Source organism: Mesorhizobium sp. B1-1-1 (assembly GCF_006442955.1).
Taxonomy (GTDB): Bacteria; Pseudomonadota; Alphaproteobacteria; order Rhizobiales; family Rhizobiaceae; genus Mesorhizobium.
In genome coordinates, this window is sequence record NZ_VFWW01000005.1 from 1 (window position 1) to 108,977 (window position 108,977).

Here is a 108,977-nt window from a genome sequence, read left to right on the forward strand (position 1 = left end):
TTGCGGGAGACAGAGATGGTCGATTGGATTGAAGCGTGTGCGGTGGTCGACGACATTGTCGGCCAGCCCGATATGCTGCAGCAGGCCGGTGGTCACCATGTGCCAGGTGCCGTAGAGGCGCGGCAACCCAATCAGCACCACCGGTATCCATGACCTGAGGACGACCGCGACAGCGATCGTCGCAATGTACACGGCAACATGCCACCGCGCGGCCGTCACGGCCTTTGCCCATTCCATTTCCGGAACATAGCTCTTTTCCTCGTCGGACAGCTTGCCGAACGCCTGGCGCACGAGCGTCGGCAGCGAGTAGCGGAAATCGAGGATGCCGGTGAAGGCCAGCGCCGCCTTCAACAGGTCCGGCGGCCGCATGACGGCGATCTCGGCATCGCGGCCGACGATGATGGTGTCGGTGTGGTGGCGGGCATGGCTCCAGCGCCACTGCACTGGATTGCGCATCAGCATGAAGGAGGCGATGTGGTACACGACATCGTTCATCCAGCGCGTGCGGAAGGCCGTGCCATGGCCGCATTCGTGCCAGCGCGAGTCGCTAGACGAGCCGTAGAGCACGCCGTAGATGAATAGGAACGGCACCACCCACCATGAGCCCCAGAACCATATGATGCCGGCGGCCGAGGCCAGGATCGCAACAATCCAGATGATGGTGTCGCGGATCGCCGGCCCGTCGGAACGCTGCATCAGCTCCTTCATCACCTTGCGGGGGACATCGGTGTGGTACCATTCGGCGGAGGCCAGGCCGGTCTCGATCGCGGCTCTGGTGCTTTCACCGACCAGGCTGTAATCCCGCTTTTTTGCCATCGTCTTCACACGGGCCTCCAAACTTCTCGCACCGCTCGCAATCCGGTCCGCCGGCCGGAGGGCTTGCTTTGAATACATGTCGCGCTCATGCCGGGCCCGCCAGTCTCCGGAAATTGCCGGAAGGCCGAGGATAATCCTGTTCGGGCTGGCGGGCGATCGCCGCAATCCTGGCTTCGGCGCCGGCGATCGCTTCCCTGCCGTCCAGGACCCGGAACACGGCATCGTAGGCGCGGCCTTCGTCATGCTCCAGCCAGATCATCTCGCCGCGTTCGCGCGCGGCGAGATCGCCGAGCACATGATGCGTCGATGGCTCGATGCCCAGCGCATAGTGTCCGGCCTGGAAATTCTGCCATTGATAGGCGCAAGGCAGCTGGTCTTTCCGCGTCACCATTTCGAAGCCGAGGCCGAGCCGGTCGTTGACCACCGCCACTGGTACCTCGCCCTTTCCATCGGCGTCCATTTCATGCTGCCAGACCTGTTCGCTGAACCCCATTCGCGGTTCCGGCACGGTGCGGTAGCCGACCTTCTGCGCCTCATAGCGCTCGCCGGCATGGCCGGCCCACACCACGTCGCGGATTGGCGCGAGGTAGCGTGAGCCCTCGTCAAGCAGGGGATGACTGACATTCACATGGTAGAAATACATATGCGGCGTGCGATTGAAGCCATGGTTCACGACGCGGTCGGACAGCCGGATCTCGTTGCCGCCGACATCCGCCTCGATCCGCCGGATCAGATGCAGATCCTCGCCGAATACCGCCGATTGCTGGACGATGCCTTCGGCCCACAGCACGCAGCGGTCGCCGTCCCACGCCTCACCGTAGCCGGTCAGCCGCGCCGGGATGGTGCCGACACGGCCATGCAGCGAATGGATCACGGTCTTCTTGCCGGGATAGTTGTAGTTCTCGGCCGGCACCTCTTCCCGACCCAGTATATGGTCGAGGCCGCAGGTGACCAGCAAACCGGAAAAGGAGCGCGCCCAGGCCAGCCCCCCTTCCCCCTCATAGTCGTGAAGACCGGGGTTGCGAAAACCGCCCGGCGAGTGCCAGCCGATCGCCTGGCCCTTGAAGTCGCAATCGGCGATGTCGAGCGCGCGGTCGACGAGTGCGGTGAAGCGCAGGCCGGAGCCGGTGCGGAACTCCAGCATGCGGACACCGCGCTCCACCCCGTCGCCGAGCGTCATCAGCCGCACGCCGGCGAACTGCGACAGCATGCCGGAGCGTTCCGAGACCTGCCGGCGCGAGAGCGTCTTGCCGTAAAGCTCTACCATGCCGTCACTGCGCCCTCTTCATCAGAGCCGACAGGTCGGCGCCGGTGATGATGCTTTCCACGGTCAGCAGATCGGTATCGGCGACCGTCTGCTCGGCAACGATCTCGCCGCGGCGCATGACGATGATGCGGTCGGCAACCTCGAACACGTGATGGATGTTGTGGGTGATGAGCAGCACCGAATGGCCGGCCTGACGCATCTCCTTGACGAAGCGCAGCACGCCATGGGTTTCCTCGACGCCGAGATTGTTGGTCGGCTCGTCGAGGATGATCACCTTGGCGGCGAACTGCATGGCCCGCGAAATGGCGATCGACTGGCGCTCGCCGCCCGACAGCGTTGAGACCAGCGCGTCGGCGTCGAGTTTCTTCGAGATGCCGACGCGCTTCAGCAGGGAGGAGGCAGCATCGCGCAGCTTGGCGAGATCGAGCGGCGCAAACACGCCCAACCATTTGAAATTGACCGGTTCGCGGCCGAGGAAGAGGTTGCGCGCGATACTGAGATCCGGCGCCAGCGACGTATCCTGGTGGATGGTCTCGATGCCGAGATCCATCGCGTCGCGCGTCGAGCGGATCGAAACCTTCTGCCCGCGCACATAGATGTCACCGCGATCGACCGGGAAGACGCCGGAGATCGCCTTGATCAGCGTCGATTTGCCGGCGCCATTGTCGCCGAGCAGGGCCACTATCTCGCCTTCTCTCAGCGTCAGCGAGGCATTCTTCAGCGCGCGCACGCTGCCGAAGGATTTTTGCAGGTTCTGCAGCCGAAGCACTTCTTGCATCATAGTCAGCTCCTTGCCGCGTTTTTCTGCAGCAAAGCATGCAGGATGAGCATGGCGAGGATGATCACGCCGACGAAGATGTTGTAGGCGAGGCCGGGCACGCCGACGAGCACGATGCCGTTACGGATGGCGCGCAGCATCAGCGCGCCGACGATGGTGCCCAGGATGGTGCCGCGTCCGCCGGTCAGCGCCGTGCCGCCAACCACCACCATGGCGATCACTTCGAGCTCATAGCCTGTGCCGGCCACCGGCGAAGCGGCCGAAATACGAAAGGCGCTGATCATGCCGGCAAGCCCGGCCAGCACCGAGGTGGCGATGAACAGCCATATCTTGACGGCGTCCGCCGGCACGCCGCGGGCCACTGCCGCGTTGCGGTTGGAACCGATGGCGCTGATCCAGTTGCCGAGCTTGGCATAGCGCAGGACGTAGATTGCCAGCAACGACAGGCCGACGAACCACCACAGCGAGGTGTAGAAGCGGAACGAGCCGATATTGAAGCTGCCGGCAAGCAGCGTCACGAAGAAGCCAGGCTGGTCCCACGACTTCAGCGGGAAACCCTGCGTGATGTAGAGGGCCGCGCCGCGCACGATCAGCAGCATGGACAGGGTCACCAGGAATGACGAGATGCCGATCTTGGTGACGATCACCCCATTGATCGCCCCAATCGCGATGCACAGTAAAAGTCCAGCCAGAAGGGCGACGCCGATATCCACCCCGCCGTTCTGCACCAGAAGCATCACGACCACTGGCGCCAGGCCGAATACGGCACCGACCGACAGGTCGAACTCGCCGGCCGTCAGAAGCAGCGTCATGCCGAGCGCGATGATGCCGAGCTCGGGCAGGAACGCCATCATGTTGGAGATGTTGAGCGGCGACAGGAAATTGCCGTCCGCGATCGCGAATACCACGAGAAGGACGACGAGGATGATGAACGAGGAAAATTGCGGCGAGCGCATCAGCCTCGACCTGCTCCTGGCGCTTGCTGCGCCCTCTTCCGCGGTGACTGCCATGACGTTCTGAACCATGCTGTTTGCAGGCGCCCGCCGCCGGCGCGGCGGGCGTCCATTTTCACTTCTTGTCGTAGAGTTTGAGGATCGGCTCGACGCTCGACGCGTCGTAGAGACCGAAAGTGTGGATGTCGTAGCCGATTGGCTCGCCCGAGGCGGCAAGCCCGAGCAGTGCTACCGGCATGAAGCCCTGCGCCGATGGGTACTGCCAGGCCGCAGCGTTGACGAAACCGTCCTGGACGGCTTGCGCCGTCTCCTTCGAATTGCCCCAGCCGACGACCGGGATTTTGCCTGCCGGCACGCCGGCGCCGTCGAAGACCCGCTTGACGCTGGCCGCCACGGAATCGCCGAGCGCGATGATCGCCGGCGGATTGTTGGCAACCATATAGTCGGTCATCTTGGCGATGATGCCGGCCGGATCGGTGCCGCAATCGACCACGTCATATTTGATGCCGAGCGGATCGAAGACGCTGGCGATGCCTTCGGTCTCGAGCTGCTGGTAGCTTGCGCCGGGGACTTCGACCGGCAGAAAGACCTTGTCACCCTGCTTCACCATTTTGTGGTCGACAAGATACTTTGCCCAGATCGTGCCGGCCTCCTTCAGGTCGGCGCCGACATAGGCCTGCCGCCCCGTCGCCGGATCGTCGGTGTTGAAGAACACGATCGGGATGCCGGCGGCCTTCGCCGCCTTGACCTCCTCGGTCCACAGGCCAGGCTGCGCCGAGGTGGTGGCGATGCCATCGGGCTTGGCGGCAAGCGCGGAATTGAAGGCTTCCTTCTGCGCCGCCATGTCGCCGCCGCTGAAGGAGATCTTGCAGGTCACCTTGAGCTGGTCGCAGGCCTTTGTGGCGCCGGCGTTCCAGTCGATCCAGAAAGCGTCCGACGGGCCGCCATGCGACAGTAGATAAAAGGTCTTCTGGCCGTCCTGTGCCTGCGCGGCCGACCCGAACGCGATGCCGGCAAGCACAGTCGCGGCAGCCGCCAATTTCAATGCAAATTTCAACATTGCTTTCCTCCTTGTTTGGAGCCGTGCCGCCATGCACAGGCGGCGCGGCCGGCCATCACAGGCCGTTGGCGCGGAACTTCTCGTCGAGGAATGTCTTGGCGCGCGGCACGTCGTCTTCCGACAGGTGCTCGATGATGACCGGAATGTTCGGGTGCTTCTCGGCAAGCCGCTGAAGATAAAGGTCGTAGTTGAGCGAGCCGAGGCCGGGCGCCGGCAGTTCGATCTCGCCGACGCCGCGGAAGGTGTGGCTTTCCATGGCATCCTCATCGCCGATGTCGGCGTGCTTTTCCGACTTGTCGCTGCCCGAGCGCTTGACGTCCTTGGCATGCGCTATCCTGATCTTGTCCGTCAACGTGTCGAACACCTGGTTCAGGATCTGGTCCATCCGGTCGATGTTGTGCGTCTCGAAATAGTTGGTCGGGTCCATCAGCAGGCCAAGGCCCGGGTGATCGACCTGCGCGAACATCTTGACCGTCTCCTCGACCGAGCCGACGACGTTGTTGACATAGGTTTCGAGCAGGAAGACCGCGCCATGGTCATAGGCCGTCTGGGCAAGATCTGATATCACCTTGCGGCATTCCTCGAACCCCTCCTCGGTCTTGTTCTTGGGGTGGTGCACCCAGTCGGATTCGGTGTTGTAGGTGCCGGTTTCCGAGATCACGTAGGGCGAGCCGAAATGGCGGGCGTTGCGGATGATCTCCTTGAGGTAGCCGACGCGCTTGTCGCGCTCTGCCTTGTCGGGATGGATGATGTTGGTGTAGCCCGACACGCAGCAGACCGGCAGGTTGTGGTCGCGGAAGACATCGCGCACGGTCTTGGCCTTGTCCTTGGTGATCTGCCCGGCGGACAGGTCGATATCCCTGAAATGCAGGTCGAGCTGCACCGTGTTGAAACCGAGCCCGCGGATCTTCTTCGCCGTCTCTTCGAGGCCGTACGGGAAATAGCCCGTGAAAATACCTGCCTGCATCATGGTGTGAATTCCTCCCTGTAAGCGATTCAGTTACCAGTGATTTCAATTGATCGGGTTTGTCGAGATTTCGGAAAGCTTGACCGTGCGGCCCGAAGCGATCGAGCGATAGCCCGCCTCTACCAGCGCCATGGTCTTGACGTTGTCGGCGACGGAAAGCGCCGGTGGCGTGCCTGTCTTCACGGCGTGCTGGAGTTGTTCCATCACGCCGATGAAAGCATGCGGGAACCACATCGTGTCCCAGCTTGGGCTGACCCACTCGCCATCCGTTGTCTCGGCCGAGGCATAGGTGAGCGTCGAGGCCGCACCGGTCGGCCAGCCGATCGTGCCCTTGGCGACGCCCTTGGTGCCGTCGACGCGCCAGTTGATGTGCTGGTCGTCCTTGTAGCCTTCTTGCCGCGGACCGGACCAGACATCCTCCAGCGACACGGCGAGCACGCCGGACGGGAAACGCAGCGTCGAGACGGTGATGCCGTCGGTGTGTTCGAAAGTCGTGCGCGGATCCTTGCGCGTCAGCGTGGTGATCTCATCGGGATCGCCGAACAGGAAACGCAGCACGTCGAGATGATGCACGCTCATGTTGGCAAGCGTCAGCCGGTCGTACTCCTCGAGGAAGCCTTGCCAGTGCGGGATCGCATGCATGTCGATCTGCGCGAAGACGACGTCGCCGAGCGCGCCGCTGTCGATGATCTGCTTCAGCACGCGCATCGACTGGTCGTAGCGCATGTTCTGGTTGACCGAGAGGATCTTGCCCGCCTTCGCCGCCTCGTCGCGCAGCTTCACCGCTTCCTCGACCGACAGCGCCAGCGGCTTCTGCGCCAGGATCGCCTTGATGTGCTTCTGCTTCAGCGCGTGGCGGATCAGCGCCGGCTGCTGGTCCGGTGGGAAAGCCAGGTCGATGATCTCGACTTGCGGATCCTCGATCAGTCGTTCCGGCGTGTCGTGGACGGTCGGAATGCCCCAGCGCGTGGCGACCTTCTGCGCATTCGCCCTTGTACGCGAAGCGATCGCCACGACAGGAAAGCCTGCTTCCTTATAGGCCGCGAGATGGCATTCAGCCATGATCATGCCGGCGCCGACGCAGCCGATCTTGAATTCGCTGGTGCGAACCTTCACGTCCGGCTCGAAGCCTTTGCCTGCCATGTCTTCCTCCCAGAATTCTCTCTTCGCGGCCGTCGTCATCTCGCCAACGCGCCTCCAGATGCTGGCAACCGGAGCCGCGGCATGCGGATCGGATCAGGCATTGGAATTCCCTCCCTCGGGGCCAATGTTTCCTCCACGAGCCCATGAGGGATATTGACGGCAGTCACGGAAGGCTGTCAACATCATGAATAATCAAAACACCTCACAATCTAGCAGAAAGGCGAAGGAATGCGTCATACCGGAATCCATACACCGCTCCTGATGCCTCGATTTGATGGGAAATCTATCTTCCCACGGCGATGCGATCCTGCCGGGCGATCTGATTTAGCCCGGCGGCTTGCGCATCGGCCAAGGCCGGATACATCATTTCCCATCAGAATCGCGGATGGCGAAGAGCAGTCGCCACCCGGCCGGCGGTCGGCATTGCGTGATCCTGATGCATTGAGGAGATGAAAGACGGTGCGTTCCACCCTGACTGACATAGCCCGGGAAGCCGGCGTTTCCGCCGCCACCGTCGACCGTGTTCTCAACAACCGTCCGGGGGTGCGGGCGCGCACGCGCGAAATCGTGCTCGAAATGGCGCAGCGTCTTGGCTACATCGCCGAAGGCGCGAACGGGGCACCTCTCAAGCCCTTGTCCGGCGATGTCATCCGGCTCGACTTCGCGCTGCCGGCCGGCACCAATTCCTTCATCAAGATGCTGCATCGCCACATCGAAGCCCAAGCCTTGGCGCGGCCGGATCTCGATGTCCATATCGCCACCATTGAGGGTTTCAATCCCGACCGGCTCGCACGCCTTTTGCAGGATCTGCGCGGCCAGACGCAGGGCGTTGGGGTCATCGCGCTCGACCATCCAACGGTGCGCGAGGCCATCCGCTCGCTGTCGGCCAACGACGTCAAGGTGGTGACAATCGCCTCCGACATCCTGCATGTGCCAAGGGTCGCGTATATCGGCATCGACAACCGCGCCGCCGGGCGGCTGGCCGGCTACCTGCTCAACCGTTTCATGGGCTCGGAACGTCCTGGCAAGGTGGCGCTGTTCGCCGGCTCGCTCTCCTATCGCGGCCATGAGGAACGCGAGATGGGATTCCGGCACATATTGGCCGAGGAATCGCCCAATCTGGAGATCGTCGAAATGCGCGAGATGCTTGACGACCGCGAAAAGGCCTATTCGGAGGCATCAGCCCTTCTGGAGCGGCACCCCGACCTGGCCGCGATCTACAATGTCGGCGCGGGCAACACCGGCATTGCCCGCGCGCTCAAGGAGCGCGGCCGTGCGATATCGATGGTTTTCCTCGGCCATGAGGTAACCGAAGGCACCAAGGAGCTTCTGCTCGACGGCACGCTCGACGCGGTCATCGACCAGAACCCGCGCGTCGAAGCGCGCGAAGCGCTCAACACCTTGACCCATGCGGTCCGGAGACTGCCTTACGAATTGCACCAGCCGAGGCTCCAGGTGATCTTCAAGGAGAACATCCCGGAGATCTGACACTCTCTGAAATGGAGCGGCGCCGGAACCCCTGCCCGTTCAGCACGCCCGCTACTGGACGGCCGCGACTTCCGCGCCGGCCGCGTCGACAAAGCTCTTGTCGATCCATTTGCCGTAGTCGATCGAGCCCTTCAAAAGCCCGGCACCGGCCATGAATTTCTCTTCGCCCTTGAGCGCCTCGATCGCATCGTCGGTCAGCCTCGGATCCTGGTGGAAAACGCCGTCCGCATAGGTCTTGCGTACCGATTTCTCCGACGACTTGGTCGCCTCGACGAATGTCTTGATCGTCTCGTCGGGATGGGCATCGGCCCAGCGCGAAATCTCGATGTCGACCTTCAGCAGCCGCTTGACCAGGTCGGGATATTTCGCCGCGAAGGCACCGTTGACCGAAATAACGTTCGGCACGTTCCATTCCGGATGGGTGCTGGTGTCGAAGAGCACCCGTGCCTCGCCGGTGTCGACCAGCTTGGCCGCGGTCGAATCCGTTTCGACGAGGGCGTCGATGTCGCCGCGCAGCAGTGCCGGGCCGGATGCCTCGAAAGGCAGGTTCAATCCCTCGACATCACCGGTCGTCAGGCCGACGCTGTTCAGCGCCTTGCTGAGATTCGAGTGCCGCACCGTACCGGTGAGATAGGCGACCTTCTTGCCTTTGAGGTCCTGCAGCGTCTTCAGTGGAGAGTCGGATTTGACCACGATATACGAGCCGCCCGACCGCACATAGCTCGACAGGCCAATCAGCTTGACATCGGCGCCGGAGGCGGCGACGCGCAACGCGGGATTGTTGCCGGTATAGGTGAATTCGATGGCGCCTGTCGCAAGCGCCGTCGTCGCCTCGGAGCCGCCATTGAAGGTGACAAGTTCGACCTTGATGCCGTCCTTGGCGAACTCCTTTTCCCACCAGCCGTCGTTCTGTGCGAGGACGAATTTGAGGTGCCCCGGCGCGGTGCTGCCGATGCGGATGAATTCGGGCTTGTCCTGCGCGAAGGCGGGCATGCCGCCAAGGCCGATGACGACGGCAATGGCGCCCTTCAGGAACAGCCGGCGAAATCCGTCGAATGCAATGTTGGACATGAGGAAAATCCTTGCTGATTGGAATGAGTGAACGGCTCAGATGAGCGAGGACTCGGACTGGCCTTTCCAGGCGGTCGCCCAGCGCTCGAACCAGACGAGCAAATAGTTGACGGTGAGCCCGATGACGGTCAGCGTCAGGATGCCGGCATACATGTCCGCCGTTTCCATCATCAACTGCGAGTTCTGAATAAGGAAACCGAGGCCGGATTTGGCCGCCAGCATCTCGGCGCCGATCACCGCGAACAGCGACGACTTCACCGCCAGCCTTGCGCCGGCGACAACAGAGGGGATGCTGGCCGGCAGGATAACCTTCCGGAACAGGTCGAAGTCGGACGTACCCATCGAGCGCGCCGCCTTGATCAGCAGCGGATCGACCGACTTGACGCCGCTGATCGTGTTGACCAGCAGAAAGAAGACCGAGGAGTAGAAGGTGATCGCCACCTTCGATTCCTCGCCGATGCCGAGCAAAAGGATGAACACCGGAAGCAGCGCGAATTGCGAGGTGTTGCGCAGCGTCTGCACAAGCAGGTCAGAGACCTTCTCGAACAGCGAGTAGCGCCCCATCAGCAGGCCGAGCGGAATGGCCACCACCACGCCGAAAGCGAAGCCGATCGCAGCGCGCTGCAGGCTGATGCCGATATGTTCGACCAGAACGCCCGAGGCGAGCAGGTTCCACCAAGCGACCAGCACCTCGCTCAGCGGCGGAAAGAAGATGCGGTTCAGCCAGCCGAGCCGTGGCGCGATTTCCCACACGAGAAAGAACAGGCCGAGCAGCGGCAAGCCGTAAAGGAAAGTCCCGTGGCTCGTCCCTTTGCGCCGGACCTTGGCACTGTGGGCGGTGATGGCCGGGACTCTTGCGGCGGCCGCCGTCTCGCCGGCGCCGGCAAACAGATGAAGAGCGCCGGCAGGGCCGAACTTTTCGGTAAGATAAGCCATGGCTCTACCTCCTCAATGACTGAAGGCTGGCGACAGCGTCCAGTCCTTTTGCGCCTTGTTGACCTCATCGCGCAGCGCGTCCCAGACGCGGCCGCGATATCCGTTGAATCCGGCGCTGGCGCGGATGTCCCCGTCGCGCGGCCGTGGCAGGTCGATGTCTATGATCTCCTTCACCGCGCCCGGCCGCGCCGTCATCACCACCACGCGGTCAGCGAGGAAGATTGCCTCGTCGATCGAATGGGTAACGAAGATCACTGTTGTCTTGATCTTGCCCCAGATCCGCAGCAACTCGCCCTGCAGGAGCTCGCGCGTCTGCTGGTCGAGTGCGGCGAAGGGTTCATCCATCAAAAGCACTTCCGGGTTGCTCGCCAAGGCGCGGGCGATCGCCACGCGCTGCTGCATGCCCCCGGAGAGCTGGTTGGGGAAACGGTCCTCGAAACCGGCAAGACCGAACAACGACAACAAATGGCGCGCCGTCACCGTGCGCTCGGCCTTGGCGACGCCACGCACCTCCAGCGCGTATTCGATGTTGGCCAGCGCCGTGCGCCAGGGAAACAGCGCATATTGTTGGAAGACATAGCCGGTCTTAGGATCCGGCCTGGTGATGCGCCGGCCGTCGAGCTGGACATCGCCGCCGCTCGCCTGCGTCAGCCCGCCGATGATGTCGAGCAGCACAGATTTGCCCGAGCCGCTCGGGCCGACCAAAGTGATGAACTCGCCTTTGCTGATCGAAAGATCGACGCCGTCGAGCACGGTGACGCGGTCGGTCTCCTCGCCGTCGACGGTGACGAACTGCCCCGGCTTGAGCAGAAAGGTCTTCTTGATATCGCTGACGACGATGCGGTCCATGTCCTGTCGCTTCCTATTGCGCCACGCGGATGCGGTGCGTCGGGTCGAATTCAGAGCCGCCGGCCTTGCCGCGCTTCCAGCCGAGCGCGCGGGCGTAGCCGCCGAACAGTTGACGTGCCTCGACCTGCGCTTCCGTGATGCCGGTCGGCCCCTCGGCGAACTCGGCCACGTAAAGCGCGTCGGTCGGGCAGTAGATTTCACAGAGAAAGCAGGTCTGGCAGTCGTCCTGACGGGCGATCACAGGCGCGCCGTCCTTGGTAGCGTCGAACACATTGGTCGGGCACACCTTGACGCAGATGTCGCATTCGACGCAGCGCGCGGCCGAGACGATCTCGATCATGACGCCAGCTCCGCCAGGCGCTCCGGCGCCCCGGCAATGCGGAAGTCGTCGACGCCGGTGATGACCAGCCGATGCGCGAGGGCCGGGTCCTTGCCCTGCAGATCGGTGCGCCGATGCATGCCGCGGCTTTCTGTCCGATGCAGCGCGGCCGCCACCGACCAGCGCCCCGCGGCGGCGATCGACGCCGCCTCGCGCGCGCGGACCCGGTCCACCCCTTCGCCCCGCAGATGGTCGCGCACGTCGCGCCAGACACTCTCCAGCCGCCCCCGGCTTTTCTCCAAGCTCTCGCCGTTGCGGAAGAAATTTTTGTCGAGCGGCGTCACCTCGTTGCGCACAGCCTCGATGACCTCGGCTGCCGCGATGTCGGCGCGCGCCGCTGCCGCCGGGCGCAGGCCGGCCTGGCCGAGCGGTTCCGCGGTGCCGCGGAATGCCTTGCCGCCGCGACGCCTTGCATGGGCTGAGGCGCCCTTGCCCGCCCACCAGCCGCTGGCCAGCGCCCAGGAGGAGTTGACGGCGCCGCCGCCCGATACCGCTCCGGTCATGATCTCGCGGCTGGCGGCGTCGCCTGCGACATAGAGGCCGGACACGCCGGTGGCGCAGTCGTCGGAGACGATGTCGATGCCGCCGGTGCCGCGCACCGTGCCTTCGGCGCGAAGGGTGATGCGGAACAGCTCGGTGAATGGATCGACACCGGCGCGGTCATAAGGCACGAAGCAGTTCGGCTGCCCTTGGCGCAACCAGCCTTGCAGCGCTGGTTCCGCTTGATCGAGGCGCGCATAGACCGGTCCCCCGATCAATGCGCGCGCCACCTCGTCCTCGCGGTCGCCGATGCCGTTGCGCAGCGGCTCACCGGCAGGGCCCAGGATCGGCGATCCATCCTCGCGATGGAACGAGGCCCAGCGGAACGGCAGCCCCTTGTTCAGCGAAGATCCAAAGGGCGCCAACGTGTATTTGCCGGTAAACTCCATGCCCGACAGGCTGGCGCCGGCCTCCGCCGCCATCAGATAGCCGTCGCCGGTCAGTCCAGTCCCGCCGAGGATGCGCTCACGGAAAGCGCAGCCGCCGGTCGCCAGCACCACTGCGTTGGCGTCGACGCGCCAGTCCTGGCCGGCCTGCCGGCCGATACCGGCCGCGCCTACGACGGCATCGCCATCCGACAGGAGTTCCAGCGCCGGATGATGGTCGAGCACGGTAACGCCAGCCAGAAGCACACGGCGGCGCATGAAGCGCATGTAGTCGGGCCCGCGCAGATTGGCGATGTAGAGCCGGCCGTCATCCTCGCTCGGGAACGGATAGCCCCACTCGGAAAGCCTGAGCAGGTTGCGATAGGCCGTGTCTACGCAGCGCAGCATCCAGCGCTGGTCCGCAAGCTCGCCGGTGCGCTGCCAGCGTCGCTCGACCACCGCATGCCTGTTGTCGCCCGGCGGTACGCACCAGGTACCCGTATTGGACGGCGCGGTGGCGCCGCTGGTGCCGAGATAGCCCTTGTCGGCCAGCACCACCTGCGCGCCGCTTTCGGCAGCGGCGACCGCCGCCCAGGCTGCGGACGGGCCTCCGCCCAGCACGAGCACGTCGGTCTGGAGTTGCAGCCTGTCGGACGCGGATTTTTGAGGCATGGACATGGATGCTCTGCGAAGGAGTGCGAGGCGCTAAGCAGCGCGTGCAGCGCCCGAGAACCACGCCGGCTCATTGCCGGCGCTCCATTTGATGTTGCAGCCGATCGACGGCACCTGGCCGGCGGCGGGCCTGCCGCCCTCCAGCACCGCGTCGACCGCCGCGCGCAGGTCGTTACCCGTCACCGCCTTGCCATTGCCCGGCCGCGCATCGTCGAACTGGCCATGATAGGCAAGCCGCCGGCCGGCGCCGAACAGGAAGAAGTCGGGTGTACAGGCCGCGCCATAGGCTTTCGCCGTCTGCTGCGAGGCATCCTTGAGATAGGGGAAGGAATAGCCGAATTTCTCCACTTCCTCGCCGATGCGGGCCAGCGTCTCTTCGGGATGCGCCTCATGGTCGTTGGCATTGATGGCCACCACTTGCAGCCCCTTGCCCGCATATTCCCTGGCGAAAGCGGCAAGCTGCTCGCGGATCAGCACGACGAAAGGGCAGCGGTTGGAGATAAAGGCGACGAGCAAGGCGGGCTTTGCATCGAAATCGCCGAGCCGGTGCAGCACGCCTTGTGCGTCGGGCAGCAGGAAATCGGCCGCTTTGGTGCCAAGCTCGATCGAGTTGGATTCTGTCTTCGGCATCAATGCGCTCCCTTCTTGCTGCCGCTCAGACGGACCATGCCGTGCAGCGCCGGACGAAGTTAGTCTATGAATTTAGTAGAATTATAGGCTAGACAACCCGCCTCCGGTCAACCGCGCCGCTTGGAATATCGTGCCAATGTTTCGGGCCGGGCGAAAAGTTTGTTCGAACGGAAGGCCGTTTTGAAAGAAATGAGATTTGGCGGGGAGCGAAGCCGCAACTGCCTTCGTCGTCCGCGTCGAGCTTGGTCAGGAAACGGTTTCCTTGCGGACAATTGCCCTGTCATCCCCGCCGACATCGATCGCGATCCGCTCGCCGGAAACAATGCCGTCAATCTCGCAGACCACCAGCGGCATGCTGATCCCGTAGAGAAATTCCGCGACGATGGCGCCCACTGCCAGGATCGGGTCAGGCCGTTCCAGGAGGATGCCGGCCGGAGCCGTGCCCCTGCGGATTGCCTCGGCCAGCACCGAGGATGAGGACGAGGAGCCGCGCCCGCTCGGCATGATCAGGATTTTCCCGGCGACGTTCTGGCCGAGGCCAGGATGCGAGTGATCCGTTATGTCGCCTGTCGTGGCATCAACGCCGCCCCAGAAGCTCAGCGGTTGCGAGAATACCAACGCCCGGCCCTCGGCACTCCCGGCCAGTTGGAAGGTGCCGGATCGCTGGACGACGCCCGGTTCCACCGGCGCGGTCATGACGCGCCCCGCACGACATGCCCCACCGCGGCGGAGCGGATGCAATCCGCCATATCCGCGAACGCAACCGTCACGCCAATATTGCCCGGAGCGTAATGCGCCCATTTGCCGGAATTGGTCATCACCACGCCGTCGAGCCGTTCCAGAATCGCAGTGACATAGGTGCAGGTGTCGGCGACGGGGATCAGGCCGAACGCCTGTGTGCCATCAAGCGCGCCCTCCTCCTGCAATCGCGTCAGCGTCGCGCGACCGGTGTTGACATAGATCGGGATGCCCCTGCCCGGCGCGATGGCACGCAGCAAGGGCAGCAGGCGCATCCATTCCGCATGCGAGAAATGCGGAGTGCCCAGCGACACGGCCGCCAGCGGCGCCCCGTCGGGTACGCGCGACAGCTTGGCCAGTGCATGATCGATATCGGCGCGCGTGATGCGGATCGTCTCTTCCGGCGCTTGACCATGGAACGCCTCGTCGAGCGTTCCCGCTTCGGGCGTGATGCCGACCGCATGGAACAGCGCCACGGCGCCGGTAGTCGCTGCTGCCGCGCCCAGCGCCTTCAGCTGGTCCTCGTCGCGCGGCCGTGGCAGACCTGTGACAACCGGAACGCGATCGCCGCTGGGTTGCCCGATGATCAGTCCGACGCCGACGAACAGGGCGTCGCTCGGCTCTGGCTCAGCAAAGTCCAGCTCGAACAGGATGCGGCCGCGCCGGTTCTCGCTCAGATGCAGGCCCCAGGCCGGCGCGCGGCCCGTCATGGCGCAGCACAGGTCGATGAAATCGCCATAGCGGTTGGTGCGCGCGCCGATCACCGAATTTGCAAACACGATGGCGTTGGATTCGCCCCAGGCGATCTGCTGCCCGAAATCTGGCCGGAACCGCGTCTGGTAGGGCGCGCAGGTGAAGGTCGCCTGGCAGCCGAGCTCGATATGCGCCTTCATCAGCCGCCGCGCCGGCGCTTCCTCCGCCGCGGGCATCTTCACCATGCCGGGATGGATGAGATCGAATGAGCCGACATTGAGCGTCGTCGGCACCTGCACGCGGCCGCCGCCCTCGACCAGCCGTTCGACGAAATCGAGCCCTGCCGTGCCATGGTAGAGGCAGCCATCGATATGGGCGCCGGCAATGTCGAGGAGGCTGTCCGCTCCGACGGCTTTGGAAAAGGCGACGAGGATCTTCATGGCCGCGGCCGCCGACGGCCCTTGCTCGCCGTCGAGCATGGATTGGTCCTCGGCAGTCAATTCCAACGTCATTGCCGCTCTGGCCCCTACTCGATCTTATGGCGCGAAGGAACGCCAGCAGTTCAGTGAACTACCCCGCAGGGATCAACACCGTGCTCTGCGGGGACCAGCGTAGTACGACATGCTGACCTTCCGCCAGCCTGTCAGCGCCGGTGTTCTGGACGATGACCTTCAGCGTCTGGCCGGCACGCTCGACAAAGTAGGTGCTGTTGTTGCCGGCGAAGATGCGTTTGCAAACCTGGCCCTTCAGTATGTTGGCATCGCCGCCCGAAGTTCCGGCATCCAGGGCAATCCGAATACGCTCCGGACGCACGGCGCAGCTTGCCTTTGCGCCGGCGGCAAGCCTGGCGCCGGCCCCGGCGGCGATCGTCGTGCCGTCCGCCAAGCGGATGCCGTTGCCGGTGGTATCGCCGCGAAAGATGTTGGCATCCCCGAGGAAGATGGCGGCGAATTCGCTTTTCGGCTTGTCGTAGATCTCCTCCGGCGGCCCTTCCTGCACCAGCCGGCCATCGCGCAAGATACCGATGCAGTCGCTCATCGTCAGCGCCTCTTCCTGGTCGTGGGTGACGAAAATGGTTGTGATGCCGATCTCGCGCTGGATGCGCTTGAGCTCGATTTGCATGTCGACGCGCAGCGCCTTGTCGAGCGCGCCGAGCGGCTCGTCGAGCAAAAGCACGCGTGGCTTGGTGACGATGGCGCGCGCCAGCGCGACCCGCTGGCGCTGGCCGCCGGAGAGCTGATGCGGCTTGCGACCGCCGAGCGAGCCGAGCTGAACGAGGTCGAGCGCGCGTTGCACCTCGGTGGCAATCACCGCCTTGGCCTCGCCGCGCACCGACAGGCCGAAGGCGACATTGTCGGCGACGCTCATATTGGGGAACAGCGCGTAGTTCTGGAACACCATGCCGATGCGCCGCTTCTCGACCGGTACCCGCTCGACGCTCTCGCCGCCGATGGCGATGCGGCCGCTGTCGGGAAAATCGAAGCCGGCGATTTGCCTGAGCAGCGTGGTCTTGCCGCTGCCTGATGGCCCAAGCAGCGCGTAGAAGCCGCCATCGACGAAATCGATCGAGACGTCGTCCAACGCCTTGTGCGCGCCGAAGCTGCGCGAGACGTTTGATACCTGAACGCCCGCCATTATTTCTCTCCGCCGAATTTGAAGAAGCGCGCTGTGAGCAGCATCAGCGCCATCGACACCACGATTATGATGGTGGAGACCGCGTTGATCTCGGGCGTGAAACCCTTGCGGATCGCGGCGTAGATCTCGACCGGCAGCGTCGTCTGCCCCGGCGTCGCCAGGAAGTAGGACACCACGAACTGGTCGAACGACACGGCGAACGCAAACAAGCCGCCCGCGATCACACCCGGCATGATCCACGGCAGCGTAACCCGGTTCGTTACCTGCCACTGATTGGCCCCCAGCGAGCGCGCCGCCTCTTCCAGCTCCGGTGCGAAAGTTTGCAGCCGGGCCGAGACGACGACGATGACATAGGGCAATGCCAGCGCGACATGGCCGAGCAGGATGGCGAACAGGCCGCGTCCAATGCCGATGCCGAAGAAGAAGATCAGCATCGCCGTGCCGGTGATCAGCCAGGGAATGGCGATCGGTGGGAACAACAGCGCCTGCAGGAATTTCTTGCCGCGGAATTCATTGCGGTAGAGCGCCAGGGACGCGGCCGAGCCGAGCACGGTCGAGATGACCGTGGTGATGACGGCGATCTCGATGCTGTTCCAGGTGGCGGCGATGAGCTGGTCGTTCTGCCACAGCGAGGCGTACCATTCCGTCGTCCACTCGAACGGCAGCTGGTAGAATGGCGAGACGTTGAACGACATCAGCGCCATGATAATGATGGGCAAATACAGGAAGGCGAGCAGCACCGCGATATAGAGGCGGCCGAGCCACTCCAGGATACGCGTCGTCGCCATCACGCCACCCTCCGCAGCACCGGTGCGGCCAGCGCCAGAATGATCAGCACGACGGCCAGCAGAATGAAGGAGAGTGCGGCCCCCAGCGGCCAGTTGAACACGGCGACGAACTGGTCCTCGATCACCGTGCCGTAAAAGGTACCGCTGCGGCCGCCGAGGATCCGCGGCTCCATGAAGGAGCCGACGACGGGCACAAATATGAGGGCCGCGCCCGCCACCAGGCCCGGCATCGATAGCGGGACAATGACCCGCTTCAGCACCTGCAGCCGCGAGGCGCCGAGCGAGCGTCCGGCCTCGAGCAATGAATCGTCGATCGCCTGCAAAGTGAGATAGCAGGTCAGCACCATGTAGGGCACATAGGAGTGCACCAGTCCGATGATGATCGCCGGATAGGAATACATGAGGTCGATGTTGATCTTGAACGGCAGCACAGCGTTGAGCGCGGTGTCGAGAATGCCGCCTTCGCGCAAAACCATCGCCCAGGAGAAGATGCGCACCAGCCCGTTCGACCAGAACGGCAGGATGACGAGCAGGAAGATCGCCTCGCGGCTGCGCCCCTTCAGCACCTTGGCCAGTACATAAGCCGCGGGATAGCCGATGACGATGCACCACAAGGTCACCTCGAGGCCGAGGCGCAGCGAGGCAAGCAGCAGTGTCAGGTACAGGCTTTGCGAGAAGAAGGCGGCGTAGTTGCCAAGCGTGAACGCCCACGGCTTTCCCGTCAGCGGCAGGTCGGTCATGAACGAGAAGAACACCATGGCCGACAACGGCAGGAAGATCGCCACCGTCAGCCAGAGATAGGCGGGCGCCAGCAGCGGCAGTGCCGACCTCAGCCCGCCGCGCACTGCGACCGCACCCTCTGCTGCCATGCTATCCTCCTCCCCGGATTGGAAGGACCAACCGGCGCGAACGCCGGCTGGCCCTGGCGCGGGTTTTACTTCACGTCGACCTTGAGCTGCTGCCAGAGCGTAAGATAAGCTTCGCGCTGCGCATCGGTGATCGGAGCCTGGAACTGGATGCGCTTGGCGACTGTGGGATCACCCATCACCTTGCGGTTGAACGAATCCTCGGGCAACGCTTCCACCGCCTTGGTGTTGGCCGACACCGGTGCACCGACCTTGGTGACCCATTCGACATAGAATTTCGGATCGATCATGTAATTGATGAAGGCTTCGGCGCCCGCGACATTCTTGGAGCCGACCGGGATGGAGAAGGCGTCCAGCCAGGCGACGGCGCCTTCCTGCGGGATCACGAGCGAGACCGGCAGCTTGAAATGCGTCTTGGCGCGGTCGGCCGAACCGCTCCAATAGGTGCCGATGTCGATCTGGTTGGAAGCCACCATCTGGTTCCAGTCGTTCTCCGAGCTCCAGAAGGTCTTGATCTGCGGCATCAGCGAGGTGAGCTTCGTCTTGACCGCGTCCATATCCTTGATGTCGTTGATGTTCTGGCCCGTCGCGATGGCGCCGAACTGCACCGCCTCGACGGCGTCGTCGCGGATGACGACGCGGCCCTTGTGGGCGGGATTCCACATTTCGGCGATCGACGTCGGCGGCTTGTCGAAGGACTTTTCGTTGATGGCAAGGGCGGTCAGGCCCCACACCCACGGCACGCCATAGACCTTGCCGTCATGGTCGAGCATCGGCGAGTTCGCCTTGTCCTTGCTGATATCGGCATAGTTGGGCAGCTTGGAGGTGTCGATCGGCTGGATCAGCTTTTCAGCCATCGCCTGGTCGTTGAAGGCGGCGTTGATCATGACGACGTCATAGAGGCCGGGATTGGTGCGGATCTTGGTCAGCATTTCCTGTTCGGAATTGAAGAAGTCGTTGACCACCTTATGGCCGGTCGCCTTCTCGAAGGCGGCGATCGCCCATGGCTCGTCGGCGCCGTAGCCCTTCCAGTTGAGCACGTGCACTTCATCGGCCTTGGCGGCAAAAGTAAGTGCGGAGGTGAAGACGGCCGTCGCCGTCAGCAGGGCAGTAAAGTCAGGCATGCGCATGTTCGTTCCTCTCTTTTGTTTGCCCGCTTCCCGGGCTTAATCAGGCTGTCTGATGGGCCTTCCGGTTCTGGCCTCGCGCGCCGGTCGAGCCACCGTCGGCATGGCTCAGGAAAGTCCGGATCTCCGCGTCTGTGGGCGCGGATGAACCGCCATGGCGAGTGACCGAAATGGCCGCCGCCGCATTGGCGTAGCGCGCCGCCTCGAAAGGCAGCATGCCGCGCGCGAGCGCACTTACGAAGGCGCCAATATGAGTGTCGCCGGCGCCGTTGGTATCGACCGCCGCCACCTTGAAACCGGGAATGGTCCCGGCGGAACCGTCCGCCAGTCGGATATGGCAGCCCCTGGCGCCGCAGCGGATGACGACGCCGTCGGCCTTGGGACAATGATCGGCAAGCAATCGCGCCGCAAGGGCGTCGGCATCGCCCGGGCCGGCAATGTCGGCGGCTTCCGTCGTATTGCAGCTCAGCCAGGTCGTGCGGGCGAGCACCCGCGACAGGGTGGCGCGCGAAATGTCCGAAACGACCGGCGTCGGGTCGAAGACAAGTGGAATGTCCGCCGGCAGCGTCTCGATCCAGTCGGTGAGCGCGTCGCGGCTGCCGGGATAGCTCAGCGTATAGCCTGACGTGAACACCCAATCCTCGGTCGAGACCAGCACCGGAGCCATCATGTCGAGGCTGAGCACGCTCTCCGCCCCCGGCCACGACACGAAGGTGCGTTCGGCATCGCTGGAGATCATGGCGACGCAGTTGCCGCTATCCATCAGAGGCGAAGGCTGCGTCAGAATGTTGATATCTTCGACGGCGAAGGCGGCGCGCAGGAAGTCGCCATTGGGTCCGCTGCCGAGTTGGCCTGCGAATACCACCTTCATCCCGGTGCGGATTGCCGCGACCATCATGTTGAAACCGCCACCGGCGACCTGCGCATAGCTCGAAGCCGTCTTCTCCGTGCCCGGCGCCGGCAAGGCATCGATACGGTAGACATAGTCGACCACCGCGCTGCCGATATGGACGAGACGCGCGCTCATGCCGCCGCGTCCTTGCCGGGGCCGGCCTGCTCCAGGCGACTGTGCGAGGTCCGCGCCGCGACGAGATCGGCGGCGAGCGCACGAACGCCCGCCATGTCAAAGCCTTTGAGGCGGGCGATGCGGTCCTGCGGCAATCGTGAAAGGCCGGTGCAGGCGCCGGCCATGCCTGCGGCGATGGCGCCGATCGTGTCGGTGTCGCCGCCGAGATTGGCGCTGATGACCGCCGCTTGCCAAGCATCGCCGCCGGCGACCTCCAGCACAGCAAAAGCGGCCGGAACGGACTCCTGGCTGGCAACGCCGGTGCCGACCAGATCGGTGATCAGCCGGACCGCGTCTCGTGGCGCCTTGCCGCGGATCAGATCCTGCGCCCAGGCGACGCGCGCGGCGATGTCGCCGCCGGTCACCCAGTGGCCGTGTGTCGCCCCCCGCCTCGCCGCCGCGACGGCGCTGTCGGACGCGGCGCGCCAGTCGCCGCCGGCGATGCCGCGGCTGACGGCGGCCGCGACCGCCGCGGCGGAGGCAATGGCGATCGAGGTGTTGTGTGTCGCCCGGCAGGTTTCGGCCACCTTGTCGACGAGCGCATCCAGCGGCTCCGGCTGCATCATGATGCCGAGCGGCGCGATGCGCATGGCCGCGCCATTGGTGTCGCCGCCGCGCCCAGCCTCCTCGGCTGGCACGCCCTTGTTGATGGCGTCGATGGCGCGCTTGGTCGACGGTCCCAAAAGGTCGTAGCTGCCGCGCGCCTTGACCTCGCGCTCCCAGTCGAGCAGCGCGTTGACCCAGCGCGCATGGTCGAAGCGGTCGCCTGAGGCAACCAGGATGCGGCCGAGCAGCAGCGCCTGCTCGGTATCGTCGGTGATAGTCCCGGCCGGCAGCCCTTTCGACACCGGATGATCGGCAAAGGGCGAGACGAAATCCTCGACATGGCCGTAGAGTTCGGCGATGCGCTGAGGCGACAGAAGCTGCGTCGGCATGCCGAGCGCGTCGCCCAGCGCCCCGCCGACGAGCGCACCCATGGCGCGGTCCATCTCAAGCTCGTTCTCCGGCATCGCTCAGAACCTCATATGCAGCGCGAAATGGGCGGGATTGAGCAGGCTGGTGACATATTCGACCGGCCGCTCATCGGCCGCACGCGTCAGGCGACGGCCGCGCAGGAAGGGTGTGCCTTGCGGGCACCCGAGGATAGCGGCGTCATGGGCGTTCAACATCTCGATGTCGACCCACTCCTCGCCATGGTCGGGTACAAGCCCCGCTTCGCGTAGCGTCTGGTGCAGCGAGCCTTCGCGCAAGCCCCGCAGAGGCACGTCCTCCAGCTCTGGCGACAGCGGCAGGCGGCTGCGTTCGATGGAGATGGCATGGCCGTCGCTGGCATTGGTGCGGACCCGGTCGACGGCGATGAAGAGCGGACTTTCGACGCCTAACAGCACGGCAAGGTCGTGGTCTTCGATCACCTCCAGCCGCAGCGTCCGCGTTTCGGCGTTGGCGCCGGCATTGGCCAGCGCGCGCGACCAGCCGATCGCATCATCGACCGGCTTGCCGTCAAAGGTGACGAAGGAGCCGATACCGACCTTTGTGGTGATCAATCCGCGGCTGGAAAGTTCCTCCAAGCCTTTGCGCACCGTGTTGCGGCTGACGGAGAAACGCTGCACGAGTTCGTTTTCGCTTTGCAGACGGTCGCCGAAACCCAGCACGCCGGAGCGGATCTCGTATTCCAGAACGGTGGCGATCTGCTCGGGCTTGCCCGTGCCGGGAGACAGTTTGATCGCGCTCCGCTTCATATTCGTACCTGTATAGTGAACCTGTCTAGTCCTGTTTAATCTCTCCTCGTATAGCGGACTTGTCAATGGGACGGGTCATGTGCCCCGATGCACTGCTTTCGACGATCCGCCGGCCGCAGGCGGCAACGAAGAAGGAATTTCCCCAGTGCTGGACGCGTCGCACCGTGTCGCGATCCTGCTGCGGTGACCCTACCGGCAGAAGAACGAAAGCCCGCTCCGGGAACCGGGGCGGGCCTTGGAGGAGGACAAGGGGTGGGACCTCTCCTCTTGCTTTCCACGGGGGGTGTGGACCGAAATCACCTTACGGGAGTTTCGCCAGAGGCCCGATCACAAGCCTGTTTGCCCGCATCACGATCCGGTGCGCACCGGCATCGACATTGGTCACGGGATCGCGATCAGCGACCAATGCATGTCGCCCAAACAATGCATGTCGCCCAAAAGCGGCTCTCGCCTTGTGAGAACGACGTGCACGACGCGCTTTAGATGCGTCCGAGCACGACCAGAATAATGACGATCAGCAACACAAGCCCCAGCCCGCCGCCACCATAATAACCGGTTCCGTAGAACGGACCGCCGCCGAGGCCACTGAAGCCGCCGAGCAGGGCGAGGATAAGGATGATGATAAGGATGGTTCCAAGACTCATGGCTTCCACTCCCGCAGGCACTTGCGCGCCGGTTCGGCACTTCTGGGTTGAGAATGTTGCTCACAGACAACGCTTTGAACGCGTTCGCGTTCCACCTAATGCATGACGTCGAGAAGGCGACGGCGCAATTCGTGCAGCAGTCCTGCCGCAATGGCGGGGCTTTCCGACCGGCCGACGCGCAGGATACGATAAAGCTGAAGGAACGTGACTACGGCGTAAACGGCGAGATTGTAGAAGGATAAAGCCGACAGCAAAAACAGGCGGTTGAGCGTCAAGATCGGATCCGCTTCGACTTATCTCGATCTTGCATCGTCAGATCTGTGAGAGCGGATTTGCAATTCATGCTTGCATTTCTGGAACAAATAAGGAACAGTAGGGAACCTAGCTGCCAAGGCGGATTAAAGTTTTGGGGGGACCAGCGATATGATGAGGTGGAAGGATGCGGGGCTCCTCGCCGCCGCGATCGCGCTGACAAGCCTTGCGCCCGACCGGTGGCCCTCAGCCGGGCTTGGCGCCGCTCTCGCCCGGAACACGCCTGCGCTCGCAGCCGAGAAGGATTATGCAACCTGCTTCGGCGAGGACATCGAGTCGGACAAGCGCATTGTTGCCTGCTCCGCGATTGCGGAGGACGCCGCAGAGCCAGCGCGCAGCCGCGCCACAGCCTATTTCCAAAGGGGCGTCGCTCTCGGCGACCAGAAGCAATACGACCGATCGATCGCCGACTACAGCGAGGCGATCGCGCTCGATCCGAACGACGCTTCCGCGTATCTCAACCGCGGCGCCGACTGGTTCAGCAATGGAGACGACGACCGTGCGATCGCGGACTTCAACATCGCCATCAGCCTGGAGCCGTCCTCCAGCGATGCCTACAGCAACCGTGGCCTCGCCTTCCTGCACAAGGGCAAGACCGACGCGGCCATCATCGATTTCCAACAGGCAATCGAGGCGGACCCTCAGAATGGCAAGGCGCATGCGGGCCTGGGCATCGCCTGGGACAGGATGGGCGACCCGAAACAGGCCCTGGCCGAGTATGACGAGGCGGTCCGTATCGATCCCAACAACATATTGGCCAATGTCAAACGCGGTATCGCCCGCGCCGCCGAGAGTGAGTTCGATCCCACTGTCACCGATGACGATGCTGAACAGGCGCCCGGCGAGAACTTATCCGCCGCCAAGGATACGACCAGCAATCGCGCAGCCGCAAAGACCTTGACCGAGCGTGCGGGGATGCGGCTGTCGAAGTATGGCCTCGAGGGCGCGCTTCTCGATTTCGACAAGGCGATCAGCCTCGATCCCGACAATGCGGACGCCTATCTCGGGCGCAGCCGCGCAAGGACACTCAAGGGAGACAGCGCCGGAGCGGCGGCGGATTGCCTGCGCGCCATCGAGCTTGATCCGACGCGGGCAGGAAGCTGCGGCGCTCAGCTTGCCGCCGACCAAAGCAAGCCGGCACCGTTGCCGGACACCCAACAGCAAAAGCAGCGAGCCGTCGTTCCGGATATCACTGCCACCCAAGACACGCTGGCCGCAAGGGTTCTGGAGGCGACCGATCCGCGCGCCCTCGAAGCGATCCTTGGCGGCGATGCCTTCCTGGACATGGGCAAGTACGATCAGGCGATCGGCGCCTACAACAAAGCGATTGCGCTCGATCCGAACAACCGGTTCGCCTATTACGGCCGCGGCAAGGCCCAGGCCGCCAAACGCGTTTACGAGCAAGCGATCGCCGATTACGACACGGTCATCCAGCTCGCCCCCAATTTTGCTGCGGCTCATTCTCGCCGGGGCCTCGCCAAGATCACGTCAGGCGATGCCGAAAGCGCTCTTGCCGATTGCAGCCGGGCTTCAACACTCGATCCAAAGGCGCGCGACGCCTACTTCTGCATCGGCATGGCCTGGCACGCCAAGGGCGACGCGGGGCGCGCGATTGCCGCCTATTCGATAGCCATCGAGATCGATCCGAAAGACGACGCCAGCTATTATGGGCGCGGCATGGCGCGTGCTGACATGAAGGACTATGACGAGGCAATCGCCGACTTCGGCCAGGCGATCAAGCTCGATCCCGACAATCGCGATTACGCGGTCGCCCGCAAGGCGGCTGTGGCTGCGAAGGGACAGGGCGATATGGCGGCCGCCACGCTCGGCGCCGTCAGCTCGGCGGCGGCCACCGCCAGTTCAGCCGCCGGTTCGGCCGCACCGAGCGATACTGATTCGGCCGCCAAGGCGCTTTTCGCCAAGGGTCGGAGGCTGTATGAGAAAAATGACTATGACGGCGCCATAGCCCTGTATGGCAAGGCGATCGCACTGGTCCCGGCATTTCATGACGCCTATCTGGCCCGGGCCATGGCTTGGGAGGCGAAGAACGATTATGCTCATGCTGTTGCCGATTACACGCAGGCGATCGCGATCAATCCGAAGATAGCCGAGACCTACTACAGTCGCGGCCAGAACCTCAGTTTCCAGGAAAACTACGACGGGGCGTTTGCCGACTTCGAAAAGGCCATCAATCTCAACCCCGCGGACGCAAGGGTCTATGCCGATCGAGGCCTCCTATGGATGGGAGGGCACGAGGACGTCGCCGCGCTGCGCGATTTCGAAAAGGCCATCAGCCTCGATCACAAGAACCCCTTTGGCTATTTCGGTCGAGGCGTGATCCGAACCAGCAGAGCGGACTATGAAGGGGCCATCGCGGATTTCAGCCAGGCGATAAGGCTCAAGCCGGATTTCGCAACCGCCTACGAGGCGCGGAGCCGGGCGTGGGAAGCCAAGGGCAACCGCAAGCGTGCTCAGGCCGATCGCAAGAAGGCACTGAGCCTCGGGGTAGATTAGACGGGCTTTTCGGGAGGGCGCGGATTTTGCGTTGGAGTGGTTTGGGCGTAATGGCAGTCGCCGCTCTGTGCTTTATTGCCTTAAAGGTTGGCCTTGGGCGCAGCTCTGACGAGACTGACGAAAGGCAATCAGCTTGAGCAGCGCTGGCGCCCGATGCGGTTTGATCCCTACCCCAGATAGAAGTTACTGAAATAGTTGCCAAAATCCGGTTGCCGGGCAACGGGCTCGCCGTCCCCGTTCCGGAGGATGCCGGCGGCGAAGAGATAGGAACCGATCGCTTCCATCTTGGCCGGGTCCATGCTGCCTATGGCGCCGTTTTGCCGGCGCAGATAGTGCCCGTCGATCAGCGTCTTCAGCGAGGCGTGGATCAATGCCGGATTGGTCAGGGCGTCCTTGTTGGCGGCGATCAGCAGTGTGGCCGCTTCTTCGGGATGATCGACGGTGAACTGGTAGCCGCGCCGCGTTGCCCGTATGAAGCCCGACGCCAATTCCGGATTTGCACGCAGATACGCATCGCTAGAGGAGATCAGCGTGGTGTGCTCGTCGGGCACGCCGTAGTCGGCATAGACGAAGCTTCGCTGTTTGACGCCTTTCAGTTCTGCCTCGACGCCTTCCCAGGTCGAGACCTCCAACGTGAAGTCGACCGAACCGTTGGCCAGCGCCTCATAGGCGGACGTGCCGAGCGTCACCGTTTCGAAAGCCCCCTTGCCGCCATCGTGACGGATGATGGTCGAGATCAGCGCGTTTTCCCAGGCACTGCCGAAACCGCCATAGGTCAGGCCGTCAAGATCCCTGGGGGTTTTGATCTCGTCACGCGCTGCATTGAACACCAGCCGTCCGGTTTCGCACTGCACCACGGCATAGACCGCCTTGAGATCGGCGCCGGCGGTTTTCTGGGTGAAGAGGCCGATGGAGCCGTTGATGCCGAAATCGGCAACGCGGTTGGCAACCAGCGTGCCTGCACCGGTATCGCTGTAGGGCAGGATGTCGACCTCGAGGCCGGCCTCGCTGTAAAACCCTTTGTCGCGAGCGACGAACAGGCCGATATGGTTGGTGTTGACCGTCCAGTCCAGCGCCACCGTTACTTTCCGGGCGGCCGCCTGGGCAAGAGATCGGCCTGGCCGGGCTACAAGGGGAAGGCCGGCAGCGGCAGTGAGCAGCAAGGCTTGCCGGCGCGTCAGGTCAGTCATGGTCCGTGTCCTTCTGGTGGCTCGGGTTGAGGAGGATGTCGAGGATCTCGGCTTCGAGGGTGCCGGCCTGCCGTGCAGCGCCGCCGGCCAGTTCGCGTGGACGCGGCAGCGGCACGGTGATCTCAGCGACGACGCGCGCCGGCCGCGCCGAAAGCACATAGATGCGGTCGGACAGGAACACAGCTTCGCGCACGTCGTGGGTGATCAGCAGCGCCGTCCAGCAGTGGCGCCGCCACATCTGTTCCAACCAGCGTTGCATGGCGGCGCGGGTCAGCGCATCGAGTGCGCCGAACGGCTCGTCGAGCAGCAGCATATCGCGTTCCTGCACCACGGTGCGCAGCAAGGCCGCGCGCTGGCGCATGCCGCCGGAAAGCTGCGCCGGAAAATGCCGTTCGAAACCGGCAAGCCCGAATTCCTCGAACAGCGGAGCAACGCGAGCGCGGGCAGCCTTGCGCCTGACACCTTGCACCTCAAGCCCGAGCGTGGCGTTGTCAAGAATGCGCCGCCAAGGCATCAACGCGTCGCGCTGCGGCATGAAAGCGAAATGCCGGCCGTGGTCATCGAGCGGCTTGCCGTCGAAGAATATCTCGCCCTCGCCGTGAAGCGCGCCGGTCAGAAGCTGGAACAGCGTCGACTTGCCGGCGCCGGAGGGGCCCAGAATGGAGACGAATTCGCCGGCGCCGACGCTGAGCGAAATGTCGGCAAGCACGTCGAGTCCTTCGAAGGCCTTGCGCACATGTCGCAGTTCGAGCCGGTTCATCGCCACGGCCCCTTTCCTGCGGCCCGCCCGCCGGCGGTCCGTTCCCATGGCATGGCAAGGCGCTGGACCAGCATCGTCAGCCCGAACAGGACGAGCGTCAGCACGGCGCTGACGGCGACGGCGGCCAGCACCAGGTCCGGGCGGAAGTTGTTCTTGGCGTTGAGCATGTAGATGCCGAGGCCCTTCGCCGCGCCCGCATATTCGGCGAAGATGGCGCCCACGACAGCATAGGTGATCGAGATCCTGACACCGGCGAAGAAGTAGGGCAGCGCCGAGGGCAGCCGCGCCAGGACGAAGACACGCCAGCGCCCTGCCCCCATGGCGCGCAGCATTTGGCCGATCTCAGCCTCCGTCGCCTCATATCCTTCGGCCAAAGCCACCAACATCGGAAAGAAGGTGACCAGCGCCACCAGCATGATCTTGGGCATCAGCCCAAAGCCGAACCACAGCACCACCAGCGGTGCAATCGCCACCAGCGGCAAGGTCTGGCTGACCACGAAGACCGGAAAAAGGGCGCGCCGCAATGGCTGGGAGAAGTCGATCAATATCGACATCGCAAAGGCACCGCCGAGCGAACAGGCAAAGCCTGCGAGCGTGGCACGGAGGGTTGGCACGGCGTTATCGGCCAGCGCGTGCCGGTTGAGCATTGCCTGAGCGAAGACGCGCGATGGCGCCGGGAGGATTGTCGGCTTGATGCCACCAAAGCGCGCATAGAGTTCCCACGCGGCTAGCAGCAGCCCCACCGAAAGCATCGCCGGAGCGGTTCTGGCGATGAGGTCCACGATCGGACGCGAAGGGGCGGACGGGGAGGACACGCAGGTACCCGGAGCGGATGGCGCGGGGCGCGCCGTCAGACGGCGGTGGGGCTGTTGGCCGAGACGGTGACGTCGAGCGTTACGTGACCGGCACCCGGCCCGAAGCGGCAAAAGGCCTCGTTGAGTGCGGTAAAAATGGCGCCTGCGTCGCCGCGCAACTTTGTGCAGAAATGCTTGGAGCGCTCATATACGCCCGACTGCTTCAGGAAGTCGATGCAGCCATAGATCTCGTCCATGTGGTCGTCGGTGCCCATGACGTAAAGCGAGAACTGCGCCGCCGCCGGCTGGCCGGTGACGGCCACGCCGCGCACGGCGGCGATAGCCGCTTCCTTGCGCGGGCCGAGCGGCCCGGCAGGTCCGCCAAACGCGTCGGAGCGGCAGATCGGATCGTCCGGCTCGCCCGGGCAGCCGCGCGAGATGGCGGCCGAAAGCACGCAATGCTTGCCGCTGCGCGCTGCCGCCACGAACAGGTCGCGCATGGCAGGAAACAGCACCTCGGGCGGCCCGACAAGCAAGGTCGAGATATCGTCGGTCTCGATCCGCAGTCGATCACGATAGGGGTCCAGTGCCCCGAGCGCGCCAAGGATGACGCCGACAAAATCGCCGGACATGGGATATAGGGAAATCTGTGCGCCTGAAAACATCGCCCGCCTCGCTCCGCTGGTATTACCCAGATCAGCTTCTAGGGTCTGTGGGCTTGCCGCCCCCGTCTCAGCCCCGACCGTACGGAGCACCCCTGTGGATGGACGCGTTAAAGCACCAATCGGGCGGCTATGAAAGCTGTTTTTTCAGGACCATCGCCGGAAATGCATTGCGCCAGGCCTGATTTATGGGCGGTTCCGTCGGGCCCGGTCTTGAGGGAAATTTGTCCGGAACCTTAGCCACGACGAGTGGTTGTCCCTATAGTCGCAAACGCGACGAACTTCGTGGAAACGAGCGAAGACTTCACAGAAATGGAGACAAACCATGTTCATGAAAATCCTCGCAGCTTCGGCTCTTACCATTGGTCTCGCGACTTCGGCGATGGCGCAAAGTGCTGGCGGAAACGGCGCCAATAATGGGCCCGGCAGCGGCCAGTCGGTCACGGTCGACCCGAACACGCCGGCATCGCCGAACACGGTGGATCCTGGCACGACCGGCAGCACGACCGTCATGCCCGACGGCATGAATTCGAACGCGGACCGGAACTGTCCGGCCAGCCCACAAGGTGCTCAGCCGGATGCCAGCCACACCGCTCCGGGCACGGCTTCGCCGACTGTCAACGACAAGCATTGCGGCAAGTAGCCACTCGCCGAAACTGCTGGAGAATGCCACGGGGCGTCTGTTCCGTGGCGTTTCCGTCTCTTTATGTTTCACCCTCGCCGAACAGGCAGGCGCCTGAGACGTAAACCGCCATCGGCCTTCGTCTCGGTTCGGGCGCCGTCTACGAAACAGCCTTTTCGCGAACCGGCAGCTTCCAGCCCGGCCTGACGAAATGACAGGTGTAGCCGTTCGGGTATTTCTGCAGATAGTCCTGATGCTCGGGTTCGGCTTCCCAGAACGCGCCGGCCGGAGCCACCTCGGTGACCACCTTGCCGGGCCACAGGCCCGAGGCGTCGACGTCGGCGATAGTGTCTTCGGCGACGCGCTTCTGCTCATCGGTGGTGTAGTAGATCGCCGAACGGTAGCTCATCCCCACATCGTTGCCCTGGCGGTTGCGTGTCGTCGGATCATGAATCTGGAAGAAGAACTCCAGCAGCGTACGGTAGCTCACCCTGGCGGGATCGAAATTGATCTCGATGGCTTCGGCATGGGTGCCATGGTTTCGGTAGGTGGCATCAGGCACGTCGCCGCCGCTGTAGCCGACGCGCGTGGACAGGACGCCCGGGATGCGTCGGATCAGATCCTGCATGCCCCAAAAACAGCCGCCGGCAAGCACCGCGCGTTCGCTTGAAGTCGCCATATCAAATCTCCCCAAAGCAACTCCGGGGAAAGGTTGTAGCCGTTTCCGTCCGGAATTGCGCACGATAAAACTGGAGGCCCGGCGCTATGACAGCCGCTCCAGGATTTCCCATAGATGGGCATTGTCGTCGGCTTCGTCCAGTCGACGGGCGCGTCCTGCTGCCGATCACCACGGACGCGCGGCGTCACTCCCCAGGCCTGAACCTGCGCACCACGACCTCGAATACGATATCCGATATCCACATCGCGCAGACGCCGATGAGGAATGCGGCCGCCAGGGTCGTGGTGTCGTCATTGGCCATCGGCAGGCCCATGGCGCGGGAATACTGGACCACGGGCAGCGTCAGATAGGCGGCGGCTAGCGCGCCGCAGATCGGCGAGGCCACCATCTCGCGCGGCTTGTAGCGGTGGCGCGACAGCGCGCGCAATATGCCGCCGGACAGGCCGGCGACCACCACCGGCACCTTGATGCCGAGCAGGTCGAAAATATCATGCATCATTTCATTGTCTCGCGATCAGGGAACAGAATGACCGATCCGGCACCGAAGATGAGCAGTCCCCCAGCAGCGGGGCCCGAATCGAGCGGCAACACGATCGTCATGGTTTCCACCCGCACAGTTTCTCGCCCTTGCGGTTGTGCGCCAGCAGCGTCCGGACTTCCACATCCGACAGCGCTGCGACGGCGGATGCGGACAAGCGCAGCGGGCTCGAGACCGCGCAAAATCCGCCGGTGACGGTGGTGCAGCCGGCTACCGCGACAAGTGCTGCGGCCGCTGCGGCAATCAATTCCTTGCCCATGACCTGAGCTCCTTTCGGGCAGTGGCGGCGGGCAGCGCGCCGATATCGTTGTCAACCTGATCGGCGACGTCGCGCGCCGCCGCCTCGGCCGCGGCCTGCCGGCTGCGTTCGGCGCGCTCGCCGGCAAGCCGCTGGCGAACACCCCAGCCAAACGCGGCGACGATGGCTGCGCCGATGCCGAGAACGGTCGAATTGCTGAGCAGGAAGGAGAGGAGCGCGCTCATTGGTTTGGCGCGTCCTTGACGAGATAGCCGACGGCAAACACGGCAAGCGGCAGCAGTGTGGCCCATGTCTCGGCATCGTACCAGGATGGCCAGACATTGCGCACGAAGACGCCGGAAATCGAAACGGCGGCGGCGGCGATGGTCGCGGCCGTCAGTTTGTTGGTCGGGCGGATGGTCGGCTGGGTTGTGGTGGCCATGATCAGAACATTCCTTGCAAGGCGGCGGCGATGTGGTGCCAGGCGGCGTAGGCGACGAGCAGGCACGCGACAATGATCCCGCCCGCCTTGGTGGCAGCTGGGATGTTGGCGCCGGCAGGCGCCGCCGCGACCGGTTCGACGGCATCTACGGCAGCAGCGCCGCCCGGCGCCGCCGCAGCAGCGGCCGGTGCAGGATATGGCCGCGTGGCCGATGCCTCGCCTGCCCCGACAGCCGTCAGCAGCAGCGCCTGTGCGCGGACGGATCCGACCCGGCTCGACCAGCCTTTGCCGAAAGTCGACCAGGTCGGAAGCCGCTTCAGGAAAGCCAGGCGGGCATCGCAGAGATTGTCGATGACGACGGCGGCCGGTCTGGAACTGACGGCAGCGAGCGTCTCGGGCCCGATGCGGCCGTCCGGGGCGGCGCCGACCACTGCTTGAAGATATTTCGCCGCCCTGCCCGGCCCGCTGTTCACGGCAAAATCGAACACTGCGTAGTCCACGCCATCGGGCAACTCGGCGCCAGCCACCGCATCCCAGTAGAAGCGGCGGTACACCGTGGCGAGTTGGGCATCGCTGATCTTCCTGAGATCCGCCTTGGCGGCATCCGCCTTCACGTAGCGGCGGAAATTGGCGAGAGTGACGCCCTTCATGGTGGCGCCGCCCGGATCGGCCGGATTGTCCGACCAGCCGCCTTCGGATTTGAGGATGAGCGCAAGCGCCCGCGTAAAATTGCGGTCCATGATATCCCTTTCGATTTCTTGGTGGATGAGGTGAGTGGGTGATCGCCGGCAGCACAGGGGTGCGGATAGTCGCCGTTGCGCGCGCCTCGGTGCCTACTTGCAGTGCGTCAAAACCGGAGGTCGCCTTGCGCGCCGGCCGGCGCATGGTTAGAAAAAATACAATTTTGGGACGAACAGGTCTGGGATGAGAGACTTTGTTGGCGCCGCGCGGCGCCTGGCCTTCAACAGGCTGTCGGCCGCCATCGATCGCCGCTGGAACGTCGACCCGCTGGGCTCGGCGCCGCGTGCCTCGAAAAAGGAATATCTGAGGCTGTTCGAAGCCACCCGGCGCGTCTCATTCGCTGAGATCGACAGGCTCGAGGCCGAAACCGGCTTTGCCGTCGATCGCGACTGGCTCGACGAACTGGCCCTCCACACCCAGATCGCCATCAAGACCAGCGCGCTCGCCTACCCGCACGGGCGGGTGCTCTACAGTCTTCTTCGCCGCCAGCTGGCCGACAGCCCAAGGCCGTTCACCACCGTCGTCGAGACCGGCACCGCGCGTGGTTTCTCCGCGATCTGCATGGCCAAGGCACTCGCCGATGCCGGCGCCTGCGGGCATGTCGTCACGCTCGACGTCCTGCCGCACCATCATCGCTTCTACTGGAATTGCATCGACGACCATGACGGCAGGAAGTCGCGCGCCGAACTGCTTCGGCCTTGGCAGCCGCTGGCCGACCGGATCATTTTCCTGCAAGGCGATTCACTCCTTCAATTGCCCAGGGTCGGCGTGAACCGGATCCACTTCGCCTTCATCGACGCGCAGCACACCAGGAAGAACGTGCTGGCCGAGCATCGCTGCGTTTCGGGCGTTCAGCGCGAGGGCGACATGGTCGTATTCGACGACGTCACGCCAGGGTCCTTCGATGGCGTGGTCGAAGCGGTCGCCGAGATCGAGCGGCAGGGCCGGTACGAGGTGCGCCGTCTGAACGCGTCCAAGCAAAGAACCTATGCCTGGGGCATCAGGCGGTGACGAGACGACAGCCCGGATAAACCATCGGAGGCGAGACCTTGCTCAGAAATATCGCCCGCAGGCTTTATCTCGGCATGCGCCGGAACATCGACACCCCGCCCCATGGCGGCCGATGACTACCTGAAGGTGCGGTACTTCCCGATGGCGACGAAGCATTGCTGATCCTGCAAGAAACCGAACTAGCGCACCACCCAGCGATTGAGCCTGACCGCGCGGCCGGCAGCGGCTGCTGCCGGCAAGGCATTGGTCAGTGTCACCGTGTTAGCCGAAGGTGCGCCGTTCACAGTTGTGTGGTGCCATTGGAGCTCTGCTCCGGTAATCACAGTGTCAAGTTCGATTCCAATACGGTCGCCAGCCGTGATTCCCGCGACGCTTGCTAAGCCAATCGTGGTGGCACCGGAAATGGCGGCGGTGGAGACGGTGGTCTTCAGTAGGAATGTATTTCGATATCCACCAAATTGTGCCCGCTCGATGGTCGCTCCAACGGGAAGATAGCTTTCCATAAGGAAGCTATAGCAAAGCCGGCTGATGTCGGTCTCTTGATCACGCAATCGCAGTATGGGCGCGGCGAAGCCTTGTTCAAAATCGATACTTTCAATGATCGTTGCGCCAATCCATCCGGACGCCCCAACGAAGAATGAGGCAACAGATGGGTGTATCCACAGCCAGTTGGTCGAAAATTCATAAACCGATGCACCGGTTCGAGCGATTGACTGGCCGTTGCTACCTTTTGCATAGTACGGGGCATTGCCTGACAACACGGTGCCAGAGGCGTCGAAACAGATGACCGTAATGGCGCGCGAACCGTTAAGGAAGTTGAGGAACGCGTGCTGTGTGGTGTTGGCTTTTTTGTAGATGTGGCCGACAGCCTGGCCCGAGCTTGACACCACAAGTTGGCCGTCGCCGTTGGCCCGCGACGTGCGCGCCGTGACACCGTTGGTCAGGAAGGGCGATGGAGCTGTATAACCGCCGGTCGCGCTGTCGTACAAAACGACGCCGGGTACCGTGATGCGGCCCTCGGCCTGCACCGGAAAGAACCGCTCGCCCTGAAAGCGCCTCACCAAGTTGGCCCCTCCAGTCGGCCTATTCGACATATCTCGCAGCGAGACAAACAGGCGCTTCAGATCAGGCGAAAGGATGTTCGCGTCATCGATGCCTGACGCGCTCAAAAGATCAATGTTGAAGGAGGCGAAGCCAGTCGCGGATGGCACGTTGACGAGAGCAAGTGTGTTGGTGAAGGCGCTGTAAGTTTCGATGCGCGCATTCTTGAAAAACACGGTGGTCAGGTTGCTGGTGCTGCCTAGCGCGGCGTAGATGAAAGCTGCATGGCTAACGCCGGCCGAGCCACCATCAATGCCGATTTGGGGGCTGTCGATCAACACCTCTTCAACGGCAGCGGTCCCGGCGAGAGTCAGCTTGAAGGTCCCGCGACCCGCCGCCTTCTGGTTGGTGCCGATGTACCAGGTTCCACCGCGGAACTGGTTGTTTACGAAATAGCTCGCGCCAGCCAGATCGCAATGCACATGGGAGCCGTTGTTGTAGAGAGTGATGATGTTGAATTCGTTGCTTACCCAATTTGTATTTGCCGTCAGGCCGTCGAAATAGAGCCCTTCGTCGTAACCACGGGCAGCAAGCCAGAGCTTGCTCTCGGCCATGCCGCCGAAGTGAATGCCTCGCGTGTTGGCGACAACAGATTTGTCTGGTGTATTCTGGACTTCCAACCAGATCTTTGCGCCGCGCAAAACATTCGTTCCGGTCCCACCGATGCGGACCGCCGAAAGGCCGTCGAAAGCACCGCGTATCAGCGCCCCCTTGCCATTGATCTCGCTGATGTCGCGCCAGTCGATAGAAGAGCCAACCGCGTAGTATGTTGCTACGGCAGGCAGGACGAGCACGGCCTTGGTAATCCGGCAATAGGAGCCGAGCGCGTTTAACGCAAGCGCGTTGTCGGCAAGCCCTTCACGGGCGCCAAACATCGTGGCGGTGGCGACGCTTTCATTCAATACCCAAAAGCCGCCATTGACCGCATCGGTCGTGCCGTCCGGCATGAAACGGTCGGCGGAGCGGAAATAGGCCAGCGCCGGGTAGCCGCCGGCGGTGATCGCCGCGCGCGACATGCGGGCATAGTTGGCGCCGCCCACCAGGGTTGCCGGGGTCGTGAAGACCGGGGCGTAGAACTGGGTCCTGATGCTCTTGACGCCGGCAGCGATCGTCGAGCCCGATGCCGTCGCCACGGAAGCGTAGATCGGCACGTTGACGCCCGAAACCTGCGCGGCGTCGGCGGCGTATTGCTGGGCCAGGTCGCGCGCGAGTTCCGCGATGTGGATGACTGCCGCCAGCGCCCCGCCGATATCCCCGAGCGGATCATCCGACAGATAGTAGGAGATCACGATGTCGCTCGTGCCGATCACAGGATTGAGGGTCTGGAAAGCGTAGACCAAGCCACCCGAAGCAACCCCCTCCTGCACGTGAACGGTCGTTCCCTTCTGCATCGTGCGCGCGGTGCGGGCGTCGGCCGCGCGGTACCAGTAGCCCTCGCTCGCCGTATAGATGCCGTTCAGCCGGGCGTCCGACTGGTTCTTGACCAGCACCCGGTCGCCGACGGCGGTCAAAACCCCGTCGATCGTCTTCAGGCCGAGGATCCAGGCAACGCCGTCGACGATGACCGTCTCCAGGTTTGCCGTCGTCGCCAGGCGCACGGGTTCGCGCTCGCCCGTCAGCAGGCGAACGGCGGCAGTTGCGGGTCGGGCCATGAGGCTTGCTCCATAAAAAAGCCCCGCGAAAGCGAGGCTTGGAATTCGGGTTGGTTGGCGGCGTGGCGACGGGTTCGGATGGGATAAGCGCTGGCCCGTGCGGCCACGGCGCCACGGTCATTCAGGTTCTTCCTTGAGAAGTTTGGTCACGATCGCTCGGCTAGGCGAGAGACAATTCAGCGGTCGGTTTTCTGTCCTTGGGCACGCACTTCCTGAACAAGCAGCAATGCCGGCTTGCTCCCGGACTGGCTGCCGTGTTAACACCCGCGCACTGCGGTGGCTTGCGCTATGGGAGCGTCAATGTCGCAGCGCTTCCACAAGGTGTGATTTCCGATGAAAAAATCCGCGATTGTCGTCGCTGCAAACGACAACCGCACGGCAGAAGAAAGGCCGTTCGCTTCCCGGTACAAATCCGTTGGAGCGGTGACGGCGCCGGCGGATTCACAGGCAGGAGGCGAAGAGCCGACCGAGGCCCGCGCCCTGACGGCTTTGCAGATGTTCTGTCGCGTGGCGGGCGTCTAGATCGCCTTTGAGGCTTCATCCAGACGGCAAGGACAGGCTCTAAAGTCCCGACCCGCTGTATCTGGTGGCCTCCTTCCACAAGGCGAGCGCAAGGGCGGGTGTCCGCCCCTTCACCGCATAGTCGCGGTCCCGGTAGCTTCCCGCCGCGATCCACACCGTTTTCGAGCGTTGATAGATCGTAATGCCCCGCGCGCTCGCCCGCGCGAACAGTTCTGTGTCATTTCGATACATCGGTTCCAACCCCTGTGGCCCCCTCAAGGGGTAAGGTGCAACGAACATGCCAAAGTTTACGCCTAGCTAATATTACACATCGCAGAGCTGCCAGCTGCGCCATCGAAGTGCACTGGCAGCCCTAATGCCAAGGTGTTCCGTGGGTGTTTCCGCTGTATTGCACCTGAACTGCCGCCAGGTAACAGAATAGACCAATCCGGAAACATTTGCTTAAAATTGTATTCTTCGGCCATCGGGCGCCGACTGGCCAGAAATTCACCCCACCAGGAATTTGGATGACGGAACTAGCTCTCCTTCAGTTCCGGAAATTCGTCGGGCATTTTGCTCCGCCTCCATGGTGAGGTCTTTGTATCGCGCCGAGCATGCCAACCCACTGGCAAATCTGCCAATTGTGCAACCGTATTATCAAGCTCTACCACTTCGGCCAAACCCACCAAATTAGGTCGCCTTGATCAACTTCAGCTTCATCTCCGTAGAATTGCCACGACTCATCATCGGCATCATGTGAGGCGTAGGCAACCCAGCCGCCACCACCAAATATTTTTCGGGTCGATATGACGGCCAAATTTTCTGGACCTTCGAACTTCCATTTATCCCTATCTTAGGCTCTTCTGCTTGCCGAGACATCATTCTTGAAGCAGCGGCAGAATCTTTTCGTCGAGGAATTTAAGCCGTCCACTCAACATCTCGGCGTTGGCGGGATTCGCCGGGACATTAACGGGAATGAGCTTCGCCACGGACTTCCCTTGCCGCGCAGCTTCAACCCACTCATCCATTGCACCGATATATCCGTCCAGCGCCTCGTACGGGGTCTCCAAATCGTCACCGGGCATGTACGCTGGGGGTACATCACCGACGAGCACCCATATCCATCGTGGCACATCTGGTTTCCCGGGTGAAATCTCGAAGAGAAAAATGTATATTATCCCTTCGGCACCATATCCGAAATACTCGCCTTCGATTCTCCTTACCCAGTCGTATGATTTGATATATTCACGAGCTTCCAGAAGGGCGCTGTCAAGGTCATCATCTGCACCTGGGTCGTCTGCTGGTAGAGGAAGACGGCTTACTTTACCGAGATCCGGGGTAATTTTGCTCACAGTTTCTCTCCACTACTTATCTTAGTCCGCAGCCATCGTCTCCTAGCCCAGCGCTGAAAATCGCCGGCTTCCATGTGGAGCCTTATGTGCTCTTCCCTGGTACGAGGCTTAATATTTGATACGTGATCTAGCCCACCATTGGCGACGATAAGATCTTTTCGTCGAGCCCGGCTGACATTAAACCGAAGGCAGATGTGTGACGCTGCTCAAAATTGGATTTGGCATTGATCGTCATGATTAACTCGACACTTATCCGAGGCGCTTTAACGTTCGTCGGCAACGACGCGGGCGACCCCACTACTTATTGCCGACGTCGAACCGTTGGATGGATGCGGAAGGAAGTCCCAGTTCATCAAGCACATCGAAGGCGCGCTCCGATATCACGAGGTTCAGTTTCTGATTGACGCCGAAGTCGTCGTGACCTGCTCTACCGTCCACCTTGAGCCAAACAAACGGAGGGAGCTCGACATCGGGCTGCAGCTCCAGAAAATTTTCGGATTTGGTCACTTCGGCAGGAGCGAATGTAGCGCCGGAGATGCCAATATCGAGCAATCCGCGCTTGGCTTCTTCCGTCACCAGGAAACAAGGAAAAGTGGTGACAAGCGCGTCGCCGAACCATCCCTCAACCTGATAGTGGAGCTTGCTCACGGCAGGCGGATGGACGCTGGTGTCCATAACAGTGTTCTCACCCAGCCCACCAGCCACGTCAGGCCTAACTTCATAATATCGCATTATTCACCTATCGGTGGGTCGAACAGATGCCCATATTTCTTGTCTAACTCAGTTGCGTAGTCAAGCACTTGCTGCCGGGTTGCCGTGATGTGCGTCTTATAGAATTCATCCCACTCGGCTCGAATCACTTTTAAATGCAAATTTACGTCGAATTCCTTTCGGACACCACGGAGATTTTCGAGTGAATGTATCTCTTCACTTGCAAAAAGCCCTGGGTATCTATCAAGAACGTTTTGCTCGACACTATGATGAACAACATAATCTCCCTCGTTGAGTGCGGGATTCGCTTTAAAGAACGTTTTTCGGTAGTTTTTTGATTTCGTCCACCCAACCTTTGCACCGGCATATTTAATCATGGAGGCGTCCCTAGAAAGCAGAGAAGCCAGCATTGCAGCTTCAAAAGCACTTTCGGATATCTCACCGGATCGCGTTCTACGGCGTCGAGACTGCCGAGAGACCGACCGAGCAATGGCTTGTTGGGATCGAAGGGTTTCGGCGTCGACGCCACGAACAAGTATCTCGCCGCCTTTGGCAAGTTCAGCCGATCGCTTCGAAAATACGGAAGAGCTCTCGACCCAGGGCTTGGCAATACTTTTGGCGCCCTGGAAAACCTCACCCACCAACTTTTCGCCGGGAAAGGTACCTAAGGCGTCGAGCACTGCATCGCTGTAGTTTCCATCCAGGGCGGCATTCAGGGCTTCGTCGAGCGCCAACGAAGCTCCCACGACAGGTGTGAAGTCGGCTACCGAAATACCGTCATTGCCGAGGCCCTCAGAGCCTACAAGCTTTTGCGCGGCGAACCGCCACAGACTTCCCGGTTCACTATCGCCAGCTATTAGGTTCCCTAACCGCTCTCGAGCCGTCAGGTACCGGTTGGTTGCGTACCCAGTTGGTACCGACCATCCCGACTGGACGGTGTTCTGCAAATCGAGCACGCCCATCGGGTCGACGCCTGCTGCCCGAAGCGAGCTGTTCGCGGCATCGTTGTCTGCTTGCGACGCACTGGCCTGCAAAAGATGGCCAAGCACCGCTTCAAGCGCCTCTTGATTCGGCAGAGCGGCAAGCACATTGCGCAGCTCTGTCTGCTGAGATTTGGGCGGGTGAGCTTCGTCTTTAAATTTCCCTACAACGCCTTTTGCCACAGAATTCGGCAACGGCTGGACGGGGTTGAGGCCCAACTGCTGTTGGGCGGCAATCGAGCCAACGATCGCGGTCTGATAGTCCTCCGGCTTCGAAAGATTATTCCAAGCTGCGTCGAGGGCCGCGAATGTCTTGCGTACATAACCGCCCGGATCGCCTCGCCTCGCTTGAAATGTCAGGTCCGCCGCGGCGGCTATTGCATCATAACGCGCCCGATCCTCTTCTGGCGTCGCACTATCGGCCTTGGGCGCAGACTCTTTGACCATGGCCTGCACGGCGTCATTGGACATTGTGCGCATGCCGTGGAACTGGCGACTGACATCAAGCGCTTGATGGAGAGCCTGAAAACGCCTGAACCCTTCCGTCGCCCCATAGAGCCCCACGAACTGTTCTGGCGTGAAGGTCGGGCCCGAATAGCTGCCAGTGTCCCTGATCGCCCTAGGTGCGTTCTGTTCGGCGAGGCCAATACGGGTGCGCATCTCAACTTGCTGAGAAGCGTGAGCCGCCTGCGCCTGTTGGAGCAGCGCCGACCGGTCGTCTTGTGGAATGTCTTCCCCAAATGCTTGTGCCACAATTTCATCCGGCGCGAGCTTGCCAACACGATTGCCTTTCGCTGCCGCCGTATCTGAACTGCCGGCAAGACGGATCCAGCTAACGTCGGAGGCATCGCTGCTGGAAGAGTCTGCCGGCGCCCCGCCCAACATCTCGGCGGCCCGCTTCGGATCCTGGGCGATCATCGCCTGAACCAGTGCCTTGGCCGTGTTGCTGCGCCAGGCCACTTCCGCCGCTTGCCTGATAACCGGGTTTCCGATCTTGGCGATCAGATCGGACCCGTTCTGCCGGATCGCCTCGAAAGCTCCGATGTCGTTCGGGTCGCCTTTTGCGATGGAGCTGGTGGACATGGTGTCGACCTTCGCCCACTCCGCCAGCTCATACTCATCGCGCTGCTCTTGCTGCCGCTGTGCCACGCGCGGCGAGCCGGCCGCGCGCATCGGCTCCTTCTGCCTGGCGAAAGCGGCGCGCTGGCTCTCCGGTATGTCAGGCAGAGCCTCATCGAACAGCCTGTCGAACAGGCCGGGCTTGACCACCTGCCCGCTGCGCGGGTCGACCTCGCCATACATCGCATCGTGCAGGCCGCCGCCGTCGGCCGGCGCATTCGCCGCCACCTCGTCTTCCGCCTGCGCGATGCGCTCGGCGAACCGGCGGCGCGCCAGCTCCGCGTCGAACGCCTCCTGCCGCTCCTTCATCTGCCGGTAGCGCTCGGCGACGGCCGAGAGCTCGTCGCCAAGATCCTGCATCGCCCTGCCGGCCGGCGACCCCTCGGGATAGGAAACGCCATTGCCGGCCTCGAGCCGGCGCTGGGCAAGCTGGAGAGGAATCGTCGCCATCAGTAGAGCCCTCCCGTGAAGGCGCCGCCCGGCGCCGGCGGGAAGGCGCCCTTGCCGAAGGTCACGGCTTTGGTCGGGTCGTAGAGGCGGGAGAGACCGGACACGAGGCTGCCGCCGGCCTTGAAGATCGACGCCGCCGCCGCCTGCCTGCCGGAGAAGCGCGAGAGCGCCGCCTGGCTATCGAGAGTGTTGCGGCGCAGCGCCGAGCCGTACTGGATCGCCTTCAGGTCGAGCTGGCCCTGCCTGGCATTGGCCGCCAGCACCTCGGCCGGCGAGCCCGATAGGCCGACGCCGGAGGCGCCCGCCCGGGCTCGCGCCTGCGAAAGCAGGAGATCCTGCCTGTGGCGCTCCTGGCTCTGTTCGAAGGCGGCACTTTGCGCATCGGCCTGCGCCTGCTGCCCGTAGGCCTTGGCCTGGTAGCCGGCCATCTGGCTCTGCTGCCGGCCTTCGATCAATGCGCCACCCACCGAGATGGCCGTGCCGAGAAGGGCTAATGTGCACATGGTCAGCCTCGCTGGGATGCGGCAATGGGAGTTTTCCTGGCCGCCCGCGCGCCGAGCGCCGGTCGCGGGTCGAGCGCGCCGCCGGGGTTGGTGAACGACAGAAGCAGCCTGTCGGCCTGGATTGCCGGGCGGCTGAGGCGCGCCGGCGCCGCCGCGCGCGGCCCGGCCATGGCGGCGCGGCGGGCAACGGCCAGGTTCACCTTCAGGTCGGGCATGCCGGCGGCGTCGAAGAGGCCGTTGGCGGTGGCGAGCGCGCGGGCGAGCGCATCGGCCTCGAACAGGTCCTGGCGCAACAGCTCGACCAGGCGGCGCACGGCGCGCCAGCGCTCGGTCAGCACCTCCGCCTTGGTTTTCGCTTGCCCGCCCAGCGCCTCGACGGCCGCGCGCGCCTCTGCCGCGGCGGCCGCGGCACGGCATTTGTCCGCGGCAGCGATAATCTTCTCCAGCAGCGCGACGACGTCGTTGCAGTCGTCCAGCGCGATGCGCGCGGCGGAAAGATCGCCGTCGCCGAAAACGGCGCGGTCCTCGGCCTGTTCGCAGCCGCGCCGGCGGGCGATCGCATCATTGAGGTCGGCATCGAGCAAGGCGATGACGGCAGCATATTCGGCAGCCGTCCGCGCCCTGCCGAGCTGTTCGGCATGGGGGGATGTGGTCACGGGATGGGTTCCTTGTGGTGGGCTGGAGGCGGTGGAGCGCCGATCTCCCCCCTTGTGGGGGAGATTGGCAGGGCAGAGGGAGGCGCGAAGGATCGCGGCGTTGATTCAGCCTGGGTTCCTCGCCCCCCAAGTGGGGAGAGGTGGCTCGGCGAAGCCGAGACGGAGAGGGGATGGCGCCGACCTGTGCCGGACTCTCCGGCAGAAGCGCCTGCGCCTTACGAAGCCCCTCTCCGACCGCTTCGCGGCCACCTCTCCCCCGCTCGCGGGGGCGAGGAACGCCAGCTCGCCCTAAGGCTCGGCGTCGAACACCGGCGTGAACGCCCTTATCGTGCAGGGCGTCGGGTTGACGTGGCGGATCCGCACCCGGCCCTGCCCTTCCCAGCTGTCGTCGATGGGCACCTCGACATTGCCGGTGAACAGGCTCGCCTTGCCGTCGGGCGCGACGATGGAGGGCATGCGCACGCTTTCCCAGCGGCCGCGGATCAGCGACTGCACCTGAAGCCCTGTCGTGTCGGTCTCGAGCAGCGACAGGATGACACCCGCCACCTTCTTGCGCCGCCCGAGGATCGAGCCGTCCCGGCCGGCGACGTCGAGCTCCAGCGTGTCGGCCTGCGACTGGAACGCAAGCCCGGCCTGCCATTTGGCCGCGACGGCGCCGCCGGGCAGCGTCACCTGGCCGGAGGCGACCGGCAGCCCGCGATAGACCTTGCCGCCGGCCAGCACGTCGACCTTTTCGCCGTTGAGATGGCCAAGCCCGGACACGGTGTTGACGGCGGCGCCCGAATAGGTCAGGCCGCAATCGACCTGGAAGGCATCCTCCAACGCCCCATACTCGAACGGCGCCATCATGATCTCGATATAGCGCCTGGTCACGCCGCCGATGGTCCGCCTGACGATCAACCAGATGTCGTCGACGCCATCCTGGCCGGGCGTCACGACAGCGCTTTCGACGGCCGCCCAGCCGGAACCGGCGACGGTACCGCCGAGGCGGTGGCGGTGCATGCCGCGCACCTCCTGCGAGGGCTGGTGGGTGTAGCCGCCGAGCTCGCCATTATCGAGCGGAAACCACAGCATCGGGTCGGGGTCGGTCTGGAACGCCAGCTCGACCACGCCACGCTTGGCGATATGTTCGGAGATCTGGCCGATATCGTCGGAGGTGAAGCGGCCGGTCGAAGCCTGCGTCAGCTCGGCGATCGAGCGGCGCGAGCGCGTGACATAGAGGAACGACTGGCCGGCATCGACGGGGCGGATGCGGGCACAGCCCGACGTGCGCGAGCGCCGGTTCTTGAACGAGGAGGGCGTCAATGCCTCGTCGATGCCGGAGCCGGAGAGTGCGCGGATGCCGCCGAGCGTCCCGATCAGCAGCGCGCCGTCCGATTCCGCGATCCACGTGATGTCGTTCGCCTGGCCGCCGCCGGCCTGGAGGAATTCCAGCGCGTCGTCATCCTTCTCGCCCAATGCGAAATTGTTGAAATCCCCCGTTGCCGAGGCGTAGACGGAAAACTTGCGGCTGAAGGCCAGGCGCTCCTCGTAGAGCGATCCGCTTTCGACATATTTCCCCGGCACGAGCGTGCCCAGGCGCCAGCGGGATATCGGGCTGAGGTCCGGCAGGGCAAATCCATGCAGTTGGACTTTCACCGCCGTGGCGCTGGTGCGGCTGGTGATCTTGGCCCAGCGCCAGCGGCCATCGGACGCTAGCAGGCGAATGGCCCGGCCGACGTCAGAAGCCTGGAAGCCGGCGCCGCCATTGATGCCGGCGGTCGATGACGCCGTGAGGTCGAACGGGGTCTGGCTGGCCGCCGCCCGGTTGAGGTTCAGTTCGGAAAACGCGCTGTCCGAAGCGCCGTTGATCGCCTTCCACGTAAAGCGGTGATACTCGAACGCCAGCTTGTTCAGGAATTCATAGTAGCGGGTTTCGCCGCCCGACCAGCCGGTCTCGCCGGTGCGGCTGTCGAGCGTCACCCATGTCGCGCCGTCATTCGATCCTTCAAGCACCCAGATTGTCGGCGTGCGGTCGACCGTTCCGCCGGTGCGTGCGGTCAGATAGTAGTTTTCGACGATGGCCTGCGCGCCACCGGCAAGCTGGTAGGTGACCGAGCCGTTGGTGGCACCGGCGATGCCGCTGTCCGTCTCTGTCGCCTTGTCGAAAAGCTGGAAGGCGTCCCCTGCCCCGCCCATGCCTGAGACCGTGCCGGAAGGCGCGGTGTTCGACGTCATCTTCGGCGTCAGCGCCCCATAGTCCGCAGGCGTCAGCGTGGTCGGCGTATCGTTGATGTCGTCATAGGGCCCGTCGTCGATCGCGTAGTCGTCGAGCGTCCATGCCGTATGGGCGGTGCGCGTCAGCACCTTGAGCGGATAGTCCCTGTGGGAAATCCACATCTGGTCCGCCGACTGCACATAGTCGAGATCGAACAGGTCGGCTTCAAGATAGGGCGAGGCCACTTCGACCGTGCCGACACGCGCGCCATAGGCGTAGACGCGGATGTAAAGATTGCCGAACTCCAGCATGTAGGCCTGGTCGGCCGAGAAGATGAACGGGATCGCCCGCGTCGCCTTGGCGGACGTCTTGACTTCGCCGACGAAACAGGTGCCGCCGCGCTTGCGGATGCCGCCATGCGGCAGGGTGACGAAGTTTTCGCATTTCGACAGCGCCGCGCGGTAGAGATCAAGCGAGGCGCGCGCGTGCAGGCGTGGCGAGATCTCGCCGCGGGTGAAGACGTCCTGGACCGGATAGAGCGTCGCCATCAGCGCATGGCCCCCGCATAAAACCGGCTGTCGCCGCGCTGCCGCGCCCAACTCGATGTCGAAAGCCGTCCGCCGCGCTGGATGGCCTGCGCGGTGAAGGCGGCGTCCAGCGCGCGGTCGTAGGCCGAACGGGCAATGTCGATCATGCCGGCCTTGTGCGTCAGCGGATGCGCGATCTTGATGGCGAGTGCCGCCACCAGCACTTCGGTGAACGGCGCGTCCCAGTCGTTGGGGTCGGTGAGGTTCGCGACATAGCGGATGGTGAGCGGTCCCGCCCGGTCGCTGTAGACCAGCCCCGCCTCCTGCCGCCACGAGATCGCGATGCCGTCCGGCTCGCCATTGTGGGTCAGCGGCAGCGGGCGAAGGCAATCGACGGGGAGTTCATAGACCCAGTTCAGCGTGCAATCGCCGGAACCGGTATCGCTGCCGGCCAGGGATGCCGAAAGGATGGCGAACACCCAGGCGTATTTCGTCAACTCGGCCTCGCGGGTCAGGTCGAAATGCATGTTGAGCAAGCGCGCGGCCTTAATGTCCTCGTCAAGGCTGTCGATCGGCGCCTCGTCAAGGACTGCCAGCGCCATATTGGCGATGTCGGTCGGGGTTATGGCCATGGGTAAGGCCTCCGTGGGTTGTGATTGGGGGAAGTGCGTCTTTCTCCCCGTTCACGGGGAGAAATGCCCGGCAGGGCAATGAGGGGCAGCGCCGGCATCGACGGTTGGCGTCAATGTTCAAGCGCCAGCGCTCGCAGGAAGGAGGTGGGCCTGGCCCACCTCCCGGGAGACGAAACCCTATGCCTCGGTCGTCTTCAGAGCGATGAACGTCATGGTCTTGACGCTCGACGCGGTGCGGTCCCAGTTCGCCGCCAGCGCCAGCTCCGCGTCGGTGGCGAATTCGCCGGCGGTGGAGGCGTCGAGGAAGCGGGTGCCCGGCACATGCGGCACGAAATGCCGGCGGCCGACCATTTCCGTCACCCCGCCGCCATGGCCCTGGCGCGGCTTGCGGTCGAACTCGAGCGGCCCGCCTTCGGTGTTCACGGGCAGCTCGTTCCACAGGATCGCCTTGTCTTTGAACATGAACGCGGTGTAGACGCCCGCCGCCTGCGGGATGTCATCGTCGACCACGCAGCGCAGCCCCATGTAATAGGGGATGAGCGGCCCGCCCTGCTGCGAGGACGGCACATAGTCGATGAGGTCGGCGAGCTTCAGCGCTTTCATCTGCTTGGAATGAATCCAGAGGGTGCGGAACTTGTCGGCGCGGTCGCCCATCAGGTAGGCCGCCTCGATGATGTCGGTGTCGACGATGGAGGTGCCGGTGGCGCGCACCAGGTCGCCGCCGTCATTGGCCAGATTGTCGGCGACGACACCTTTGAGCATGCCGATCAAGGTCAGCTTGTTGGCGCGCTGCCAGTACTCGGTCTGCCGCTTGACGATCAGCTTCTGCGGATCGTCGCCCGCCAGGATGGAGGTCAGGTCGGGAACGCCCCACGCCTGGGCGCGGACATTGCGGGCGGCGACCTCGCGGCGCGAGCCGATCTTCTTCATCTCGATGGAATCGGCCGGATCGTCATTGACCGGCTCGGACGGATCGTTGCCGAGGTCCTTCCAGCCGGGCATGTCGACGGAACGGCCGCCCATCGACAGTTTCGAGGAGATGGCCGGATCGGAAAACAGGATGCCGGCCTGGTAGATTTCGAGCGACTGGACGTGCTCCTCGAAAGCGTATTGGGCATAAACGGACGGAACGATCGCGTCCGCGATACGGGTATAGGCGTCTGCCATTTTGTCTTTCCTTTGAGAGATTGATCGGCGGCTGATGCGTCGGGATCAGAGCGGGTTGTTCGGCATCCAGAGATCCGGGTTTTCGCCCGCTTCCCTGGCCAGCCGCCGGGCGCGTTGAGGGTCGCTTTTGACAAGGGCTGAAATGGCCGAAACGTTGCGCTCGCCGGCGGCGTTGCGCCGGAACGGGTTTTGCCCCCGCGGCGCCGCGTCGGCGTCGATCGTGTCTTCGCGGAACATCGCCTCGCCGATCGCCTGGAAGGCCCTGGCGATCTGCGGATCGGTCAGGGCGCCGTCGGGCAGAAGGATGCCTTTCTGCTTGTAGGCATCGACCAGGCCGAGCTTCTTCATCGCCCGGTTGGCCACCTCCAACTTCTGGCGAAAGCCATCGCTGTCGGTAGGCCCCCAATCCTTGACGAGGTCGTCATGGGTGGCTTCGACCGAGCGGGCGAGCGCTGCCTGCTGGGCCGCCGCCTGCTCGGCCATGTAGCCGACGAACCTGTCATGATAGGCCTGGGCGATCTTCGGCGTGGCGCCGGCTTCGACCGCCCAGGCCTTGGACGCCTGGGCGAGTTCGTCCGAATAGGCGAAGGTTTCCGGCAGGCCGTCGGGCCGCCGGTATTCGACCTTTTCGGGCGATGTCAGCGGACGCATCGCCTCGGGCAGCCGGGCATGGAATTTGTCCCAGTCTTCCTTAGGCGCGTCCCTGGCTGGAACGCGCAGGCTTTCGCCCTGCCGCCGCTCCAGCTCCGCATAGGATGTGAAAACCCGATCGAGGCTTTCAGGCTTGGTCCAGCCCTTGGCTTCAGCAAGCTTGCGGTTGCCTTCGGAAAGACCGTCAAACCAACTTTTGCCGGCAAGCACGGCGGACCCGTTATCCGCGCCTGCCGGAGGCCGTTCCGGGTTGCCCGCCGGCTGCGACGAGGCAGCCACGGACCCGGCATCTGCCAGATCTGTCATGTGATGTTCCTTTTGAGGGTTAGGTTGGAAGTGAACTGGTGGCGCCGCCAATCGTCCTTGTGTGAGGGAGAGGAGCGGTCTACGCGGCAGGAAGGGCGGCCAGACACGGCCGGGACCGCTCAGGCTGAATCATTTTGACAGGCATCGGCGCTAGCGCCTTGTTCGAAAGAGGTGTTTCGCCTCCCGGTTCATCAACGCCCGAGAAACCATGTCTTATATCGTGACAGCCTGTGCCGCCGTTCCGCCGCAATGCGGCCGCACGGGACGATCGATAGGGATTTCAAATCTTTAAGGGAGACGTCACATGAACCTTCACAAAACAACTGCCGCCGTTTTGATGATCGCCGCGCTGGCGGGCTGCGCGCAGACGGAAGGCCAGCAGCGGGCCGGAACCGGTGCGCTGATCGGCGGCGCCGGCGGCGCCCTCGTCGGCCAGGCCATCGGCGGCAACACCAAGAGCACGGTGATCGGTGCGGCCAGCGGCGCGCTGCTCGGCGCCGTCGTCGGCTCAGCCACCACCCCGCAGCGCCGCGGCGACCAGCTCTGCCGCTACCAGGACCGCTACGGCCGCATCTACACCGCGCCTTGCGACGACCGGTACTACAACGGCAATTATTGAATCACCGGCGGCCAGACCGCCGATCTCCCCCCTTGTGGGGGAGATGTCCGGCAGGACAGAGGGGGGCGCCGTAGAGCGCCGACCTCGGTCGCCGCCGAACTTTGAACATGGCCATATGTTTGTCGTCTAGGGCCCGGCTTGAGCGACCGCTCGTGATTTGATCGCCGTGCGATGAACACGGCAAGGCCGGCGGGACAGCGCCCCCCTCTGCCCTGCCGGGCATCTCCCCCACGAGGGGGGAGATCGGCGCTTCAGCGCCTCACCTCTCCTCCTCCCGTGCCGCCTTTTCCAGCGCCACGAGCTGCGCCTCGTCCAGCGTCAGGAACCCCATAATGTGCTGCACCACTTCGGCGCGCGCGTTGCTGAGCGCGCTGTGCAGCTCGAAGCCATTGGGGGTTTTGGTCCGCGCCATCCACTCGCCGTATGACGGGCGCCTGAAATAGCCGACCGTCGCCGCGAGATCGGCCAGCACCATTTCGCCGTCCTCGCCGGAAAACACGCGCATATACGCCTTGGCCAGCGCCTCGCGTGCTTTGGCGGGGCCGCCGTTTTGCGACGCGTGGGCGAAGCGTTTGCGGCTCATGCGCGCTGTCCGGCCGGCATCGCGCCCTGGGCGCCGGCATCAGGTGCCGGCCCATCGGCGGTGCCGCCCTGCAGCATGCCTTGCAGGCCTTCGAGCAGGCCGCTGTCGCGCGCCTGCACGGCCGCCGGCACGGCATCCTTGGCCACCTTGCCGGCGGTGGCGATCGCCGCCATGCCGGCCTGCGCCTGGCTGGCCTTGGCCCTCGCGTCGCGCAGGCCCGCCACCTCATCCTTGCGGCGGAAGATGCGCTGCGGGCTGCGGCCGGCGCTCTGCACGATCTTGAGCGCCTCGTCGCTGTCGATATTGTCCATCACATCAGGGTCGAACTGCGCCATCTGCATGGCCGTGGTCACCAGCTGGATGGTGTCGCGCGCTTCCGCCGAGCGGCGCAAGACATCGAGCGGACCGGTGAAGGTCGGCCGCACCGCCTTGCCCGCCAGGCTCGCCGGCGGCAGGAAGCGGCTGTCCTCGTCATAGAGACCCTTGTCCTCCAATATGCCGAGCTCGCGGTCGAGATTGGTGGCAAAGCCCGCCTGGATGATCGAGCCCGACGGTCCGAGCAGCGCGCCCTTCTCCTCCTGGCGGATCAGCGCCTCGGTGGCGGTCATCTGCGGGTTCTGCACCAGGGTTTGGAACAGGTTGACGAACATCATGTCGCGGATTTCCTCAGCCCGGCTCGCCGCATAGTCGAAGGCGTAGCTCGGGTTCTGCCCGGTGGTGATCGGCGCGATCAGCGGCCTGCCATCGTCGTCGATGAGGCCCGGATAATTCTCGCCCGGATCGAGCACCGGCACGTAGTCGAGCCTGGCCTTCGACGCCGTCGGCGGATCGGTGATCTGCTGGAGCGCGCGCAGGCCCGAGCGGCGGACCGCGTTTTCCTCGCGCACGGTCGTCAAGGCTTCAATGGTCGGCGAGATGCCATAGGCGTCGCCCTCGTAACGGCGCCAGTTGAAGGCCGATACCGGGAAGGTGCGAAACCCGCTCTCGCGCACGATCTCCTCCTCGTCCTCGATGACATGGTAGGAGGCAAAGGCGGCGTCGAGATAGCGGTAGCTTCCGCCCGAGCGGTACATGCGGCGCTCGTCACGCGGCTGGATGCACTGGATGAGCGCGATCTTCTCCTCGCATTTGGCGGGGTCGTCGACCAGCGTCCTGATGCGCGCCGGCAGTTTTTCGTAGCCGAGCAGCTGCGCCGCCTGGCGCGCGGTGCGTTCGTAGCGGCGGTGGAAGATGTCGACCTGGCCCCAGCGGTTGCGCGAGAGATAGCCTTCCACCACCGGGATCGAGGCGTAGCGGATCAGCGTCGAACCGAACCCTTCCTCGGCATAGAGATAGGCCGGACCGTAGCGCACGACATTGCGCAGGCAGGCTTGCGTCGCCGGCACGAAATTGGAATTGGCGGAGTAGCGCAGCGAAAACAGGAAGTCGCGCAGGTTTTCCGCCCATTCCTTTTCCTCGTCGGTCTCCTCGTCGTCCATCTCGGCGGTGGTCAGCCCGTGCCATTTCTCCGACTGCGGGATGATCAGGCTTTCGAGCCCCGCGGCCAGCCGGTTGGCGGCCGAGTTTATGGTGTTGGCATAGACGCGGGCGCCGCGCCGCTCCTGCCGCTCGGCCTGGCTGTCGCCGCGGCGGGCGCCGCGCCCGGACAGGATATCGGGCGCATCGGGATCGCAGAACTCCGCCACCGCCTCCCACACGGGCTCGTAGGCGGCGCGCTCGCTCTCGAGCTCGGACTGGCGGGAAAGAATATCGCGGGCACGGGAATCGCTGGTCATGGGGGCCTCGTTAAAACTGGGGGATCTCCCCCCTTGAGGGGGAGATGGCCGCAAAGCGGCCAGAGGGGGTCGGATCGACCGGGTTCGGCCTTCTGCAACAGAAGGAGGTTAGCGCTTCATGCGAGGCGACCCCCTCTGCCCTGCCGGGCATCTCCCCCTCAAGGGGGGAGATCGGCAGCTTCAGCCGACGATGTCATCCTTTTGCGCGGTTCTTGGTCTAGGAACGCCTCGCGGCGGGGTTTTGCAGGAGGTCGATGTGACGACGACAAGGCTTGCCGCCCTGAAGAACCAGAGCAAACGTACCGTCAAACGGCTCATCGGCTACGATTCCCGCAACTGGCTGCGCATCCGCCAGATCGAAGCCTTCACCACTTTCCTGACGGCTGCCAACCGCAAATCGCGCGACGTGATCGAGATCTCGCCCGGCTGGAACCGCTACTGGAAGGCGATGTGCCCCAACTATCGCTCGGTCGACTTCCCCGATTTCGACATCTGCAAGGATCGCACCGACGAGCAATATTCCATCGTCATCGCCGACCAGGTGCTGGAACATGTGCAGCGGCCGCAGGCGGCGGCGCGGAACATCCACGCCATGACCCGCGAGGGCGGCTGGGCGATGGTGGCGACGCCCTTCCTGTTTCGCGTACACGCCAGGCCGCACGACTACAACAGGTGGACGCCGGCCGGCCTGAAGCAGTTGATGGTCGATGGCGGCTTCGCCGAGGACAACGTCCAGGCGTTCGGCTGGGGCAACAAGGCCTGCGCCCGCGCCCACATAGGCGGCCCGGTCCGCGCCTACGGCCTGTGGCGGGACCTCAGCAACGACGAGGAATACCCGATGATGGTCTGGGCGTTCGCGAAGAAGGGGTGAGCGGTGGAAGCTGCCAATCTCCCTCCTCGTGGGGGAGATTGGCAGCGTTCACCCGCCACGCCTTTTCACCAACCTTGCATGCCGTCTCCAATACCACCAGTCCAGCACGCGCCGGCGAAACTGCGCTTCATCGCGGTCATGGTTACACCCCCAGGAGCACGCGGCGCTGGCCGGCGAGGCTGCCGGGCGCCAGATCGGTCTTGATGGTGCTGGCCGTGCCCTGGCGCTGTTGGAGCTCAGCCCGAAGCGCTGCTTCGCGCGCCTGCACGTCCTTGTCCTGCGCCGTCGGCACTGCCGGCAGCGGCTTCAGTTCCGGTGGTTTTTGAAACAGACACATGGTTCCAGCCTTCTCTTGTCCAGTCGTAGAGGAAAAAATCTTCGCCGTTCCGGCCATATCCGGGCAGCAGGCAGCGTTGCGTGGCGCCCAGCCGCGCAAGCCAGCGCAGCGCCAGTTCATTGCCGGCCAGCGCCCGCGCCTCGACCCGCCAGGCGCCGCGGGCGGAAACTTGCGGCCCGAGCGCCGCGTGGAAAAATCCGGTGATCCCAGGCACGCAGCGCCTCATGCGGCGCGTGCCCCAGCTCCAGGCGATCCAAAGCCCGCTCCGCTGCTCGGCCGCACCGAACCCCGCCTCCGGATTGCCGTCGAGCTCTGCCACATAGGCAAACCCTTGCAGCGCCATCAGCGCCAGCAGCGCCGGCGACCAGTGGTCGAGCTGGCAGTCGATCTCGGCGCGATCCTCGGGGCGCAAATTGGCGGCGATATAGGAGAGATCGCGCAGGGTCGCGGGGATGATGCGGAGGGTCATGCGGATGCCAGAGCCCGGGGGATAAGGTTCATCTGTGTGAGTGCCGCGTGAAAAATTCACGCCCTTGACCGGTCTCCTCGCCGGTGACCTACTTCGACCATCGAATGCGGGAGCAAAGACATCGGTCATCCAATTGAAGGGAGACGGGCGAATGGACATTCGATCGACGCTGACGCAGCTATGCGAGGCCTTCAACGCGCACGATCTCGATCGGATCATGGCGTTCTTTTCCGACGACTGCATTCTGGAGATGCCGAGGGGAGGCAAGCCCTGGGGTTCTCGTTTCGAGGGCAAGGCAAACGTACGGAAAGCACTGGCGACACGCTTTGAAGGCTTGCCCGATGTCCACTACGGCAACGCCGAACATTTTGTGGATTCGACCGCCGATACCGGCATCTCGAAATGGACGCTCACCGGCACCACACGCGAGGGGGAGAAAAAGGAGGTCCGGGGTTGCGACTTCTACACGTTTCGCGACGGCAAGGTGATCCGCAAGGATTCATATTGGAAAATCCTGGAGTAGGCGCAGGGACATCGCAGCGAGGGTCATGGGCCGGCGCCGGAGCGCCCGTTTCCTCCAGCGGGAATTGCGCTGCCGCGACGCTCCGAAGAGCCCTCCGCCCTCACCTGAACGCCCCCAGCGGATCGCTCTGCCCCTTCGCCCGCCTCGCCGCCCTGAACTCCGCCGGATCCACCATCGCCTCGCGCAGCATCATCACGCCATAACGCGTCGCCGCCATCAGGTCGTCGCGCAGTTTCACCACCTGGCCGTCCTTGCGATGGTAGAGCCGGAACTCCTCGAACCAGGGGACAAGCGTCGAAAACACCTTGAAGCGGCCGGATTGCATGCGGTCGAGCATCTCCATCAGCCCGGCCTCGACCGAGACCGAACCGTCCGCAAATTGCGCGTGGCGCGACAGCATGTTCAGCCCGTGCGCGGCATATTGCTTGGCAAGCGCGGTGCCCGCCCCTTCCAGCGTTTCGCGGCGGCCGTCGCGCGGCCACGCCCAGGGCAGCCATTCGCCCCAGGGTTTCAGGGTCAGCGCCTGCATGGCGGGCGTCTGCTGCGAGGCCCGCGCTGCCTTGGCGACATAGACGACGTCGGCCTCCGTATCCCAGGCGAGCTCGACCGCGGCGGAAGGGTGGTCCCAGCCGAAATCGAGCGCCCCGATGCGCGGCCAGTAGCGCGGCAGCCGGAACGGCGCGCAGGCAATCAGCTCCTCCGCCACCGGGAAGATGCGGCCGGAGCCCAGCACCGGAATGCCCCGGGCGCGCGCCTCGCGCTCATGCGCGGGATAGGCGGCAACGATCGCCGCGCGCTCGTCGGCCGAATAATGCTCGGCGTCGTCGATGGTCATGAAGGTGACGTGACGGGACATGGGGGGATCCTGAATCACTTTCGAGATAATCGATGTAGCGTCTTGTGAAGGCTAGGTTTTTCGGACCGACGTCGCGCCGCCCCTCACCTGCCTGCCGGCATCCTCTCCCCGTATAGTGACGGGGAGAGAGGTGCTGTTGTCGACGGTTTCGCCAATCGCGAACGTTCAAGAATCGGCGCCGAGATTGCGGCCAGCTCCCTTCTCCCCGTCATTACGGGGAGAAGGTGGCGGCAGCCGGATGAGGGGCAGCGCCGACGAAGGCGAGCAAGCGCCAAGTGCGATGCCGCTCGTCCCCAATCAGTTTCTTCTCCATCACCCCTTCGCCATTCCCTCCACCTCCGCCGCGCTCAAAAACAGCAGCACCACATCGCTCATGCCGAGCAGCGGCGTGAAGGTGACGATGGTGATGCCGCCGGTGGCGTTGGTGCGGGTGAGGCCCTCGGAATAGATGTCGAGCGGCGGTTCCTCGTCGAACCAGACGCCGTGCAGCGTTTCGCCCTGCCATTTCTCGCGGCCTTTCTCGAAACTCTTGAACGACAGCACGCTCTCGCCGGCCTGAACATCGCCGCCGCCGCCATGGCGCACCACGACGCTGTCCAGCGCGCCCGGCGCGCCACGGCCCATCATGGTGTCGACGATGGCATCGGCCGGGATCATGCCGGTGCCCCATTGCGCCTGCTGCTGCGGCGGGCCGACCAGCACGCGCTGCGGATTGTCGCGCGTGCCCTCGCCGGTAACGCCGGCGGCCCACAGCCGCACCGGCGCATCGAAAACCTTGCCTTGCCACCACGCGGGATAGCGGCCCGTCAGGTGCATGGCCCATTCGGCGCCGCCGGCGCGGGTCTTGCCGAGCTGGTTGCCGGCCATGAACAGCCGCTCGCGGTTGGCGGCGCCTGCCGCGTGAAACGCCGCCTGCCTGGCATAGGGCCGGTAGGCGGCAAGCTGGTTGGTACGACGCCTGCGGTCAAGCTCCGCCAGCAGCGCCAGATATTCCGTCCTCGCCGCCACCGGCGATGTCTTCGAGGAACGGTTTGACCGCGGCTTCGAGCGCGCGGATGCGGCTGCGGATCTCTTCATCGCTCAGGGCATCCAGATGGTTGACGGCGACATCGAAATCCTTGGGCAGCACCGAAAGCACGATCTTCAGATACTGGTCAGGCTTGTCGGCCCGCACTTCGGCGATGACGCCGGCGCCATGGGCGCGGAAATCGGCGCGCACGGCGGCGAGAAAGTCGTCGCCCAGCGTTTTCTTCGGGCGTTTGCGGCGGGTCTCCGGCGCGGTTTCCGGGCTTGCGCTCCGGCTGGCGGCCGGCTTGCGCCCTTTGCCGCGCGCCGGCACTGCGGCGGTTTCGTCAGCCATGGCCCGTCACCGCCTCGGCATCGCCGGCCTTGGCCTTCGACGGCACGGACTTGACCGACCGGACCCGCTTCTTCTTCGAGCGGGTGGATTTCCTCCTGACGTTCCTGGCGCCCTTCGGCTGCCGGGCAGGTTTTGCGACGCCCGGCAGATCCTTCAGGCCCGCCATGGCGAGGCCGATGGCGCCGCTATGAATTGTCGCCTGCGGGAAAGCGAAGCCGCCGGCCGCGTCCCGAACCATGCCGATCAGCACGCCGGTTGCGACCTGCTCGATCCGGCCGAGCCGCGTCTGCGGTGCCGCACCCTCGAATTCGCCAATGGCGCTGACGACCTCAAGGCCGTCATCCCCGGTGATGATGGTGGCATAGCGTGGCATGGGATTTCTCGCGGATAATCGTCAGGTTCGAAACGTCGCATTCCTTCGCGTCCCCCTCTGTCCTGCCGGACATCTCCCCCACGAGGGGGGAGATCGGCTGTCGCTATCGCTTTCGCCAATCTCTTGAGTTGCAGGCGGCGCGCTGAAGCTGCCAATCTCCCCACTTGAGGGGGAGATGTCCGGCAGGACAGAGGGGGGCGCCGTAGAGCGCCATCGTTCGAGGAGAAAGCAAAACCAAAAACACAAAACCCGCCTCGGAGCGGGTCATCGGCGCAACTCAGCACCATAGATAAAAACATAGCATAGTTGCCTTCACCCCGTCAACAGCTTTTAGGAAAAAATTCCTCAAAAACTTTCAGCACTGCCCTGCGCAGCGAACGCCGCCGTCACGGCAATGGGCAGACAGGATCAGCCGAACTTACGAACCGGAGCCTCGCTGTGGAAATCGCGAAGCGCGTTGGCAGAGAATTGATCAGAAGACAGGCCTGGAGCACAGCACCCGCCAGAATCAAAAACCCGCCTCGGGGGCGGGTCATCGGCGCAACTCAGCACCATAGATAAAAACATAGCATAGTTGCCTTCACCCCGTCAACAGTCTTTAAGAAAAAAATCCTATCTTGCCCGTCCCAGCGTGATCCTCCCCCGGCCTATCCGCTTTGTCAGTTGGGTGCTGGAGCATTGACCGCGAATTGCGCGGCGAACGCCCTGCCATAGGCGGGCCGGGCTTCGCCGCGGGCCACATAGGCAGCCAGGTTTTGATATTCGTCCAGAATGCCCGACATTCTGAGCCGCAGCAGCACAGATACCATCAACAGATCGCCCGCGCTGAACGCGCCGTCGAGCCAGTCGGCGCCGCCCAGATGGGCCGAGAGCCTGTCCAGCCGGGCGCGAACGCGGTCCTTCACCAATGGCAGGCGCTCCTCGCTCCAGGGCTTGTCGGCCTCGAATATTTTTGCCGTCGTCAGTTCGAGGATCGGCAGCTCGACGGTGTTGAGCGCGGCAAACATCCAGGTGATGGCGCGGGCGCGGGCATCGCGATCCTCCGGCAGCAGCCCCGGATACCGCTCGGCAAGGTGGAAGACGATCGAGCCGGTCTCGAACAGGCAGAGCGAACCGTCCTCGTAGGTGGGGATCTGGCCGAAGGGCTGAATGGCCAGATGGTCGGGCGCCTTCATCTCGGCATGGGAAACAAGACGAACCTCATAGGGCTGGCCCACTTCCTCGAGCGCCCAGCGAACGCGCGTGTCGCGCGCCAGTCCCTTGCCGCCGTCGGGCGACCGTTTGAATGCCGTAATGGTGATTGTCATTGCATCCGCTTCCTTGCCTGTTTCCTGGGCTTCCTGGCGATGACGAACAAGCCTGCGCTGCAGCCCGACATCGGTCTTGAACTATTTTCCTTGCCGGGCGCGGATCGCGAATGGATGTCCGCGCGTTCTGAACGCCTATGCACGCCGCCTCAAAGTGACCTCGGTTTTGGGCGACATGCGTAGGCCGATACCTGCAAGTGCGTCGCACGGGCCCTGTTCAGCGTGACGCGCCTCACCGATGGGAGCAACCGCCATGAACGTCGCCAACCTGCAACTCGAGGGCCTGCTGATGGCCGTCGCATCGATCAACCACGTCCTGGTCAGGAAGGGCGTGCTGACATCAGAGGAGATCGACATCGCCCTGCGCAAGGCCGAAGCCGGCGAAACCAGCGAGGAGCGGTCCGAGGGCATGTCGGCGTCGAGCCGCGACGCCGTCAATTTCCCGATCCGGCTGCTGGAGCTCGCCAACCAGTGCCAGCCCGAAGCTGACATGCCGTCCTTTTCGAAACTGGCGCGCATGGTCGGCCAGATGAAGGAACCCTACAACGACCAGATGTAGCTACGCCCTGCCCGGCCATCCCGGATTGAGCGAAAGCACGCGGCCCGGCCCGTGCACGGCGGCGAACAGCAGCCCGGCCAGGAAGGAAAAATGGTCGACGAAGAAGCCGAATTCCGCCTGGTTGCCGGCCCAGTGGCTCGGTCCGTGGAAGGCGAAGCCGAGGAACAGCACGTAGACCGCCGCGACCAGCGCGGCCGGCGTGAAGAAGGCGCCGGTGAGGAAAGCGATCACCAGCAGCACCTCCAGTATCGCCGCGCACCAGGCCAGGAACAGCGGAAACGGAAAGCCGGCGGCGGCGATATAGCCGGCGGTGGCGCCCATGCCCATGAACTTGAACGTCACCGCCATCAGGAAGACGGCCGCGAAGATCAGGCGGGCGATGAGCAAGGCGGCGGTCTGCCACGGCGATTGGACGGTTGGCGACGGCATGGTTGTTCTCCCGTTTCGTTTGCTTGTCTTACCCAATTCCGGATGGAAACCGAACTTTCCTGGAATTGCTCCTAGGACGCGCCACGCACCGCGCATCCGACATATCCGCCGAAGTTTTTTCCGGATGTCGCGATCGGCGCAACATGATCGGGCCGCTGTCGCAAAAACCGGAGTCCGCTTTGCCGGATCCTTGATCCTTGATAAAGTGGGCCACATCGGCCCTGACGTATCTCTCCGCCATACGCCTGGAGCCGGCCTGAGGCAGCGGACCCGATATTCCGGTCCGTGATCGCCAAAGCGCGCAAAAGCCGCTATGGAACCAGCGGCGTCAAATGCTGTTATGTATGACCGCAGGGTCGCGCCGCGACGGCGGCGCGCCGGGGGTGGAAAGTGAGGCTCGGCATGGCGGACGACAAATCGAAGATCAAGCAGGATCGCAAGCTGGTTTCGAGCGAGGAAACCTATGAGGTTGCCGCTTTCGCCCGCAAATACGGCATCCCGCAGAGCGAGGCCCAGACCATCATCAAGCGCTACGGGCCCTCGAGGAAGAAGCTCGACAACCACATGGCCGCGCGCGGATAGCTCGGCGCGACCGGCTTTGGAAGCGTTGCCCGGGGCAGGACCCGGGCGCATTGCGGCACCGAATGGTTGGAGGCCACGGCCATGCCCGACACCGCGCGCAGAACCGGCAGTTGCCTTTGCGGCGGCGTGCAGTTCACCGTCAGCGGTCCGCCCCTGCGGGTGGGTCTCTGCCATTGCAAGGATTGCCGCAAGACCAGCGGCTCCGCCTTTGCCGCCTTCGCCATCTGGCCGCGCCAGGCGTTCGAGACATCGGGCATTCTCGGCACCTATGCCGGCCGCGGCTTCTGCCCGACCTGCGGCAGCCGTGTCGCCTCGCTCAGCGACGACGAAGCCGAGGTGATGATCGGCAGCCTGGACGTGGCGCCGACCGATCTCATGCCGGAGTACGAATTGTGGATCGGCCGGCGCGAATCCTGGCTGCATGCCTTGCCCGATACGCGGCAGTTCGAGCACGACCGGCCCGCCGCGCAGGCTCCCGGCCCGCCGCCGCCGAGGCCGCTGTCGGACGCAGCTCCCGGCGGCTGAAAATTAGTCGAAAAGTTTAGCGGCTGCGACGGAACCCCGGAACGGCGGCCGGCGTTATCGGGCGCCTCAGTTTCAATGGAGATCGCCGTGAACGACAAGTTCTTTCCCCGTCCGGTCAGGCTGAAGGTCGGACCGGCCCGCGAGCGCGTGGTGCGCAGCGCCTGGGAAGGCCTGGAATGCCTGCGCGACTGGCCCGGCAAGCACGGCCGGCGCTACCGCGCCGCATGGCGCAGCTGCCGCGATGCCCTCGATGGCTGGACCCCAGCCGAGAAGGCGATGCGGGCCATGATCGATGCCGGGCGCGAGGCGGAATTTCTGCCCGGCAACGGCAAATCCTGAAAGCCTGCCGCCTCAAGGGGCGGTTCGGAACCCGATAGCTGCATCGCGGCAAGCCGCCGGCTACTGTTTCGGCGGCTGCGGCGGCACTTCACCCGGTTTGATCACCGGCGTCTTGCCTTCGTTGGGCGCCGGCGCGGCCATGCCCTGGTCGCCTGTCGGCGGCGGCTTCAGCACGCCGCCGCAATCGTTCAGCGTCTCGGTCAGCGTGTTGTCGGTCGGCTGCTGGTTGCCGTCGGGCTTGGCCCGGCATTTTTCGCTGGGCGCCTGCTTGTCGGGGTTCTGCTGCTCGGCCTGTGCCAGCGCCGCGGCGGGCGCGGCGAGCATCAGGCTGACGGACATGATGGCGAGAAGTCTCATCTCGGCCTCCTTTCCGGGTTGGGCCGCCCTCACCGGCCGCCCAATAGTCGATGGCGTGCCTTCGATGGCTTGCCTCAATAACCGCCGACGATCGGCAGGATTTCGCCGGTGATGTAGCTGGAGCATTGCGGCGAGGCCAGGAACACATAGGCCGGCGCGATTTCCTCCGGCTGGGCGGGCCGCTTCATCGGCGTCTTGGCGCCGAACTGCGATACGTCCTGCGCCTCCTTCTCCGACGGATTGAGCGGCGTCCACACCGGCCCCGGCGCCACCGCGTTGACACGGATGCCCTTGCCGACGAGGTTGCCCGACAGCGCCCGGGTGAAGGCATGGATGCCGCCCTTGGTCATGGAGTAGTCGACCAGGTCCTTCGATCCCTCGATGCCGGTGACCGAACCGGTGTTGATGATGGCCGAACCCGGCTTCATATGCGCCACCGCCTCCTGCGCCATATGGAAGTAGCCGTAGAGGTTGGTCTTCAGCGTGGTGTCGAAATGCTCCTCGGTCAGGTCGGCGAAATCGGTGGAATGGATCTGGAAGGCGGCATTGTTGACCAGCACGTCGAGCCGCCCCAGTTCCTTGACGACCCTTGCCACGGCCTTGGCGCAGAAGGCGCGATTGCCGACATCGCCGCGCAAGGCGAGGCAGCGGCGGCCCTCCGCTTCGACCGCTTGCTTGGTCGCCTCCGCGTCACGGTCCTCGCTGAGATAGACGATGGCGATATCGGCACCCTCGCGCGCGAACAGCACGGCCACCGCACGGCCGATCCCAGAATCGCCGCCGGTGATCAACGCCGCCTTGCCTTCCAGCTTTCCCGAACCGCGCCAGAACGGCGCGTCATAGAGCGGCGCCGGCTCGATGGCCCATTCCTCGCCGGGTTTGGGATGATGCTGGGCGGGAAAAGGCGGCGCGGGATATTTTCGCGCGCCGGCCTGCATGGCGCCGTCGCCTTTGGGCTTGGCCTTGGCGCGGTCCTTGGCGTCGACCTTGCGCTGGATGCTGCGCTGCTTGCTGGTTGCTTTCGAACTGTCGCTCTGGGTGCTGGTCGGCATGGTCGTCTCCTCTGTGTTCGGACCGGAGACATCCCGAACCTCCTCGCGCAACGCGCGGAACTGTTCGCGATGTCTTCGGTCCAAACGTTTTGCTCGCAGGGACAACGCATGTCGGCGGAAAAAGTTGGCGGCTTTCGCAGGCGCACATTGCAACCCTCGCATCCTGCCGCCGTTTCGCCTGCCGGAGGCAATCATGTTCGAAGATTTTCAGACCCTCAAGGTCGACTGCGGGGATGCCCGCATCTTCGCCCGGCGCGCCGGCGACGGGCCCGCCGTTCTTCTGCTGCACGGCTTTCCGCAGACGCATCTGATGTGGCGCGACGTGGCGCCACGCCTAGCGGACCGGTTCACCGTCATATGCGCCGACCTGCGCGGCTACGGCGCCAGCTCATGCCCGGCGTCGAGCGCCGATCACGCCCCTTACGCCAAGCGCGCCATGGCCCGCGACATGGTGGCGCTGATGGCCGAGCTCGGCTTTTCCAGCTTTATGGTCGCCGGCCATGATCGCGGCGGACGTGTCGCCTACCGCCTCGCGCTCGACCATCCCGACCGCGTCGAAAGGCTTGCCGTGCTCGACATCGTGCCCACCGCCGACGCCTGGGACCGGGCCGACGCCAGGCTGGCGCTCGGCTATTGGCCGTGGTCGTTGCTGGCGCAGCCGGAGCCGCTGCCGGAAAAGCTCCTGGCGGGCGCGGCCGACGCGATCGTCGATGACGCCCTGGGCGGCTGGGGCTCGTCGCCAAAGGCGTTTTCCGCCGGCGTGCGCCAGGCCTATGTCGAGGCCCTGCGCGATCCCGCCCATGCCCATGCGATCTGCGAGGAGTACCGGGCGGCCGCGAGGCTCGACCGCAAGCACGACCATGCCGACAGCGCCGCCGGCCGGCGCATCGCCTGCGCGGTGCTGGCGCTGTGGAGCGGGCAAGGCGCGCTCGCCGAATGGTATGCCGGCGAAGGCGGACCACTGGCCTTGTGGCGCGGCTGGGCCGGCGATCTGCGCGGCCATGCGGTCCAGGGCGGGCATTTCTTTCCCGAAGAAGCACCCGCGCAAACGGCCGCCGAATTGAGCGCTTTCTTCGCCGGCTCCGAGACCGCAGCCCGTCCGGCGAATGCCCAGAAGAGTACGTAGGGCTTTCCCGGGAAAGGGACGTGGCGCTTTCCCTGGGGAATCGCGTCGAATTCACGCCTGGAGCGGTTCAGCGGGAACCTTCGCAGCCGGCCGCGACCAGGGGAATTGGAACCACATCCTTGGCTGCGCAGATGCAGGGGCATCGGATGAACCCGGGAGCAGAGCCATGCCACGTGGAGAAAAATCGAAATACACCGACAAGCAGGAGCGCAAGGCAGACCACATCGCCGAGGGCTACGAGCATCGCGGCGTGTCCGAGAAGGAAGCCGAGCGCCGCGCCTGGGCCACCGTCAACAAGGATGATGGCGGCGGCAAGAAGGAGGGCGGCTCCGGCCGCGGCAAGCACACCGGCCATCCCGCCGCGCATAAGGGCGGCGAAAAGGGCGGCAAGGCTTCCGCCTCGCGTTCGGCCGCCAGCCGGTCGGCATCGGCCAGGAAGGCAGCCGCGACCCGCAAGCGCAACGAAGCGCACGCCCATTGATGCGCGGGCGACCGGGTCACGAAGTTCCTATGCGCCTTGCCTGCCCTCGCCCGAGCTGCTCTTGATCAGATCGTCGCCCGGCGGATCATCGAAGTTGGGCTCGGCCGGATTGTCGGACGGCGGCCTTTGCGGACAGTCCTCGTAGCCGTGGTCGCGGCCGCCGCAGAACGAACAGCACATGGCCTCGCGATCCCTGTTCCCGGGCGGCCATCGCGGGGTTTGGTAAGGCTTCCTGCCGAGCATGCCCAGCAATGCGCGAGGCGCGATTTGGTTGCGCGCCCGCGCCGTCCCTCGCAAGAGAAGACGCCGGCTGTTGCGCAACCGCCAGACAAAGTGCGAATCTCCCCGGCATGCCGCAACCAAGCTTGATCGCCCGGCGTTGCGGATCATGCCTTGGAGAGACCGCCATGTCCGTTCGAATCCTGTTGCCGACCGTGGCTGCCATGCTTGCCGCCACCGGCCTGGCCGAAGCCCGGCCCGACAGCCGCGCCATGAGCTGCGCGCAGATCCGCGCCATGATCCACAGCCACCGCGCCGTCGTGCTGACCACCGGCCCCAATACCTATGACCGCTATGTCAGGCAGTTCGGCAATGAATGCGATTGGCCCGAAGTGCCGATGTCGGCCTATATCCCGGCCCGCGACGGGCACTGTCCGGTCTACCGCTGCGAGGAGCCGGTCAACAATTTCCCGAATTGACCGGTCGGCCAGGCGCCGGCATCGACGTTCGGGGATTGCCGCATCCCTGCCTGAAACCATTCCGAGGGGGCCGCGTTGACGCGTGGGGTGGCCGCCACAGGAGATGCCCATGACCGTCAACTGCCGCGTATCCATCGACAACCGGCCTCAATCGATCGAGGCCGTTTTCCAGGCCGTGCCCCGGATCGGCGAGAGCGTTTCGCTGTCCGTCGACGGAAACGCCCAGGACCTGCGCGTTTCGCGTGTCGTGCATGTGCCCGACGGCTCGCTCGAAGGAGCTGCGATCATCGTCGAGGTGACGGCCAACATCCTCTAGCCCCCTGAATCCGCAAATGCGGCGCGCCTTGGCCACGGCGGCGGCTTTCAGATGCCTAAGCCGATCGTCTGGCCGGCGTCTTCCATAGGGTGCTGCGGCACGATGATCGACGCCAGCGGCGCGTTCAGCGTCCATCTGAAATAGCCGGGCGAGCGCTCGATCACGGCGGACCCGCCGAGCGACTGCGGCGCCACCCTTTGCAGGACAACGGTGCCGAACCCCTTGCGCGTGGTGTCGTCGCGCTCGTCGCCGCCGCTATAGGGGGGCGACCGCTCCTCCCAGACAAGTTGGAATTCGCGTTCGGCCAGAGCGTCGTCGCTCATGCTCCAGGTCACCTCGACCCGGCCGGAATCGCTGGCGAGCGCTCCATACTTGGACGAATTGGTGCCGAGCTCGTGGAAAGCCATGCCGAGATTCTGCACCGCATTCGACTGCAAGGTCAGCAGCGGTCCCGAAAGCAGTATCTGCTCCTCGCGGCCGAACGGTTTGAGATGTTCCTGGACCAGGTCGAACAGGCTGGCTCCCGCCCAGTTCGAGGTGACCAGCAGATCGTGCGAGCGTGACAGCGCCATGATGCGGGCGCGGATCATCTCCTCGAACTCGCGCGGGTCCTGCGAGCGCTTGCTGGTTTCCCTGACCATCGACAGGATCACCGCAAACTGGTTCTTGACGCGATGGTTGACCTCGCGCATCAGCATCTTGATCCGGCGCTCGTTCTCCCTGCTGGCGCTGATGTCGCGGGCGATCTTCGAGGCGCCGACGATCTCGCCGCTGGCGTTCCTGATCGGCGACACCGTCAGCGAAACGGCAATGAAGGTGCCGTCCTTGCGCTTTCGCGTCGTCTCGTAGCTCGCGAGGCGTTCGCCGCGGCGGACCTTGGCGATGATCTCGGTTTCCTCGTTCTTGAGGTGGTCGGGGATGAGCATCAGGATCGACTGCCCCAACGCTTCCTCCGCGCTGTAGCCGAACATGCGTTCGGCCGCCTGGTTCCAGCTTTTGATGATGCTGTTCAGGTCCTTGCTGATGATGGCGTCGAAGGAGGAATCGACGATCGCCGCCAGCTGCGCATCGGCCGTTGCGTCCTGTTTTTCACCGCTTGCTATGTCAGCCATTGCCCCGCCAGGTGTCAGCCTATAGCCACTAGATAACGCGTGCGCCGGACAAGGCAATCACCTTGAAACAGCCTGCTGCTTCAACTTCATCGAAATCGCCTCGCCGGCTGGAGTGATCGAGGGGAACGTCGTTCCGCAGATCAGGGCGGCCGGCATCGGAGACGCCAGCGACCATACAAATGGTTTTCGAGCACCAGGACAGAGCGGACATTCAAGTCGATGGGCACCGGAAGCGCGGAACCCGTCCTTGCGGGCCGGCATCACCTGAATGTCACCGCGCCTCAGTCAGAATGGCCGTCGCCCACATTGCCGTTGCCGCCCGGGGTGGACAGCAGTCCGAAGTCCTGGGACTTGACGCCCTGCTCCGCCGCCAGGAATCCGTCCGAGGCGAGGCCACGCCGCAAGAGCTCCCTGACCGCGGCCGAGCGGCTCGGCATGCGCTTGTCGAAGCGCCAGTTCTCCAATGCCGCCAGTTCATCGGCGGTCAGCATGACCTGCAAGCGTTCAGGACGTTCCAGTTCAGTCACGGCACTTCCTCGCAAAACCCAATACGCGAATGAGTATCTGTCTCATTCCACTAATAATTAGGATAGCAATCCTAACACGTCAAGGTCGGCAAATACGCGACCTCCCCATCCTGCTCATGATGACTATAAAGCGTCGGGTGCGCCTTTGCGTAACCATGCTAACTAACTGATATATATCGACTATTTTCATATTTTCGCTTGCCAGACGCCGATGCGAGGCGCATGCTACAAAGGCAAAACCAGTCCAGGAGGTTTCGATGCGGTATGACTACTCGACGCGGTTGCGCGATGACGTTCAATCCGCGGTCGCGACGGCTTTCAGGACGTACGGCATCGTCAACATCACCGCGGTGGCCGAACGGATCAGGCTCAGGAACCTCGACGAAAACGTTGCTCTCGAGGACGTCGAGCACCTGGTCCTGGCGGCGGCCCAACTGCTTGGCGCCGCCATCGAATTCGAGGGCCTGACCATGATCGACCGCTTGCCGGACGCTCATGTCAACGGCCGCCCCGGCGGACCGGCCCCTGCCCTGAAGCGCCTCGTCTGAACGGATTTGAGGCGACGCGCTAAGTCATTTCGGGCGACCTGCATCAGGGCTCCGGTGGCCGGGCGAGCCCGCTGGACGCGGTCCACCTGTGGAAATTGAGCGCGCGCGCTATATGGTGTTTGAATCCCCCTCCGGAGAACACGCCATGACGCTCGACACACGCAAGCTCGGCAGCCAGGGGCTGCGGGTCCCAGCCATCGGCCTCGGCTGCATGGGCATGAGCCAGTCCTACGGCCCGGCCGACGAAGCCGAATCCATCGCCACGCTGCACCGCGCCATCGAACTCGGCTGCACCTTCCTCGACACCGCCGAGGTGTATGGCCCTTACGCCAATGAGGCGCTGCTCGGCCGCGCCTTGAAGGGCAAGCGCGACCAGGTGACCATCGCCACCAAATTCGGCTTTCGCATCGAAAATGGCCGGCAGGTCGGCACCGAACGCGACAGCAGGCCGCAAACCATCAGGGCGGCGGTTGAAGGGTCGTTGAAGCGGCTCGCCACCGACCATATCGACCTTCTCTACCAGCACCGTGTCGATCCAGCCGTGCCGGCCGAGGATGTCGCCGGCACGGTCGGCGAACTGGTCAAACAGGGCAAGGTCCGCTTCTTCGGCCTGTCGGAGGCGGGAGCCGCGAACATCCAGCGGGCGCACGCCGTGTTTCCGGTCTCGGCGCTGCAGAGCGAGTACTCGCTGTGGGAGCGCAATCTCGAGCCGGAAATCATTCCCCTGCTGCGGCAAACCGGCATCGGCCTGGTGCCGTTCTCACCGCTCGGCCGCGGCTTCCTGACCGGCGGCGCCAAGCGCGCCGAGGACTATCCGGAAGGCGATTACCGCCGCGGCGACCCGCGCTACCAGGGTGCGAACTATGACGCCAATGTCGAGGCCGCCGCAAAGGTCCGCGACATCGCCGCCGCCAAAGGCGTCAAGCCAGGGCAGATCGCGCTGGCCTGGCTCCTGGAGAAGGGCAACGTCTTCGGTGTCGACATCGTGCCGATCCCCGGCACCAAGCGGATCAAATATCTGGAAGAAAATGTCGCCGCTGCGTCGCTGAAACTGGAGGCCGCCGAGATGGCGGCGCTCGACGACGCGCTGGCCCCGGGGAAGGTCTCCGGCCCGCGCTACGGCGACCGCACCATGATGATGATCGACCGATAGGCTGCCGGTTCGGGCAGGTCCGTCCTGCCAGCAGCGTCAAACCTCGGTTCGCACGTCGCCGGTGAATCGGGCCTATTCCACCGGTGCCGGCTTTTGCCGAGGATCAGGCCGCAACCGCTGGTGCAGCTCCCTGCCGGCGTGCAGGGTCCGGTCCGCCAGCGCGGCGAGTGTTCCGCGCAAGGTCCTTGTTCCCAGCACCGAATCCAGCGTCACCGACTGGGTCGCGAAGCGCCGCTTGAAGTCCTCGCCGCCGCACAGGAAGTCGACCATCGTCAGCCCTCTGTCGATCGACCACTGGATGTAGTCCATCATCAGCACCATGCCGGGAGACGCCCGTTCGACATCCGGATCGTAGGTCGTGACGAAGGCCATCATCGTGTTGCGCTGGACGAAATTGATCGAGACCGCCACCACCATCCCGGCGCATTCCAGCACGAAGACATGCAGGAGCCCTTCCCTGGCCAGCACGGCGACCAGCGCGGCCAGGGCCGGCGACCCCTCATCGAACAGGTTGGATTCGTGTCCGCGCGCGGCGAGCCATTTGCGCTTGAACTCGGCGAGCCTGTCGAGGACGGGCTGCATCGGCTCGTCCGGCGACATGAGGCGGAACCGCACTTCGCCGCCTTCCTCGAGGAATTTGCGGCCACGGCGATAATTCTGGCGCATCTTCTTCGTTTGTTCCCCGAACCAGTCCGCGCCCGTACGCCATGGCCCGGCGACCCGGAAGCTGGTTTCGCTGCGGCGGTTCGGGCGCAGCGCCATCTTGGGCGCCGAAGCGGGAGCAAGCAGCGTGCGCATCGCGGCGTCCGGCAGCAGGCGGTTCAGATAGACGAGATCGAAGCCGCCCGCGGCCGAAATTTCCTGCCATAGCGCCGCGACCGCCGCCGGATCGCAGTCCGGCGCGACCAGCACGTCGCCATAGTCGCTGTGGTCCTTGGCAGCCCATTCCAGGACGTTGACGCCCTTGCGCCGCACCGTCGCCAGCGGGATGACGGCCTCGATCCGGTCACCGTTCCAGACGAGGCCGATCCTGAGACCGCGCAGATCCCGGTCCGGGGCCGTCTGCCACCACGCCGTAACCCAGGCGTGGCTTTGAAAGATCAGCCCCTCCGCCCGGCGCCACAGCTCCGTCCAGGCCGGCCCGACCGACGCGAGGCGCTCCTCGGAGGTGACGATCTCCAAAGCGCCGGCCTTCCGGCCCTCGATCGCGGCATGAGCGTTCATGGCTGCGGGCTCCGTGTCGGCTCGGACGAAGCGCGGCGGCGGAACCGCCGGGCGATGTGCCCCCACATCTTCTTGAGCGGCAGCACGTAAAGCCCCGACAGGGATTGATAGTCGCGCGCGCCGCGTTCCATCAATCCGAACCTGAAATCCTCATCGGGCTTGGGCACGCACAACGTTCCGAACAGCCGGTCCCAGAACGAGAACAGCAAGCCGAAATTCTTGTCGTAGTGCCTTGGATCGACGCTGTGGTGCAGTTGGTGCCAATGCGGGCACAGCACGATGTTGTTGAGCGGCCCGAACGATATCTTGAAATGGGTGTGCCTGACGAAATCCATCATCAGGATATTGCGCATGACGTAGACGTTGACGCCGAAGATCGTCACTTCGACGAGGTTAAGCGACAAAAGGGTCCAGATGCCGAAGCAGATCCCGGGTATGACGCCGTCCCAGGCGCGGTTCATGAGCTCGTCGAGCGGATGAACCCTATCCTTGGTGATCCCGACCATCACCTCCGCCGAGTGATGCACCTTGTGCAGCTCCCACAGGAACGGGAAGCGGTGCTGGGCCACATGGTACAGGTAATAGGATATGTCGTAGGCGATCAGCATCGTCACCGTGAAGATGACGATCGTCACCGCCCCCGGCGGTCCCGGCAGCAGCGGCGGCTCGATTTGCAGGAGTGCCGCCAGCGTCCGATTCGTCGCGTAACCGACGGCGACGACGAAGGTCACGCCCGCCGGCAGCATCAGGAAGGGCATAATCGCCTTGCGGGTGATCCAGAAAAGCAGGTCCGCCCGCGCCGAGGGATGCGTGACGATCTCGTTGGGAAAGACGAAATCGAAGAATTCCCTGAAGCTCTTGCGCTCCGCCGTCCGCCAATAGGCGATCAGGGCGCTGCCCAGCGCGGTCAGCAGCAAGAGGCCGGCCGCAAGCAGGCTGGAGCCGGACAACTTGTCCAGGATCCTTTCGATGATGCCGGCAATCGACATGGGCCCACTCATTTATGCAACCGAAGCTTGACTTGTAGAAAGCGATTGACCTGACAGGCAGGGCAAGCCGCCACGCCGTCAGGGCTCTCGATCATTTCGCCGTCACCCTAGTCGAGAATCCATAGCGAAAGCTTAAGCTGATTAAAAACAATGAATCCGCTAAAAAGCCCGCTATATATTGCTGAATTCTGAATAAAACTCCTAAAATTGACAGCAAAGGACCGGCAGCGCTTGGCGTGGAGATCGCAACTTCGGGGAATCGCCGGGTGATCGTGCCGGTCCCGAGCTCGCCGGCCCGCGGCCGGGCTGCCAAACCCCTCCCAAGCTTATTTCCCGGCGCCCGGCTGCTTGTTGAAGATCGTGAGCAGGTCCATCGGCAGCGGAAACACCACCGTCGACGAGCGCTCGCCGGCGATGTCGTGCAGCGCCTCGAAATAGCGCAGTTGCATGGCCTGTGGCTCCTGCGCCAGCATCTTGCCGGCCTCGACCAGCTTTGCCGCCGCCTGCTGCTCGCCATCGGCGTTGATCACCTTCGCGCGCCGCAGCCTTTCAGCCTCGGCCTGCTTGGCGATGGCGCGGACCATGTTCTCGTTGAGGTCGACATGCTTGATCTCGACATTGGACACCTTGATGCCCCATGCATCGGTCCGCTGGTCCAGGATCTCCTGGATGTCGCTGTTCAACTTGTCGCGCTCGGCCAGCATCTCGTCGAGTTCGTGCTTGCCGAGAACCGAGCGCAACGTGGTCTGCGCGAGCTGGTTTGTCGCGGCCATGAAGTCCTCGACCTGGATGACGGCCCGCTCGGCGTCGACGATCCGGAAATACAGCACCGCGTTCACCTTCACCGAGACATTGTCGCGCGAGATCACGTCCTGCGGCGGCACGTCCTGGACCACCACGCGCAGGTCGACCCGCACCATCTGCTGGACGAAGGGGACGAGGAGGATGAGGCCGGGGCCCTTCACCCCGGTGAAGCGGCCGAGCGTGAAGACCACGCCGCGCTCATATTCCCGCAGGATGCGAATGGCGGCGGACAGGAAGATCAGCACGATGAGGGCGAGCACCAGGTAGGCGACGTAACCGATGATCATTGCCTTGCTCCATTGTTCCTGCGCCGGACCGTCAGCACGAGATCCCTGACGTCGGCCACCTCGACGCTGTCGCCGGGGGCGAGCGGTTCATCGGCTTTCGCCCGCCAGCGCTCGCCCTGCGCGAGCACATGGCCCTCGCTGCCCGACCAGTCGAGGATCCTGGCCGGCAGCCCGTGCATGGCCTGCGCGCCGACACGCGGCAGGCTCTTGCGCGCCCTCCACAGATAGCTGCCGGCCAGCAGCGCCAGGCCAAGCGTCAGCGCCGCGGCGGTGCCGATGAGCGCCCACGACATCTCGAAGCCCGGGCCCTCGACCTTGAGCAGCATGGCGGCGCCGAGCAGGAAGGCGGCCACGCCTCCAAGCCCGAGCACCACGGTCGGGTTGAAGGCCTCAATGACGAGGAAGGCGATGCCAAGCAGCATCAGGGCGAGGCCGGTATAGCTGATCGGCAGCAGATTGAGGGCATAGAGCCCGAGCAGCAGGCAGATGGTCCCGATCACGCCGGGCGCCACTGCGCCTGGGCTGGTGAACTCGAAGACGAGGCCGTAGACGCCGGCAAGCATCAGGACGACGGCGATGTTGGGATCGGTGATGACGGCGAGAAGCCGGATCAGCCAGCCGGGATCGAGCGTCTCGACCGCCACGCCCTTGGTCGCCAGCACCTGTTGCTTGCCGGCCACCTCGACCGTGCGGCCGTCGGCAAGCTGGAGCAGCTCGGCCGTGTCGCGGGCGACGAGGTCGACTACATGTGCCTGAAGTGCCGCATTGGCGGAAAGGCTGGCTGCCTCGCGCACCGCCTTTTCGCCCCAGTCGGCATTGCGGCCGCGCAGTTCGGCGAGCGAACGGATCAAGGCGACCGCGTCGTTCGTCACCTTTGTCATCATCGGGTCGCCGGCCGGAGGCCCGGTGGCATTCTTCTGGTCGCCCTTGTCCTTTTGGTCGCCACCGGGAAGTGGCGGCAACCCGCCAAGCTCGACCGGCGTGGCGGCGCCCAGATTGGTGCCGGGCGCCATCGCCGCGACATGGGTGGCATAAAGGATATAGGTCCCGGCACTTGCCGCATGCGCGCCGGCCGGCGCGACATAGCCGATGACGGGAACCGGCGAGGCAAGGATATCGGCGATCATTTCGCGCATCGAGGTGACCAGCCCGCCCGGTGTGTCGATCTCGAGGACAACGGCTTCGGCGTGCCGCTCGGCGGCTTTGGCCAGCGCTTCGTTGAGCTGCCTGGCGCTCGCCGGGCCGATGGCGCCGTCGATCACGACGCGCAACGCGACCTTCTCCGTAGCCTCCGCGGTCACGGAAGAGTGACTGGCGGCCGCGGCGGCCATGAAAGCCACTGCAAAAACCGCCATCCGCGCGAGGGTCACGCTCAAAACTCCCTGGATTACGCGGGATATGCTGTGCAGGATATGGCGTTCGGTCCGTCGAAATCCATGGCCTGGCCTCAGATTGCAAGCCGGCGACCCTGCCCTTCGCAGCCGGCGGCAAACGCAATGGGCAGACGTTCAAAGCCGGAAGGGGCCCCGCTCGCGCGCCGGCCCCGTCCTTGGTCAGCGGTCACGCATGTGCGTGCGGGTGACGGACGTCCCAGACGGCCCAACCCGATACGGCAACCACCAGCACGCCGAGAATGACGTGGGTGGCCATCGCATTCGTGTTCGCCATGAATTTGAGCAGCCAGGGCGACACGATCAGCCAGAGCCCGAGAACGACACCTACCCATTCCTCCCACTCGGCGAAGGCGGCAAGCGCCGCCACGGCCACCGCGCCCAGCACGACGCCGACAATCCAGGCGTTCCATGCGGGAGCGGTTTCAGCAGCGAAGCCGATTATCCAGGGTGAGATGAACAGGCAGACGGCAAGGACCAGATTGAGCCAGTCCTGGCCTTTCTTTCCTTCCATGAGTGTATTTGCCATGACAACCTCCATAGATGAAGCTTGGCCAAAGCGTTGTATTCGCGTGCAAACGCACGCTTAATGGTTGATGTAACTATGCCTCACATGGCCTTCAAGGCCTGCCCCACGGACGGGTCGCCTCCGCGTGGATCGAGCTCCCTCCACCCGATCGGGATCAACGAGACCGGCCACATCAAAGCAAAACCACCCGCCTCTTGTCGGCGCATTCTAGAACGTGATCTTCACCGAGGCGGCACTGCGGTTGGCCGCCCCGTGATGCACCGCTTCGATGTTGTTGCCGTCCGGGTCGAGAAGGAAAGCGGCGTAGTAGCCGGGGTGGTACCGGCGTTCACCCGGCCCGCCATTGTCCCTGCCGCCGCCGTCCAGCCCGGCCTTATAGAACGCATCGACCATGGCGCGGTCTTTCGCCTGGAATGCCAGGTGATGGCGACCGGTCAACTCTCCCCGAGCCGCGCGGCTGTCGGCGGTTGAAATGAAAAGCTCGTCGGCCCAGAAATAATCGGCGGCGCTGCCGCCGATCGGAATATCGAGCACTCGAAATACTGCTTCGTAAAAGCGGCGGCTGGCGGCGATGTCCCTGACCACTAGCTGGATATGATCGATGAGCCGGCCGCGATGCAGTTCTTCCATGCAAGCTCTCCTCTCGCCAAGGGCTCGAATCTAACTAGCTTCGCGTGATCCGCCGTCAATGCCGCGCCGAACGTCAGGACTTTCGCGCGGCATGCCGCGCCAGTGCGTGCTCGATCAGCACGTCGATGACCTGGCTGTAGCCGATGCCGATCGCCGCCAGCGCCTTGGCATACATCGAGATGTCGGTGAAGCCGGGCAGCGTGTTGACCTCGTTGACCAGCAGCGAGCCGTCAGCCCGCAGGAAGAAGTCGACGCGGGCCATCGCCTCGCAGCCGAGCGCCTGGAAAGCCCGCGCGGCCATCTCCCTTGCCTTGTCGGCGACGGCGGCCGGGACATCGGCGGGCACGTTCACCACGGCGCCGTCGGCGTCGAGATATTTGGCTTCATAGGTGTAGAAGCCGTGCTTGCCGGCCGGGATGATTTCGCCGGGCAGCGATACGGTCAGCGTTCCGTCGGCCCGCTCCAGCACCGAGCATTCGATCTCGCGGCCGTCGACGAACTCTTCGATCAGGACCTTGCCGTCGTAGCGGAAAGCCGTCTCGACGGCCCGTTCGAAGCCGTCCCGGTCGTTCACCTTGCTGACGCCGAACGACGAGCCCTGGCGCGCCGGCTTGGCGAAGAAAGGCAGGCCGAGCGCGCCGGCGATCTCCTGGAACGGCCCGACATCGTTTCGATGCACGGTGACGGAACGGGCAACCGGCAGCCCGGCCTCGCGCAGCAGCCGCTTGGCGACATCCTTGTCCATGGCGGCGGCCGAGGCGAGAATGCCGCAGCCGACATAGGCGACGTCGGCGACCTCGGCATAGCCCTGCACCGAGCCGTCCTCGCCGAAAGGACCGTGCAGCACGGGAAAGACGACGTCGACCGGCGGCAGGTCGGGCTGTGCTCCGCCGCCCCGTGCGGCCACCAGCCTGCCTCTGCCACCGGGCAACAATGCGACCTCCACGCCGTCCTCAGACACCGGTGCCCCGGCTCTGTCGTCGCCAGCCTCGGAGGATGGTTGCAGCAGCCATCTTCCGTCCCTGGAAATGGCGATCGGGACCACCTCGTAAAGCGTCCGGTCGATGGCCTTCAGCACATTGGCGGCCGAAAGGCGCGATACGTCATGCTCGGCCGAACGTCCGCCATAGAGGACGGCGACCCTAATCTTGTTCTTCATTGAAAAGCCTTGTCCTTCATCGAAATCCCACAAGATCAAATGCTGACGGCAATGCCGCGATTGGCAAAGAAGCGATCGAAATCGGCGGCCGCCAACACTGCGTTCGCCTGTGTGGCGCCGGTATGGCCGGACGGATTGTGAAAGCGAAAACCTTCATCCGATGCCGACATGACCAGCACCAGATGGCCGCCCTTGGACGGCGGCTCGCGCTCGGGCCAGCGGATCGAACTGCTGACCGAGGCGATGAAGAAGCGCGACTGCCCGAGGATCGCCGGAATATCCGATGTAGCGACACTGGTCATCACCTTCGCTTCCAGGCCGAATTCCGCCTTCACGAAGCTGACAAAGGGGGCGTAGATCAGGCCCTTGATCGATCGTTCGGTGACGACATAACCGCCATATCCGGTGCAGCGCCTGGCCAGTTCGATGGTCGGCACGATCTGGCCGCGCGCCGCCAGGATCATCTTGAGGCACGCCATGCCGCAGACATTGGCTGCCCACAGCGCGTATTCGTCGAGTGTGCGCGCGCCCGAGTTCTCCCACAGCGGATCGCGCCGCAGCGCCACCTCGGCGCCATCGGCAAGGACGGCCAAAGTCATATCGGGGCGTCTCCCACTGGCTGAAAAACGGCACGGTTCCAGGCGGTGGGCTCATCAATTCCTCAAACAGATCATTTCAATTTCGTATACAGGGATACGAGAGCGGAGAACAGTGCTTCAAACCTCATTCGCCTGATCAGGCGATGGCCCGCGCTCGGGTTTTGCCCGCCGGGCGAAGCTTGCCAATGCCCGCCGATCGGCGCACTCTCAGCCCTACGAAGCCGGTCGCCGGGTGTCGGTTCCTCTCCTCGCCCGTCGTGTTAGGATTGCGCAATGACCCGCGACCAGATGCTCGCCCACCTCCATGCCGCCGACGCCGTCGCTCGCGAGGCGGCCGTGCACGGCCATCATCCGTTCGGCTGCGTGCTGGTCGGGCCGGACGATCGCGTGCTTATGCGCCAGGGAAATCTCGACACGGTGCGCCATGCCGAGACGGAGCTTGCCCGGCGCGCCGCGGCTGCCTACGAGCCGGATTTCCTCTGGTCCTGCACGCTGGTCTCGACCGGCGAACCCTGTGCGATGTGCGCCGGAACGCTCTACTGGGCCAATATCGGCCGCCTGGTCTACGGCTTCGAGGAGACGAAGCTCCTGGCGCTCACCGGCGATCACGCCGAGAATCCGACGATGAGCCTGCCCTCGCGCACAGTGCTCGCCTCGGGCCAGAAGAAGATCGAGGTCTTTGGCCCCTTCCCCGAGATCGAGGACGAGCTGATCGCGCCGCATCGCGATTTCTGGACGCGCTGACGCGCCGGCCGAGGCCGCGCGCAAAGCCGCCAGATGGCCACCGGAACGGAATTCAAACGATCTCTTGGAACGTGTTTGCCAACAGCGTCGTCAATGCGCTGGTGGCCCGGGCGACTGCCTGAACCGGTCATGCTTACCGCCCATAGGTGTACGTCACGCTGGTCTCGCCGAGCGCCTGGCTCTTCGCGGCCACTGCCACCATTTCCGGAGAGGGATTCTCCGGCGCGCGCAGCTTCGGCGCGCCGAGCGCATAGAGCGTGAAGACATAGTGATGCGTGCCGCTGCCGGGCGGCGGGCATGGCCCGAAATAACCTGCACGGCCGATGCCGCCCTTGCCGAGCACCGTACCCTTGGGCAAGCCTTTGCCGCGCTTCGAGCCCGCCCCTTCGGCCAGGCCCTTCGCGCTTGCCGGGATGTTCCAGGCCAGCCAGTGCCAGAAACCCTTGCCGCCGCCGGCGTCGGGGTCGAACATGGTGAGCGCGTAGCTCTTGGTGCCTGCCGGCGGGTCCTTCCATCTCAAGGCGATCGATACGCTTTGCCCGCTGCAGCCGCCGGCCTTGTCGCCGAGATATTTTTCGGCCCATTTGCCGTTGGAAACCGACGGGCTTGAAATCTCGAAAGCCGCCGCCTGATTGGCGAGGCCGAACAGCACCAGCACGGCGAAACCGAGGCGCAAGCTCATGGCTTCCTCCACTTCCAGCCAAGATGCCGACAAGTTTAGCCGAAAAGCGGCCCGAAATTAGGCAATTTGGCGCGAAACTGCTGGTGGGAGCCGCGGGAATTGCTGGTCCCTGCAACAAAAGCTGCCGGACGGCGCTATTCCGCCGCGCTGCATTCTTCGGTCGGCTCAGCCGGACCGATCGCCGAGATCCAGAGCCGGTCAATGTCGGCTAGCTGCGCGCGGTCGATTTCGTCGAGATGGTTCCAGTACATGCCATCCTCGTAGAAATAGCCGAGCTCGCGCTCGATTTGCTCGGCCGCTTCGACCCTATGCTGATGGATGCCCGCACGCGCATCCATCTTCATGCCGGCGAGGCGCTCGGGGGACAGTACCCGCAATTCCTCGAAGGACAGCCTTGGGAAGACCAGGCGGCTTTGCGGCAGGTCCGACAGGTTGATGCAGAGCGTGCCGCGTCGCAGCGCATGAATGAGCATGCGGGCGGATTTGGCCTCGAGGCTCTGCAGCGTGACATCGTCGCGCAGCGGGTCGGCGCGGCCGATGCCGTAGAAATGGGTGTCGCCGGCCGTGTCGTAGATCATGTCGCAGCCGAGGAAGGCGAGCACGTCCGGCCTCTGGCTGTGGACGGCCCAATAGGCCGCTGTCAGCGACATGGTGGCGCCGGCATAGACGAAGCCGCCGAAAGTATTCTGGGCCGGCACGTAATGCGCGGCGCTGAAGATCTCGGCCTGCCGCAGCGGTTCCAGAGGCGGCATCCGGTCGGACGGGAAATCGCCGGCATGCACCAGCACGTCCCAGTCGGGGCGCACGCGCCAGGCATTGTTGATGGCGACGATGCTGGCGAAGGTCTCCTTCGGCCAGGCGGCGCAGCGCACGACGTCGGGCGCGCTGCCGAGAAGCAGCGTCACTCTGGGCGTTGCGGAGACCATGACATCCTCATTCGACCGGCAAAGGCACGCCCGCATTTACCGCACGCCTTGCCAGGCGCACAAGGGCTGCCGACAAGCCGGCCTGACGCCCCGGGGCCAGGAATCCGGTCGGTTGCTAGTTCCTCAGCAGCTTGGCCAATCTGGGAATGCCCTCGGTCACCGCGCGGCGGTCGGCCAAGGTGAAGGACAGCCGCAGCGTGTTGCGCCCGGTGCCATCGGCGAAGAAGGCGCTGCCGGGCACGAAGGGGCGCGCGCTTCCTTTACCGAGCGCGCCAGGAGAGGTTCGTGTTTCAAAGCTGGGCTTCGATGGCGGCCTTGTCGATGATGGACCACACGAGCCGGATCTTCGGGCCGCGAAACTCATAGAAGACGTTCTCGGCGAAGGACACTTTCCTGCCGTTTACGGCAAGCCCGAGGAAATTCCCCCTGGGCGTGCAGTCGAACATCAGCCGGCTCGCGACATGAGGCGGATCGCAGACCAGCAGCCGGATATCGAAACGAAGATCCGGAATGTCGTCGAAATCCTTCTCCAGCATCGCGCGGTAGCCGGAGAGCCCGATCCGCCTGCCATTGTGGGACACGTCGTCGTCGACGAACTGCCCGAGGTTCGGCCAGTCCTGCCGGTTGAGGCAGGCAATGTAGTCGCGGTAGATACCGGAAAGGTCGGTCATGGCGCATGAACCCGCGTTCGTGGACACAAGGCTATTTTGCACCCACAACAAGTCAGGGCAACCCGGGTTTGTTCGCCGCTGGGGCGATGCACCGTCGTCTGGCCGGCGCCTTAGGCTTTGAGCAGCGCCGCCAGCCGCGGGATACCCTCGCTCACCGCGCGCTGGTTGGCGAGCGTGAAGGACAGCCGCAGCGTGTTGCGCCCGGTGCCGTCCGCATAAAAGGCATTGCCGGGCACGAAGGCGACACGTGCTTCCTTCACCGAGCGCGCCAGGAGCGCGGTGGCGTCGGCGCCTTCCGGCAGCGTTACCCAGACGAACATGCCGCCTTCCGGGCGGCTCCAGGTCACGCCTTCCGGCATGTTGGCCGCGAGCGCGCCGAGCAGGCCGTCGCGGCGTTCGCGATAGGCGCCGATCAGCTTTTCGACCTGGGCCTCGAACACCGCTTCGGCCGCCCGGTGCATCACCATCTGGTTGATCGACGGGCTGTGCAGGTCGGAAGCCTGCTTCATCAGCACCAGCTTGTCCACGACATGGCGCGGCGCGCAGACCCAGCCGACGCGCATGCCCGGCGACAGGATCTTCGAGAACGAGCCGCAATAGAGCGTGCGCGCCTTGTCGATGCCGCCGGATCGCGCGCAGTCGAGCGCCAGGATCGGCGGCACGCCTTCGCCATCATAGCGCAGCGCCCGGTAGGCGGCGTCCTCGACGATGGCGATGTCGAGCTCGCCGGCAAGGTCGAGCACCGCCTCGCGCTGCTGCCTGTCCAGCGTGTTGCCGGTCGGGTTGGCGAAATCCGGCACCAGATAGGCGAACTTGACCCGGCCGCCATTCGCCGCCGCCGCCGCGCGATAGGCATCCGGCGTCATGTTGCCGCCTTCCGGCCGCAGCCGGTCGTAGCGCGGTTCATAGGCGTTGAAGGCTTGCAGCGCGCCGAGATAGGTCGGCCACGTCACCAGTGCGGTGTCGCCGGGCGACAGCAGCAGCTTGCCGATATAATCGAGCGCCTGCTGCGAACCCGAAGTGATGAAGATGTTGGCTTCCTCGCAGGCGACGCCGAGCTTGCCCATCTGGCCGGCAATCCATCGCCGCAGCGGCAGATAGCCCTCGCTCACCTGGTACTGAAGCGCCGCCCCCGCCTCGCTGCCGCCGAGCACGTCGGCATAGGCGTCGCGGATCGCCTCGGCCGGAAACAGCGCCGGATCGGGAATGCCGCCGGCGAAGGAGATGATGTCCGGCTGGTCGAGCAGCTTCAGCAGCTCGCGGATTTCCGAGGCCTTCATGCGCGAGGAGCGCGACGCCAACAGGTTCATAAGGGTCAAGCACGCCTCCCCGGACGCATCGAATATAGGTCAACTTAGCTGACCTATATCTGGTCTCGCCGCAAATTGAATAGGGCCTGCTAGCCTTCCCGCATGCGCCAGCCGCCCGCCTTAGCGGAAAGCGACGGCCCCGCCTGCGCTACAAGGTCTTCTTGTAGCCGAGATGGGTGCCGGTGAAGCCGAGGCTTTCATAGAAGCGGTGCGCGTCCGCTCTGGTCTTGTCGGTGGTGAGTTGGACGAGGCCGCAACCGCGCGCCCGGCATTGATCAACAGCCCATTCGATCATCAGCCTGCCTATGCCTTCGGAACGGCGGTGCCCGGCGACCCGCACCGCCTCGATCTGACCGCGCCAGGCGCCCTTGCGCGACAGCCCGGCAAGGAAGCTGATCTGCAAGGTGCCGACCACGTCGGCGCCATCGACCGCCACCGCCAGCAACTGGTTGGGGTCGGCATCGATGGCGTTGAAGGCATCGACATAGCCCTGCGCCAGCGGCAGCGAGGCATCCTCTCTGGCCGCGCCAAGCGGATCGTCCGCCAGCATGGCCACGAGGGCAGGCAGGTCGGAGGCCAGGGCCTTGCGGAAGGTGATCATGAGCACGACTTACGGCGACACGCCGGCGCCGGCAAGGCCGTTGGTTCGGAAGCCCCACCCTATCTTCGTCATCCTAGGCGAAGCAGGAGCGAAGCTCCGTCGCGGAGACCCTGGAATCCATGCCGTGACATGGGAGCGCCGCTACCGTGCGGAATTTCGATCACCGAGCCCCGCGACATGCCCCGAGTCAACCCGAGGACGAAGTGGCCACTGGCTACCATCCTGTTCCACGAAATAGCTCGAACCATTCAGGATTGGCCTTTTCGATCAGTTCGACCTTCCATTGCCGCCGCCAGCGCTTGAGCGATTTCTCGCGCTGGATGGCGTCCGTGATATCGAAATACTCCTCGTACCAGACCAGTCGCTGCACGCCATATTGGCTGGTGAAGCGCGAACCCTGGCCCGACTTGTGTTCTGGCATACGATGTGACGCCGATGTAAATGGTGCCGGCCTTCTGGCTGGCGGTCATGTAGACATAGCCGGTCATGTGTCGGGGCTATCGGGCCATGCGTTGGGAGAACATCCTGATTCGCTGCATTCTTCGGCAGGTGTCACGGCATGGATCCTAGGGTCTGCGCCGCGTCGCTTCGCTCCTTGCTCCGCCCTAGGATGACGAACCGAGGGAACTTCTTCAACCCCATACCCATCCTGGTCTTGCCGCACGGCGCCAGCGCCTCCCTCCAACACATTTGCAGCACCCGCCGGCAGCATATAGGAAAAGCCACAAGATGGCATTGGCGTCGGCGCCGGTCCTGGTTTCGCGGAGAGCGGTGTTGAGAGCGTGTGTTCGTCTGTGCCTGTCGCTGGTCGCGGTGCTCGCCTTGCCGCTTGCCGCCCATGCACAATGGAAGCCCGTCGAGACGGTCGAGCCCTACGCCATTTCAGGCCGGACCGGACAGGAGCTCTACCGGTCGATCGGCGAGAACGGACCGCTGATCCGCGGCGCCAAAACGCGCACCATCGCCTACACCAATTTCAAGCTGACCTGGACCAGGGACTACCAGAACAAGGGCGGCGATTGCGTCCTGGCATCGGCCAGGCCGAAGCTGATCATCACCTATGCCTTGCCGAAGCCGTCAGGCTCCCTGCCGCCGGCCGTGCAGAAGAGCTGGGACAGCTTCATCGCCGGCGTCGCCGCCCATGAGAAAGTGCATGGCGCCGATATCATCGCCATGGTGCGCAAGATCGAGGCGGCGACCGTCGGCCTCAGCGTTGCCGACGATCCCAAATGCGCCAAGATCCGGACCGAGATGACCAGGCGCCTCTCCGAATTGTCGCAGGCGCAGCGGCGGGCAAGCCGCGATTTCGACCGCGTCGAATTCGGCAATGGCGGCAATTTGCAAAAACTGGTTTTTGGCCTCGTGACCGGTCCCTGAGAGGAAGGCGCCACCCTCACCGCGTCTGCGCGCTCGCCGCGAGCTCCGCCCGCTTCTCGTCCGACACCACGGCCAGATCCAGCACCTTCTGCAGTTCGGCGGCGTGGCGGAAGGACGGTTCGGCCTGCACGCCGGTCCGCACCGCGTCGGCGAAACGCTGGTAGTTGGTGGCCACCGTGCCGGCGTCGAGCTCTTCCCATATCCCGTCGTCGACATTTTCGCCGAGGCAAGCCTTGAGCGACGAGCCGTCGAGATTGTGCACCACTTCGAGACCGCCTCGATCGCCATAGATGCGCAGGCGCAATTCGTTGAGATGGCCGGTCGCCCAGCGGCTGGCATGCACCACGCCGAAGGCGCCGTTGGAGAAATCCACCGTCATGGCGAAACTGTCATTGGCGTCGAGCCCGTAGTCGCCGATGCGGTTGCCCGGCGCCTTGTCGAAGGAACGCAGCCGGCAGAACACATGATCGATGCCGAGGGCCGCGCCATAGCTGGCGAAATCGAGGATGTGGATGCCGACATCGCCAAGCACGCCGTTGGAGCCGTGGCCGCGCGACAGCCGCCAGAGCCATTTCGGGTCGCTGCGCCAGTCGCCCCAGAATTTCGACACCAGCCAGCTCTGCAGATAGGACGCCTCGACATGCCGGACCGTGCCGATCTCGCCGGCCTGCACCATCCGGCGGGCTTTCTGCAGCGCAGCGACATTGCGGTAGGTGAGGTTCACCATGTTGACGATGCCGGCTTTCTCGGCGGCCTCGGCCATCTCGATCGCCTTGCCGAAATTCTCGGCCAGCGGCTTCTCGCACAGCACCGGCTTGCCGGCCGCGATCAGCTGCATGGTGGTCGGGTGGTGGATGCGGTCCGGCGTGACATTGGCCACGGCGTCGAAAGCGCCCCATTTGAGCGCCTCGTCCAGCGCGGTGAAGCGGTTGGGGATGTTGAAGCCGTCGGCGAATTCGCCGACGCGCGCCGGATCGAGGTCGACGGCCCCGACAATGTCGACGCCATCGATGGCGCTGAATTGCCGTGCATGTTCCTGCGCCATCCAGCCGGTGCCAAGTATCAGAAGCCGCATTTTTCCTCCTTGGTGCGAGATGTCGTCGCGCCAGGCGGGATGCCGGACCCCCTCCGCGGCGCGCGTCGGACAGGCCTCCCCTCCCGGACCCGCCTCAAATAGCGCGAATGATCCCGCCGTCGACGCGGATGTTCTGGCCGGTGATGTAGCCGGCGCCGTCCGAAGCCAGGAAGGCGATGGTCGCGGCGATCTCTTCCGACGTGCCGTAGCGCTGCATCGGCACGGAGTCGCGGCGTTCTTCCGTCGCCGGCAGGCTGTCGATCCAGCCGGGCAGCACATTGTTCATGCGCACATTGTCCGCTGCATAAGTATTGGCGAAGATCTTGGTGTAGGCGGCAAGGCCGGCGCGGAACACGGCCGAGGTCGGGAACATCGGACTCGGCTCCACCACCCAGGCGGTCGAGATGTTGATGATGGCGCCGGCCTTCTGCTTGACCATCTGCGGCGCCACGATGCGCACCGGCCGGATGACGTTGAGCAGGTAGACGTCCATGCCGGCGTGCCACTGTTCGTCCGTGATCTCCAGGATCGGCGCGCGCGGCCCGTGGCCGCCGCTGTTGACCAGCACGTCGACGCGGCCATAGCGCTCCAGCGTCAAGTCCGCGAGGCGCTGCAAGTCCTCGTTTGACTGGTTGGAGCCGGTGACGCCGATGCCGCCCAGTTCTTTGGCCAGCGCCTCGCCCTTGCCGGACGAAGACAGGATGGCGACCTTGAACCCGTCCGCCGCCAGCCGCTTGGCCGCTGCCGCCCCCATGCCGCTGCCGCCGGCCACGATGACAGCCACTTTTTCTGAACTCATTGGGTTTTCCTTCTCGGGTTGGCGGGAATTTCGTCTCAGCGGTCATATAGCCGGTTTCGTCGGCCGCTTCGAACCAGAAAGGCTGAACCGACCTGCAGAAAAATGCGACGCGCCAACCGCCCTATCCTTCCACCGTCTCCAGCACGCTGAGCAGCGTGCCTTCCATGTCGGGCTCGTCGCCGGAGCAGACGCACAGCATTTCGGCGTCGCCGTCGCCCACAGAGAGGTAGGCGTGGCCCATGGTGGAATCGATATAGACGCTCTCGCCCTGTTTCAGCCGCACCGGCGCGTACTGGTCGGTGTGCAGCTCGATCTCGCCCTTGAGCACGATCAAAAATTCCTCGCCGGCATGTTTCGTCAGCGGCCCGAACTCCTCGGGCGTGCGGGCGCGCGCATAGGCGTGGATCGGCACCATGCGCTTGCGCACCAGGTCGGTGGCCAGGTACCGGTAGTCGTAATTGCGGGTCAGTTGGCGCAGTGTGTTGGACGGTGACGTCACGGAGCGGCGGGTGCGCGCCGCCGGCTGCTTGCGGTCGCCGCTGAGCAGTTCCGTTACATGGATGCCGAGCCCTTCGCAGATCTGCAGCAGCTTGTCGTAGCTCAGCGACATCTGGTCGTTCTCGACCTTGGACAGCGTCGACACCGCGACACCGGTGAGCCTGCTCACCTCCTGGAGGGTCCAGCCATGCGTCTTCCTCAAGCCGCGCAGGCAATCACCCAGCTTCGGTTGCTCCGACATATCAGCTCCATGCCGCGGGATCGCGCCGCTCCATCCTAGGTAATTGAACTTCCCGCCGTCATCAACAACGCCAACAATTTTCTTATACGCTAAATATTGACTGGATAAGAAATTATTTTTACGACTGAACGATGCAGTCGAATTCACTCCCGAAAATCGTCGTCATCGGCGGCGGCATTGCCGGCCTCTCGCTTGCCGCCGAGGTGGCGGACTGGGCCGACGTCACCCTCATCGAGCGCGAGAGCCAGCCGGGCTATCATGCCAGCGGCCGCTCGGCCGCCCTGTTCACCGAGACTTATGGCAACCGCCTGGTGCGCGCGCTGACGCTGGCGAGCCGCCGGGCGATCTTCGACGGCGGCTTCGTCGCGCATCAACGTGGCGCGCTGCATGTCGGCCGCGCCGATGACGGCGCGGCCGTCGACCGGCTGGCCGGCGAATTGCAGGCCATGGTGCCGAGCGTACGCCGCCTCTCCGCCGCTGAGCTGCATGCGCTGGTTCCCGTCATCGATCCGCAAACCACATGCGGCGGTGTCCATGAACCGGGTGCGGTGGACGTCGATACCGGCAAGATGCTTGCGGCCTGCGCTTCGGCACTGAAGGCCAGGGGCGGCATCATGCGCACGAGCGAAGAGGTGCGCGCGATCGCGCGCGCCGGCAATGGCCTGCGCGTCGCCACCAGTGCCGGCGCCTATCCCGCCGACATCGTCGTCAACGCCGCCGGCGCCTGGGTCGATGTCGTGGCCGGCCTGGCGGGGCTCACCGGCCTCGGCTTCCAGCCCAAGCGGCGCACCGCCTTCCTGTTCGACCCGCCCGCGGGCGCCGACATTGCCGGCTGGCCGCTGGTGGTCGATCTGCACGAACAATTCTACTTCAAGCCAGACGCCGGCAGGCTGATCGGCTCGCTGGCCGACGAAACCGATTCCGAGCCTTGCGACGCCTGGCCGGAAGACATCGACGTCGCCATCGCCGTCGACCGGATCGAGCAGGCAACGTCCATGCGCATAGGCCGCCCGTCGACGCCCTGGGCCGGCCTGCGCACCTTCGCGCCCGACCGCACGCCGGTCGCCGGCTTCGACCCGCGCCTGCCCGGCCTCTTCTGGCTCGGCGGCCAGGGCGGCTATGGTTTCCAGGTGTCGCTGACATTGGCGCGGCTCGGCTCGGCGCTGATGCGCGGCCAACCCTTGCCCGACGATGTCACCGCGCTTGGCGTCACCGCCGCGGGGCTGGCGCCCGACCGCTTCCTGGCCCCGGCGGCGAAGCCATGAATTTCATGCCCTTCCCTCAACCAGAAAAAGTGTCATCAGGAGCGTTTGCGATGAAATCCACCGTTCTGCGCACAGTGCTTGGCTCGATCCTTCTGGCCTCGTCCGTCCTTCTCGGCGGGCAGGCTCATGCCAAGACGCTCGTCTATTGCTCGGAGGCCAATCCCGAGACCTTCAACCCGGCGATCGGCATCGCCGACTCCACCATGGATGCCGCCGCCAAGACGATCTTCAACCGGCTGGTGGAGTTCAAGCCGGGCACGACCGAAGTCGGACCGGCGCTGGCCGAGAGCTGGGATGTCTCGCCGGACGGCAAGACCTACACATTCCACCTGCGCCAAGGCGTGAAATTCCAGTCGAACGAGCATTTCACGCCGACGCGCGAGTTCAACGCGGACGACGTCCTTTACACGTTCAACCGCCAGCGCGACGCCAACAATCCCTACCACAAGCTCGGCGGCGGCTCTTACGAATACTTCAACGCGCTGGGCATGGGCACGCTGATCGACAAAATAGACAAGGTCGACGATTACACCGTGCGCTTCACGCTGACGGCCCCCAACGTCACCTTCCTGGCCGGGCTGGCGCTCGACTACCTCTCGATCTTGTCGCTGGAGCAGACCGAAAAGATGGTGGCCGCCGGCACGCCGGAGCTGATCGACAGCCAGCCGGTCGGGACCGGCCCGTTCATGCTCGAGGCCTATGTGCCCGACAGCCAGGTGCGCTACGCCGCCAACAAGGATTACTGGCGCGGCGCGCCGAAGATCGACACGCTGGTCTTCGCCGTCACGCCCGAGCCGACCACCCGCGTCGAGCGCCTCAAGGCCAATGAATGCCAGGTGGCGGCCCCGCCCCCGCCCAGTGCCGTCGCCGAATTGCGCGCCGATCCAGACATCACGGTCCTCGACCTCAAGGGCCAGAATATCGGCATCCTCGGCTTCAACGTCGAACATCAGCCGCTGGGCGATGTCCGCGTGCGCACCGCGCTTGCCAAGGCCGTCGACCGCAAGGCAATCGTCGATGCCGTCTATGCCGGCGCCGGCACGGTTGCCGGCAGCGTCGTGCCGCCGGCGCAGCTCGGCGCCGTCACCGATGCCGGCATCGACTACGATCCCGACGGCGCGAAGAAACTGCTGAAGGAAGCAGGCCACGAAAGCGGCCTCAAGATCAGCCTATGGGCGATGCCGGTGTCGCGCCCCTACAACCCCAACGCCAAGCGCATGGCCGAGATGATCCAGGCCGACTGGGCGAAGGTCGGCGTGCAGTCCGAGATCGTCAGCTTCGAATGGGGCGAATATCTCAAGCGCACCGCCGCGGGCGAGCAGGACGCTTTCCTGCTCGGCGGCAGCAGCGACAATGGCGATCCCGACAACATGCTGAGCTATCTCCTGTCCTGCGACGGCGTGAAGGGTGGCTCGAACCGGTCGCGCTGGTGCGACAAGGATTTCGAGAAGCTGCTGGATGAAGGCCGCGTCGCCGCCGACCCGAAAGAACGCGCCGCGATCTACGGCAGGGCGCAGGCAATCCTGAAGGCCGAGGTGCCGGTGGCGCCGATCGCCCATTCGCTGGTGGCGATCCCGATCCGCAAGAGCGTGCTCAACTACATCCTCGACCCCTTCGGCCGGCAGAATTTCGCGGCGGTCGATGTGGCTGAGTGAGGGCAGGCGCTCCCTGTCCTTCCCCCCTTGTGGGGGAAGGTGGATCGGCGCGCAGCGCCGAGACGGTTGAGGGGTGTTCCAGCGGAATGAGACGTTGGTGTTCCCTGGAGCACCCCTCATCCGACCTCGCTTCGCGAGGCCACCTTCTCCCACAGGGGAGAAGGAAAAAAGAAAGCGATATCAATGCCGAAAGACCTGACCTCCCTCCTCAACAGCTACCTCGCCGACGGCGCGGTGGGTGCCTCGCTGGCCTATTCGACAGGCGCCGCGCCAATCGCCCTCACCGCGGGCCTAGCCGATCGCGCACATGGCACATCAGTCACACCGGACCAGTTGTTCAAGATCGGCAGCTGCACCAAGACCTTCGTCGCCGCCGCCCTGGTCAAGCTCGCCGAGACCGGCAAGCTCGAGCTCGGCGCGCCGATCTCCTCCTGGTTCCCGGATCTGCCGGGCGCAGGGAATATTTCGGTGCGCCAGCTGATCAACCATCGCAGCGGCCTGCCGGAATTCGAATATTACATACCGATGGATCCGGGCCGGCAATGGACGCCGCAGCAGCTGGTCGACATCGCCTTCGCCTCCGACAAACAGAAGGCACCGGGCGGACCCGCTGTCTACAACAACACCGGCTATGTGTTGGCCGGCATGGTGATCGAGGCCGTCACCGGCCAGTCGCTCGGCGCCTATGTCAGAAGCGCGGTCCTGCGGCCGCTCGCCCTGGAAAACACCTGGTCGCCAGCCACCGAAGCATTCCCGGAAAGGTCGATGGTGCGCGGCTACTACCACCGGCCGCCGCTGGCGCCGGGCGCACCGACAGACATCGCTTCCGGCGGCGAGATGTGGCGCATGGACGGCGTGCTGCCCTACTCCGACGAATTGCAGGATTCTTCCGATTCCTTCCCATTCGGCGCCGCCTATGGCTGCGGCGACATGGTGTCGACGCCGTCCGACATGGTGAGCTTCATGCGCAGCCTGTTCTCCGGCAAGCTCTTGTCGCCGCCTTTCTTCGCCGAGATGTTCGAACGCCGCGTGCCGGCGAGCTTCCCGGGCACCCGCATGCGCGAGACCGGCGCCGGCATGTTCCAGAGCGCCTATGCCGACCGCGCCTTCTACGGCCATCAGGGCAGCATTCCGGGCTATGTCGCGGTCATGCTGCATGATCCGGCGACCGGTCTTACCATCGCCATGGCCAGCAATGTCGGCTCCGGCAACCGCCTGTCCTTCCAGGCCAGCGGCCTGCATCCCGTGGTGGATCAGGCGATCCGGATCATTCTGGAGCAGCCAAGCCGGGCAGCATCTGGCTGAGCACGCGATCTCGCAGAAGAACGTGGTGGAAGACGGCCGCCGCGGCGTGCAGGCCGGCCAACCACATGAGGATGTCCCCAAGCGTGCCGTGGATTTCCGCCAGCGAAGCGCCGACGTCCCATGGGGCGAAAAGCGGACCGATCGGACCGAAGCCGTACACCGTGACCGGATGGCCGCCAAACCATGCGCCGAGCATGGCGGTCACCGGCACAGCGAACATCAACGCGTAGAGCGCCCAATGTACCGCCTTCGACCCGACATACATCCAGGCGGGCATGGACGGAGCGTCGGGAATGCGATCGAACAGCCGCCAGGCCAGGCGGATCACCAGCAGCCAGAAAACCGCGAAGCCGAGCGATTCATGAAGCAGCAGCATCGAGGCCCTGGGCGCTGAATAAACGCGTGTAGGAGGACCGCCTGCCGAGACCAGGAAGGCGATGAGCACGAGCAGTGCCGTCAACCAGTGGAATGCCTGGGCAAGGCTTCCGTAGCGAGTTGTGGTACCGGACAGTGACATGCAGGAACTCCGCGGCAGTTGCACAAGGCTCCCCGCGCCAGGCCGAATTTGCCTTTATTTAGTGCGCCTCGAGTGAGAACGATTTATGGCGGAGCAGGTCGGGTCGGCTTGTCGCACCGGCTGCACAGCCAAGGCGCTTGAGACCCTTCAGGTTTTCGACCAAAACACCGCCGCCGTCGCCGCGACGATCTCCGCATTGTCCAGCGCCACCTTTCCATCGGGAAGCGTCCTGCCGTCTTCCAGTCCGACCCGCGTCGACCAGCGCCTTCGACGCGCGAGCTCCACGAACGGCCAGACCGTGGCATCGGCGCCGTGCAGCAGGATCGGCCGCCGCACCCCGGCGCGGTCCAGCGCGGCGGCGATGCCGTGCGCCTCGGCGAGTGCGGCGGGCAATTCCTGTATGTCGATCTCGATCAGGATGCGCAGCACCCGGCCGTGATCGGCAAGACTGACGAACCGCTGGGCATCTTCCGTTGTGGCAAGGCCGGCCTCGATGCCGACGCCGCGCTGGCGCAAAAGCTCCATCACGGCGGGCGCGTCGGCCTCCGAAAGATTGACCGAAGCATAATCGGGCAGTTCGCGCCAGCCGGCGATCGCGGCGCGGGTGCGCTCGACGTCATTCTCGATCCAGGCGCCTGTCGACACGCCGATCAGCGTGCCGGGACAGGCCCGGCGCACCGCCAGCACGGTCGCGTCGACGGCGGCCAGACTCTCGCGCCCGTCCACGCCGCGCGGATGGATGTGCAGCTCGGCCGCGCCCGCGGCGATGCAGGCGGCCGCATCGCTCGCCATCGCCTGCGCCGTCAGCGGCAATTTCGGATGAAAATCGCGCGGTCGTGCGCCATTGATGCAGGCCTGGACGATCATGGCTGCCATCCTCGGACAAGGGAGTAGCATTCTAGCCGCGTGGCAAGGCATGGCAAAGGGGTTGGGCGTTGTCTCTCCTGACAGCCACCGCCTCGCCCTTCTTGCCGGAATCCCCCGGCATTTGAATAAAATCCGCCTGTGGATATTTACCCTGCGTTCCGCCGGACCGGCCAAGGTATATTAGGGCGAGGTAATGGAGGGATCATTGACCAGCGATTTTTCAGCCGCCCGGGTGCATCTCGAACGCGCCTATCACTATTTGCGCGGCGACGACGAGACAAGCCGCTCGGCATGCGAAGCCCTCGACCTGCTGATCGAAGCGGTCGCGGAGGCGCAGCACAGGCGATCGGAGGCAGAGGTGTTGGAGTTTCCGCGATCGGCACGGTTCGCCGACCGCCAGTGATCGTTCCACCGCGCCCGGCCGACCTCCCGGAGCCGTTCCAGGGCCGTGCTTAACAGCTCTTCGGGATTGCCTAATGGAGTGTTGGAGTGGCTCGGCGATTCTGGCGGGCGGCTTGCCCGCTTCAGGCGCGCCGCCTGCCGGGCGTTCCGGCCGTCGCGCGCGAAACGATCGCCTCCAGCGGCTCGGGACGATGCAGAAAGAAGCCCTGGCCGTAGGCGACCCCCATGTCCTGGAGCATCGCCAGCGTATCGTGCCGTTCGATCTTCTCGCCTACCACGGCGAAGTCGAGGCTCCTGGCAATGCCGGTCATCGCCAGCACGATCTCGCGGTCGAAGCGGCTGTCGGTGATATGTTCGATGAACGAGCCGTCGATCTTGATCGCATCGACGGGAAAGCGCCTGAGATACTCGAACGAGCTCATGCCGGCGCCGAAATCGTCGAGGCTGACCCGGCAGCGTCGCTCGCGCGCCTTGCGCACGAAGTCCTCGGCGGCGTCGAAATTGGTGACGGCCGCGGTTTCGGTGATCTCGAATCCGATGCCGGAATGCGGCGCACCGGTTTCCTCGATGGTGTTGTCGACGAAATCCCACAGCCCCGGATCGCTCAATGTCTGAGCCGACAGGTTGAAGCCCAGCGTCAGCGCCCCGGCACGCAGCGCCGGTCCGTGCCGCAAAAGCGCCGTGCGAATGATCCAGCGGTCGAGTTTCGAGGCGATGCCGAAACGCTCGGCCACCGGGATGAATTCGCCCGGCGGCACCAGCCGCCCGTTGCGCGCGGCGAGCCTCGCCAGCACTTCGACGTGCCGGCACTCTTGCCATGGCTTTCCCAGGAGATGGATTTCCTGGCCGAACAGTTTCAGCCGCCCGTCGTCCATGGCATCGACGGTGTCGGCTGCGATGCGCGCCGCATTGAGGCCGGCGGCCCCAGATCGCGCCGCGGCCGAAAACACCGCGAAGCGGTTGCGCCCCGCCGCCTTGGCCGCGTAGCAGGCGTCGTCGGCGCAAGCCAGCGCATCGGCCACGGTGGTCGCGGCGTCATCGATGAAGGCGATGCCGATCGAGGCCGCCAGTCGGCGCGATGACGCGGCCGGGCCGAGATCGGCCTCGCGCACCGCCCCAAGCACGGCGCCGGCGATCCGCTCGGCCTGCACCGCGTCGCAATGCGGCACCAGCAGCGCGAACTCGTCGCCGCCCAGGCGCGCCGCATGCGCCGACGGCGGCAGGCAGCCGCGCATGCCCCCCGCGACGCTCTTCAGCGCCAGGTCGCCGGCGGCATGCCCGGCGAAGTCGTTGAGCGCCTTGAAATAATCGAGATCGACATAGAACACCGCCAGCGGCGCTCCCGCCGCGATATGCTCGCCAAGCAGCCTGTCGAAGGCGGCGCGGTTCCACAGGCCGGTCAGCGCGTCGTGGCGGGCGGCATGGGCCAGTTCCTGTTCGCGCAGCTTGTCTTCGGTGATGTCGCGCACCGTGCCGAGGATCTGGCCGGCGGCACCGGCGGCGGCGACGAAACGCACCAGCGATTCGACATGACGGATATCGCCGTCGCGCCTGATGATGCGATATTGCGCGGCAATGACGCCGTCGGTTTCCAGCGGCGCCCTGTGGGCGCGTTCGGCCGCCTGCTTGTCGTCGGGATGCAGGTAGCTGTGCCATAGGTCGGCCGTCACCTCGTCGGTAACGGCGACAAGGCCGAAAATTTCCCTGGTGCGGGAATCCCAATAGCTTTTGTTGCTGGCGATGTCGTAGTGCCAGATGCCGGTGCCGCTGGCCGCGAGCGCCAGGCGGAAGCGGATGTTGACCCGTTCCAGCGCGGCCTCTGCCGCCTTCTGTTTCGAAATATCGGTCTGCACGCCCATCAGCCGGATCGGTTGGCCATCGCCGTCGCGCTCGACGATGCCGCCGCGGTCGAGCACCCAGACCCAGTGGCCTTGCTTGTGCCGGAGCCTGAGCTCGGTCTCGATGGTGTCGGTCAGGCCGGCGATGTGACGGTCGCCGCTGGCCAGCGCCTGCTCGCGATCGTCGGGATGGGTAAGCCGCAGCCAGAGGTCGCTGCTGTTGGCAAGCTCGCTTTCGTCATAGCCCAGCATCCGCGCCCAGGTGGCGGAATAGAAACACTCGCCTGTCCGAAGGTCCCAGTCCCAGACACCAAGTTGGGCGCGCTCCAGGGCCTTCTCCCAGAACGTTCCATCACGGCTTTTCTTGTCCTGACCCGCCATCTTCCGTTTCGTCCAACCCCGCCGGGGGCAATCTGCGGCAAAACCAGAGAAGAAAGCGTTACCACGCCGGTGGCTCCGCCGCGTTCCTCGCTTGCGGTCCCGACTTTCGATTGGCGGGCAAGAAGCGGAGTTTGCCCGCCCGGCGATCCTCCTAGTGTTTGCGCGGGGTCGCCGCCCGCCCTGGCGATCTCGTGCAAACACAAGAGGACTTTTCCCATGACCAAACAGGAAGACAACAAGGCCGTCGTCGTTAGATGGTTCACTGATTTCTGGGGTGAAACCTTGCGATCTTTCCGTCGTCGACGCCATCGCCGCGCCCGACATGCTGCTCAAATATTCGCTGCATGAACCGCGCCGCGGCCGCGAGGACATCAAGGCCTTCATGACCGATTTCCGCGCTGCCTTCCCGGACCTCAACTTCTGGGCCACCGCCGACCTCATCGCCGAAGGCGACTATGTCGTCGGCCAGTGGGAAGGCGGCGGCACCCATGCCGGTCCGGCCTTCAGCGATTTCCTCGTCGGTTCGCTGCCCGCCGCCACCGGCCGCACCATGCGCTTCACCGGCACCACGGTGCTGAAGGTGATCGACGGCAGGATCGTCGAGGAGATCGGCCTCGACGACGGCGTCGCGGCGTTGACCCAGCTCGGCCTGATCAAGGCGGCTTGAATGAGAGGGACCATCGCCGTCCAGGCAGTGGTCCCTCTCGATTGCACGTGCGTGACGAAAGGCCTCTTGGCAGCAACCCAACACAGGGCCAGCACCGCCATCGACCTCAGCCCGTATTTGAATACAATACTACACTATTGAGTATTATATTGGAAACCAGACACCATTACGGGTGCAACAAGATATTAATACGTTGCCGCCAGAACAATCATAACAAGTTCGAAAGCTGGCGGGACCTCCCTCATGAGTGGGCACACCGGAACACAGGGCGGCGATCTCCGATCGGTTTCCACTGTTGATCTTGGCGTGGCGACAACCAGAAGCAGCTGGCTGCTGACGGGCCTGTGCCTGGTCTGCGTCGCGACGGCGCTTTGCCTGCGGCCTGAGCGATATCTTCTGCTGTCCATAAAGTACTTCGGGACATTCCTCGGCTTGCTGCCGGTGCTGCTGGTGGTTGGCCTCGGGTTGACGGCATTGGTGTATGGCGGGCCCAGGCCGACAAGATTCATGGTGCACATACTCAAGGAACGCGGGCCGGCGGCCGCGCGGGTCGTCTTGCTATTCTTTCTCGGCATCATCGCTTTCACGACATTCAGGATCACCATACCGGAGATCGTGCCTTACTATGCCGATCCCATGCTGGCCGACCTCGATCGTTGGCTGCACGGCGTCGATCCTTGGGTATGGACGCACGGCATCGTTTCAGAGCCCGCCTCCATGCTGGTTTTCAAGGCCTATATGTCCTGGTGGTTCATGCAATGGCTTGGCGTCGTGCTCTTCGTCGCCTTCTGGAACAGTCCCGCCCGGCGCATCCGCTATCTCTGGGCGTTCGCGCTCACCATGGTGTTGTGTGGCACCGTTCTTCCAATCATGCTGTCATCCAGCGGGCCGATATTCTACGACCGGTTCTATGGCGGCAGCCGATTTGCCGGGGTGCTCGCAGCGCTGATGGCAGACCCGTATGCCTTGCCGGTGCGGTTCGCCGCCAGCTATCTGCTCGATGCACACGACAGCGGCAGCTCCGCGCTGGGCAGCGGCATCACGGCGATGCCAAGCATGCATGTCGCCATCGTCACGCTCAATGCCTTCTTCCTCACCGGCTTTGGTCGCCGCTGGGCCGTTGCAGGCTGGTCGTTCGCCGCACTCATCCTGTTCGGCTCGGTCTATACCGGCTGGCACTATGCCGTGGACGGCTACCTGTCGATCATCGTGGTCTCTCTGCTCTGGTACCTGACCGGACGCTTCGTTCTACCGGCATCGGGGCAGCAGGCTTCCGACGTGGTCCAACAGTCTTCCGATACGGGATCGGCGGCCCCTAATCCCGCGCCGCGATAACGGGCCGGAGCGGACAGCGTCGAGCCAGGCGGCCTTCACCGCCTGGCTTCATTGCTTACTGGCTGGGCGCCACCGCGTGTTCGCACGACACTTTCGGGTTCATGTCGGCGAAGGTGCCGGTCGGGTTGCCCTTCCAGGCCCAGACATGCAGCTCGTAGAATTCGCCCAGGCCGTAACGGTTGGGCGCACTGTTGAAGTTGAACAATTGGCCGTCCAGTGACGCCGGCCCCTTGGCGGTGATGTATTCGACCGCCACCAGCTTCAGTGTGCCGTCGGCCATCGGCTCGTACATCACGGCCTCGGGACGGGCGATGTCGATCTTGTCGTCCTTCAGGTATTGCCCGTTGACATAGTGAATGCCCATCGCGCCGCCGGTGATGCCGCTGGCGCAGGGAATGGGCGCATAGCCTTCGTCCGTGGCGACCTTGACGTCGAGGAACCGGCCGTTCGCCGCCCGCACCTTACCGGCCAGTGGATTCGCGCCGGATGTAAATGCGACCTCGTCCTGATGGGCCTGGGCGAAAGTGGCGCAGACGGCCAGCATGGCCCCCGCCATGAGAAGCCCGTCGTGGAATTTGCGTATCATGTTCATTCCATTCTTCTTGAAAAGGCCCAGCGCGCCGGCCGCCGGAAATACGGAGGCGCGGCAGGCAAGCGCCGTGATTGTCGTTGCTCGGAGAGCCCGAAAGCGATGCGACGGATGGAGGAAAGCTTCATCCCTTCGGCAGATACGGGATCGTCCCCGCCAGGTCTGTGTTGTCGATCATCTGGAAGCGGCTGTCGCTACCGTCCTGACGGGCCGAGACGAAGGGCGCGTAGGCCGGATCGTTGGCGAAGGCGCGCGCCGCCGCTTCCGACGGGAATGCCATCAGCGCGATCAGAGTGGTGTCGAGCGGCTTGCCTTCAAGCGTCTTCACATTGCCGCTGCGCGACAGATACTTGCCGCCATGCTTGTGGACGAGGTCGTGCACCGATGCGGCGTAGGCCGGCATCCACTGCGGGTTCTTCACCTTGATGTCTGCAATGACGTATGTGGTCATGGTCTTCTCCCTGTTACGGCGCACAGGGGAGATCCCCGCGGCCGGTCAAAGGGCTCGCATGGCAGGGCCGGCGCCGGCCAGTCCGCGATCTGTACCGGGCCGGTACAGTTTCCGTACTGGCCGCTTCCTTCATGAAGGCCTAATGTTCAGCCCAGTTTCGAGGGAGGACGTCGGATCATGGCCCAGCACGGATACAAGCAGTTCTGCCCGCTATCGATGGCCGCCGAGGTGCTGTGCACCCGCTGGACGATGGTGCTGATGCGCGAATTGGTGGCGGGTTCGACCCGTTTCAACGACCTGCGCCGCGGCGTCCCCAAAATGTCGCCCAGCCTTCTGTCGCAACGGCTGAAGGAGCTCGAGCTCGCCGGGATCGTCGAGCGCAAGGAGGTGCCGGGCGAGAAGGGCATCTCCGAATACCGGCTGACGGAGGCCGGCCGGGATTTGCGCCCCGTCGTCGAGGCGATGGGCTTTTGGGGACAGAAATGGGTCGAGTCCCGGCTGTCCCTCAAGAACCTCGATCCGTCGCTGCTGATGTGGGACATGCGGCGCAATCTGAACCCCTCGCCGCTGCCCGACGGGCGCACCGTGATACAATTCCTGTACCAGGAGCTGCCGGCGTCCAAACGGTCGTGGTGGCTGATCGTCGAAAAGCATGGCGAGGTCGATCTGTGCTGGTACGATCCGGGCTTCGATATCGACCTCTACGTCTCGACCGACCTGCACACGATGACGGCGATCTGGATGGGATTGATCACCGTCGAGAAGGCCGGCGCGAAGGTCGCCTTGACCGGAGATCAGCACATCGCAAGGAAGATGCAGACCTGGCTCGGCCTCAGCCCGTTCGCGGTCGAGCCCAAACGGGCGGCGTAGAAACGAGGGCTCGGGGAACAGCGATCGGGCACCGGGTGCGGCGGCTTTCGCCTTTCGCGACAGGTTGAATGTGTGAGTGAATAACCTTCAACGGGATGTGGGTGCTTCGATAGGGTAGTGCTTATCCTCATAAGCGTCGATCAAGGTCGCGAGAACATCAAACCGGTAATCGCCAAGAGAGCCGATTTCCGGCTCGTTCTCGAAATATTGGATGATTTCGGCAATCGCCCGATCGTAATCGGCCTCGGTCTTAAGGGGTCGAATGTTTTCCATCACACCTTCTCCGGATCAATCTTGTCATATCCTTTGTGTGTCCCGACGAATACGCTCGCGTCCACCTCTCAATTGGCAGGAAACGGGTGGCGACGCGGGTCGTCTGCGGCTTCAATGCCGGCCATGTTCATCACCCTTGCCAAGGATCTCAAACCCGCGCCGCTGCCGGTCGCCGACGATCCGCGCTGGACGCAAGTCGTGGCGCGCGACAAATCGGCCGATGGCAGCTTCTGGTATTCGGTGGCGACGACCGGCGTCTATTGCCGGCCCTCCTGCCCGTCGCGGCGCGCCAACCCGAAGAACGTGCAGCTCCACGACACGCTGGACGAGGCCAGGGCGACCGGCTTTCGCGCCTGCCGGCGCTGCAATCCCGACGGACCTTCGCTCGAGGCCTGCAACGCCGCGATGGTGGCCGAGGCCTGCCGCAGGATCGAACAGAGCGAGGAGGAACCGTCGCTCGGTGAACTGGCCGCCGCCGCCGGCCGCAGCGCCGGCTATTTCCACCGCACCTTCAAGGCCGTCACCGGCCTGACGCCAAAGGACTACGCGGCCGCCCGGCGCGCCGAAAGGGTGCGCCGGCGCCTGGAAGACGGCGCCAGCGTGACAGCGGCGATCTACGATGCCGGCTTCAATTCGAGCGGACGCTTCTATGAGAAGTCGGCCGGCATGCTCGGCATGACGCCGACGCGCTACCGCGCCGGCGGCGCCAGCGAGGAGATCCGCTTCGCCGTCGGCGAATGCTCGCTCGGCGCCATCCTTGTCGCGTCGAGCAGGAAGGGCGTCGCCGCGATCCTGCTCGGCGACGACCCGGACGCGCTGGTGCGCGACCTGCAGGACCGTTTCCCCAAGGCGCGCCTGATCGGCGCCGACCGCGATTATGAGGCGCTCGTCGCCCGCGTCGTCGGTTTCGTCGAGGCTCCAAGGCTTGGTCTCGACCTGCCGCTCGACCTGCGCGGCACCGCGTTCCGGCAGCGCGTCTGGCAGGCCCTGCGGGACATCCCGGCCGGCCGCACCGTCTCCTATGCCGAGATAGCAGGGCGCATCGGCGCGCCGAAGGCGACCCGCGCCGTTGCCGGCGCCTGCGCCGCCAACGCGCTCGCGGTCGCCATTCCCTGCCACCGCGTGATCCGCAAGGACGGCGCCCTGTCCGGCTACGCCTGGGGCGCGGAGCGCAAGCGCGCGCTGCTCGGCCGCGAGGCCTGAGGAGGAGCGGCAATGGGCGCGATGGCAAGGTCTTCCACCACCGATGCGGACATTGGGATCCCCCATCGCGGCGCCGTCAGACGCGCCAAAGATGCGCGGTCGCTGGTGATGGCTGCGCTCGGGGAGCTTGTCGAGAGCGGCAAGGCCGAGTGGAGCCGTGGCGCGACCGGCGAGATCGAACTGCGGCTGTTATCAGGCGAGGTTTTTTTGCTTGGCAAGGTTGCTGTCATTCGTATCGCATAAATCAGCGCTCTACGGCGCCCCCCTCTGTCCTGCCGGACATCTCCCCCACTTGGGGGGAGATTGGCTGTCACAACCGCCTTCGCCAATCTACGACGTTGCAGGAATGAGTGGGGCGCCGAAATTGCCAATCTCCCCCCTCGTGGGGGAGATGTCCGGCAGGACAGAGGGGGGCGCCGTAGGGTACTTACCTCCGCACCGTTCCGGAAATTGAATTTGAAAGCAAGCATCGGAGTGAGGAACGGAAGGCACGCGGCTAGGGTTCAGGCACACAGAAGGAGTGAAGCAATGAACCTCATGCAAACCCACACGCCGGCGACAGCCTCCGGCGCCGACACCATCACCTACGCCATCGCCCAATCCGCGATCGGCAAAATCCTCGCCGCGCGCGGTTCCCTCGGCGTCTGCGCCATCCTGATCGACTCCGACGCCGAGGCGCTGGCGCAGGATCTCGCCAGCCGCTTCCCCGGCAGGATGCTGGTCGAGGACGAGACCGCCTTGCAAGGCGATCTTGCGGCGATAACGCGTTTCATCGAAACGCCCGCCGCCGGCCTGGACCTGCCGCTCGACATCAGCCACGGCACGCCGTTCCAGCAAAAAGTTTGGGGCGAGCTTCGCAGCATCCGCCGCGGCGCAACCATCACCTACGCCGCCCTTGCCCAGCGTCTCGGCCAACCGAACGGCGCCCGCGCCGTGGCGACGGCCTGCGCCGCTAACGCGATCGCGCTCGGCATTCCCTGCCACCGCGTCGTCCGCGCCGACGGCACGCCCTCCGGCTACCGCTGGGGCACTGAGCGCAAGCACGCTTTGCTCGACAAAGAGGCCGCAATATGAACGCCCATGCCAAGGTTGCGGCATCGGTGGTGAAAGCCGCCGAGGAACGCGTTGCCGCTTACGACTGGCCAGCCCTAGCCGCCGAACTCGACGGCTTCGGCTGTGCGGTGATGGAAAAGCTGCTCACGCCGCAGGAGTGCCGACAACTCGCCGGGCTCTATCCGCATGAAGAACATTTCCGCAGCCATATCCACATGGCCAGGCACGGCTTCGGCAAGGGCGAATACCGCTATTTCCGCTACCCCTTGCCAGACCTGATCGGCGGGCTGCGCACGGCGCTCTATCCCAGGCTCGCCGAGGTCGCCAACCGGTGGAACGAACGCATGGGCATCGCCACGCGCTATCCCGAAACGCATGCCGCCTTTCTCAAGCAGTGCCACGCCGCCGGCCAGGTCAGGCCGACGCCACTTCTGCTGCAATATGTGCCCGGCGACTTCAACTGCCTGCACCAGGACCTCTATGGCGACCTCGCTTTTCCGGTGCAGGTGGCGGTTCTGCTTTCAGAACCCGGCGAGGATTTCACCGGCGGCGAGTTCGCCCTGACCGAACAGCGGCCGCGCATGCAGAGCCGGGTGGAAGTGGTGCCCTTGCGCCAGGGCGATGCCGTCTCCTTCGCCGTCCACAATCGGCCGGTGCAGGGCACCAAGGGCAATTACCGCGTCAATCTGCGCCACGGCGTCAGCCGCCTGCGCTCGGGCATGCGGCACACGGTGGGCATCATTTTTCATGATGCGAAGTGAATTGGTGAGGCCAAGGTGTTGACCAAGAGTACATCGAGGCGCGTGTTCCCTTCGCCCCTGGGGCTAAGGCACAACCGCGCTTGGTGCTGCATCGCCGACTGCCATGCCCAAGCTCAACGGCAGGCATGATATCAGTGCAATGCCTTTCGATTAGCCGGCCGGCGCGTAGCGGCTCACCACCATGCCGCTCGCATAGGATTTCGAGCCGAGCAGCCGCAGCCTGCCGAACCCGCCTTGGTCGAAGATGCGGCGGCCGGCGCCCAGCACGGCCGGGTTGATGAACAGCTGGAACTCGTCGACCAGCCTGGCCGCGATCAGCGCCGAGGCGAAGCCGGCGCCGCCGAACACCGCGATGTCGCCGCCCTCACCCCTCTTCAGCAAGTCGACCTCCCGCGGCAGGTCGCCGCTGACCACTGTCGTGCCCTCCCATCGCGAGGCCTTGAGCCTGTCGCTCGGCACCACCTTCCTCGCCTCGACGATGCGCTGGGCGAAAGCATAGAACGGGTCGCGCGGATATCTCTTCGCCGCATTGCCCCAATGGGTAAGGTAGCCTTCCTCGGCCATCTTGCGGCTCAAGAGGATGGTATCGATGCCGGCGAAGACGGCGTTGAAGTCCCGCTTCAGCTCCTCGTCCCAGGCGCTGTCGTCGCCCCATTCCCAGAGCTGCCAGCGATGATCCCCGGCGGCGCCGACAAAACCGTCGACCGACATCTGCATCTGGAGGATCAGCTTTTTCATTATGGTTCTCCCAGTCAAGGGCCGAGCGGCTCGTTTTACCCGTCCGGCCGGCACGGTTGCCGATGGTTTACATTTGGAACTATTGACCTGAGATGAAAATGATGTCAATAGTAAAGCGATTTAAAAATGGAACCATACACATGTCGACACGGGACCGGTCTGGCTGCCCCATCAACCTGTCGCTCGAACTGCTCGGCGACCGCTGGACGCTGCTCATCATCCGCGACCTAGTCTTCGCCGGAAAAAAGCACTTTCGCGAATTCCTGCAATCCGATGAGGGCATTTCCTCGCGTACGCTGGCCGAGCGCCTCCAGACATTGCAGGACGAAGGCATCCTCACCCGCAGCGGTGATCCCACGCATGGGCTGAAGGCGATCTATCGCCTGACCGAGGCCGGCATCGACCTTTTGCCCGTGCTGGCCACGCTCGGCGCCTGGGGCAGCAAGCACCGCAAGGCCGACGATGATCTGGCAAGGATCGCCGATAAGCTCGCTGCCGACGGCGAGCCGGCGCTGGAGCGCCTCAAGCAGGCGCTGCGGGCGGAGCATCTCGGTTGATGGATGTCGCCAAGGTGGCCTCGGGGACAACGACCCGCACAGGCAACGCGCGTTAGAAAGTGCGTCACGGCCCTCTGTTCGGAATAGCGCAAAAACAAGCGATTGGAACGGTTGCGTGATGCATTGCAGCACGCCGGCGACGAGCTATGGCGTGCGCAATATGTCGGCGCCCGCCTGCTCATCGAACAGCACGGCGCAGCCGCACTGCAGCGCGACTTCACTCAGCGCATTCGCGACTGTTTCGTCGGCCGAGACGAAATCGCCGGTCAGCACCCGCAATTCCTCCACGGCCTTGGCCATCGAAACCAGCCGCCCCGCGGCGCGGTCGGTCGAGCAGGCGTTGACGACGCAAACCAGATCGATCATTTCAAAGTTGCCCATGCCAGCCTCCGCACGCAGCGCCCTTCGGCCGTCAACGCGATTGTGAGCGACAATGTTCCGGCGGATCGCGACCTCGCTTGACAGCGAGCAATGTTTGTTCTCTTTATGTTCCATACTCTACAACGTCGCGAGGAACCGGGGATGGAGCCCACCATCCTGCATGCCGATCTCGACGCTTTCTACGCCTCGGTCGAGCAGCTTCTCGACCCCTCGCTGCGCGGCAAGCCGGTCGCGGTCGGCGGCGGCGTCGTGCTCGCCGCCTCCTACGAAGCCCGCGCCTTCGGCGTGCGCGGCGGCATGCCGGGGCGCAAGGCGCGCGAGCTCTGCCCGCAGTTGATTTTCGTCGGCGGAAATTTCCGCGACTACCAGCGGCTCGGCGACGCCGCGATGAAGGTGCTCGACGATTTCACGCCGCTGGTCGAGCGCATCTCCATCGACGAGGCCTTCGCCGATGTCGCCGGTTGCACGCATCTGTTCGGCCAGCCGCGGGAGATCGCCTCGACCATTCGCCGCCGCGTGCGAAGCGAACTCGGCCTGCCGATCTCGATCGGCGTGGCGCGCACCAAGCACCTGGCCAAGATCGCCTCGCAGGTGGCCAAGCCCGATGGGCTGGTGGTGGTCGAGCCCGGCACCGAGATCGCCTTCCTGCATGACCTGCCGGTCTCCCTGATGTGGGGCGTCGGCCCGGCGACCAGCGCGCGGCTGGCCGAGATCGGCGTCCAGACAATCGGCGAACTGGCCAGGACGCACAGCGGCGCGCTGGCGCGGCTGCTCGGCCCTGCCGCCGGCGAAAAGCTTGCCGCCTTGTCGTGGAACCGCGATCCGCGCAAATTGGAAACACGTCGCCGCGCCCATTCGGCCGGTGCCCAGTCGGCGCTTGGCCGCAAGCCGGCACTGGAATGCGTCTACATCCCCGTCCTGCTGCATCTGGCCGACCGGGTCGCCAGCCGGCTGCGCGCCAAGGCGCGCCCCGGCCGCACGGTGACGGTGCGCGTGCGCTTCGCCGACCTCAGCGCCGTCACCCGCTCGATCACGCTCGACCAGCCGATCTCGGCGACGGTGATGCTGGCCGAGATCGCGACAGACCTGGTGCGGGGCGTGCTTGCCGATCATCCGCATGACAGGACGATTTCGCTGCTGGCGATCTCGGTCTCGCATCTGGAGGAAAGTGCCGAATTGCAGCTCGAACTGCCGCTCGGCCTCGCCGACGAAAAGCGCCGCCCCGGCACCAGGAAGGGCCTCGCACGCTTCGGCGCCGACCGCGCCATCGACAAGATCCGCGAGCGCTTCGGCAAACAGGCCGTCGGCTACGGCACCGTGGCGCTGGAGGCGGCCCGCTCCGTGCCCGACGAGTTCAGGGAATTGGCGCAGAAGGAATTGTAAGCGGGAATGGCTGTCTGCGCTCCTCGAATGGCGCACACCAGTTGGCTTCAGAGCCGCATCGTGCCGAAGACCCGATCCCAGAACAGCGACGTCACGCCGAAATTGACATTTTCGTCGACATGATGATGCAGCGCGTGGCGGCGCTTCAGCGTGTAGAGATAGCTCGGATGAGTGGGATGCCAGTGATGGATCACATGGTGGATGCTGACGTACCATAGGTAGCCCAGCATCAGCCCGCAGCTCGCCGCGCTGGCGACCGCGAAATCCGAGACCATCCATACGGGAAAGAACGCGACAAGCGCATGCACGCCGAGGCTGAGCCAGGTCGGCGTGCCCACCGGACTGCGCTCCTCGACATGATGGCGGGCGTGCAGATCCCTGATCCAGGGAATGTGGTGAAGGACGAAGCGGTGCATGACGTATTCGATCAGCGTCCACAGACAAAGGCACGCCAGCGCCGTCGCCAGCCAGCCTGGCGCGCTCTCTTCGCCGGCCTCGATAAGCCCGGCCACAGCCAGCAGGGCGATCGCCAGGGGGTAAACCACGAAGTCGCTGTAGTATCCAATGAGACCGAGTTCCATCGGAGCAAGCCTTCAACGCCGAAGAAGCGACAGATTGCCGAATGCGCGGGCGGGGAGCAACGCGGATGCGCCTGACATAGCGTCGCAATCACCTCGCGCAAGGTCGGCGGCAACGATTTGGAAGCCAGTCAACCGGCTGTTGCCTTCGAAACCAGCCTCGCAACGAGCTGAAAAATGGCGGAACACAGCGCGGTCCCGAATGGACGGCCAACTCTTGATCGCCGTCAACCGCGCGGCACCGTCGGGCGTGGCCGCGATGTCACATTGGATGGCACACCCTCACCCGAACCTTGCCGCCGTCCACGCCCCGTCAGCCGCGTTCGACTCCACCGCCGCGGCGACGAACTTCACGCCGCGCGCGCCGTCGACCACATCGGGCACCTGCGCCGCCCGGGCCGCATCGACGGCGGCGCCCGAACGATGCGCGCGGATGATGTCGGCGGCGTCGCGGTAGAAATTGGCGAAGGCCTCGATATAGCCTTCGGGATGAGCGGCCGGCATGCGCGACACGCGCCGGCTTTCCTGCGTCGAGCCATGGCCGCCGCGCACGAGCGTGCGGCTTTCCTCGCCATATCTGGAGAAGCGCAGTTCCTCGGGCCGCGTGCCCGACCATTCAAGCCCCGCCCTGTCGCCATAGATGCGCACGGAGAGATCATTATAGTGGCCGGGCGACGTCTGGCTGGCCAGGATCGTGCCGCGTGCCCCGCCCGCCCAGCGCACCAGCACATGCGCGTTGTCATCGAGCCGCCGTCCCGGCACGGCGGTGAACAGGTCGGCCGACACCGTCTCGGCCTCGCGGCCGCTGATGAAACTCGCCAGGTTGAAGGCATGCACGCCGATATCGGCCAGCACCGCCGACTGGCCGGCGCGCGCCGGGTCGGTGCGCCATTCCGCCTGTTTCTGGCCGTCGGCATCGATCGGCCTGGTCAGCCAGTCCTGGATATAGGCGCCGTGCACGGAGACGATGCGGCCGAGTTCGCCCGCCGCCACCATCTCGCGCGCCTGGCGCACCATGGCGTAGCCGGTGTTGTTGAGGGTGACGACGAAGCGGCGATTTTTCTCCCGCGTCAGCGCCACCAGGGCTTGCGCCTCGCCCAGCGTCGTCGACAGCGGCTTGTCGCAGATCACATCGATGCCGGCTTCCAGAAAGGCTGTCGCGACCGGCGCGTGCAGATGGTTGGGCGTGACGATGACGACCGCCTCGATGCCGTCCGGGCGCGCCGCCTCTGCCTTGGCCATCATGCGGTAATCGGCATAGCTGCGCTCCGGCGCGATGCCGATCTCGGCGGCCGAGGCGGCGGCGTTCCCGGGGTCGGACGACAGCGCTCCGGCCACCAGCGCGATCTGGTCGTCGAGCCGCATGGCGAGGCGATGCACCGCGCCGATGAAGGCGCCCTGCCCGCCTCCCACCATGCCGACGCGCAAACGCTTGCCCGCCGATCCGTCCGATGTCGCATAGACCATGTTTGTCTCCTCCGATTTAAGGATGTTAAGCCAGCACCCACCGTCGAGTTCTGTAGCGCCCCCCTCTGTCCTGCCGGACATCTCCCCCACAGGTGGGGAGATTGGCAGCGTCGACCGCGACGCCTTTCATGCAACGCTGGCAATTTGGCGAAAGCCGGCGTGACATCCCATCTCCCCCCTTGTGGGGGAGATGTCCGGCAGGACAGAGGGGGGCGCCATAGGGTGCTATGTTGAATGCATCGAACTTCTTCGCTGCAGAACAGCTACCACCCTCGAACAGGATTTCCAATTTTCATATTGTAAAACGATCGTATCGCGCTAGCCTGAAATCATGAGCGGGGCGCGCAAATCATCCGGACCCTCCAGCGCCGACGAGGCGGCGACCCGCAAGCGCGGGCGCTCGCTGGCGGCGCTCGGCTATATCAAGCCGCAGACTTACGAGGAGCTGCGCGCGGTGCTGTCGTCGGGCACGGTCCATTTCCCCAAGCGGCTGCGCCAGGTCGCGATCTTCCTGTGGCAGCATCCGAGCGACGTCGCGCTCGGCACCATCGCACAGGTGGCCGCGCAGGCAGGGGTGCAGCCTTCGACGCTGGTGCGCTTCGCGCAGATCTTCGGCTATGCCGGCTTTTCCGATTTCCAGGGCCTGTTCAAGGACCATGTCAAGGCGTCCTGGCCGGAAGGGCGCGGCCAGGAACGCACGCCGCGCGTATCCAATGCCGACCTGCATTTCCTGCGCGGCATGGTCGGCGCCTCGCAGGCCTCGCTCGGCCGCATCGAAACCGGCTTCGATATCGAGAGCTTCGAGAAAATGGTGGCGTTGCTTTCGGCCGCCGAGCTGATCTACGTCATCGGCTCCAAGCGCGCCTTTCCCGTCACCAGCTATCTCTCGCTGACCTTGTCGCAGCAAGGCGTGCGCAATGTGCTGGTCGACAATGTCGGCTCCACCGCGCTCGACCAGGTCGGCTGCATCGGCAGACGCGACGCGGTGCTGGCGGTCTCCTTCAGTCCCTACAATTCGATCACGCCCGACCTCGTCGCGGTCGCCCACGAGCGGCGCGCGCGGATCGTCACCATCACCGACAGCACTTTTTCTCCGCTGGTCAAGTTCTCGGACACCTGGCTGGAAGTTGTGGAACAGGACTTCGCAGGCTTCCGCTCGCTGGCGGCGTCGCTCGCCGTCGGCATGGCTTTGGTCCATGGTGTCGTGGCCCAACGGGCAGAATGATTGCGCGGTTGACTAACGGGAACTGACATTCCATATCTTCAGAAATAGAAACTTTGTTCCGGGAGGAGGAATGGAGCTTCAGCTCGACGGCAAGATGGTGCTGGTCACCGGCGCGACGCAAGGCATCGGCCGGGCAGTCGCCGAAGCCCTGGCGCGTGCCGGCGCCGGCGGCCTGCTGGTCACCGGCCGCGACGGGACGCGCGGCGAGGCCGTTGCTGCGGAGCTTTCGCAAGCGGGCACGCCGGCACACTTCATCGCCGCCGAGCTTTCCGACCCGGCAGCCCCTGCCCTCCTTGCGCAAGCCTGCATCGACCGCTTCGGCCGTATCGACGGTCTCGTCAATGCCGCCGGCCTGACCGACCGGGCCTCCTTCCTCGATGCGATCCCCGACGACTGGGCCTCGCTGTTCGCCGTCAATGCCCGCGCCCCTTTCTTCCTCATGCAGGCGGCGATTGCCGACATGCGGAAGCGGGGTCAGGGCGGCGCGATCGTCAACATCCTGTCGATCAATGCCCATTGCGGTTCGCCCGAGCTCGCCGTCTATTCCGCCACCAAGGGCGCGCTGGCGACGCTGACCAGGAACGCAGCCAACGCCCACCGCTTCGACCGCATCCGCGTCAACGGCATCAATGTCGGCTGGACCGATACGCCCGCCGAGCGCGTCATGCAGGCCGAGACGCTCGGCCACGGCGCCGGCTGGCTCGATGCCGCCAACGCCGCGCAGCCCTTCGGCCGGCTGTTCTCGGCGGAGGACGTGGCCAGGCTCGCCGTCTTCCTTCTCTCCGACGCCGCGGGACCGATGACCGGCTCGCTGATCGACCAGGAACAGTGGGTGATCGGAGCCAACCGGTGAGCACAGCCGCGCCCGAGACGCTCGGTCCGGCCTTGCTCGGCCGCCTGCCGGCGACGGTGCAAAGGCCCGGCTATGACCGTGCCTTGCTCCAGGCAGGCATGGCGCACCTCGGCGTCGGTGCCTTCCACCGCTGCCACCAGGCCGAATACACCGACGACCTCCTGGCGCGGAGCTTCGGCCGCTGGGGCGTGGTCGGCATCAACATCCGTCCGCCGGCGCTCGCCGATACGCTCGGCCCTCAGGACGGGCTCTACACCAGGCTCATCCGCCAGGATTCCCATGTCGAGGCCCGCGTCATCGGCAGCATCGTGCGCGTTGTCGATAGCCAGGCGAGCGCTATGCCCGCGCTCGAAGTGCTCTCCTCCCCGGACATCGAATTCGTGACGCTGACCGTTACCGAAAAGGGCTATTGCCATATTCCGGCCAGCGGCGCGCTCGACCTCGACCATCCCGACATCGTCCACGATCTCGCAAACCCGCTGACGCCGCGCAGCGTGCCCGGCATTCTGGCGCGGGCGCTGGAGCAACGCATGGCCGCGCATGGCCGGCCGTTGACGCTGCTCTCCTGCGACAACATCCCGGCCAATGGCACTATCCTGGAAAATGTCGTGCGGAGTTTTGCCGAACGGCGCGGCAACGGCCTTGCGGAATGGATCGCGGCCAATGCCGCCTTCCCCAGCGCCATGGTCGACCGCATCGTGCCGGCGAGCACGCAGGCCGATCTCGACGGTGTGGAGCAGCTTTTCGGCTACCGCGATGGAGCCGTCGTTGCCGGCGAGCCGTTCCGGCAATGGGTGATCGAGCAGAAATTCGCCGGCCGCGTGCCGCGCTGGGACCTGGTGGGGGCAACCTTCGTCAACGACGTCACGCCATTCGAGCATCTCAAGATGCGTGTGCTGAACGGCGCTCAGACGACGCTCAGCTATCTCGGCGTGCTGGCCGGCCTCGAACACACTTTCGATGCGATGGCGGACCCGCTGCTGTCGGCCTTCGTGCGCCGCATGCTCGTCGAGGAGACGCTGCCAACGTTGAAGCCGGTGCCGGGCATGGACCCATCAGCCTATATCGAGCAGAGCCTTGGCCGTCTGCAGAATACCGCGATCCGCCACCGCAACCACCAGATCGCCACCGACGGCTCGCAAAAGATCGTGCAGCGCCTACTCAACCCGATCCGCGATCGGCTGGGCGAGGAAAAAAGCATTGCGCTGCTGTCGGTATCCGTCGCCGGCTGGATGGCCTATCTGATCCAGGCTTCATCCCGGTTCGGCCGGCGCTGGCCGGTGTCGGACCCCTATGCCGTCAAGATCGCTGGCATAGCGGAGGCAAGCGGACGCGACGTCCCGGCACTGGCTGCGGGCATCCTGGCGATCGACGCCATCTTCGATCCCGCCCTCGCCGCCAACGACATGTTCCGCAAGGCCGTCACATCGGCGCTCGACGGGCTGTTGTCGGACGATCCGATGGCAACCGTCAGGCATGCATGCGCGCAACCGGCAGATGAGCGGTTGAAGCAACCGGCACGATCTGCATAGTAGGAATCGGTCGTGAATTCACGACCGGGGGAGGCATTATGAGGCTTGGACTGCTCACCGCACCGTTCGCGGAGACGCCGCTCGACGCGGTCGCCGACTGGGCAAGCTCGGCCGGCTTCGAGGCGCTGGAAATCGCCTGCTGGCCGAAAGCCTCGGGCGCCAGCCGCCGCTATGCCGGCACCAGCCACATCGACGCCGCCGCGACCTCGCCGGCGCAGGCCAGGGATATCGCGGCAAACCTTGCCGGCAAGGGGCTGACCATTTCCGGTCTCGGCTATTATCCCAACCCGCTGCATCCCGATGCCGCCCACCGCAAGACGGTGATCGACCATCTGAAGCAGGTGATCGTGCTGGCCGCGAATATGGGCGTGCCCCTGGTCAACACCTTCTGCGGCGGCGATGCCTCGAAGACCGTCGACGTCAACTGGCAGCACGCGCTCGAAATCTGGCCCGATATCGTCGCCCATGCGCGCGATCACGGCGTCAAGCTCGCTTTCGAGAACTGCCCGATGATCTTCAGCTATGACGAATGGCCGGGCGGCCACAACATCGCCTATTCGCCGCTGGTCTGGCGCCGCATCCTCGAAACCTGGGGCGGCGATGTCGGGATGAATTTCGATCCTTCGCACCTGGTCTGGCAGATGATCGACCAGGCCCGCTTCATCAGGGAATTCGGCCCCTACATGCTGCATGTCCATGCCAAGGACCTGATGATTGATCATGATGGTTTGTACGAGCGCGGAATCCTTTCGTCTGGCATAGGCTGGCAGGTGCCGCGCATGCCGGGGCTGGGCGATGTCGGCTGGAACGGCTTCTTCTCCGGCCTCTACCGTGCCGGCTATGACGGCCCGATCATCATCGAGCACGAGGACCGGTGGTTCGAGGGCAGCGACGATAAGGTCAAGCGCGGCTTCCTGCTTGCCCGCGACGTGCTGCGTCCCTTCGTCAAATGACGGCGCAAAAACAACATCGAGGCGCCGCCTGAATCTCTTTCTGCGCGGCCCGGTGTAAGGACTTGGAATTGAAATGAAAATCAAAGTGGAGGAAATCTGAAATGAAGAAATACCTGACCATGGTGCCGCTGCCCATTGTTCCGCTCCTTGCCGGTGCTGCCTTGCTGGCCTCGATAGGCGCCTCGTCCGCCGAGGGCAAATACACGATCGGCATCTCCAACACCGTACAGGGCAATGGCTGGCGCGA

120 protein-coding genes, 5 pseudogenes and 1 riboswitch (1 of these 126 running past the window's edge) are annotated in these 108,977 nt (G+C 64.4%); of the genes and pseudogenes, 38 read left to right on the top strand and 87 right to left on the bottom strand.

All coding sequences use genetic code 11. The annotated features are described in order from the left end of the window. From FJ986_RS10695 to FJ986_RS10725, 7 genes are all read right to left on the bottom strand, one after another. Positions 1–816: fatty acid desaturase (locus tag FJ986_RS10695; RefSeq protein WP_140674469.1), on the bottom strand; the 816-nt coding region annotated here is incomplete at its 3' end. 85 nt (positions 817–901) lie between these two features. Next, positions 902–2,083 carry an aldose 1-epimerase family protein gene (locus FJ986_RS10700; protein WP_140499885.1) on the bottom strand — a complete coding sequence of 394 codons (1,182 nt, stop codon included), beginning with the start codon at positions 2,081–2,083 and terminating at the stop codon, positions 902–904. A 4-nt stretch (positions 2,084–2,087) separates the two neighbouring features. Then, entirely contained in the window at positions 2,088–2,864 is a 777-nt protein-coding gene (locus FJ986_RS10705) for an ATP-binding cassette domain-containing protein (RefSeq protein WP_140499887.1), read from the bottom strand. A 2-nt stretch (positions 2,865–2,866) separates the two neighbouring features. Next, complete coding sequence (locus FJ986_RS10710; RefSeq protein WP_181165269.1) at positions 2,867–3,886, bottom strand: ABC transporter permease; 1,020 nt, start codon at positions 3,884–3,886, stop codon at positions 2,867–2,869. Between the two features lie 43 nt (positions 3,887–3,929). Then, on the bottom strand, positions 3,930–4,874 hold the full coding sequence (locus tag FJ986_RS10715) for a substrate-binding domain-containing protein (RefSeq protein ID WP_140499889.1): 945 nt from the start codon (positions 4,872–4,874) through the stop codon (positions 3,930–3,932). Between the two features lie 55 nt (positions 4,875–4,929). Then, on the bottom strand, positions 4,930–5,844 hold the full coding sequence (locus FJ986_RS10720) for a sugar phosphate isomerase/epimerase (RefSeq protein WP_140674233.1): 915 nt from the start codon (positions 5,842–5,844) through the stop codon (positions 4,930–4,932). Positions 5,845–5,886: 42 nt separating this feature from the next. Further along, positions 5,887–6,984 (bottom strand): Gfo/Idh/MocA family oxidoreductase, encoded by a 1,098-nt coding sequence (locus FJ986_RS10725; protein WP_140582286.1) that lies wholly within the window; start codon positions 6,982–6,984, stop codon positions 5,887–5,889. Between the two features lie 459 nt (positions 6,985–7,443). On the opposite strand from FJ986_RS10725, the gene FJ986_RS10730 reads away from it, so the two are divergent. Beyond that, the gene (locus tag FJ986_RS10730; protein WP_140557930.1) at positions 7,444–8,472 is read left to right on the top strand and encodes a LacI family DNA-binding transcriptional regulator; all 1,029 of its coding nucleotides are present in this window, start codon (positions 7,444–7,446) and stop codon (positions 8,470–8,472) included. A gap of 51 nt (positions 8,473–8,523) precedes the next feature. Here FJ986_RS10730 and FJ986_RS10735 read toward each other — a convergent pair whose 3' ends face one another. The 17 genes from FJ986_RS10735 to FJ986_RS30750 all read right to left on the bottom strand — a co-directional run bounded on the left by FJ986_RS10735 (position 8,524) and on the right by FJ986_RS30750 (position 23,485). Beyond that, positions 8,524–9,543, bottom strand: a complete 1,020-nt coding sequence (locus FJ986_RS10735; RefSeq protein ID WP_140674235.1) for an aliphatic sulfonate ABC transporter substrate-binding protein — start codon at positions 9,541–9,543, stop codon at positions 8,524–8,526. Positions 9,544–9,579: 36 nt separating this feature from the next. Next, complete coding sequence (locus tag FJ986_RS10740) at positions 9,580–10,479, bottom strand: ABC transporter permease (protein WP_140561053.1); 900 nt, start codon at positions 10,477–10,479, stop codon at positions 9,580–9,582. A gap of 12 nt (positions 10,480–10,491) precedes the next feature. After that, the gene (locus FJ986_RS10745) at positions 10,492–11,328 is read right to left on the bottom strand and encodes an ABC transporter ATP-binding protein (RefSeq protein WP_140674237.1); all 837 of its coding nucleotides are present in this window, start codon (positions 11,326–11,328) and stop codon (positions 10,492–10,494) included. A gap of 13 nt (positions 11,329–11,341) precedes the next feature. Continuing rightward, on the bottom strand, positions 11,342–11,668 hold the full coding sequence (locus FJ986_RS10750; RefSeq protein ID WP_140499901.1) for a ferredoxin family protein: 327 nt from the start codon (positions 11,666–11,668) through the stop codon (positions 11,342–11,344). Beyond that, complete coding sequence (locus tag FJ986_RS10755; RefSeq protein WP_140674239.1) at positions 11,665–13,290, bottom strand: FAD-binding protein; 1,626 nt, start codon at positions 13,288–13,290, stop codon at positions 11,665–11,667. Before FJ986_RS10755 ends, FJ986_RS10750 begins: the two co-directional genes overlap by 4 nt. A gap of 27 nt (positions 13,291–13,317) precedes the next feature. Next, positions 13,318–13,914 carry a thioredoxin family protein gene (locus tag FJ986_RS10760; protein ID WP_140567578.1) on the bottom strand — a complete coding sequence of 199 codons (597 nt, stop codon included), beginning with the start codon at positions 13,912–13,914 and terminating at the stop codon, positions 13,318–13,320. Positions 13,915–14,160: 246 nt separating this feature from the next. Further along, positions 14,161–14,610 (bottom strand): DUF126 domain-containing protein, encoded by a 450-nt coding sequence (locus FJ986_RS10765; RefSeq protein ID WP_140674241.1) that lies wholly within the window; start codon positions 14,608–14,610, stop codon positions 14,161–14,163. Next, positions 14,607–15,857: an aconitase X gene (locus tag FJ986_RS10770; RefSeq protein ID WP_140674243.1), complete on the bottom strand. Its 1,251-nt coding sequence runs from the start codon at positions 15,855–15,857 to the stop codon at positions 14,607–14,609. The genes FJ986_RS10765 and FJ986_RS10770 overlap by 4 nt, the downstream gene beginning before the upstream one ends. Positions 15,858–15,915: 58 nt before the next feature. Further along, complete coding sequence (locus FJ986_RS10775; RefSeq protein WP_140674245.1) at positions 15,916–16,980, bottom strand: ABC transporter ATP-binding protein; 1,065 nt, start codon at positions 16,978–16,980, stop codon at positions 15,916–15,918. After that, positions 16,980–17,768, bottom strand: coding sequence for an ABC transporter permease (locus FJ986_RS10780; RefSeq protein ID WP_140499911.1), 789 nt, complete (start codon positions 17,766–17,768; stop codon positions 16,980–16,982). Before FJ986_RS10780 ends, FJ986_RS10775 begins: the two co-directional genes overlap by 1 nt. Then, positions 17,768–18,637, bottom strand: coding sequence for an ABC transporter permease (locus FJ986_RS10785; RefSeq protein WP_140515893.1), 870 nt, complete (start codon positions 18,635–18,637; stop codon positions 17,768–17,770). Before FJ986_RS10785 ends, FJ986_RS10780 begins: the two co-directional genes overlap by 1 nt. Positions 18,638–18,702: 65 nt before the next feature. Then, positions 18,703–19,764, bottom strand: a complete 1,062-nt coding sequence (locus FJ986_RS10790) for an ABC transporter substrate-binding protein (RefSeq protein WP_140499914.1) — start codon at positions 19,762–19,764, stop codon at positions 18,703–18,705. A 40-nt stretch (positions 19,765–19,804) separates the two neighbouring features. Beyond that, positions 19,805–20,788: a PfkB family carbohydrate kinase gene (locus tag FJ986_RS10795; protein WP_140521544.1), complete on the bottom strand. Its 984-nt coding sequence runs from the start codon at positions 20,786–20,788 to the stop codon at positions 19,805–19,807. Beyond that, positions 20,785–21,837 carry an ADP-ribosylglycohydrolase family protein gene (locus tag FJ986_RS10800; RefSeq protein ID WP_140499917.1) on the bottom strand — a complete coding sequence of 351 codons (1,053 nt, stop codon included), beginning with the start codon at positions 21,835–21,837 and terminating at the stop codon, positions 20,785–20,787. Before FJ986_RS10800 ends, FJ986_RS10795 begins: the two co-directional genes overlap by 4 nt. A 3-nt stretch (positions 21,838–21,840) precedes the next feature. Beyond that, a complete protein-coding gene (locus FJ986_RS10805; protein ID WP_140499919.1) occupies positions 21,841–22,566 on the bottom strand; it encodes a GntR family transcriptional regulator in 726 nt (241 codons plus the stop codon). A gap of 479 nt (positions 22,567–23,045) precedes the next feature. Then, positions 23,046–23,210 (bottom strand): DUF3309 family protein, encoded by a 165-nt coding sequence (locus tag FJ986_RS10810; RefSeq protein WP_023757858.1) that lies wholly within the window; start codon positions 23,208–23,210, stop codon positions 23,046–23,048. 95 nt (positions 23,211–23,305) lie between these two features. After that, a complete protein-coding gene (locus FJ986_RS30750) occupies positions 23,306–23,485 on the bottom strand; it encodes a hypothetical protein (protein WP_224619446.1) in 180 nt (59 codons plus the stop codon). 148 nt (positions 23,486–23,633) lie between these two features. Here FJ986_RS30750 and FJ986_RS10820 point away from each other — a divergent pair, with 148 nt between their 5' ends. Continuing rightward, positions 23,634–26,036 (top strand): tetratricopeptide repeat protein, encoded by a 2,403-nt coding sequence (locus tag FJ986_RS10820; RefSeq protein ID WP_140674247.1) that lies wholly within the window; start codon positions 23,634–23,636, stop codon positions 26,034–26,036. 167 nt (positions 26,037–26,203) lie between these two features. On the opposite strand, the gene FJ986_RS10825 is transcribed toward FJ986_RS10820, so the two are convergent. The 4 genes from FJ986_RS10825 to FJ986_RS10840 all read right to left on the bottom strand — a co-directional run bounded on the left by FJ986_RS10825 (position 26,204) and on the right by FJ986_RS10840 (position 29,445). Then, entirely contained in the window at positions 26,204–27,226 is a 1,023-nt protein-coding gene (locus FJ986_RS10825; RefSeq protein ID WP_140674249.1) for an ABC transporter substrate-binding protein, read from the bottom strand. Further along, positions 27,219–27,986, bottom strand: coding sequence for an ABC transporter ATP-binding protein (locus tag FJ986_RS10830; RefSeq protein ID WP_140500163.1), 768 nt, complete (start codon positions 27,984–27,986; stop codon positions 27,219–27,221). The genes FJ986_RS10825 and FJ986_RS10830 overlap by 8 nt, the downstream gene beginning before the upstream one ends. Beyond that, positions 27,983–28,738: an ABC transporter permease gene (locus FJ986_RS10835; RefSeq protein WP_140521594.1), complete on the bottom strand. Its 756-nt coding sequence runs from the start codon at positions 28,736–28,738 to the stop codon at positions 27,983–27,985. The genes FJ986_RS10830 and FJ986_RS10835 overlap by 4 nt, the downstream gene beginning before the upstream one ends. A gap of 98 nt (positions 28,739–28,836) precedes the next feature. After that, positions 28,837–29,445 carry a YkoF family thiamine/hydroxymethylpyrimidine-binding protein gene (locus FJ986_RS10840; RefSeq protein ID WP_140499924.1) on the bottom strand — a complete coding sequence of 203 codons (609 nt, stop codon included), beginning with the start codon at positions 29,443–29,445 and terminating at the stop codon, positions 28,837–28,839. Then, positions 29,436–29,549, bottom strand: a riboswitch (TPP riboswitch). It overlaps the preceding gene by 10 nt. A 218-nt stretch (positions 29,550–29,767) precedes the next feature. Between FJ986_RS10840 and FJ986_RS10845 the strand changes: the two genes are divergently transcribed. Continuing rightward, a complete protein-coding gene (locus FJ986_RS10845; protein WP_140644370.1) occupies positions 29,768–30,085 on the top strand; it encodes a hypothetical protein in 318 nt (105 codons plus the stop codon). Between the two features lie 139 nt (positions 30,086–30,224). Here the strand turns inward: FJ986_RS10845 and msrA are convergent, their stop codons facing one another. The 6 genes from msrA to FJ986_RS10875 form a co-directional block, all read right to left on the bottom strand. Next, entirely contained in the window at positions 30,225–30,743 is a 519-nt protein-coding gene (msrA, locus tag FJ986_RS10850) for a peptide-methionine (S)-S-oxide reductase MsrA (protein WP_140663785.1), read from the bottom strand. A gap of 184 nt (positions 30,744–30,927) precedes the next feature. Next, complete coding sequence (locus tag FJ986_RS10855; protein WP_140516297.1) at positions 30,928–31,239, bottom strand: hypothetical protein; 312 nt, start codon at positions 31,237–31,239, stop codon at positions 30,928–30,930. Positions 31,240–31,339: 100 nt separating this feature from the next. Then, a complete protein-coding gene (locus FJ986_RS10860; protein ID WP_140557908.1) occupies positions 31,340–31,540 on the bottom strand; it encodes a hypothetical protein in 201 nt (66 codons plus the stop codon). Beyond that, the gene (locus FJ986_RS10865) at positions 31,525–31,764 is read right to left on the bottom strand and encodes an ABC transporter permease (protein WP_140557906.1); all 240 of its coding nucleotides are present in this window, start codon (positions 31,762–31,764) and stop codon (positions 31,525–31,527) included. Before FJ986_RS10865 ends, FJ986_RS10860 begins: the two co-directional genes overlap by 16 nt. Then, positions 31,761–31,961 (bottom strand): hypothetical protein, encoded by a 201-nt coding sequence (locus tag FJ986_RS10870; RefSeq protein WP_140499933.1) that lies wholly within the window; start codon positions 31,959–31,961, stop codon positions 31,761–31,763. The genes FJ986_RS10865 and FJ986_RS10870 overlap by 4 nt, the downstream gene beginning before the upstream one ends. Before the next feature lie 2 nt (positions 31,962–31,963). Further along, complete coding sequence (locus tag FJ986_RS10875) at positions 31,964–32,701, bottom strand: glycosyl hydrolase 108 family protein (RefSeq protein ID WP_140557904.1); 738 nt, start codon at positions 32,699–32,701, stop codon at positions 31,964–31,966. Positions 32,702–32,885: 184 nt separating this feature from the next. Here FJ986_RS10875 and FJ986_RS10880 point away from each other — a divergent pair, with 184 nt between their 5' ends. Then, positions 32,886–33,713, top strand: a complete 828-nt coding sequence (locus FJ986_RS10880; RefSeq protein ID WP_140674251.1) for a class I SAM-dependent methyltransferase — start codon at positions 32,886–32,888, stop codon at positions 33,711–33,713. A 179-nt stretch (positions 33,714–33,892) separates the two neighbouring features. Here the strand turns inward: FJ986_RS10880 and FJ986_RS10885 are convergent, their stop codons facing one another. Beyond that, positions 33,893–36,466, bottom strand: a complete 2,574-nt coding sequence (locus tag FJ986_RS10885; protein ID WP_140515919.1) for a hypothetical protein — start codon at positions 36,464–36,466, stop codon at positions 33,893–33,895. A 333-nt stretch (positions 36,467–36,799) separates the two neighbouring features. On the opposite strand from FJ986_RS10885, the gene FJ986_RS10890 reads away from it, so the two are divergent. Beyond that, positions 36,800–36,988 carry a hypothetical protein gene (locus tag FJ986_RS10890; RefSeq protein WP_140521537.1) on the top strand — a complete coding sequence of 63 codons (189 nt, stop codon included), beginning with the start codon at positions 36,800–36,802 and terminating at the stop codon, positions 36,986–36,988. Between the two features lie 39 nt (positions 36,989–37,027). Here the strand turns inward: FJ986_RS10890 and FJ986_RS10895 are convergent, their stop codons facing one another. The 10 genes from FJ986_RS10895 to FJ986_RS10940 all read right to left on the bottom strand — a co-directional run bounded on the left by FJ986_RS10895 (position 37,028) and on the right by FJ986_RS10940 (position 48,218). Next, positions 37,028–37,219: a hypothetical protein gene (locus FJ986_RS10895; RefSeq protein WP_140521536.1), complete on the bottom strand. Its 192-nt coding sequence runs from the start codon at positions 37,217–37,219 to the stop codon at positions 37,028–37,030. 626 nt (positions 37,220–37,845) lie between these two features. Then, complete coding sequence (locus FJ986_RS10900) at positions 37,846–38,319, bottom strand: hypothetical protein (protein WP_140499943.1); 474 nt, start codon at positions 38,317–38,319, stop codon at positions 37,846–37,848. A 297-nt stretch (positions 38,320–38,616) separates the two neighbouring features. Beyond that, a complete protein-coding gene (locus tag FJ986_RS10905; RefSeq protein WP_224519111.1) occupies positions 38,617–38,994 on the bottom strand; it encodes a hypothetical protein in 378 nt (125 codons plus the stop codon). A 56-nt stretch (positions 38,995–39,050) separates the two neighbouring features. Further along, a complete protein-coding gene (locus FJ986_RS30455; protein WP_181167213.1) occupies positions 39,051–41,579 on the bottom strand; it encodes a hypothetical protein in 2,529 nt (842 codons plus the stop codon). Beyond that, complete coding sequence (locus tag FJ986_RS10915; protein WP_140674253.1) at positions 41,579–42,082, bottom strand: hypothetical protein; 504 nt, start codon at positions 42,080–42,082, stop codon at positions 41,579–41,581. The genes FJ986_RS30455 and FJ986_RS10915 overlap by 1 nt, the downstream gene beginning before the upstream one ends. Before the next feature lie 2 nt (positions 42,083–42,084). Further along, positions 42,085–42,738: a hypothetical protein gene (locus FJ986_RS10920; protein ID WP_140674255.1), complete on the bottom strand. Its 654-nt coding sequence runs from the start codon at positions 42,736–42,738 to the stop codon at positions 42,085–42,087. Positions 42,739–43,026: 288 nt separating this feature from the next. Next, entirely contained in the window at positions 43,027–45,483 is a 2,457-nt protein-coding gene (locus tag FJ986_RS10925; protein WP_140674257.1) for a hypothetical protein, read from the bottom strand. Beyond that, positions 45,483–46,094, bottom strand: a complete 612-nt coding sequence (locus tag FJ986_RS10930) for a hypothetical protein (RefSeq protein ID WP_140499954.1) — start codon at positions 46,092–46,094, stop codon at positions 45,483–45,485. The genes FJ986_RS10925 and FJ986_RS10930 overlap by 1 nt, the downstream gene beginning before the upstream one ends. A gap of 177 nt (positions 46,095–46,271) precedes the next feature. Then, positions 46,272–47,261: a Coat protein gene (locus tag FJ986_RS10935; RefSeq protein ID WP_140567611.1), complete on the bottom strand. Its 990-nt coding sequence runs from the start codon at positions 47,259–47,261 to the stop codon at positions 46,272–46,274. 45 nt (positions 47,262–47,306) lie between these two features. Next, on the bottom strand, positions 47,307–48,218 hold the full coding sequence (locus FJ986_RS10940; protein WP_140657725.1) for a hypothetical protein: 912 nt from the start codon (positions 48,216–48,218) through the stop codon (positions 47,307–47,309). Between the two features lie 304 nt (positions 48,219–48,522). Between FJ986_RS10940 and FJ986_RS10945 the strand changes: the two genes are divergently transcribed. Further along, a complete protein-coding gene (locus FJ986_RS10945; RefSeq protein ID WP_140521524.1) occupies positions 48,523–48,837 on the top strand; it encodes a YMGG-like glycine zipper-containing protein in 315 nt (104 codons plus the stop codon). A gap of 259 nt (positions 48,838–49,096) precedes the next feature. On the opposite strand, the gene FJ986_RS10950 is transcribed toward FJ986_RS10945, so the two are convergent. Together FJ986_RS10950 and FJ986_RS10955 are read right to left on the bottom strand one after the other, a co-directional pair. Next, the gene (locus FJ986_RS10950; protein WP_140674259.1) at positions 49,097–49,420 is read right to left on the bottom strand and encodes a hypothetical protein; all 324 of its coding nucleotides are present in this window, start codon (positions 49,418–49,420) and stop codon (positions 49,097–49,099) included. Beyond that, positions 49,417–51,195 carry a portal protein gene (locus FJ986_RS10955; RefSeq protein ID WP_140674260.1) on the bottom strand — a complete coding sequence of 593 codons (1,779 nt, stop codon included), beginning with the start codon at positions 51,193–51,195 and terminating at the stop codon, positions 49,417–49,419. The genes FJ986_RS10950 and FJ986_RS10955 overlap by 4 nt, the downstream gene beginning before the upstream one ends. Positions 51,196–51,451: 256 nt before the next feature. Between FJ986_RS10955 and FJ986_RS10960 the strand changes: the two genes are divergently transcribed. Beyond that, complete coding sequence (locus FJ986_RS10960; protein WP_246681790.1) at positions 51,452–52,066, top strand: methyltransferase domain-containing protein; 615 nt, start codon at positions 51,452–51,454, stop codon at positions 52,064–52,066. 236 nt (positions 52,067–52,302) lie between these two features. Here the strand turns inward: FJ986_RS10960 and FJ986_RS10965 are convergent, their stop codons facing one another. Further along, positions 52,303–52,872 carry a hypothetical protein gene (locus tag FJ986_RS10965; protein ID WP_140674264.1) on the bottom strand — a complete coding sequence of 190 codons (570 nt, stop codon included), beginning with the start codon at positions 52,870–52,872 and terminating at the stop codon, positions 52,303–52,305. Between the two features lie 151 nt (positions 52,873–53,023). Between FJ986_RS10965 and FJ986_RS10970 the strand changes: the two genes are divergently transcribed. After that, on the top strand, positions 53,024–53,395 hold the full coding sequence (locus FJ986_RS10970; protein ID WP_140516300.1) for a nuclear transport factor 2 family protein: 372 nt from the start codon (positions 53,024–53,026) through the stop codon (positions 53,393–53,395). A gap of 100 nt (positions 53,396–53,495) precedes the next feature. Here the strand turns inward: FJ986_RS10970 and FJ986_RS10975 are convergent, their stop codons facing one another. From FJ986_RS10975 to FJ986_RS11000, 5 genes and pseudogenes are all read right to left on the bottom strand, one after another. Continuing rightward, the gene (locus tag FJ986_RS10975; protein ID WP_140674266.1) at positions 53,496–54,251 is read right to left on the bottom strand and encodes a terminase family protein; all 756 of its coding nucleotides are present in this window, start codon (positions 54,249–54,251) and stop codon (positions 53,496–53,498) included. A gap of 348 nt (positions 54,252–54,599) precedes the next feature. Continuing rightward, positions 54,600–55,259, bottom strand: a pseudogene (locus FJ986_RS10980) (terminase family protein); the annotation flags it as partial. Continuing rightward, positions 55,216–55,611 (bottom strand): hypothetical protein, encoded by a 396-nt coding sequence (locus tag FJ986_RS10985; protein ID WP_140499976.1) that lies wholly within the window; start codon positions 55,609–55,611, stop codon positions 55,216–55,218. The pseudogene FJ986_RS10980 and the gene FJ986_RS10985, both read right to left, overlap by 44 nt. Then, positions 55,604–55,984 carry a hypothetical protein gene (locus FJ986_RS10990; RefSeq protein ID WP_140557880.1) on the bottom strand — a complete coding sequence of 127 codons (381 nt, stop codon included), beginning with the start codon at positions 55,982–55,984 and terminating at the stop codon, positions 55,604–55,606. The genes FJ986_RS10985 and FJ986_RS10990 overlap by 8 nt, the downstream gene beginning before the upstream one ends. Positions 55,985–56,643: 659 nt before the next feature. Next, positions 56,644–57,291, bottom strand: coding sequence for a glutathione S-transferase family protein (locus FJ986_RS11000; protein WP_140499977.1), 648 nt, complete (start codon positions 57,289–57,291; stop codon positions 56,644–56,646). Positions 57,292–57,544: 253 nt separating this feature from the next. Here FJ986_RS11000 and FJ986_RS11005 point away from each other — a divergent pair, with 253 nt between their 5' ends. Beyond that, positions 57,545–57,850, top strand: coding sequence for a hypothetical protein (locus FJ986_RS11005; RefSeq protein WP_140499979.1), 306 nt, complete (start codon positions 57,545–57,547; stop codon positions 57,848–57,850). Here the strand turns inward: FJ986_RS11005 and FJ986_RS11010 are convergent, their stop codons facing one another. Further along, positions 57,851–58,279 (bottom strand): DoxX family protein, encoded by a 429-nt coding sequence (locus FJ986_RS11010; RefSeq protein ID WP_140515969.1) that lies wholly within the window; start codon positions 58,277–58,279, stop codon positions 57,851–57,853. A gap of 402 nt (positions 58,280–58,681) precedes the next feature. Here FJ986_RS11010 and FJ986_RS11015 point away from each other — a divergent pair, with 402 nt between their 5' ends. From FJ986_RS11015 to FJ986_RS11025, 3 genes are all read left to right on the top strand, one after another. Continuing rightward, a complete protein-coding gene (locus FJ986_RS11015; RefSeq protein WP_115144153.1) occupies positions 58,682–58,861 on the top strand; it encodes a DUF3606 domain-containing protein in 180 nt (59 codons plus the stop codon). Between the two features lie 81 nt (positions 58,862–58,942). After that, a complete protein-coding gene (locus FJ986_RS11020; protein ID WP_140582355.1) occupies positions 58,943–59,386 on the top strand; it encodes a GFA family protein in 444 nt (147 codons plus the stop codon). 87 nt (positions 59,387–59,473) lie between these two features. Continuing rightward, positions 59,474–59,725, top strand: a complete 252-nt coding sequence (locus FJ986_RS11025; RefSeq protein ID WP_140499984.1) for a DUF982 domain-containing protein — start codon at positions 59,474–59,476, stop codon at positions 59,723–59,725. Positions 59,726–59,785: 60 nt separating this feature from the next. On the opposite strand, the gene FJ986_RS11030 is transcribed toward FJ986_RS11025, so the two are convergent. Together FJ986_RS11030 and FJ986_RS11035 are read right to left on the bottom strand one after the other, a co-directional pair. Further along, positions 59,786–60,082 (bottom strand): hypothetical protein, encoded by a 297-nt coding sequence (locus tag FJ986_RS11030; protein ID WP_140499986.1) that lies wholly within the window; start codon positions 60,080–60,082, stop codon positions 59,786–59,788. A gap of 74 nt (positions 60,083–60,156) precedes the next feature. Continuing rightward, complete coding sequence (locus tag FJ986_RS11035; protein WP_140499988.1) at positions 60,157–61,134, bottom strand: SDR family oxidoreductase; 978 nt, start codon at positions 61,132–61,134, stop codon at positions 60,157–60,159. Between the two features lie 193 nt (positions 61,135–61,327). On the opposite strand from FJ986_RS11035, the gene FJ986_RS11040 reads away from it, so the two are divergent. Further along, complete coding sequence (locus FJ986_RS11040; protein WP_140674269.1) at positions 61,328–62,260, top strand: alpha/beta hydrolase; 933 nt, start codon at positions 61,328–61,330, stop codon at positions 62,258–62,260. Positions 62,261–62,426: 166 nt separating this feature from the next. Then, a complete protein-coding gene (locus FJ986_RS11045) occupies positions 62,427–62,741 on the top strand; it encodes a plasmid stabilization protein (protein ID WP_140515975.1) in 315 nt (104 codons plus the stop codon). 27 nt (positions 62,742–62,768) lie between these two features. Here FJ986_RS11045 and FJ986_RS30460 read toward each other — a convergent pair whose 3' ends face one another. Next, positions 62,769–62,921: a hypothetical protein gene (locus FJ986_RS30460; protein WP_181167666.1), complete on the bottom strand. Its 153-nt coding sequence runs from the start codon at positions 62,919–62,921 to the stop codon at positions 62,769–62,771. A 227-nt stretch (positions 62,922–63,148) separates the two neighbouring features. Between FJ986_RS30460 and FJ986_RS11050 the strand changes: the two genes are divergently transcribed. Continuing rightward, complete coding sequence (locus FJ986_RS11050; protein ID WP_140547516.1) at positions 63,149–63,439, top strand: hypothetical protein; 291 nt, start codon at positions 63,149–63,151, stop codon at positions 63,437–63,439. A 109-nt stretch (positions 63,440–63,548) separates the two neighbouring features. Next, positions 63,549–63,755, top strand: a complete 207-nt coding sequence (locus tag FJ986_RS11055; RefSeq protein ID WP_140499995.1) for a hypothetical protein — start codon at positions 63,549–63,551, stop codon at positions 63,753–63,755. Positions 63,756–63,802: 47 nt separating this feature from the next. On the opposite strand, the gene FJ986_RS11060 is transcribed toward FJ986_RS11055, so the two are convergent. Together FJ986_RS11060 and FJ986_RS11065 are read right to left on the bottom strand one after the other, a co-directional pair. Beyond that, positions 63,803–64,867 (bottom strand): PAS domain S-box protein, encoded by a 1,065-nt coding sequence (locus tag FJ986_RS11060; RefSeq protein ID WP_140499996.1) that lies wholly within the window; start codon positions 64,865–64,867, stop codon positions 63,803–63,805. Between the two features lie 281 nt (positions 64,868–65,148). Then, on the bottom strand, positions 65,149–65,394 hold the full coding sequence (locus FJ986_RS11065; RefSeq protein ID WP_140499998.1) for a hypothetical protein: 246 nt from the start codon (positions 65,392–65,394) through the stop codon (positions 65,149–65,151). A 257-nt stretch (positions 65,395–65,651) separates the two neighbouring features. On the opposite strand from FJ986_RS11065, the gene FJ986_RS11070 reads away from it, so the two are divergent. Next, complete coding sequence (locus FJ986_RS11070; RefSeq protein ID WP_246681792.1) at positions 65,652–65,942, top strand: hypothetical protein; 291 nt, start codon at positions 65,652–65,654, stop codon at positions 65,940–65,942. Positions 65,943–66,087: 145 nt separating this feature from the next. Beyond that, a complete protein-coding gene (locus tag FJ986_RS11075; RefSeq protein ID WP_140674271.1) occupies positions 66,088–67,095 on the top strand; it encodes an aldo/keto reductase in 1,008 nt (335 codons plus the stop codon). A gap of 72 nt (positions 67,096–67,167) precedes the next feature. Here the strand turns inward: FJ986_RS11075 and FJ986_RS11080 are convergent, their stop codons facing one another. From FJ986_RS11080 to FJ986_RS11115, 8 genes and pseudogenes are all read right to left on the bottom strand, one after another. Next, the gene (locus tag FJ986_RS11080; protein WP_140582370.1) at positions 67,168–68,319 is read right to left on the bottom strand and encodes a GNAT family N-acetyltransferase; all 1,152 of its coding nucleotides are present in this window, start codon (positions 68,317–68,319) and stop codon (positions 67,168–67,170) included. Beyond that, entirely contained in the window at positions 68,316–69,308 is a 993-nt protein-coding gene (locus FJ986_RS11085) for a sterol desaturase family protein (protein ID WP_140500004.1), read from the bottom strand. Before FJ986_RS11085 ends, FJ986_RS11080 begins: the two co-directional genes overlap by 4 nt. Before the next feature lie 326 nt (positions 69,309–69,634). After that, positions 69,635–70,399: a slipin family protein gene (locus FJ986_RS11090; RefSeq protein WP_140623014.1), complete on the bottom strand. Its 765-nt coding sequence runs from the start codon at positions 70,397–70,399 to the stop codon at positions 69,635–69,637. After that, entirely contained in the window at positions 70,396–71,769 is a 1,374-nt protein-coding gene (locus tag FJ986_RS11095; RefSeq protein ID WP_140663732.1) for a nodulation protein NfeD, read from the bottom strand. Before FJ986_RS11095 ends, FJ986_RS11090 begins: the two co-directional genes overlap by 4 nt. Before the next feature lie 190 nt (positions 71,770–71,959). Next, positions 71,960–72,319 (bottom strand): SPW repeat protein, encoded by a 360-nt coding sequence (locus FJ986_RS11100; RefSeq protein WP_140500009.1) that lies wholly within the window; start codon positions 72,317–72,319, stop codon positions 71,960–71,962. Positions 72,320–72,526: 207 nt separating this feature from the next. Then, on the bottom strand, positions 72,527–72,949 hold the full coding sequence (locus tag FJ986_RS11105) for a VOC family protein (RefSeq protein WP_140500011.1): 423 nt from the start codon (positions 72,947–72,949) through the stop codon (positions 72,527–72,529). A gap of 73 nt (positions 72,950–73,022) precedes the next feature. Further along, the gene (locus tag FJ986_RS11110) at positions 73,023–74,108 is read right to left on the bottom strand and encodes a D-alanine--D-alanine ligase family protein (RefSeq protein WP_140515992.1); all 1,086 of its coding nucleotides are present in this window, start codon (positions 74,106–74,108) and stop codon (positions 73,023–73,025) included. Between the two features lie 35 nt (positions 74,109–74,143). Further along, positions 74,144–74,762 (bottom strand): annotated as a pseudogene (locus FJ986_RS11115) (C39 family peptidase). A 218-nt stretch (positions 74,763–74,980) separates the two neighbouring features. Here FJ986_RS11115 and FJ986_RS11120 point away from each other — a divergent pair. Beyond that, positions 74,981–75,451: a nucleoside deaminase gene (locus FJ986_RS11120; RefSeq protein ID WP_140582381.1), complete on the top strand. Its 471-nt coding sequence runs from the start codon at positions 74,981–74,983 to the stop codon at positions 75,449–75,451. Between the two features lie 133 nt (positions 75,452–75,584). On the opposite strand, the gene FJ986_RS11125 is transcribed toward FJ986_RS11120, so the two are convergent. The 7 genes and pseudogenes from FJ986_RS11125 to FJ986_RS11155 form a co-directional block, all read right to left on the bottom strand. Beyond that, positions 75,585–76,133, bottom strand: a complete 549-nt coding sequence (locus tag FJ986_RS11125) for a YbhB/YbcL family Raf kinase inhibitor-like protein (RefSeq protein ID WP_140500017.1) — start codon at positions 76,131–76,133, stop codon at positions 75,585–75,587. A 134-nt stretch (positions 76,134–76,267) separates the two neighbouring features. Beyond that, positions 76,268–77,059 carry a hypothetical protein gene (locus FJ986_RS11130; protein WP_140670979.1) on the bottom strand — a complete coding sequence of 264 codons (792 nt, stop codon included), beginning with the start codon at positions 77,057–77,059 and terminating at the stop codon, positions 76,268–76,270. 115 nt (positions 77,060–77,174) lie between these two features. Then, positions 77,175–77,303: pseudogene (locus FJ986_RS11135) on the bottom strand (PLP-dependent aminotransferase family protein); the annotation flags it as partial. 46 nt (positions 77,304–77,349) lie between these two features. Beyond that, entirely contained in the window at positions 77,350–77,730 is a 381-nt protein-coding gene (locus FJ986_RS11140) for an ester cyclase (RefSeq protein ID WP_140670981.1), read from the bottom strand. Positions 77,731–77,840: 110 nt separating this feature from the next. Further along, positions 77,841–79,040, bottom strand: a complete 1,200-nt coding sequence (locus FJ986_RS11145) for a PLP-dependent aminotransferase family protein (RefSeq protein WP_181177974.1) — start codon at positions 79,038–79,040, stop codon at positions 77,841–77,843. A gap of 148 nt (positions 79,041–79,188) precedes the next feature. Then, on the bottom strand, positions 79,189–79,641 hold the full coding sequence (locus FJ986_RS11150) for a GNAT family N-acetyltransferase (RefSeq protein ID WP_140500024.1): 453 nt from the start codon (positions 79,639–79,641) through the stop codon (positions 79,189–79,191). Positions 79,642–79,855: 214 nt separating this feature from the next. Continuing rightward, positions 79,856–80,129, bottom strand: a pseudogene (locus FJ986_RS11155) (GIY-YIG nuclease family protein). Positions 80,130–80,370: 241 nt separating this feature from the next. Between FJ986_RS11155 and FJ986_RS11160 the strand changes: the two are divergent. Continuing rightward, entirely contained in the window at positions 80,371–81,018 is a 648-nt protein-coding gene (locus FJ986_RS11160; protein WP_140561090.1) for a DUF922 domain-containing protein, read from the top strand. Positions 81,019–81,034: 16 nt separating this feature from the next. Here FJ986_RS11160 and FJ986_RS11165 read toward each other — a convergent pair whose 3' ends face one another. From FJ986_RS11165 to FJ986_RS11175, 3 genes are all read right to left on the bottom strand, one after another. Continuing rightward, positions 81,035–82,093, bottom strand: a complete 1,059-nt coding sequence (locus tag FJ986_RS11165) for a Gfo/Idh/MocA family oxidoreductase (RefSeq protein ID WP_140521504.1) — start codon at positions 82,091–82,093, stop codon at positions 81,035–81,037. A 94-nt stretch (positions 82,094–82,187) separates the two neighbouring features. Beyond that, complete coding sequence (locus FJ986_RS11170; protein ID WP_140630682.1) at positions 82,188–82,892, bottom strand: SDR family oxidoreductase; 705 nt, start codon at positions 82,890–82,892, stop codon at positions 82,188–82,190. 121 nt (positions 82,893–83,013) lie between these two features. After that, on the bottom strand, positions 83,014–83,631 hold the full coding sequence (locus tag FJ986_RS11175; RefSeq protein ID WP_140516014.1) for an XRE family transcriptional regulator: 618 nt from the start codon (positions 83,629–83,631) through the stop codon (positions 83,014–83,016). Positions 83,632–83,762: 131 nt separating this feature from the next. On the opposite strand from FJ986_RS11175, the gene FJ986_RS11180 reads away from it, so the two are divergent. From FJ986_RS11180 to FJ986_RS11195, 3 genes are all read left to right on the top strand, one after another. Then, positions 83,763–84,896 (top strand): FAD-binding oxidoreductase, encoded by a 1,134-nt coding sequence (locus FJ986_RS11180; RefSeq protein WP_140674277.1) that lies wholly within the window; start codon positions 83,763–83,765, stop codon positions 84,894–84,896. Between the two features lie 50 nt (positions 84,897–84,946). Then, entirely contained in the window at positions 84,947–86,551 is a 1,605-nt protein-coding gene (locus FJ986_RS11185; protein ID WP_140674279.1) for an ABC transporter substrate-binding protein, read from the top strand. Positions 86,552–86,734: 183 nt separating this feature from the next. Further along, positions 86,735–87,856 (top strand): serine hydrolase domain-containing protein, encoded by a 1,122-nt coding sequence (locus FJ986_RS11195; protein ID WP_140557849.1) that lies wholly within the window; start codon positions 86,735–86,737, stop codon positions 87,854–87,856. On the opposite strand, the gene FJ986_RS11200 is transcribed toward FJ986_RS11195, so the two are convergent. After that, a complete protein-coding gene (locus FJ986_RS11200; protein WP_140500038.1) occupies positions 87,819–88,373 on the bottom strand; it encodes a cytochrome b in 555 nt (184 codons plus the stop codon). The two genes, FJ986_RS11195 and FJ986_RS11200, sit on opposite strands and share 38 nt — an antisense overlap. Before the next feature lie 147 nt (positions 88,374–88,520). After that, positions 88,521–89,240, bottom strand: coding sequence for a 3-keto-5-aminohexanoate cleavage protein (locus tag FJ986_RS11205; RefSeq protein WP_140500040.1), 720 nt, complete (start codon positions 89,238–89,240; stop codon positions 88,521–88,523). A gap of 205 nt (positions 89,241–89,445) precedes the next feature. Between FJ986_RS11205 and FJ986_RS11210 the strand changes: the two genes are divergently transcribed. Then, positions 89,446–89,643 (top strand): hypothetical protein, encoded by a 198-nt coding sequence (locus FJ986_RS11210; RefSeq protein WP_181165267.1) that lies wholly within the window; start codon positions 89,446–89,448, stop codon positions 89,641–89,643. Positions 89,644–89,764: 121 nt separating this feature from the next. On the opposite strand, the gene FJ986_RS11215 is transcribed toward FJ986_RS11210, so the two are convergent. Further along, entirely contained in the window at positions 89,765–91,861 is a 2,097-nt protein-coding gene (locus tag FJ986_RS11215) for an EAL domain-containing protein (RefSeq protein WP_140674281.1), read from the bottom strand. Between the two features lie 216 nt (positions 91,862–92,077). Here FJ986_RS11215 and FJ986_RS11220 point away from each other — a divergent pair. Continuing rightward, positions 92,078–92,528, top strand: a pseudogene (locus tag FJ986_RS11220) (ester cyclase). 243 nt (positions 92,529–92,771) lie between these two features. Further along, entirely contained in the window at positions 92,772–93,863 is a 1,092-nt protein-coding gene (locus tag FJ986_RS11225; protein ID WP_140561097.1) for a phosphatase PAP2 family protein, read from the top strand. 55 nt (positions 93,864–93,918) lie between these two features. On the opposite strand, the gene FJ986_RS11230 is transcribed toward FJ986_RS11225, so the two are convergent. Both FJ986_RS11230 and FJ986_RS11235 read right to left on the bottom strand, forming a co-directional pair. Further along, a complete protein-coding gene (locus FJ986_RS11230) occupies positions 93,919–94,455 on the bottom strand; it encodes a hypothetical protein (protein ID WP_181168369.1) in 537 nt (178 codons plus the stop codon). A 121-nt stretch (positions 94,456–94,576) separates the two neighbouring features. Continuing rightward, positions 94,577–94,903: a DUF1330 domain-containing protein gene (locus FJ986_RS11235; protein ID WP_140500048.1), complete on the bottom strand. Its 327-nt coding sequence runs from the start codon at positions 94,901–94,903 to the stop codon at positions 94,577–94,579. 177 nt (positions 94,904–95,080) lie between these two features. Between FJ986_RS11235 and FJ986_RS11240 the strand changes: the two genes are divergently transcribed. Then, positions 95,081–95,773 (top strand): helix-turn-helix domain-containing protein, encoded by a 693-nt coding sequence (locus FJ986_RS11240; RefSeq protein ID WP_140500050.1) that lies wholly within the window; start codon positions 95,081–95,083, stop codon positions 95,771–95,773. A gap of 87 nt (positions 95,774–95,860) precedes the next feature. Here FJ986_RS11240 and FJ986_RS11245 read toward each other — a convergent pair whose 3' ends face one another. After that, complete coding sequence (locus tag FJ986_RS11245) at positions 95,861–96,046, bottom strand: transcriptional regulator (protein WP_140500052.1); 186 nt, start codon at positions 96,044–96,046, stop codon at positions 95,861–95,863. A 123-nt stretch (positions 96,047–96,169) separates the two neighbouring features. On the opposite strand from FJ986_RS11245, the gene ada reads away from it, so the two are divergent. The 4 genes from ada (at position 96,170) to FJ986_RS11270 (ending at position 99,063) form a co-directional block, all read left to right on the top strand. Then, complete coding sequence (gene ada, locus FJ986_RS11250) at positions 96,170–97,249, top strand: bifunctional DNA-binding transcriptional regulator/O6-methylguanine-DNA methyltransferase Ada (RefSeq protein ID WP_181168370.1); 1,080 nt, start codon at positions 96,170–96,172, stop codon at positions 97,247–97,249. Positions 97,250–97,261: 12 nt separating this feature from the next. Continuing rightward, positions 97,262–97,492 carry a hypothetical protein gene (locus tag FJ986_RS11255; protein ID WP_140674285.1) on the top strand — a complete coding sequence of 77 codons (231 nt, stop codon included), beginning with the start codon at positions 97,262–97,264 and terminating at the stop codon, positions 97,490–97,492. A 285-nt stretch (positions 97,493–97,777) separates the two neighbouring features. Next, positions 97,778–98,323, top strand: a complete 546-nt coding sequence (locus FJ986_RS11265; RefSeq protein ID WP_140674287.1) for a methylated-DNA--[protein]-cysteine S-methyltransferase — start codon at positions 97,778–97,780, stop codon at positions 98,321–98,323. Next, a complete protein-coding gene (locus FJ986_RS11270; RefSeq protein ID WP_140521491.1) occupies positions 98,320–99,063 on the top strand; it encodes a 2OG-Fe(II) oxygenase in 744 nt (247 codons plus the stop codon). Before FJ986_RS11265 ends, FJ986_RS11270 begins: the two co-directional genes overlap by 4 nt. 150 nt (positions 99,064–99,213) lie before the next feature. On the opposite strand, the gene FJ986_RS11275 is transcribed toward FJ986_RS11270, so the two are convergent. Beyond that, positions 99,214–99,801 (bottom strand): dihydrofolate reductase family protein, encoded by a 588-nt coding sequence (locus tag FJ986_RS11275; protein ID WP_140516033.1) that lies wholly within the window; start codon positions 99,799–99,801, stop codon positions 99,214–99,216. Between the two features lie 140 nt (positions 99,802–99,941). On the opposite strand from FJ986_RS11275, the gene FJ986_RS11280 reads away from it, so the two are divergent. Beyond that, positions 99,942–100,358 carry a helix-turn-helix domain-containing protein gene (locus FJ986_RS11280; RefSeq protein ID WP_140521490.1) on the top strand — a complete coding sequence of 139 codons (417 nt, stop codon included), beginning with the start codon at positions 99,942–99,944 and terminating at the stop codon, positions 100,356–100,358. A 144-nt stretch (positions 100,359–100,502) separates the two neighbouring features. Here FJ986_RS11280 and FJ986_RS11285 read toward each other — a convergent pair whose 3' ends face one another. Further along, on the bottom strand, positions 100,503–100,739 hold the full coding sequence (locus FJ986_RS11285; RefSeq protein ID WP_140500063.1) for a hypothetical protein: 237 nt from the start codon (positions 100,737–100,739) through the stop codon (positions 100,503–100,505). Positions 100,740–100,880: 141 nt separating this feature from the next. Here FJ986_RS11285 and dinB point away from each other — a divergent pair, with 141 nt between their 5' ends. Next, complete coding sequence (gene dinB / locus FJ986_RS11290) at positions 100,881–102,122, top strand: DNA polymerase IV (RefSeq protein ID WP_140516035.1); 1,242 nt, start codon at positions 100,881–100,883, stop codon at positions 102,120–102,122. 47 nt (positions 102,123–102,169) lie between these two features. Here dinB and FJ986_RS11295 read toward each other — a convergent pair whose 3' ends face one another. Together FJ986_RS11295 and FJ986_RS11300 are read right to left on the bottom strand one after the other, a co-directional pair. After that, positions 102,170–102,703 carry a sterol desaturase family protein gene (locus tag FJ986_RS11295; protein ID WP_140500066.1) on the bottom strand — a complete coding sequence of 178 codons (534 nt, stop codon included), beginning with the start codon at positions 102,701–102,703 and terminating at the stop codon, positions 102,170–102,172. Between the two features lie 279 nt (positions 102,704–102,982). Further along, a complete protein-coding gene (locus tag FJ986_RS11300; protein WP_140674289.1) occupies positions 102,983–104,167 on the bottom strand; it encodes a Gfo/Idh/MocA family oxidoreductase in 1,185 nt (394 codons plus the stop codon). Between the two features lie 331 nt (positions 104,168–104,498). On the opposite strand from FJ986_RS11300, the gene FJ986_RS11305 reads away from it, so the two are divergent. The 5 genes from FJ986_RS11305 to FJ986_RS11325 form a co-directional block, all read left to right on the top strand. Continuing rightward, on the top strand, positions 104,499–105,392 hold the full coding sequence (locus tag FJ986_RS11305; protein ID WP_140674291.1) for a MurR/RpiR family transcriptional regulator: 894 nt from the start codon (positions 104,499–104,501) through the stop codon (positions 105,390–105,392). Positions 105,393–105,462: 70 nt separating this feature from the next. Beyond that, a complete protein-coding gene (locus tag FJ986_RS11310) occupies positions 105,463–106,245 on the top strand; it encodes an SDR family oxidoreductase (protein WP_140674293.1) in 783 nt (260 codons plus the stop codon). Further along, on the top strand, positions 106,242–107,777 hold the full coding sequence (locus tag FJ986_RS11315) for a mannitol dehydrogenase family protein (RefSeq protein ID WP_140674295.1): 1,536 nt from the start codon (positions 106,242–106,244) through the stop codon (positions 107,775–107,777). The genes FJ986_RS11310 and FJ986_RS11315 overlap by 4 nt, the downstream gene beginning before the upstream one ends. A 38-nt stretch (positions 107,778–107,815) precedes the next feature. Continuing rightward, the gene (locus FJ986_RS11320; RefSeq protein WP_140622968.1) at positions 107,816–108,730 is read left to right on the top strand and encodes a sugar phosphate isomerase/epimerase; all 915 of its coding nucleotides are present in this window, start codon (positions 107,816–107,818) and stop codon (positions 108,728–108,730) included. Positions 108,731–108,831: 101 nt separating this feature from the next. Then, positions 108,832–108,977 carry the 5' end (the start) of an ABC transporter substrate-binding protein gene (locus FJ986_RS11325; protein ID WP_140674297.1) on the top strand. 904 nt of this gene lie beyond the right edge of the window, so only the first 146 of its 1,050 coding nucleotides appear in the window; the start codon lies at positions 108,832–108,834; the stop codon falls past the right edge of the window.

Excerpts from the sequence above, each read along its gene's own strand:
- FJ986_RS10700 (WP_140499885.1), bottom strand. The coding sequence starts at position 2,083 with ATGGTAGAGCTTTACGGCAAGACGCTCTCGCGCCGGCAGGTCTCGGAA.
- FJ986_RS10705 (WP_140499887.1), bottom strand. The coding sequence starts at position 2,864 with ATGATGCAAGAAGTGCTTCGGCTGCAGAACCTGCAAAAATCCTTCGGC.
- FJ986_RS10710 (WP_181165269.1), bottom strand. The coding sequence starts at position 3,886 with ATGGTTCAGAACGTCATGGCAGTCACCGCGGAAGAGGGCGCAGCAAGC.
- FJ986_RS10715 (WP_140499889.1), bottom strand. The coding sequence starts at position 4,874 with ATGTTGAAATTTGCATTGAAATTGGCGGCTGCCGCGACTGTGCTTGCC.
- FJ986_RS10720 (WP_140674233.1), bottom strand. The coding sequence starts at position 5,844 with ATGATGCAGGCAGGTATTTTCACGGGCTATTTCCCGTACGGCCTCGAA.
- FJ986_RS10725 (WP_140582286.1), bottom strand. The coding sequence starts at position 6,984 with ATGGCAGGCAAAGGCTTCGAGCCGGACGTGAAGGTTCGCACCAGCGAA.
- FJ986_RS10735 (WP_140674235.1), bottom strand. The coding sequence starts at position 9,543 with ATGTCCAACATTGCATTCGACGGATTTCGCCGGCTGTTCCTGAAGGGC.
- FJ986_RS10740 (WP_140561053.1), bottom strand. The coding sequence starts at position 10,479 with ATGGCTTATCTTACCGAAAAGTTCGGCCCTGCCGGCGCTCTTCATCTG.
- FJ986_RS10745 (WP_140674237.1), bottom strand. The coding sequence starts at position 11,328 with ATGGACCGCATCGTCGTCAGCGATATCAAGAAGACCTTTCTGCTCAAG.
- FJ986_RS10750 (WP_140499901.1), bottom strand. The coding sequence starts at position 11,668 with ATGATCGAGATCGTCTCGGCCGCGCGCTGCGTCGAATGCGACATCTGC.
- FJ986_RS10755 (WP_140674239.1), bottom strand. The coding sequence starts at position 13,290 with ATGTCCATGCCTCAAAAATCCGCGTCCGACAGGCTGCAACTCCAGACC.
- FJ986_RS10760 (WP_140567578.1), bottom strand. The coding sequence starts at position 13,914 with ATGCCGAAGACAGAATCCAACTCGATCGAGCTTGGCACCAAAGCGGCC.
- FJ986_RS10765 (WP_140674241.1), bottom strand. The coding sequence starts at position 14,610 with ATGACCGCGCCGGTGGAACCGGGCGTCGTCCAGCGATCCGGCACCTTC.
- FJ986_RS10770 (WP_140674243.1), bottom strand. The coding sequence starts at position 15,857 with ATGACGTTGGAATTGACTGCCGAGGACCAATCCATGCTCGACGGCGAG.
- FJ986_RS10775 (WP_140674245.1), bottom strand. The coding sequence starts at position 16,980 with ATGGCGGGCGTTCAGGTATCAAACGTCTCGCGCAGCTTCGGCGCGCAC.
- FJ986_RS10780 (WP_140499911.1), bottom strand. The coding sequence starts at position 17,768 with ATGGCGACGACGCGTATCCTGGAGTGGCTCGGCCGCCTCTATATCGCG.
- FJ986_RS10785 (WP_140515893.1), bottom strand. The coding sequence starts at position 18,637 with ATGGCAGCAGAGGGTGCGGTCGCAGTGCGCGGCGGGCTGAGGTCGGCA.
- FJ986_RS10790 (WP_140499914.1), bottom strand. The coding sequence starts at position 19,764 with ATGCGCATGCCTGACTTTACTGCCCTGCTGACGGCGACGGCCGTCTTC.
- FJ986_RS10795 (WP_140521544.1), bottom strand. The coding sequence starts at position 20,788 with ATGAGCGCGCGTCTCGTCCATATCGGCAGCGCGGTGGTCGACTATGTC.
- FJ986_RS10800 (WP_140499917.1), bottom strand. The coding sequence starts at position 21,837 with ATGCCGGAGAACGAGCTTGAGATGGACCGCGCCATGGGTGCGCTCGTC.
- FJ986_RS10805 (WP_140499919.1), bottom strand. The coding sequence starts at position 22,566 with ATGAAGCGGAGCGCGATCAAACTGTCTCCCGGCACGGGCAAGCCCGAG.
- FJ986_RS10810 (WP_023757858.1), bottom strand. The coding sequence starts at position 23,210 with ATGAGTCTTGGAACCATCCTTATCATCATCCTTATCCTCGCCCTGCTC.
- FJ986_RS10820 (WP_140674247.1), top strand. The coding sequence starts at position 23,634 with ATGATGAGGTGGAAGGATGCGGGGCTCCTCGCCGCCGCGATCGCGCTG.
- FJ986_RS10825 (WP_140674249.1), bottom strand. The coding sequence starts at position 27,226 with ATGACTGACCTGACGCGCCGGCAAGCCTTGCTGCTCACTGCCGCTGCC.
- FJ986_RS10830 (WP_140500163.1), bottom strand. The coding sequence starts at position 27,986 with ATGAACCGGCTCGAACTGCGACATGTGCGCAAGGCCTTCGAAGGACTC.
- FJ986_RS10835 (WP_140521594.1), bottom strand. The coding sequence starts at position 28,738 with ATGCTTTCGGTGGGGCTGCTGCTAGCCGCGTGGGAACTCTATGCGCGC.
- FJ986_RS10840 (WP_140499924.1), bottom strand. The coding sequence starts at position 29,445 with ATGTTTTCAGGCGCACAGATTTCCCTATATCCCATGTCCGGCGATTTT.
- FJ986_RS10845 (WP_140644370.1), top strand. The coding sequence starts at position 29,768 with ATGTTCATGAAAATCCTCGCAGCTTCGGCTCTTACCATTGGTCTCGCG.
- msrA (WP_140663785.1), bottom strand. The coding sequence starts at position 30,743 with ATGGCGACTTCAAGCGAACGCGCGGTGCTTGCCGGCGGCTGTTTTTGG.
- FJ986_RS10855 (WP_140516297.1), bottom strand. The coding sequence starts at position 31,239 with ATGCATGATATTTTCGACCTGCTCGGCATCAAGGTGCCGGTGGTGGTC.
- FJ986_RS10860 (WP_140557908.1), bottom strand. The coding sequence starts at position 31,540 with ATGGGCAAGGAATTGATTGCCGCAGCGGCCGCAGCACTTGTCGCGGTA.
- FJ986_RS10865 (WP_140557906.1), bottom strand. The coding sequence starts at position 31,764 with ATGAGCGCGCTCCTCTCCTTCCTGCTCAGCAATTCGACCGTTCTCGGC.
- FJ986_RS10870 (WP_140499933.1), bottom strand. The coding sequence starts at position 31,961 with ATGGCCACCACAACCCAGCCGACCATCCGCCCGACCAACAAACTGACG.
- FJ986_RS10875 (WP_140557904.1), bottom strand. The coding sequence starts at position 32,701 with ATGGACCGCAATTTTACGCGGGCGCTTGCGCTCATCCTCAAATCCGAA.
- FJ986_RS10880 (WP_140674251.1), top strand. The coding sequence starts at position 32,886 with ATGAGAGACTTTGTTGGCGCCGCGCGGCGCCTGGCCTTCAACAGGCTG.
- FJ986_RS10885 (WP_140515919.1), bottom strand. The coding sequence starts at position 36,466 with ATGGCCCGACCCGCAACTGCCGCCGTTCGCCTGCTGACGGGCGAGCGC.
- FJ986_RS10890 (WP_140521537.1), top strand. The coding sequence starts at position 36,800 with ATGAAAAAATCCGCGATTGTCGTCGCTGCAAACGACAACCGCACGGCA.
- FJ986_RS10895 (WP_140521536.1), bottom strand. The coding sequence starts at position 37,219 with ATGTATCGAAATGACACAGAACTGTTCGCGCGGGCGAGCGCGCGGGGC.
- FJ986_RS10905 (WP_224519111.1), bottom strand. The coding sequence starts at position 38,994 with ATGGACACCAGCGTCCATCCGCCTGCCGTGAGCAAGCTCCACTATCAG.
- FJ986_RS30455 (WP_181167213.1), bottom strand. The coding sequence starts at position 41,579 with ATGGCGACGATTCCTCTCCAGCTTGCCCAGCGCCGGCTCGAGGCCGGC.
- FJ986_RS10915 (WP_140674253.1), bottom strand. The coding sequence starts at position 42,082 with ATGTGCACATTAGCCCTTCTCGGCACGGCCATCTCGGTGGGTGGCGCA.
- FJ986_RS10925 (WP_140674257.1), bottom strand. The coding sequence starts at position 45,483 with ATGGCGACGCTCTATCCGGTCCAGGACGTCTTCACCCGCGGCGAGATC.
- FJ986_RS10930 (WP_140499954.1), bottom strand. The coding sequence starts at position 46,094 with ATGGCCATAACCCCGACCGACATCGCCAATATGGCGCTGGCAGTCCTT.
- FJ986_RS10935 (WP_140567611.1), bottom strand. The coding sequence starts at position 47,261 with ATGGCAGACGCCTATACCCGTATCGCGGACGCGATCGTTCCGTCCGTT.
- FJ986_RS10940 (WP_140657725.1), bottom strand. The coding sequence starts at position 48,218 with ATGACAGATCTGGCAGATGCCGGGTCCGTGGCTGCCTCGTCGCAGCCG.
- FJ986_RS10945 (WP_140521524.1), top strand. The coding sequence starts at position 48,523 with ATGAACCTTCACAAAACAACTGCCGCCGTTTTGATGATCGCCGCGCTG.
- FJ986_RS10950 (WP_140674259.1), bottom strand. The coding sequence starts at position 49,420 with ATGAGCCGCAAACGCTTCGCCCACGCGTCGCAAAACGGCGGCCCCGCC.
- FJ986_RS10955 (WP_140674260.1), bottom strand. The coding sequence starts at position 51,195 with ATGACCAGCGATTCCCGTGCCCGCGATATTCTTTCCCGCCAGTCCGAG.
- FJ986_RS10965 (WP_140674264.1), bottom strand. The coding sequence starts at position 52,872 with ATGACCCTCCGCATCATCCCCGCGACCCTGCGCGATCTCTCCTATATC.
- FJ986_RS10970 (WP_140516300.1), top strand. The coding sequence starts at position 53,024 with ATGGACATTCGATCGACGCTGACGCAGCTATGCGAGGCCTTCAACGCG.
- FJ986_RS10975 (WP_140674266.1), bottom strand. The coding sequence starts at position 54,251 with ATGTCCCGTCACGTCACCTTCATGACCATCGACGACGCCGAGCATTAT.
- FJ986_RS10985 (WP_140499976.1), bottom strand. The coding sequence starts at position 55,611 with ATGGCTGACGAAACCGCCGCAGTGCCGGCGCGCGGCAAAGGGCGCAAG.
- FJ986_RS10990 (WP_140557880.1), bottom strand. The coding sequence starts at position 55,984 with ATGCCACGCTATGCCACCATCATCACCGGGGATGACGGCCTTGAGGTC.
- FJ986_RS11000 (WP_140499977.1), bottom strand. The coding sequence starts at position 57,291 with ATGACAATCACCATTACGGCATTCAAACGGTCGCCCGACGGCGGCAAG.
- FJ986_RS11005 (WP_140499979.1), top strand. The coding sequence starts at position 57,545 with ATGAACGTCGCCAACCTGCAACTCGAGGGCCTGCTGATGGCCGTCGCA.
- FJ986_RS11010 (WP_140515969.1), bottom strand. The coding sequence starts at position 58,279 with ATGCCGTCGCCAACCGTCCAATCGCCGTGGCAGACCGCCGCCTTGCTC.
- FJ986_RS11015 (WP_115144153.1), top strand. The coding sequence starts at position 58,682 with ATGGCGGACGACAAATCGAAGATCAAGCAGGATCGCAAGCTGGTTTCG.
- FJ986_RS11020 (WP_140582355.1), top strand. The coding sequence starts at position 58,943 with ATGCCCGACACCGCGCGCAGAACCGGCAGTTGCCTTTGCGGCGGCGTG.
- FJ986_RS11030 (WP_140499986.1), bottom strand. The coding sequence starts at position 60,082 with ATGAGACTTCTCGCCATCATGTCCGTCAGCCTGATGCTCGCCGCGCCC.
- FJ986_RS11035 (WP_140499988.1), bottom strand. The coding sequence starts at position 61,134 with ATGCCGACCAGCACCCAGAGCGACAGTTCGAAAGCAACCAGCAAGCAG.
- FJ986_RS11040 (WP_140674269.1), top strand. The coding sequence starts at position 61,328 with ATGTTCGAAGATTTTCAGACCCTCAAGGTCGACTGCGGGGATGCCCGC.
- FJ986_RS11045 (WP_140515975.1), top strand. The coding sequence starts at position 62,427 with ATGCCACGTGGAGAAAAATCGAAATACACCGACAAGCAGGAGCGCAAG.
- FJ986_RS30460 (WP_181167666.1), bottom strand. The coding sequence starts at position 62,921 with ATGTGCTGTTCGTTCTGCGGCGGCCGCGACCACGGCTACGAGGACTGT.
- FJ986_RS11050 (WP_140547516.1), top strand. The coding sequence starts at position 63,149 with ATGTCCGTTCGAATCCTGTTGCCGACCGTGGCTGCCATGCTTGCCGCC.
- FJ986_RS11055 (WP_140499995.1), top strand. The coding sequence starts at position 63,549 with ATGACCGTCAACTGCCGCGTATCCATCGACAACCGGCCTCAATCGATC.
- FJ986_RS11060 (WP_140499996.1), bottom strand. The coding sequence starts at position 64,867 with ATGGCTGACATAGCAAGCGGTGAAAAACAGGACGCAACGGCCGATGCG.
- FJ986_RS11070 (WP_246681792.1), top strand. The coding sequence starts at position 65,652 with ATGCGGTATGACTACTCGACGCGGTTGCGCGATGACGTTCAATCCGCG.
- FJ986_RS11075 (WP_140674271.1), top strand. The coding sequence starts at position 66,088 with ATGACGCTCGACACACGCAAGCTCGGCAGCCAGGGGCTGCGGGTCCCA.
- FJ986_RS11080 (WP_140582370.1), bottom strand. The coding sequence starts at position 68,319 with ATGAACGCTCATGCCGCGATCGAGGGCCGGAAGGCCGGCGCTTTGGAG.
- FJ986_RS11085 (WP_140500004.1), bottom strand. The coding sequence starts at position 69,308 with ATGTCGATTGCCGGCATCATCGAAAGGATCCTGGACAAGTTGTCCGGC.
- FJ986_RS11090 (WP_140623014.1), bottom strand. The coding sequence starts at position 70,399 with ATGATCATCGGTTACGTCGCCTACCTGGTGCTCGCCCTCATCGTGCTG.
- FJ986_RS11100 (WP_140500009.1), bottom strand. The coding sequence starts at position 72,319 with ATGGCAAATACACTCATGGAAGGAAAGAAAGGCCAGGACTGGCTCAAT.
- FJ986_RS11105 (WP_140500011.1), bottom strand. The coding sequence starts at position 72,949 with ATGGAAGAACTGCATCGCGGCCGGCTCATCGATCATATCCAGCTAGTG.
- FJ986_RS11110 (WP_140515992.1), bottom strand. The coding sequence starts at position 74,108 with ATGAAGAACAAGATTAGGGTCGCCGTCCTCTATGGCGGACGTTCGGCC.
- FJ986_RS11120 (WP_140582381.1), top strand. The coding sequence starts at position 74,981 with ATGACCCGCGACCAGATGCTCGCCCACCTCCATGCCGCCGACGCCGTC.
- FJ986_RS11125 (WP_140500017.1), bottom strand. The coding sequence starts at position 76,133 with ATGAGCTTGCGCCTCGGTTTCGCCGTGCTGGTGCTGTTCGGCCTCGCC.
- FJ986_RS11130 (WP_140670979.1), bottom strand. The coding sequence starts at position 77,059 with ATGGTCTCCGCAACGCCCAGAGTGACGCTGCTTCTCGGCAGCGCGCCC.
- FJ986_RS11140 (WP_140670981.1), bottom strand. The coding sequence starts at position 77,730 with ATGACCGACCTTTCCGGTATCTACCGCGACTACATTGCCTGCCTCAAC.
- FJ986_RS11145 (WP_181177974.1), bottom strand. The coding sequence starts at position 79,040 with ATGAACCTGTTGGCGTCGCGCTCCTCGCGCATGAAGGCCTCGGAAATC.
- FJ986_RS11150 (WP_140500024.1), bottom strand. The coding sequence starts at position 79,641 with ATGATCACCTTCCGCAAGGCCCTGGCCTCCGACCTGCCTGCCCTCGTG.
- FJ986_RS11160 (WP_140561090.1), top strand. The coding sequence starts at position 80,371 with ATGGCATTGGCGTCGGCGCCGGTCCTGGTTTCGCGGAGAGCGGTGTTG.
- FJ986_RS11165 (WP_140521504.1), bottom strand. The coding sequence starts at position 82,093 with ATGCGGCTTCTGATACTTGGCACCGGCTGGATGGCGCAGGAACATGCA.
- FJ986_RS11170 (WP_140630682.1), bottom strand. The coding sequence starts at position 82,892 with ATGAGTTCAGAAAAAGTGGCTGTCATCGTGGCCGGCGGCAGCGGCATG.
- FJ986_RS11175 (WP_140516014.1), bottom strand. The coding sequence starts at position 83,631 with ATGTCGGAGCAACCGAAGCTGGGTGATTGCCTGCGCGGCTTGAGGAAG.
- FJ986_RS11180 (WP_140674277.1), top strand. The coding sequence starts at position 83,763 with ATGCAGTCGAATTCACTCCCGAAAATCGTCGTCATCGGCGGCGGCATT.
- FJ986_RS11185 (WP_140674279.1), top strand. The coding sequence starts at position 84,947 with ATGAAATCCACCGTTCTGCGCACAGTGCTTGGCTCGATCCTTCTGGCC.
- FJ986_RS11195 (WP_140557849.1), top strand. The coding sequence starts at position 86,735 with ATGCCGAAAGACCTGACCTCCCTCCTCAACAGCTACCTCGCCGACGGC.
- FJ986_RS11200 (WP_140500038.1), bottom strand. The coding sequence starts at position 88,373 with ATGTCACTGTCCGGTACCACAACTCGCTACGGAAGCCTTGCCCAGGCA.
- FJ986_RS11205 (WP_140500040.1), bottom strand. The coding sequence starts at position 89,240 with ATGATCGTCCAGGCCTGCATCAATGGCGCACGACCGCGCGATTTTCAT.
- FJ986_RS11215 (WP_140674281.1), bottom strand. The coding sequence starts at position 91,861 with ATGGCGGGTCAGGACAAGAAAAGCCGTGATGGAACGTTCTGGGAGAAG.
- FJ986_RS11225 (WP_140561097.1), top strand. The coding sequence starts at position 92,772 with ATGAGTGGGCACACCGGAACACAGGGCGGCGATCTCCGATCGGTTTCC.
- FJ986_RS11230 (WP_181168369.1), bottom strand. The coding sequence starts at position 94,455 with ATGAACATGATACGCAAATTCCACGACGGGCTTCTCATGGCGGGGGCC.
- FJ986_RS11235 (WP_140500048.1), bottom strand. The coding sequence starts at position 94,903 with ATGACCACATACGTCATTGCAGACATCAAGGTGAAGAACCCGCAGTGG.
- FJ986_RS11240 (WP_140500050.1), top strand. The coding sequence starts at position 95,081 with ATGGCCCAGCACGGATACAAGCAGTTCTGCCCGCTATCGATGGCCGCC.
- FJ986_RS11245 (WP_140500052.1), bottom strand. The coding sequence starts at position 96,046 with ATGGAAAACATTCGACCCCTTAAGACCGAGGCCGATTACGATCGGGCG.
- ada (WP_181168370.1), top strand. The coding sequence starts at position 96,170 with ATGTTCATCACCCTTGCCAAGGATCTCAAACCCGCGCCGCTGCCGGTC.
- FJ986_RS11255 (WP_140674285.1), top strand. The coding sequence starts at position 97,262 with ATGGGCGCGATGGCAAGGTCTTCCACCACCGATGCGGACATTGGGATC.
- FJ986_RS11265 (WP_140674287.1), top strand. The coding sequence starts at position 97,778 with ATGAACCTCATGCAAACCCACACGCCGGCGACAGCCTCCGGCGCCGAC.
- FJ986_RS11270 (WP_140521491.1), top strand. The coding sequence starts at position 98,320 with ATGAACGCCCATGCCAAGGTTGCGGCATCGGTGGTGAAAGCCGCCGAG.
- FJ986_RS11275 (WP_140516033.1), bottom strand. The coding sequence starts at position 99,801 with ATGAAAAAGCTGATCCTCCAGATGCAGATGTCGGTCGACGGTTTTGTC.
- FJ986_RS11280 (WP_140521490.1), top strand. The coding sequence starts at position 99,942 with ATGTCGACACGGGACCGGTCTGGCTGCCCCATCAACCTGTCGCTCGAA.
- FJ986_RS11285 (WP_140500063.1), bottom strand. The coding sequence starts at position 100,739 with ATGGGCAACTTTGAAATGATCGATCTGGTTTGCGTCGTCAACGCCTGC.
- dinB (WP_140516035.1), top strand. The coding sequence starts at position 100,881 with ATGGAGCCCACCATCCTGCATGCCGATCTCGACGCTTTCTACGCCTCG.
- FJ986_RS11295 (WP_140500066.1), bottom strand. The coding sequence starts at position 102,703 with ATGGAACTCGGTCTCATTGGATACTACAGCGACTTCGTGGTTTACCCC.
- FJ986_RS11300 (WP_140674289.1), bottom strand. The coding sequence starts at position 104,167 with ATGGTCTATGCGACATCGGACGGATCGGCGGGCAAGCGTTTGCGCGTC.
- FJ986_RS11305 (WP_140674291.1), top strand. The coding sequence starts at position 104,499 with ATGAGCGGGGCGCGCAAATCATCCGGACCCTCCAGCGCCGACGAGGCG.
- FJ986_RS11310 (WP_140674293.1), top strand. The coding sequence starts at position 105,463 with ATGGAGCTTCAGCTCGACGGCAAGATGGTGCTGGTCACCGGCGCGACG.
- FJ986_RS11320 (WP_140622968.1), top strand. The coding sequence starts at position 107,816 with ATGAGGCTTGGACTGCTCACCGCACCGTTCGCGGAGACGCCGCTCGAC.